This is a genomic window from Bradyrhizobium sp. USDA 4538 (assembly GCF_024171045.1).
GTDB lineage: Bacteria > Pseudomonadota > Alphaproteobacteria > Rhizobiales > Xanthobacteraceae > Bradyrhizobium > Bradyrhizobium australafricanum.
Genome location: NZ_JALJZE010000001.1, coordinates 3,717,894 through 3,830,876, shown reverse-complemented (window position 1 = coordinate 3,830,876; position 112,983 = coordinate 3,717,894). Strand labels below are relative to the sequence as shown.

Below are 112,983 nucleotides of genomic sequence, written 5' to 3'. Positions count from 1 at the left end.
CAGCGCCAGCGCGTCGCGATGGGCCGCGCCATCGTGCGCCAACCGAAAGTGTTCCTGTTCGACGAGCCGCTGTCGAACCTCGACGCCAAGCTGCGCATCGCGATGCGGGTCGAGATCCGCAAGCTGCAGCGCCGGCTCAACACCACGTCGATCTACGTCACCCACGACCAGCTCGAGGCGATGACGCTCGCCGACATCCTCGTCGTCATGAACGGCGGGCAGGTCGAGCAGATCGGTAATCCCCTGGACATCTACCAGAAGCCGGCGACCACCTTCGTCGCCTCCTTCATCGGCGCGCCGCCGATGAACCTGATGCCGCTGCGCGCGGACGAGCTGAAGTCCCAGATCACGGGCGCCGACGGCGCCGGCATTGTCGGGATCCGGCCGGAGGATTTCGTGATCTCGAGCGAGACCAGATCCGGCTGCATCGCGCTTGGCCTTACGGTCGAGGCGATCGAGCATGTCGGCGCCGAGACCTTCGTCTATGGCAGCCGCCAGCGCGAGGAGCAGGGCGTTGCCGCCAATCCGGGCGAGCTGCCGCCGGGCGAGGTGATTGTCCGGGTTCCCGGCGTCTCGGGTCCCGCCATCGGCGAGCGGATCCGGGCCGTCGCCCCCCGCGACAAGCTGCATCTTTTTACCGCCGACGGCCGCAAGCGCGTCGGGGAGTAACCGATCGGGAAGAATTTACCCCCATGTTGCGGGCGTTTAAGCTGGTTTCGGGGCTGCTTGAACGCTATCCAGATCGCCCCCATATCCCTCACTGACCGGAGGCCAGACGGCCCGCCGGTTGCATGGGGCGCCGCAAGGGCCCCTCAAAGTCGCTTCGAGAGGACTTTGTAATGTCTCGTGTTCCATCGTTGTCCAGTCCGTTCCTTCTGGGATTCGACGAGATTGAGCGTGCGCTCGACCGCGTCGTGAAGGGCGCCGACGGCTATCCTCCGTATAACATCGAGCGGTGCGACCGTACCAACGGGCAGCCTGAACGGCTGCGCATCACGTTGGCGGTGGCGGGCTTCACCCGCGACCAACTCGATGTAACTATTGAGGAAAATCAGCTCGTCATCCGCGGCCGCCAGCAGGACGACAAGGCTCGGCAATACATCCATCGCGGCATCGCCGCGCGCCACTTCCAGCGCACCTTCGTGCTGGCGGAGGGGATGCAGGTGCTGGGCGCGGATCTGAAGAACGGGTTGTTGTCGATTGATCTGGCCAGGCCGGAACCTGAACGGGTCATTAAGACAATCGCTATCAATGAGCACGAATAATAGAAACAACGAGCGGACTCGACCGCTTATCTGACTGAGGAGTCGAGACCATGAGTGAACTGAGTACCACCACCATCGAATCCGAGAGCGTCACGCCGGAAGCGCTGGCCCATCTGGGCGAAGGTCATATCGCCTACGTGAAGCAGGTCCGCTCCGAGGACGTGCCGGATCTCTTTCCGCAAGCGCCGAAGATCGCGCCGGGCCTCAAGCTGTTCGCACTGCACGCCGCCGACGGCACGCCGATCATGCTGACCGACAGCCGCGAAGCCGCGGTCGCGAATGCGTGGAGCAACGAGCTGCAAGCCGTCAGCGTCCACTGACGCAAATCTACGGCTGAATTCAGCATCCGCGAATTCAATGCGCGGGCCTGCTTCGTCACCGAGGGGGCCTGCGCATTTTTTATGGCGATGAGGTCGACGTGGCGAGCATCGGGCCCATGCTGAGCTGCACCTCGCCGGGCACGTTGTAGTCGCGCATCAGCATGCGGTTGTTGCGCAGCCCGCACGCCTCCCGCTGCACCACGAACATCCAGAGCGCATGGCCGGCCTCCCGCACCAGGAGGCGCCGTGCCTGCTGTGTGGACGCAGGCGCTTCATCGCGCGGATGGGCGGCATCGAACTCGCGCAATTTGGCGAGCGCCTGTTCCAGCGCGCGACCCATGCGCCCGAGCGCACTCGCCCTCTCTTCGGCGAGCTCGTAAGCGAGAACGTCGACGGGAACGCGATCAAGGCGAAAATCGCGGGACATCAGTCATCCCTGGTTCGCACGCGCAATGTTGCGCGCGTCCGTCTTCCGGCGTCATCGGCTGGTTGTCAATACATGTTCAGGACAAGGCACTTTCGCGCGAAGCGGATCAGAACCGCGGCTCGAGCCGCGCGCGGATGTCCGGCTTCAGCACCTTGCCGACCTTGGAACGCGGAAGATCGTCCCAGACCTCGATCTGCTTCGGCGTCTTGATGCTGCCGATCTGCTGCTTGACGAAGGCGGCGAGCGCGGTCGCATCGACAGTGTGGCCGGCGCGCGGCTGCACCACGGCGACGATCCGCTCGCCCCATTTGTCGTCGGGCAATCCGATGACGGCGCAATCCTGCACCGCCTCGTGGGTGCGCAACGCGTTCTCGACCTCGATCGAATACACGTTGAAGCCGCCGGTGATGATCATGTCCTTGGCGCGATCGACGATATAGAGATAGCCGTCGCCGTCGATGTAGCCGATATCGCCGGTGTGGTGCCAGCCATGCGCCGAAGCCTCGCGCGTGGCCTCGGGGTTCCTGTAGTAGCCTTCCATGACAAGCGAACCGCGCACCACGATCTCGCCGCGCGATCCCGCCGGCAACAGCTTGCCGTCGCCATCCATGATGCCGGCCTGCACCAGCGGGCCGATCCGCCCGGCCGACGAGAGTCGCTCCATCGCGATGGTGCCGTCCGGATTGTAGTGATCGGCGGGCGGCATCATCGAGATCATCATCGGCGCCTCGGTCTGGCCGAACAGCTGCGCCATCGGACCGATCCGCCGCAGGGCTTCGGCGAGCCGCGTCGCCGAGATCGGTGCCGCGCCGTACCAGAAACATTGCAGCGAGCTGCGATCGGCCGCATCGAGCCCGGGATGATCGAGCAGCATGTAGATCACGGTCGGCGGCAGGAAGGTGTGGGTGACGCGGTAGCGCTCGATCAGCGCCAGGAACTCGCCGATGTCAGGTTGGTGCATGATCACGACGCGGCCGCCCAGCGTCATGATCGGGAAACAGAGCACGCCGGCGGCATGCGTCAGCGGCGCCAGCGCGAGATAAATCGGACGGCCCTTGAACGGATAGCCCATCAGGGTCAGCGCGGTCATCGCCTCGATGTTGCGTCCCGACAGCATCACGCCCTTCGGCTTGCCGGTGGTGCCGCCGGTGCCCGGGATCATCGCGAGATCGTCGATCGTGGCGCGCTGATGGACATCGTCAGTAAGCCCGTCGAGCCAGCGCTCGAACGACGGCGCGAACGGCAGCTCGGCGTCGAGACAGACCAGCGCGCGCAGCTTGGGCAGGTCCTGCCGGACAACTTCGACCATCGGCGCAAAGCTCGAATGAAACAGCAGCAGGCTGCAATCGAACTGATCGAGGATGAACTTGTTCTCAGGCGCCTCGTTGCGCGGATTGATCGGACACCACACGGCAGCCGCGCGCGAGATGCCGAACACGCAAGCGAAGGCGAGCGGATCGTTGCCGGACAGGATCGCGACCTTCTCGCCGGGAGCGATGCCCGACCGGTCGAGCCCGCGCGCGATGCGATAGCTCAGCCGCTGCACCTCGCCATAGCTGAGATCGCGGCCGTCCATCGTGAGACACGGCGCGTCGGCGCCGAGCGAGGCACCCTTGTCGAGATAATCGATGAAGCGCATGGCAGGTCTCGCGCAAGAGGCGGGTGACGCGCTACTGCGTCACCCGCGGAAGGTGCGTCTTCGAGCAAAACGAAAACGCTTCAGGGAACGGAGTGTCGAGCCCCGATCCGAGCGGGGCTCAAGCTCAATCATGCACGGTCAGAACCGGCTTGCCGACCAGGCCGAAACTGCGCAACTGCCCGAGCAGCTCGCGATGGCCGAACGCCTGACAGCCGGAGGCGAAGCCTAGGCGCTTTGGCGGCTGCTGCAGCAGGTGCGCGGCAGCATAGGCCTGCAGCATGCCGGTCTGCTTGTAGTTGCTGTTGCCGTAGATGACGCAGTGCGCGCGCCCCAGCGGGCCGGAGGCATACACCGAATCCAGCGACTTGTTGACGCGCGGATTCTCGCGTGGCGGCATGGTGTTCATCACGCCGGCAGCGGTCTGCGCCAGCGCGGCGTAGCGCTCGTCGGGCTTCATGTCCTTGGTCGCCTCCAGCGCCGCGGCGACGATCTGCGGCACGCCCAGCATCAGCGCGCGATTGAACACGCCGCCCAGCACCTTCACATTGGCGACGCGCGGATCTTGCTTGAACCACACCGGGTGCGAGGTGCCGCCCCAGGGCAGCGCCAGCGCCAGCTCGTGCTGGCCGGGGATGGCGAGGTTGTAGAGGCCGGCATCGGGCTGATGCTCGACGTACTTGTTCTGCTCCAGGTAGTACGCCTTGGCCATCGCGGCGTTGACCAGGATGGTCTGCGTCGAGGCGATGGTCGGGCTGCCGCCCCAGAACACGGCGATATCGAGCGTGTCGAGGCCGGGCGTTTCCAGGCACAGCTGCGCAGCGATCTCGCCGGTGGTGTACATCTGCGCGATGCCCGGCGCCAGCAGCAGGCCGGCATTGGCGAATTTCGTGCCAAACTCATGTTCGAGCGTGATCAGCCAGTCCTGCTCGCCGGTCGTATCCGTATAGTGGCACTTGGCAGCCAGGCAGGCCTGTACCACCTCGCCGCCGAACTTGGCGAAGGGGCCCACAGTGTTGAGCACCACCGAGGCGCCCTTGAACAATTCAGTCAGCGCGGCCACGGTGTGCGGCACCGACACGACCTCATAGTCGGCAGTCTCGATGCCGGCCACGTTCGACTTCATCGCGGCGTTGAGCTTCTCGGCGCTGCGGCCGGCGGCGATGAAGGGGATGTTGTACTCGCGCAGATATTCGCAGACCAGCCGGCCGGTATAGCCGGAAGCGCCATAGACGATGACGGGCTTCTTCTCGCTCATTGCGATCCTCCGAAATGCTTGTTGTCGGCTTTGTTGCTACATGCCCATGCCGCCATCGACCGGCAGGCCGATGCCGGTGATGAAGCGCGCATCGTTCGAGCACAGGAACACGGCGGCGTCGGCGATGTCGGAGACCTCCGCGAGCTTGCCGAGCGGCGTCTGCTCCACCACCGAGCCGACAGCGGCGTTGACGTCGGGCGCGAGACCGATCTTCACGATGTCGTTGGCGAGCTGCAGGCCCATGTCGGTCGGGATCAGGCCGGGATAGATGCAGTTGACGCGCACGCCATAGCCGAGCTTGCCGGCTTCCATCGCGCCGACCCGCGTCATGCGGTCGACCGCGGATTTGGTGCCGGAATAGACCGCGATGCTCGGGAAGGCGATCGTCGCCGCGACCGAAGCGATGTTGACGACCGCGCCGCCCTTGCCCGCGGCGCCGCCCGGCCGCATCGCACGGAAGGCGTGCTTCATGCCGAGCACGGTGCCGACGATGTTGACGTCGCACATGCGGCGCGCATCCTCGGCCTTGATGTCGGCGACCAGCGAGGTGATCTCGATGCCGGCATTGTTGATCAGGATGTCGAAGCCGCCGAGGGTTTCGACCGTCGCTGCGGCGGCCCGCTCCCATTGCCCATCGTCGGTGACGTCGAGCTTGACGAAGCCGGTCTTGACCCCGGCCTTGGCGATCTCGGCAGCACTGCCCTCGCCGGCGTCGTCGAGAATATCGCCGATCATCACCGCGGCGCCGGACCGCGCCAATGCCTGCGCGATCGCCGCGCCAATCCCCCGGGCGCCGCCGGTGACCAGGGCTTTCCTGCCTTCAAGGCTCTTCCCACTCATGACGTAGTCCTCCCTTTGCTTGGTGATTTGATCGGCGTGCCGTTGGCCGCGGCAGGATGGGCCGGCGGTCTGCGCATTCTGGGTGCACTGGTGGTGGCGGCCGGCGTCAGCGGGGGCGCAGCGTTGGCGCGCCCGGCGGCGGTGCATCTCCTCCTGTTTCTCGATTGGTCAGCCGTCTTGACGGTTGTCCAAATTATTGCGCCAACCCTCGTCCAGGAACTTGACACTTGTCAAGTCTGAATTTGACAACTGTCAAAGAGGATGATTGTGAAGAGATGGAGCGCGCCGCGGTCGCCGCGGTATAGTTGCTCGAGGGAAGAAGCAGAGGGAAGGCACGGAATGGCGCGGCAAGCGACAGGAGCGGCCCAACGGGTGGCTGTAGCGGCCGAGGCGCTGCGCGACGAGAAGTTCAACGCGCGGCGCGTCGAGCTCGCGGAGGCCGCGCTGGAGACGCTTGGCGAGCTCGGCTTCGCGCGCACCAGCCTGCGCGAGATCGCGCAAAACTCCGCATTCACGCACGGCGTGTTTCACTACTACTTCAGCGACAAGCTCGATTTGATCTGCTGCTGCGTCCGCCACTACAAGGCGAAATGCGTGACGCGCTATGACGAGGTGGTGACGACAGCACGCAGCCGCGACGAATTGACCGAAGGCTTCCTCGCCAAGCTCGCGGCAACGCTCGAGAACGAAGCGCGCATGCATCGGCTCTGGTACGATCTGCGCTCGCAGGCGATGTTCGAGCCGGCGTTCCGCAAGGACGTGCTCGAGATCGACAAGAGCCTGGAAGCGATGATCTGGCGCATCGCCACGCGCTACGCCGAGCTCGGCAACAAGCGGCCGGCATCGTCACCGGCGGCGCTGTACGCGCTGTTCGACGGCCTGTTCCAGAGCGCGCTGCTCCGGCATCTCGCCAATGACGAGAAGGCAATCCCCGATCTGCTCGACGAGGTTCGCCGTCTGCTGCCGACGATCTGCTGAGAGGTTTGCGAACGCTCCGTAGCCCGGATGGAGCGCAGCGTAATCCGGGACTGAACTATCCGCAGTTAGAGTAGCTCCGGATTGCGCTTCGCTCCATCCGGGCTACGGACTACTCCAATGAAGCCTTGAGCGCCAACAGCGCGGCCTTCAGCGGTGGTAGATCATCCTTGACCGCTTTCCAGATGATCGTGGCGTCAACGCGCTGGTAATCATGCCGCAAGATGTTGCCTATGCCTGCGATGTCTTTCCAGCGGACATTCTCGTGCTGAGCCTTTAACTCGCTGCCGAGGTGGCGGCTCGCTTCCGAAATGACTTCGATTCCGCATTCAATTGCGGAGCGCAGCAGCCACGAGCGCTCGTAGTCGCGGATGGATTTTCCTGCCAACGTCTTTTCGATGCCACGGATGCTTTCGAGCATGTCGTGGATACGAAGCAAGGGGGAGCGCACGATCATTCAGAAAACCCGCGTTGCCTCCGCCTCGATCCGCTCTCGAATCAGTGGATGAAGTCCTTTGCGTGTGGTGAGATCGACTTCGACGCCGAGACTCTCTTCGAGCAGTCGCTTGGTCGCGACCAGGTCGAGAGCATTGAACCGGCTGCGAGGATCGTAGTCCACGAAAAGATCAATATCACTCCCTGCACGAGCCTCGTCGCGCGCAGTCGAACCAAATAGATACAGCGAAGTCGCCCCGAGTGCCTTGATGGCATCGGCCTGGTCACGGAGCTTCCTGAGGGCTTCGGTTCGCGTCATGAACGAACTATACCACGGGCCGCCAAGCGCCCGCAAAATCGTACGGCAGGCGGCCTTACGCCGCGCTCGCCGGCGGCAGTGCGAGCACCGAGTAGATCGCCTGGGCGTCGCGTGAGGCACGCAGCTTCTTGGCGACGTCCTGGTCGCGCAGCAGGCGGGCGATCCGCGCCAGCGCCTTGAGATGGTCGGCGCCGGCGCCTTCCGGTGCGAGCAGCAGGAAGATCAGGTCGACCGGCTGGCCGTCCATCGCCTCGAAATCGATCGGGCGCTCGAGGCGGGCGAAGAAGCCGAACAGCTTCTCCAGCTTGGGCAGCTTGCCGTGCGGAATGGCGACGCCATAGCCGACCGCCGTGGTGCCGAGCTTCTCGCGCTGCAGCAGCACCTCGAAGATGGCGCGCTCATTCTGCCCGGTCAGAGCGGAGGCACGCGCGGCGAGTTCCTGCAGCGCCTGCTTCTTGCTGATGACTTTCAAAGCCGGGAGAATCGCCTCGGGTGCGACCAAATCGGTAATCGGCATTGGGACGTTCCGAGGTGAATGACCGTCAGGTTGCGAAATAGGCTTTACAGCGGCGGCGTCAAGAAGATGAGGTGGGATGCGGGCTTAGCCCGGGTCCAGTTGGCAGGGCTTCTACTCCAACGTATCGGCGGTGCCAACACCTGCGAACCCTGTTCCGCCTCCCTTGTTCCTGGAGGCGGCGGACCATAAGCAGGGCCGGCTTCGGACGTCAATGCCATCTGCCAACTATCCTCAAGGGCTCACTGCCGGCGGATCGACCCAGCCGACATTGCCGTCCGTACGGCGGTAAATGATGTTCAACCGACCGCTGCCGCCATGCTGGAACACCAGGCAGGAGGCGCCGGTCAAATCGAGCTCCATCACGGCTTCGCTGACCGACAGCCGCTTCAGCGCGGTGGTTGCCTCGGCAATGATCACCGGGCTGTATTCGGTGACCTCGTCCTCGTTCTCGGGCGCCTCGATGACGTAGCTCGGCGCGTCGAGCCCGACGCCGTTCAATTCGGCAAGCGCGGCAGTCGCGGCATAGGTCTTGCGGGCGGAGCGATCCTTGAGCCGGCTCTTGTAGCGGCGCAGGCGCTTCTCGATCATCAAGAGCGCGGCGTCCGCACTGGCATAGGCGTCGGTGGCGTTGGATTCGGCTTCCAGCGTGATGCCGGAATCCAGATGCAGCGCGCAATCGGTTCGGAAGCCGAAGCCATCCTTGCTCAGCGTGATGTGACCCGAATAGTTGCCATCAAAATACTTTCGCAGGACCTCGTCGGTGCGCTCGCTGACGCGCGCGCGAAGCGCCTCGCCGATGCTGATGCTCTTTCCCGAGATTCGAAGGGTCATTTGATGCCTCAATTGCTGGATGCCTCGATCACTCTTGCAGGAGCATGATGCTTGCTGGGCTTCCGGTTACCTCCCTTTCTGGACGACGCTCGACCTGGAAAGATTGAGACTATCCCGATTTGGCGCGAACGCAACGAGCGCATGGCCCGGTCCGTACCCGAACGGGGTCACGCTCAAGAAGTAACCTAAACGGAGGCTGTATCGCGCGACCGGTCGGACGAGGAGGCAGGAGCCGAAAGGGCATTACCGAGCATGCTCTGTTTGTCACGGCGGCGCTGCACCGAGGATGGTATCCGCATCGCCTCGCGATACTTCGCGACGGTACGGCGGGCGATATCAATGCCCGAGGCGCGCAAACGTTCCACGATCGTGTCGTCGGACAGGATCGCCGACGGGGCCTCTCCGTCGATCAATTGCTTGATGTGATGACGCACCGCTTCGGCCGAATGCGCCTCGCCGCCGTCGGCCGACGCGATCGAGGCGGTGAAAAAATACTTCAATTCAAAACTGCCGCGATTGGTCGCCATGTATTTGTTGGCGGTGACGCGCGACACCGTCGATTCATGCATCTGGATCGCGTCCGCGACCGCCTTCAGATTGAGCGGCCGCAAATGCGCGACGCCATAAGTGAAGAAACCATCCTGCTGGCGGACGATTTCGGTCGCGACCTTCAGGATGGTGCGGGCGCGCTGATCGAGCGCGCGGACCAGCCAGGTCGCATTCTGCAGGCAATCGGTGAAATACGACTTGTCACCGTCCTTGCGGATCGTCTTCGACAGCTCAGCGTAATAAGTCTGGTTGACCAGAACGCGTGGCAGAGTGTCGCTGTTGAGCTCGACATGCCAGCCGCCGTCGGGACCCGGACGCACATAGACGTCGGGCACCATGGTCTGCGTCCGCGCGGTGCCGAACTTCAGCCCGGGCTTCGGGTCGAGCCGGCGGATCTCGGCGATCATGTCGGTGATGTCTTCGTCGTCGACGCCGCAGAGCTTTCGCAAGGCCGCGATGTCGCGCTTGGCGAGCAGGTCGAGATGCTCGACCAGTGCCTGCATCGCGGGATCGTAGCGATCGAGCTCGCGCAGCTGGATCGCGAGGCATTCGCTCAGGTTTCGCGCGCATACGCCCGGCGGATCGAACTTCTGCAGCACGGCGACGACCTCGTCGACCGCTTGCTGCGACGCACCGAGCCGCTCGGCGGCCTGGCCGAGATCGGCCGGCAGGTAGCCGGCGTCGTCGACCAGGTCGATCAGATACTGCCCGATCATGCGCTGCGCCGGCGCCGAGAACGCCACCGCGAGCTGTTCGGCGAGGTGGTCGGCAAGCGTCAGCTCGGCGGCCACGAAAGCTTCGAGATTGTACTCGTCGTCGCTGGAGGCGCCGCCGCCCCATTCGGTGTAGACCGATGGCGGCGCATCCTGTGCGGCGCGCGCCGCCGCCTCCGCCGGCTCCTCGGAAAACACGTTGTCGAGGCGGGTATCGAGCGTCTGCTCGATCTCGGCGCGGCTGCCGAGGTCGCGGTTCAGCCATTCCTCCTGGCCGGGCTCGAAGCCGGCCTCACCGCCTGGGCCTGCGGCCATGTCGGAGGCGTCGCCATCGTCCCCATAGCTGCTGGAACCGTCGGAATCGCCGTAGTCCGGCCGCTCCATGGCCGGCTCGCCGGCTACCGGCGGCTCCGGTCCGTCGGCGGCCCGCTCCAGCAGCGGATTGCGCTCCAGCTCTTCCTCGACAAAGGCCGACAGATCCAGGTTCGACAGTTGCAGCAGCTTGATCGCCTGCATCAGCTGCGGCGTCATCACCAGCGACTGCGACTGGCGGAACTCTAGTCTTTGGGTCAGCGCCATGGAGGCAAGAACGATCCTAAAAGTTGGCTCGATTCTTGCTTATATTAGTCCGAAGCCCTTGTACACGGCTTGACGGATTGGAAAATAGCGATAACCGCGATCAGCAAAAGTGGACGTCCCGGTTTTGCGTCCGATCGCGCGTCAAATTCCTTAATTAGCGCATGATCTTATCGCCAAACCGCTTCACACTTTGGCGGATCATGCGCTACAGGCGGAATTCCTCGCCAAGGTAAAGCCGACGTACATCGGGATCATTAACGATCTCCTCCGGGCTTCCCTCAGTCAAGATTTCACCGGCATAGACGATATAGGCGCGGTCGGTCAGCCCGAGCGTCTCGCGGACATTGTGGTCGGTGATGAGCACGCCGATGCCGCGGTTGGTGAGATGGCGGACGAGGTCCTGGATGTCGCCGACCGCGATCGGGTCGATGCCGGCGAACGGCTCGTCGAGCAGCATGTAATTGGGGCGCGTCGCCAGCGCGCGCGCGATCTCGACGCGGCGGCGCTCGCCGCCGGACAACGCGATCGACGGGCTCTTGCGCAGCCGCGTGATGTTGAACTCGTCGAGCAGCGAATCCAGCTCGTGCTCGCGCTTCTTCTTCGAGGGCTCGACCACCTCGAGCACCGCGCGGATGTTCTGCTCGACCGACAGGCCGCGGAAGATCGAGGCTTCCTGCGGCAGATAGCCGATGCCAAGGCGCGCGCGCTGATACATCGGCAGCTTGGTGACGTCGTGGCCATCGAGCTCGATCGCGCCGCGATCGGCCTTGATCAGCCCGGTGATCATGTAGAACACGGTGGTCTTGCCGGCGCCGTTGGGCCCGAGCAGGCCGACCGCTTCGCCACGGCGCACATAGATGCTGACGCCGCGCACGACTTGGCGGCTGCCAAAACTCTTTTCCACGCTATGCACAGCCAGATAACCCGGCCGCTTGATGAGCTGCGGCGCGGCGGGAGCGCTGTTCCTGGCCGGCCTCGCCCGCGCCGGCGCTGCTGCCGGCTGGGATCGCGGCAGCTCGACGCCGGGAGCCGACGCGGCGCGCGCCATCGGCGCATCACTCACCGGAGACGTCAGCATCTCGCCGAACTGGTCGTCGAGCGCCGTGATGTCGTCATGCGAGCGCGCAAATCCGGTACTGCGTTTCGCAGAGCGCCGCCGGAACATGCCGAGAAAATCCACCATCCCCGCTTCGCTTCAGCCTTTCACGGTGATCCCGCGACCTCGCCTGCGCATCGATCGATTCGCGTGCGAAGCCGCAAGCATGAGCCGGAAATCTGAATACCGGCCTTCCCGCGCGACAAAAGCGGACGCGTTTGCGCGGAGATCATGCTCGAACAACACGGCAAAGCGCGATCACCCGCGCCTTGAATGAATGGATGCCCCTGTCCCGGCCAACATATTCCCCTCGAGGCGCATTGTTCGGCCGGGCCGCTGCAGTAGATACAGTCTCGCCCCGCCGGCTTCAACCACGCGGCCGCAGAATATTATCTAACTGATTGATTCTGCTTGACCTTACGTGAAGCTTACTTGGACTTGCCGCCCGGAAGCAGCTGCATCGGCGACGGGGCCGGGGCTGAGCCGGGGGCGGCCGGCGTGCCGCACTTGCCGCTCTGTCCGCCCGGCGACTGGATGAACAGGCCCTGCACCTTGCCATTGTCGGCTTCGACGCGCGAGACGCCGGTGGTCATGTCGACCAAAAGGCGGTCGCCGCGCAGCACATTCTGGCACTGGGTCAGTACCACCTGGCTGCCGCCGCCGCCGAGCATCGTGATCAAATTGGTCTTGGTGTCGAAGATCGCGGTCTCGCCGGTGACGACCTGGTCCTTCTGGGTCACGACGACATTGCCCTTCGCCTCCAGCCGCTTGATCGAGGAGGCGCCGCCGGGGCCCGGGGTTGCCGTCTGCATCGGCGCGGCGCCCTTGGCGGCTGCCCCCTTGGTGCCGGCCGGGGCGGGCGCCGGCGCCTGGGTCGATTTATCCTCGTAGAACACGACAAGCGTCTTCGACGTCATGGTGGTGTCGCCCTGCACGACCTTCACATTGCCGGCGAAGGTCGCCTCCTTTTTCTTGTCGCGCATTTCGAGCGAAGCGGCCTCGATCTGGATCGGCTGGTCGCGGTTCTGCGAGAAGCCCTGCATGGCGTTGGGCACGCCGCTCATCGAGCCTTGCGCGGACGCAGCGCCCGCGGCGAAAAGCGCGAGCAGGAACGCCGCAATTGCCATGCCGTGCGGAAAACGTCTCATCATCAAAATCATTTCGTGTTGGCGGATTTGCGCGGCTTCGGCGGCGGCGGTGGAGCGGGCTCGGCAGGCGGGGCAGCATTGTTGTCGCCAAGCTTGTCGAGATTCATCACGACATTGCCTTCGAACCGCACCAGCTCGCCGCTGTTGTAGATCCGGAGCCTGTCGGCGGTCAGCGTGCCGTCGAGCAGCTTGACGTCGACGTGCTCGTCCGACGACACGTTGCCCTTGTTGATGTCGACGAAGGCCTGCGTCAGCCTGGCCTCATAGCCGGTGGACGACTGCAGGAAGATGTCCTGGCGCAAGTCGAGCAGCTGCTTCTTGTTGTCGAAGAAGCCGGTGCGCGCATCCATCGTCACCGTCGACTGATCCTGTTGCGCCACCTTGGCGCGGATCGTCTTCAGCTCGACATGGTCGGGATCGGTGACATCCTGGATCGCCGCCTTGGCCCACATTTCATAGGGCCGTCCGTCGTTGGAGAAGCCGGCGATATGCGGCGCTTCCATCGTGATCTTGGTGCCGGACACGACGAGGTTATCCATCTCGAGCGGCAGCTTGGGGATCAGGTCGTGGAACGGATTGAAGAGTGCGATGTAGATGATCACGGCCATCGCCAGCCCGACCATCGCGGGAACCGCGACGCGCAGAATCCGCACCATGCGACTGTGCCGCGCGGCGGCGGCAAAGCGCGCCTCGAGGCCCGTGACATAGGCTGGATTCTGAACCGAATTCACCTGAGCTCCAGAGGCGCGAAACTGCCCCTATTCTAGCCGGAGCCGCCCAAATATGCAGCCCGGACCTCACCTCGCGCCCCCGCAGCGGACCACGCGTGAACAGTTTGGCCGAAACGGGGCGGAACTGCCCCGGCCGCGACGAATTCGGCGCTCATCATGAATGGGCGAAAATGTCCTCGGCCTCCCAGCCGTCGAGATCGAGCCTGGCGCGGGCGGGAAGGAAATCGAAGCAGGCCTGGGCGAGATCGGTCCGTCCCTCGCGCGCGAGCATGACGTTCAACTTGTCGCGCAGCGCATGCAGGTGCAGCACATCGGAGGCCGCGTAGGCGAGCTGGGCCTCGCTGAGGCTTTGCGCGCCCCAGTCGCTCGACTGCTGCTGCTTCGACAATTCGACGTTCAGCACCTCGCGCACCAGATCCTTCAGGCCGTGGCGATCGGTGTAGGTGCGCGACAGCCGCGAGGCGATCTTGGTGCAATAGACCGGCGTCGGCATCACGCCGAACGTGTTGTAGAGCACCGCGACGTCGAACCGTGCGAAATGGAAGATCTTGGTGATCTTGGGATCGGCGAGCAGCGCCTTCAGGTTCGGCGAATCGGTGTGGCCCTTCGGAATCTGGATCACGTCGGCGGTGCCGTCGCCGTTCGACATCTGCACCACGCAGAGCCGGTCACGGTGCGGATGCAGCCCCATGGTCTCGGTGTCGATCGCCACCGAGTCGGTGTAGCGGGACAGATCGGGCAGGTCGCCGCGATGCAGGCGGATGGTCATGCTGTCAAAAACCTCGTCGAATCGCTGTCGGAATAAACTACCGTCCAATCCGCCGACAGGCGAGCATGCGCCGGTCTTCGGATCGCGCATTGGTATCGGGCCCCGTAAGGGCCGGACACCCGCGGCAGGAATCCTTAATTCTGCCGGCACAGATAGTTCAGGGTGTACCGCCATTGTGCAGCGGAGACAATGGGTTGCTGTCCCCGCCGCGCGCCCCACGGGGGCGCGCCATCATTGCCAGCTGACACGGAGGCCGAAGCGGCCGGTGATATCCTCGCGATGGAGGCTGTCCACCGAGGTCGTGTAGCCGGCGCTCGCATAGGCGCTGATCGTGCGATTGAGCTGCGCGGAGATGCCGGCACCGATCTCGACGGCGGTGCCGCGGCTTTGCACGCCGATCAGGTCCGTCGTCGCGAACGCGATGCTGCGGTCATTCGCGGCCGTGTGCCAGAGATTGGCCTCGAGATACGGACGCAGTTCGGCCGTGCCGACGACGAAGGTTGAGGGAATGCGCACGCCGAGCCGCCCGGTCAGCGTATCGGCACTGCCGAGCGTGACGCTCGAAAACATGTCGTTGAAGCTGTCGAACGACTGCCGTTGCCAGATCAGCTGCACCTGCGGCTCGATCGCGAGAAAACTGTTCAGCGGGATCGGCGCGCCGGCTTCCAGCGATGCAGCGACGCCGGTGCCCGACACCCGTGCGCCGACCTGACGATCCGACTGCGGGCTTGCGCCGTAGAAACTGCCCATCAGCACGGCGTCGACATACCAGCCCGACGGGCCGACACGGGTCCAGTAGCCGCCGATATTCTGGCTGTCGATCGAGAGCGTGCCGGTGCGGACGTCGTTCAGGCCGAGCGCGAAGCCGCTGATGTTGCCGCTGGCCCAGCCATACGCATAGAAGAAGCCGGCGCGATCATGATGCTCGGGCGCGGACTGGAAGCGCAGGATGTCGACGCCGACCTGCACCCCGGCCATGGTGCCGTCGAAGGCGGGGCTGACCGTGCCGGCCCAGCTCTGCGAGCTGTGCGAGCCATAGGCACGCGCCCACGCCGCCGGCTGTTCGCCGCCGCTGGTCAGCAAGGCCTGATCGCCCTGGCGCTGATGGAAGGTGCCGAGCGTCGCCAGCCCGAGCTTTTGCGCCACCTGCGGCAGCGCCGAATAGACCGACACCTCCTCACGGTAGAGCTGGACCGGCGCGGCGCCCGCCGGCGGCGGCGTCAGCGACGACAGATCCTCCGCAGGCAGCCCCAGAGGCGGCGGCACCACGTTGGGCGATGAGGGCGGCGCCGGTGCAGGCGCTGCCGGCGGCGCAGGCGAGGCCGTGCCGGGCAACAATGTCGAGCGCAGATACCAGTTGTCGGCGCTGCCGGCGGAGACGCCGCCGCGGAACAAGAGATATTCGTGCGCGCCCGCTACGACGGCGTTGGAGAGGCCGAATGCGCCCGCAGCCGTGGTGCCGCCGTTGACGGCCTGCACCACCATGATGCCGTCGGCGGTGGTCAATGCGCCCGCGCCGCCGGCATTGGTGACGGTCACCGCGGTCGAGCCCGACGCATTGCCGCCGGAGATGACGAGCCGATCCGACGGCGAACCATCGCCGCCGAGCACGGTGCGCAGATAGAGCCCGCCGCCATTGCCGACATAGTTGCCGGCAATGGTCAGGCTGTTCGCCGCGGTGGCGCCGCCATTGGTCAGGTTGATGACGCCGGCATTGGTGACGGTGATCGGCGGGCCGCCCGGAAACGGCGTGATCGACGGATTGGCGCCGTTGCCTGCCAGCAGGCTGGTGCCGGCCGCGATCGTCACATTGCCGGTCAGCGACGTCTGCAGCCTCAGCGAGCCGCTGTTGACGAAGGTGTTGGCGAAGATCCCGGTGCCGGCCCAGGTCCAGTCATTGCCCTCCATCGTCAGCGTCTGGAATCGCGCGAACGCATTGTCGGCCGTGCCGCTGCCCTGCAGCCGCACCTGGTTGTTGCCGCCGCCGCCATCGGCAAGCCCGACGATCTGCGAGCCGGTTTGCAGGATCAAACTCACCGCACCGCCGCCGCCGGCGAGCGCCGTGCCGCTGTTGCCGGCGATCAGGCCGGCATTGACGATGGTGGTGGCGCCGTTGAGCGTGCGGATCGCGGGTCCCGCCTGGCTGATGATCTTGCCGCCGGCGAGGTTCTCGATGCGGGCGGTGAACGACGATCCGGCGGTGTTGGAGAACACGCCGTCGGCATTGACGCCGCGCGCCTCGATCGTGCCGCTGTTGCGCAACACGCCGGCATTGCCCTGCATGAACACGGTGTTGTTGGCGGTGCCGCCCGCGTCGCCACCGGTCGTGAGCAGCGTGCCGGTATTGGTGATGGTCGCAAACTGGCCGGCGGAGAAGATCGCACGGGCGCCTGCGCCGGCCGTGGTGATGGTGCCGCTATTGGTGAAGGTGTTGCTGTCGCCGGTCTGCACATAAAGGCCGTGCGATTGCGGGCCCTGGGTGGTGATCGTCCCGGTATTGATCAGCGTGTTGTTGTTGTGCTGCGTGAGACCGGTGATGGCAAGGCCGCGCGAGGTGCCGTTCTGCGTCGTGATCGTGCCGTTGTTGATCAGCGTGTTGCCATTGCTGCTGGCGGCGATCGCATTGCTGCCGGCGCCCGAGGTCGTGATCACGCCCGACGCGCCGTTGGTGAAGACGTTGCCGTCGCCGCTGCCGAAGATACCGGTCCCACCGCCGCTGACGGTCAGCGTGCCGTTGTTGGTGGCGGCGCTGCCGGAGACAAGCCCGATCGCGGTCGCTCCGGCGCCGGGCGTGATGCCGGCGCCCTGCAGCACGTTCACGGTGACGTTCGAGCTGCCGGCAGCGGCCTGCACGCCGGCCGGCGAGGGATTCGGCGCTGCGGTGGAGCAGGTTACCGTCTGCCCGCTCGCCGGCGCGAGACTGTCGCAGGCGGCCAACGCCGGCGACGTGGACAACAGGCAACCGCCACTTAGAGCCGTGCACGACAGGATCGCCGCGAGCCGCGAGGAAACCATGCCCTTACTCCAAAGTCGGCGCGAAGCCGAGCCCCCGGCCCCGCGCCACCTGCTACCCCCGCCCCGCTCTCAGCTCCGCTCCGTTCAAGCTTGAAACGATTTGCAGCGACCTGTTGCGCGGTCGCCACAGACGGAACCATGAGATGCATCCGCACGATTCACACCCTTGACGTGCGTACGCTTCCAAGGTTGTGAAGTACAGCATTCACCCGTTGCAGTTATCGACCGACACAACCGGAAACAATCGCCATGGCGCCTCGGGTGCGCCGCTGTCTCCATTTTCTCGCCAAGTTCGACGTGGTCGCACGGCCAAGTCGGGGCCAAGTCATTGCCGCTACGCGTTCAATTTCGAGGGAACTGTTGCCCGCGCGCCCCATGAAATCGGGCCGCGCCGACCCCATCTGTTGCCAGCCCGAACCCGCTTTCCCAATGAAATGAGCCTTATGTCCGATCAGACCATCGCCGCGCCGATCGACGACCAGCAGGAGCGCGGCTTCTCGCGCTACCAATCGTTCCTGATCGCGCTGCTCGCCTTCACGCAATTCACGCTGATCCTCGACTTCATCATCATGTCGCCGCTCGGCGCCATCCTGATGCCGTCGCTGAACATCACGGCCGGGCAATTCGGCGTCGCGGTCTCGGCCTACGCGTTCGCGGCCGGGATTTCCGGCGTCCTCGCCGCCGGCTTTGCCGATCGCTTCGACCGCAAGCGGCTGCTGCTGTTCTTCTATGTCGGCTTCATGCTCGGCACCGTGCTCTGCGCGCTGGCGCAGAATTTTCACGTGCTGCTGCTCGGCCGCATCGTCACCGGCGTGTTCGGCGGGGTGATCGGCTCCGTCGTGCTTGCCATCGTCACCGACCTGTTCCCGCTGCAACAGCGCGGCCGCGCCATGGGCATCCTGCAGACGGCGTTCGCCGCGAGCCAGGTGCTCGGCGTCCCGGCCGGCCTGTTTTTGGCCAATCACTGGAACTGGCACATCTGCTTCGTGGCCATCGTCGGCCTGTCGATTGCCGCGATCGCGGCGATTGCGATCGCGATGCACCCGGTCGATGCCCATCTCAAATTGCAGCACGACAGCAATCCGTTCCGCCATCTGATCGCAACCGTGGGGCAGCCGCGCTACACGCTGGCTTTCCTGGTGACCACGCTGCTCGCGACCGGCGGCTTCATGCTGATGCCGTTCGGCAGCGCCTTCACGGTGCATAATCTCGGCATCGACATCGTCCACCTGCCGACGATCTATCTCGTCTCGGGCCTGTTCAGCATCATCATCGGGCCGCTGGTCGGCCGCGCCAGCGATGCGTTCGGCAAATATCCGACCTTCGTGTTCGGCTGCGTGGTGTCCGTCATCATGGTGCTGATCTACACCAACCTTGGCCACGTCTCGCTGCTGACCGCGATCCTGGTCAATGTGCTGATGTTCATCGGCATCTTCTCGCGCATGATCCCGTCCCAGGCCCTGATGTCGGCGATTCCCGACGCCAGCCAGCGCGGATCGTTCAGCGCGATCTCGGCCTCGGTGCAGCAGCTGTCGGGCGGGCTGGGCTCGGTCTTTGCGGCGGCGATCATCGCGGAAAATCCCGACGGTTCGCTGCTGCATTTCGACCGGCTGGGCTACATCGTCGTCGCAACGACCATTATTTCGATGATCGCGATGTATTTCGTGCAGCGGTCGATCGCGCGACGCGCGGGCCGGCGGATCGTGTGACGGCAGAGGCCGCTCGTTCCGGCTAAGCCGGCTTCGGCAGCTACACTTGAAGCAAGGAAACGAGAGGAATTGCGCAGAATGCCTTGTCAAGCAAGGCCTTGCGAAGGCGCTGCGCAACACCGCGGAGCTTCGGGTGGTGTTCCACCAACCGCTTGGTGCGGTCCACCGCGGACATCACTCCGGCGGCCTGTCGGCCGAGCCTGGTGAGCGGAATGAAACTGTCGAACAATGGCTCGTCGTCCTTGCAGAACAGCCGCTTGTACTCATGCGAGCCGAGGCCGAAGTCGAAGGCGCGATAGTGCCGGCCGGCAAAATGATGGATGATTTCCTGCATCAAGAGCAGGCCGGGGCTGAATTTCGCGTTGTCTGACAGAGTGTAGGTGTTGAACATCGTCGAGAAGCGGTGGCCATCGGCAGCCAAGGCGAAGATCGCGATCACTTCCTCGTCGCATTCGAGCGCATGGATTTCGATGACGCGGCCGCCGTGGGACAGCCTTGTCGTGCAGGCGGCGCGAATGAATTTCTCCACCGCGCGTTCGGCGAACACATTGGACACCTTCCGCTCGGCCAACCGCTCCGACTTCACGCGGAAAAACCAGTCGAGCAGGCGGGCGATGTCGGCATCAGTGGAGGCAACGTGATAGCGGTAGCCGGTCAGCTCCAATAGTTTGCGCTGCTTGAGCTTCATGCGGCGGGAGGGATTGCCGATCAGGTTCGCGGCCGTTGCGCCCGGCTCGATTGTGCGCATCGGGCAGTTCAAGACCAGGGGCTCATGAGGCAGCAGCGCCAGCGGGTTTTGCACGCCGCGCCAGTGCGCCGGCTGCTGGCGCAACGCCAGCACGTCGACTTTGTCACGCTTGGCGAGCATCGCCATGAATGCGTGGAGATCGGCCTTCGTGGCACCCAAGGCGAACCCACGCTCCCACAGGCCCATATTGAAGGTTGCGTGCTCGCCGCCCATGAAGCTCGCGCGGCGCACGCCGAGAGCCGTTTGCAGAGCAAGCGGCAGCAAGCCCCGTGGTTGGCCATCGCCGTCACGCGCGATGACGATGAAAGGCGACAGGCCCGCGCGCTCACCGACCTCACGCTGCCACGGGGCGAGGAAGTCGAACCGCTGAAAGGGCGTGATGGAATGGCTCGAGTTCTCAAGACTCCGCCAGATCGTCTCGGCGGCGTCGAGATCGTGGACGACGTCGACGGCGGTGATGCGCGCTGATGGAGCTCGCGCCGTCCGGCTTTCGATCGCGATCATCGCCAAGCTCTGTCAGGGTGCATAGTCGGAGCGCGGCTGGAGGCCGTCCAGTCGGCTCCCGATCTGAGCGTAATTCGATGTCGGGACAAAATTGGCAAAATGCCGCAGGACGAGAGAACTGGGATTACCTCCATCGTTTATTCGTTGGTCATGAAGCTGTCGCTTCGCGCGACGCGCGGGCCGGCGAATCGTGTGACGGCAGGGGCTGCGGCGGCGATCGCCAGCGTTCTCAAATTCCCCGCATCGGCCGACGTGTTCAGCCAATCGCAAACATGTCGGCACGCTCAATGATCAGATCGCGGAATAGTCTCGCGCGGTGCGACATCCAATGCGGGTCAGGATAGACGAGATGCATCGGTAGCGATGGTACCGCATAATCCGGCAGCAGATGAACAAGCCGGCCTGCGGCGATGTGTTCGACGGCGCACCAGCTTGGCAGCACCGCGACGCCGAGCCCCTCAACCGTCGCGAGCGTCATCACGTCGGCGTCGTCGCAGGTCATCGACGGCGCGATCTCGACCACATGGCGGCCGGTCTCGGCTTCGAACGTCCACTGATTCCGCGGCGACAAGCGTGAATACGTTACGCTCGGCATGCGGCGCAGATGGTCGGGGAGGAGCGGGGCTTGATGCCGTGCGAGCAGTGAAGGGGCCGCCACCAGGAGGCGCTTGATGGTGCCGACGCGCCGCGCCACCAGCGAGCTGGAGTTCAGCATTCCGATCCGAATTGCCAGCTCCGTCCCGGTCTCCACCAGGTCTACGAACTGCTCGGTGAAGCTCGCATCGAGCCGCACGTCGGGATAGCGGCGAAGATACTCTGCGAAAATGCCGCGGAAAAAATAGCGACCGAACGAGGTCGGCACAGTGATCCGCAAGGTCCCCGACGGACTGCGAACCCGGCTCTGCGCCGGCGTGCTGGCACTTTCCAGCAGCGCGACGATATCCTTGGCGAGCTTGAGCACGCGATCGGCCTCCGGCGTCGGACGAACCTTGCGCGTGGTGCGGACGAACAGCCGGCAGCCGAACTCCGCCTCCAACAACGCCACGCGCTTGCTGATGGCCGGCTGTCCGAGGCCCAGATCGCTCGCGGCCTGGCTGAAGCTGCCGGCCTCCATCACGCGAATGAAGGTTTGCAGCGCATCGATCCGATCCATGCATTCCTCCCAGGAATTTGTAATATTCTTATCATTCCCTACATGGACACAGTCGATCCGGTCTAGCCTCTCGGTAACCAGGGAGGATCAACAATGAACAAATCGATCGGGATCGTCGGCGCCGGAATCGGGGGCCTGCATCTGGCTCTTTATCTCCAACAGCATGGGATCCAGGCGACGGTGCTGACCGACCGCACTCCGGAGCAGTACGCCTCGGCGCGGCTGATGAACACGGTCGCCCATCACAGCGTCACCATCGCGCGTGAGAACGAACTAGGCGTGAACCATTGGGATGACGCCGCCACGATCTACCATCACCACGACCATTTCTTTAATTTCCCGGGCAACGGGCTGCTGTTTCGCGGCGCGTTCAAGAAGCCGAGCCGGGCAGTGGATTACCGCATGTACCTGCCCGCGCTGATGAAGGATTTCGAGGATCGCGGCGGCAGCATCGAATATGCCAGCATCCAGGACGACGACATCCCGGCTCTGGTTTCACGCTTTGACCTTCTCGTCGTGTCGACCGGCAAAGGTGCGCTCGGGCGAATGTTCGCCCATCGGCCGGAGTTGTCCCCCTACAGCCAGCCACAGCGCCTGCTCTGCGTGGGCCTCTATGACGGCGTCGATCACGGCAGCCCGGACGGTGACGACCCGCGCGGTGTCACGCTCTCGGTGTCGCCCGGACATGGCGAGATGATCGTCATTCCGACGCTGTCATTCAGCGGCATGAAAACAGCGCTCCTGATGGAGAACATTCCCGGCGGCGACATGGCCAATCTGGTCTCGCTGAGCTACGACGCGGACCCTGCAGCCTTCCGCCAGACGATTCTCGACAAGCTGGAAAAGCATCATCCGCACACCTACAACCGGATCGACACCCATCGCTTCGGGCTTGCCCAGCCGCTCGACCTGCTGCAAGGCGCGGTGGTGCCGACCGTACGGCAATCGTCGGTCGCCTTCGATGGCGAGAAATTCGCCGTCGCGCTGGGCGACGTACATTCAGTGGTCGATCCGCTGATGGGCCAAGGTGCCAACATCGCCTCCTACGCCGCCTTCGAACTCGGCAAGGCGATCGTGGAAACGGTGGCCTTCGACGCACGCTTCGTTGAGGAGGTGGATCGCGCCCGCGAAAATCGCGTGTTCGCGGCTGCGCGCTGGACGAATCTGATGCTGCGGCCGCCGTCCGAGGCGATGGGTCGGCTGATCCTCACCATGGCGCAGGACCGAGAACTCTGCGACGAGTTCACCGATAATTTCAACTACCCGGAGCGTCAGTGGGATCGTGTCGCGACCGACAAGCGCATCCACGCTTGGATCGACAGGCGCGCGCCGCTCGCCGCCTGACGCAACAATGATCGCGAGCCGGCCGTACGGTCCACTTGCACCAGGCCGCGACTGCGTGCCGACAAACCATCTCTCGAGCCACACGCCGAAAGGCGCGACCTCTTGCCGTTTCGCCATGGAGCGCGATCGATGAACCCGCATCCCGATCCGGCGAGCTTCCGGGCGGCCGCTGCGCGATTCCCCACAGGCGTGACAGTCGTGGCGAGCATCGACCGCGACGGCACTCCGGTCGGCATGACGGCCAACAGCTTCACGACCGTCTCCACCAAACCGCCGACCGTGCTGGTCTCGGTGATGCGAGGGCGGACCTGGCAGGCGATCATGGATTCGAAGCGTTACGCCGTGAATGTCCTTCACGCGGAAGATCTCGCACTCTGCGCGCACTTCTCCGGCAGGCCGCGGGCCGAAGGCTCGCCATCGCTGGTCAACCGGGAAGAGTTTCCCGTCCTGTCGCAAGCGATCGCCCAGTTCGCTTGCGACGTGGTCCGGTCAATTGACGTCGCCGACCACACGCTGTTCATTGGCGAGGTCCGCTGGTGCCGGCAGCGAGACGGTTCCCCGCTCGCCTTTTATTCCAGCCGATTCTGCAACGGGCTCGGTGCAGCGATCATGCCCGCGGAGACAATCGCCTATCCCGCCGACGGATGGGCGATCTAAGGCGAAGCGCGAAGCCTTCGCGCGACGACCCCTGGAGAACCCGAAATTTGCGGCGCACTGGAGCGGTGGCCACACGGGAGAACGATCGCAAGCGCCAGCTGAGCAGGATGCCTGCCAAGCTCGTCTCAAAAGCCCCAACCGAGGCCGATGCAGCCGAGCTGGGCGGCGACCGGCGTTTGCGGCTCCGGTTCGAGTTTGAAGGTCAGCCAGTTGACCTTGCGGGTCGCCGCGCGGCCGGACGACATGCCCAAATGCGAAAGGGCCGCCCGAGGCGGCCCTGCTGCATCACCCTTCGAGCCAGAATCATGCTGGAAGGCTTCGACGTAAGGCTCACGGATGGCACATGGCACACCGAACGCGAGCGATTTCAATCGCTTAAAAAGGGGGTGGTGCCCAGGAAAGGACTCGAACCTTCACGGCCGTTAAGCCACTGGCACCTGAAGCCAGCGCGTCTACCAATTCCGCCACCTGGGCATGTGGAGCGGCTTAGTAAGGATCGGTTGCGCGCTTGTCAAATTCGCGATTGGAAATTCAAATACCCTGTACAGGATAAGGCCGATGGCGTATCGCCAGACGGTTAACCTACGTCAATCGCTCTCGAATCCCACAGGAATCACCCCATGGCATCGAACCTGGACACGCTGGTCACGGTCTTCGGCGGATCGGGTTTTCTGGGGCGGAACGTGGTCCGGGCGCTCTGCAAGCGCGATTACCGCGTCCGAGTCGCGGTGCGGCGGCCCGAGCTAGCCGGCCATCTGCAGCCGCTCGGCCGGGTCGGGCAGATCCATGCCGTCCAGGCCAATGTGCGCTACCCGGCCTCGGTCGAGGCGGCGATGCGTGATTCGCATATCGCCATCAACCTGGTCGGCATCCTGGCCGAGGGCGGTGGGCAGAGCTTCGATGCCGTGCAGGTGAAGGGCGCCGAGACCATCGCCAAGGCGGCGGCCGCGGCCGGCGGGCGGATGGTCCATGTCTCGGCGATCGGGGCCGACGCGGATTCGCCCTCGAGCTATTTCCGCGCCAAGGCGGGCGGCGAGGCAGCGGTGCTGGCGGCCTTGCCGTCGGCCACCATCATGCGGCCGTCGCTGCTGTTCGGGCCCGAGGATCAGTTCACCAACCGCTTTGCGGCGCTGGCACGGATGTCACCGGTGCTGCCGCTGGTCGGCGGCGGGGTCAACACGGTGCAGCCGGCCTATGTCGGCGACGTCGCGGACGCCGTGGTCCATGCCGTGGACGGCAAGGCGAAGCAGGGCGCAGCTTACGAGCTCGGCGGGCCGGAAGTGCTGACCATGCGCGAGGTGATGCAGATCATCCTCAAGATCACCCAGCGCGATCGCATGCTGGCGCCGCTACCGTTCGGCCTCGCCAAGTTCCAGTCGTACTTCCTGCAGTTCGCGCCGGGGCCGTTCACGCTGACGCCGGACCAGGTCGAGATGCTGCGTTCGGACAATGTGGTGTCCGACGCCGCCAAGGCCGCCGGCCTGACCTTCGCAGGCCTCGGCATCTCGCCGGATTCGATGGAAGCGATCGCCCCGCAATATCTCTGGCGCTTCCGCGCGACGGGTCAGTTCCAGAAGAAGAGCGCGTAGGCAGCTCTCTCCACCTGTCGTCCCGGCCAAGCCAACGGGTCGCGCGAACGCGCGCCCGATGACAGGCTCCGCGCGAGCCGGCACGGCACCACTACGCTTTTCCCACGCTACCAAGCCCTTCCCCGTCATCCCCGCGCAAAGGCTTTGCCTTTGTCGCTGGAGGTGCGAGCCTTGCGGCGCAATTGCGCCGCTGGGCGAGCCCCGAAGGATGAACGGCCGAGATCGGGGCCGTCGCCCTTCGAGACGGCCGCTTTGCGGCCTCCTCAGGGTGACGGTGATGGGATGGTGTCCGTCGCGCCTTACCGTCCCATCGCCAGCGCGATCAGGCCGAGCGTGCCGACGATCACGCGCCACCAGGCGAAGAAGGTGAAGCCGCGGCGGGTGACGAAGTTGAGGAAGGCCCGCACCACGATCATCGCCGTGATGAACGACACCACGAAGCCGACCGCGATGACGCTGAGATTGTCGGAGGTGAAGTCGGCGCGGTTCTTGTAGAAATCATAGGCGAACGCGCCGACCATGGTCGGGATCGCGAGGAAGAACGAGAACTCCGCCGCCGAGCGCTTGTCGGCGCCGAGCAGCATCGCCGCCACGATGCTGGCCCCCGAGCGCGACACGCCGGGAATCATCGCCAGGCACTGCGCGACGCCGATCCAGAAATACATCAGCAGCGGGAAGCGGGTCGCATCGTCCTCGTACACTTTGAGATCGAGCTGATCGACCCACAGCAGCACGGCGCCGCCGACGATCAGCGTGAAGCAGACCACCCAAGGATTGAACAGGAACTCCTTGATGTATTTGCCGGCGATCAGGCCGATCACGACCGCGGGCAGGAACGCCACCAGCACGCCGATCACGAAGCGGCGGTCGTCGGGATTGGTGAACATGCCGAGCGCCACGCGCCACAATTTGACGAAATAGAGCGCGAGGATCGCGAGGATCGCGCCGAGCTGGATCAGGATCGCGAAGCTCTTCCAGAAATTGCCTTCGCCCAGATTGAAGAAGCGCTCCGCAAGCAGCAGGTGGCCTGTCGAGGAGACCGGCAGGAACTCCGTGACGCCCTCGATGATGCCGAGAATCACCGCCCGCAGCATATCCGTCATCATGTTGTGGCCTGCCCTGTGTGGAAAACGGGATTCTTCTCGCTTATTCGCACATTGGCCGCAATCGCAAAAAATCGTCAAACAATGGGTTACCCGGCCGATTTGCTGAGCTATAGCGTTTTTGTGACCCGCACCATCTGCGGGGGTGGCTACCGGTTTGCGTGCTGACGCGACATAGAGACGACCGGAACTGGTCTGGCCAAAGCACAGGTCCAGGCCGCACAGGTTGATGATTTCTTAAGTGCCGCGAAACTACCAAGGGCTTCATGTACACGCTGTATCACCATCCGTTCTGTCCGCATTCGCGCTTCATTCGCCTCGTGCTCGGCGAGTATGGGCTCGATTTGCGTCTTGTGGAGGAACGGGTGTGGGAACGGCGCGAGGCGTTCCTGGCGCTCAATCCGGCAGCCACCACGCCGGTGCTGATCGCCGAGAGCTTTCCGCCGATTCCGGGTGCGCCTGTGATCGCCGAATATGTCGACGAGGCGCACGGCCTCGATGCCGGCGACCGGCGGCTGTTGCCGACGTCGACGGCCGAGCGCGTCGAGGTGCGCCGGCTGATGGCGTGGTTCAACGAGAAATTCTTCGAGGAAGCCTCCAACCCGCTGGTGACCGAGCGGATCTACAAGCGCTTCATGAGCGAGGACAATGGCGGCGGCCCGCCGGCGCCCGACATCATGCGCGCCGCCAAGGTCAATGTGCGCTATCATCTGAGCTATATCGGCTGGCTGGCGAAGACGCGGAACTATCTCGCCGGTGACCGCCTGACCTACGCGGATCTCGCCGCCGCGGCGCATCTCTCGGCGATCGACTATCTGGGCGACGTGCCATGGAGCGAGGACGACGCGGCAAAGTCGTGGTACGCGCGGGTGAAGTCCCGCCCGTCGTTCCGCCCGCTGCTCAGCGAATGGCTGGCGGGGGTGCCGGCGTCGCGCACCTATGTGGACCTCGACTTCTGAACCCGGCGGTCAGGCTCTCCCCTTCCGATCTCAAGGCAGCGCTTCAGCGCGAGGCGCATGCGCTCGGCTTCGATGCCATCGGCTTCACCGCGCCTGATGCGACCAGCGAGGCCGGAAAATATTTCCTCGAATTCCTCGGCTCCGGCGGCCATGGCGACATGGACTGGCTCGCGGCCAATCCGGAGCGGCGCGCCGACCCGCGCGTGCTGTGGGGCGGCGTGCGCTCGATCATCATGCTCGGCGTCAATTACGGGCCCGACGACAACCCGCTCGACATCCTCGCGCGACGGTCGCATGGCGCGATCTCGGTCTATGCGCAGGGCGACGACTATCACGACGTGATCAAGAAGCGGCTGAAGGTCCTGGCGCGCTGGCTCGCCACGATCACCGGCGATGAGGTGAAGGTGTTCGTCGACACCGCCGCAGTGATGGAGAAGCCGCTCGCCCAGGCCGCCGGCATCGGCTGGCAGGGCAAGCACACCAACCTCGTGTCGCGCGAATTCGGCTCGTGGCTGTTTCTCGGCGCGATCTATTCCGCCACCGAGCTGCCGCGCGATGATGCCGAGGCCGATCATTGCGGCAGCTGCCGCGCCTGCCAGGACATCTGTCCGACCGCGGCGTTTCCCGCGCCCTACAAGCTCGATGCGCGGCGCTGCATCTCGTATCTGACGATCGAGAACAAGGGTCCGATCCCGCACGAATTCCGCAAGAATATCGGCAACCGCATCTATGGCTGCGACGATTGCCTCGCGGTGTGTCCGTGGAACAAGTTCGCGCAAGCGGGGCGCGAGCAGAAGCTTGCCGCGCGCGATGCGTTGCGGGCGCCCGCGCTCGCCGATCTCGCACGGCTCGATGATGCCGCATTCCGCGCGCTGTTCACAAAGTCGCCGGTCAAGCGCATCGGCCGCGACCGCTTCATCCGCAATGTGCTGATCGCGATCGGCAACTCCGGTGACGCAAGCCTTGTCGGCGAAGCGCGGCGTTTGCTCGACGACGCGAGCCCGCTGGTACGCGGCGCCGCGGTGTGGGCGCTGTCGCAGCTGATCACGCGCGATGCGTTCGCGGCGCTGGCGTCGCGCGCCGGCGGCGAGCCTGACGTCACCGTGCAGCAGGAGTGGCGCGCGGCCACCGCCTCTTGATTTCATCGCGCCATTCCCGTCATGGTCGTACGCCATGACAAACCAGCCCTTCTTCACCAGGCACGGCGACGGCTTCATGCCGACATCCGTTGCGAACGGACCGTGGAGTCCGGAATCCCTGCACGGCCGCGTCGTGATCGGCCTGCTCGCCTTCGTCATCGAGGAGCGCCACGGCTCCGACGAGTTCGTCCCGGCGCGGCTGACAATCGACATGTTCCGGCTGCCCAACATCACGACGCCGATCGAGGTGACGACAAGGCTCGTGCGCGACGGCATGCGCATCAAGATGATCGAGGCCGAGTTTGTCTCCGGTGGCACCAGCATGGCGCGCGCCTCCTGCCAATTGTTGCGCAGGACGGAAAATGCGCCCGGCAATGTGTGGTCGCCGCCGAACTGGCAGGTGCCGGCGCCATCGGACATTCCGAAGCCGACCGATCCGAGGCTCGGCATGAACGGCAAATGGGAGACGCGGCCGATCGTCGGCCATATGGGCTCGCTCGGCGAGCGCCGGCTCTGGATGAGCGAGGTGCGCGAGCTCGTCGCGGGCGTGAAGATGACGCCGTTCGTCCATGTCGCGACCGGCGCGGATTTCGCCAGCCCCTTCGCCAATGCCGGCGACCAGGGGCTCGGCTACATCAACAGCGACGTCACGATCTATCTGCATCGCTTGCCGGTGACCAACTGGATCGGCTTCGAGGTCGTCAACCATCACGCCACCGACGGCATCGCGATCGGCGAATGCTGGCTCTATGACGAGAAGGGTCCGATCGGCACCTCCACGGTGGCGGCGCTCGCCCAGCGCAAGCCGATGACCAATCCGCCACCGCCATGATTGTCATTCCCCGGTGCGCAATTGCGCACCTGAGGGCGATGCGCAGCATCGAACCCGGAATCCATCGGGCCGTAAAGACCAACGGAGAAATGGATTCCGGGTTCGCGCTTCGCGCGCCCCGGAATGACGACGGGGGGATTGAGGCTTAGACTAAGCCAGATGCCGCTGCATCTCCGGCCGCGCTTTCAGCTCCGCGCCCTGCTTGCCGACGATCTTGGCGATCCGCTCCGGCGCGAAGTTCAAATCGACGAAGGCCGGCGCGGTGTTGGCGACCTCGTGGTACTCCGTGATCTTGCCGTCGCGCAGCCGCATGATCGCGACGCCCTCGAACATCGCACGCGCGCCCTTGGCTTCCGGCAAGGTCGAGCGGTAGCTGAACGTGTAGCGCGCGTAGAGCGTCGTGCCATCGCTCACGGGATCATGCATCACCCAGCGGAAATCGGTCGCGGTCCGGTAGAACCAGTCGTCGATCATCTCGGCGATTTTGCCGTGGCCCTTGAAGGCACCGTAAAACACGTCGTGATAGACGCCGTCCTCGGTGAAGAGATTTGCAAAGGCCTTGCCGTTGCGCTGTTCGACCGCGTCGCAGAACGCGCGCAGCATTGTCGTGGTGTCCATTGGTATTCTCTCCCGGCTCCTCGCTTCTTCTTCCCTCTCCCCTTGTGGGAGAGGGTGGATCGAATGAGCGAGAGCTCATTCGAGACGGGTGAGGGGTCTGTGTCCGCGGAGAGAACCCCTCATCCGGCGCGGACATCGTCCGCGCCACCTTCTCCCACAAGGGGAGAAGGAAAAAAGCTTAGCCGATCTCCGCCACCGCGGCGATGATGCGGGCGATGTCCTGCGGACGCGACAAGCGATGGTCGCCGTCCTGGATCATGGTGAGCACGACGTCCTCGGCCGGCAGGCGGTGCACCAGCGCGAAGGCGTGCTTCCACGGCACGTCGGGATCCTGCGCGCCCTGCAGGATGCGCACCGGGCAGCCGACGTCGATCTTGCTTCCGAGCAGCAAATGATTGCGGCCCTCTTCGATCAGGTTGCGGGTGATCGGATAGGGCGTGCCGTCGCCATATTCGGACGGACGCAGCCACATACCCTTGGCCTCGATCTCGGCGCGGACCTCCGGCGAGAAGGCCTTCCACATCAGTTCCTCGGTGAAGTCGGGCGCCGGCGCGATCAGCACGAGGCCGGCGAGCTGTGCTTTCGCGTTCCCGCGCCGCATGATCTCGCGCGCAAGCAGCAGCGCCATCCAGCCGCCCATCGAGGACCCGATCACGACCTGCGGCCCACTGCAGAACTGCGAGAACACGGCCACGCTCTCCTCGAGCCAGCGGCCGATGGTGCCGTCGGCGAAATCGCCGCCGGATTCGCCGTGGCCGGAATAGTCGAACCTGACGCAGCCGCGGCCGTGCTCGGCCGCCCACGCATCGAGCGCGAGCGCCTTGGTGCCGGCCATGTCGGACTTGAAGCCGCCGAGCCAGAACAGCCCGGGATTGCTGCCGGCACGGGCCCGCACCGCGATCCGGCGCGCCTCGCTGCCCTCGCCGACCTCGATGAAGGCAGGTTCCTGTTCCGATGCGGCGGTTTGGCTCATGGTTCGGTCACTCGCGTGTCAGACATCTGCTTTTCAATTGTCGCGCGGCACCGGTCAACGGCTGCGACCCCTGCCTTGCGGAGCAGACGCGCCCGCTATATGTGCCGGGCGTGGCCAAAATGCCTCGCAATTGGCGGTTTTGCCGCTTAAAGAAGCGAGTTCGCTTGCCCGTTGCAGCATCTTGCTTCAAAATATCCGCCTTCCCTTTCACAACTTTGGAGAGTTACCCATTCGCCGTCCCAATAGAGCCCCGCCCACAGTCGCCAAAGAAGGGCCGCGCACCAATGACGAGATTCGCAACGCACAGATCCAGCTGATCGATGCGGAGGGTGTCAATCAGGGCACCGTCGAAACCATGGTGGCCATCAAGATGGCCATGGATGCCGGCATGGATCTCGTCGAGATTTCGCCGAATACCAGCCCTCCCGTCTGCAAGATCATGGACTACGGGAAGTACAAGTATTCCGCGCAGAAGAAGGCTGCCGAAGCTCGCAAGAAGCAGAAGGTCGTCGAGATCAAGGAGATCAAGCTCCGCCCGATGATCGACGATCACGACTATGACGTGAAGATGCGCGCGATGCAGCGCTTCTTCGAGGAAGGCGACAAGGTCAAGATCACCTTGCGCTACCGTGGTCGTGAGATGGCGCACCAGGAGATCGGCACCAAGCTGCTGGACAAGGTGAAGGCCGACGTCGCCGAATTCGCCAAGGTCGAGCAGGACGCGAAGTTCGAGGGCCGCCAGGTCGTGATGGTTCTGGCGCCACGCTAGTTCGAATTTGTCGCTTTGTTGAAATGAAATGGCCCGTCAGGCGATCTGGCGGGCTGTTTCGTTTCCGTAGCCCGGATGGAGCGCAGCACATCCGGGGGGCCGGTGCGTCCGCGGCGCGACCTGCCCCGGATTGCGCCGCGCTCCATCCGGGCTACCCGGTTCCGGCCCCGATTCCCCGCCTGAAACGTTGCAAAACCGCCGATCCTCTGTCATAAGCCGGGCCTTCGCCGCCCGGCTGATCAAGGGCTGCCGTGGCGACGGTTCGTGCAGGTTCTTTCAATTCGGAAAAAACCTTAGCACTTTCAACGCTCTAACGAGCATTTTAGCCGGCCGGACGCCTCTCGGGGCGATTTTCGTGCTGTGCGACAGGAGAGCCAAATGCCCAAGTTGAAGACCAAGTCGGGCGCTAAAAAGCGCTTCAAGGTGACCGCCACTGGCAAAGTCATGCACGCCCAGCGCGGCAAGCGCCACGGCATGATCAAGCGGACGAAGAAGCAGATTCGTCAGCTCCGCGGCACCCGCGTGCTGTTCAAGACCGACGGCGACAACGTCAAGAAGTACTTCTTGCCGAACGCCTGATCGCACCGATCGCTTGAACCCTCGCCGCGACTGCGCGGCGCCCCGTCACCTCTTCCAGATCAAGGATTTCCGTCATGTCTCGCGTCAAACGCGGTGTGACCGCTCACGCCAAGCACAAGAAAGTCTACAAGGCCGCCAAGGGCTATTACGGCCGCCGCAAGAACACCATCCGCGTCGCCAAGCAGGCCGTCGAAAAGGCCGGCCAGTACGCCTTCCGCGACCGCAAGCGCAAGAAGCGCACCTTCCGCGCGCTCTGGATCCAGCGCATCAACGCCGCGGTCCGTCCGTTCGGCATGACCTACAGCGTGTTTATCAACGGCCTCTCCAAGTCGGGCGTCGTCGTCGACCGCAAGGTGCTGTCGGATCTCGCGATCCACGAGCCGGTTGCGTTCCAGGCGATCGCCGAGAAGGCCAAGGCCGCGCTGGCCGCCTGATCCTAGCGGGCGGCCCTAACGCGATTTGGGGCCCGCCTTCAGCGCCTTCTGCGAATAGCGCTGGGCGACGATCGCCCGGCAGAACGCCGTGAACGAGCGGTACATGGTGCCGCTTTCGTGGTCGTATTTGTGGTCGCAGCGCTTGAGCTGGCCGGCATAGGCCTTCTTCTGCGACGCTCCGAGGCCGGACAGGAAGTCCCCCTCGCACCTCTTCTCGACCACGGCGCCGAACTGGACGTCTCCGCTGGCGCCGTATTCGCACGCCTCGAAGATCTTCATCGCGCGGTTGCAGCTCGGCGCCTTCTGAAGCTCCGCGATGATGTCGTCCATCTGGGTCGATTTGGCGGGACATTCCTCGGTCGCGGCATGCGCCGTGGTGAGCATCAACAGCACCGCCGGCACGGCCAGGCAAGATCGCAGCAACATCGCGTGGGCCTCCTTGAACTCCCCTTGGGTAGCCCGGCCTCCGCGCGGGGTTCAATGCTGCCGGCCATCGGCCCGAAATGACCGGCTTTTTGCTTGACGTTACCGCCTTCGGGCGGCGACAACCCAGCCGAATTTTGGCGCATGGTACCGGTTCGGGCAGCGGTTCTTCCCACCGGATCATGCTCCGCTCAAGCGCAGGAATTGACCGTGTCCGACCTCGCAACGCTCGAACAATCCATCCTCGACCAGATCGCCTCAGCCGCTGACGAGGCCGCCCTCGAGGCGGTCCGCGTCTCGGCGCTCGGCAAGAAGGGCTCGATCTCGGCCTTGCTCGCCACCCTCGGCAAGATGTCGCCGGACGAGCGCAAGACCGAAGGCGCCAAGATCAACCTCGCCAAGGATGCGGTGACGCAGGCGCTCGCGGCCAGGCGCGACGTGCTGAAAGCGGCCGCGCTCGATGCGCGCCTCGCCGCCGAGACCATCGACGTCACGCTGCCGCTGCGCGAGGCGCCGGCGGAGACCGGCCGCATCCATCCGCTGAGCCAGGTCTGGGACGAGCTCACCACGATCTTCGCCGACATGGGCTTTGCGGTCGCCGAAGGTCCCGACATCGAAACCGACGACTACAACTTCACCAAGCTGAACTTCCCCGAAGGCCATCCGGCGCGCGAGATGCACGACACCTTCTTCTTCAACCCGAAGGAGGACGGCTCGCGCATGCTGCTGCGGACCCACACCTCGCCGGTGCAGGTGCGCACCATGCTGACCCAGCAGCCGCCGATCCGCGTGATCTGCCCGGGCCGCACCTATCGCATCGATTCCGACGCGACGCACACGCCGCAATTCCATCAGGTCGAGGGCCTCGTGATCGACAAGGGTTCGCATCTCGGCCACCTCAAATGGATCCTGCACGAGTTCTGCAAGGCGTTCTTCGAGGTCGACCACATCAACATGCGGTTCCGGCCGTCGTTCTTCCCGTTCACCGAGCCGTCGCTCGAGGTCGACATCCAGTGCCGCCGCGACAAGGGCGAGATCCGCTTCGGCGAGGGCGAGGACTGGCTGGAGATTCTCGGCTGCGGCATGGTGCACCCCAACGTGCTGCGCGCCTGCGGCCTCGATCCCGACGTCTACCAGGGTTTTGCCTGGGGCATGGGCATCGACCGCATCGCGATGCTGAAATACGGCATCGCCGACCTGCGCCAATTGTTCGACAGCGACGTGCGCTGGCTCAGCCACTACGGCTTCAAGCCGCTCGACATCCCGTCGATCGCGGGAGGGCTGAGTACGTGAGTCAGGTTCTCCTTGACCTACGTCGCGCTCTCTCCGACAGCGCAACGTCCTTCCGAGCAAGTGGCTTACGCCTCTCCCCAATCCTCCCCCGCAAAGGGGGAGGGAGCCCTGCCGCCGTCGCAAGCACGCTAGTCAACACCAACAAGAACCGAGGCATGCAGCCGTGAAGTTCACCCTCTCCTGGCTGAAGGAACATCTCGAGACCGACGAGCCGCTCGACAAGCTCGCTGACAAGCTCACCATGATCGGGCTCGAGGTCGAGAACATCGAGGACAAGGCGAAGGCGCTGGCGCCGTTCACCATCGCGCGTGTGATCTCGGCCGAGCAGCATCCGAATGCCGACCGGCTGCGTGTCTGCATGGTCGACACCGGCGACGGCGGCGCGCCGGTGCAGGTGGTCTGCGGCGCGCCGAATGCGCGTGCCGGGCTGATCAGCGTGTTCTCGCCGCCCGGCACCTACATCCCCGGCAAGAACATCACCCTCGGCGTCGGCACTATCAGAGGCGTCGAGAGCCGCGGCATGCTGTGCTCGGCGGCGGAATTGCAGATCTCCGAGGATCACGACGGCATCATGGAGCTGCCGGCGGACGCGCCGCTCGGCAAGGGCTATGCCGACTGGGCCGGGCTCGGCGATCCCACCATCGAGATCAATTTGACGCCGAACCGGCAGGACTGCACCGGCGTGCACGGCATCGCGCGCGATCTGTCCGCCGCCGACATGGGCAAGTTCAAAGACCCCGGCATCAGGCCGATCAAGGGCGAATTCCCCTGCCCGGTCGAGGTGAAGGTGGAAGACGCCACGCTGTGTCCGGGCTTCGCGCTGCGGCTGGTGCGCGGCGTGAAGAACGGCCCGTCGCCGGAATGGCTGCAGAAGCGGCTGACCTCGATCGGGCTGCGCCCGATCAACGCGCTGGTCGACATCACCAACTTCATGACCTACGACCGCGCCCGCCCGCTGCACGTGTTCGACGCCAGGAAGGTGCAGGGCAACCTCACCGTCCGCCGCGCCAAGGACGGCGAGACGCTGCTCGCGCTCGACGGCCGCACCTATACGCTCGACAGCAACATCTGCGTGATCGCCGACGAGCACGGCGTCGAATCGCTCGCCGGCATCATGGGCGGCGAAGCCTCGGGCTGCGACGACAACACCACCGACGTGCTGATCGAATCGGCGCTCTGGAACGAGATCAACATCGCGCAGACCGGCCGCAAGCTCGGCATCAATTCGGACGCGCGCTATCGCTTCGAGCGCGGCGTCGATCCGGCCTTCATGGTGCCCGGGCTCGAGCTCGCGACCAAACTGGTGCTGGCGCTGTGCGGCGGCACGCCGTCCGAGAACGTCGTGGTCGGCAAGCAGTTCGGCGAGGATCGCGTCATCGACTTCCCGCTCAGTGAAGTGAAGCGCCTCGCCGGCATCGAGGTGCCGCTGGTCGAGGTGAAGCTGATCCTCACCCGGCTCGGCTTCATGCTGGCCGGCAACGGCCCCGTGGTGAAGATCGCGATCCCGTCCTGGCGCACCGACGTGCACGGCAAGGCCGACATCGTCGAGGAGATCGTGCGCATCGTCGGCGTCGACAAGGTGCCGATGACGCCGTTCGAGCGCGGCGAGGAGCCGCGCAAGCCGGTGCTGACGCCGATGCAGCTGCGCACCCGCCGTGCCAAGCGCGCGCTCGGCGTGCGCGGCATGGTGGAAGCCGTGACCTGGTCGTTCATCACCAATGACGCGGCAAAACTGTTCGGCGGCGGCCAGAGCGAGCTCGTGCTCGCCAACCCGATCGCGGCCGATCTCTCCGACATGCGGCCGAGCCTGCTGCCGGGCCTCGTTGCGGCGGTTCAGGCCAACATCAACCGCGGCTATCCCGATGTGGCGCTGTTCGAGGTCGGCCAGGTGTTCCGCGGCGACCGCCCGGAGGACCAGCTCGTGGCCGCCTCCGGCGTGCGCCATGGCTTCGCCTCGGCGAAGGGGATCGGGCGGCACTGGACCGGCTCGGCTGTGGCGGATGCGATGGATGCCAAGGCCGACGCCTTCGCCGTGCTGGCGGCCGCCGGCGCGCCGATGCAGGCGCTGCAGATCGTCCCCGGCGGTCCGGCCTGGCTGCATCCGGGACGCTCCGGCACCATCCAGATCGGCCCGCAGAACGTGCTCGGCACTTTCGGCGAGCTGCATCCGCGTGCGGCCGAGGCGCTCGGCGCCGACGGCCCGATGATCGTGTTCGAGGTGATCCTCGAGCGCATCCCGCAAGGCAAGCAGCGGGCGACGCGCGCGAAGCCGGTGCTGGAGCTCTCGGCATTCCAGCCGGTGTCGCGCGACTTCGCCTTCATCGTCGATCGCAGCGTCAAGGCGGGCGACATCGTCCGCGCGGCGCAGAATGTCGACAAGAAGCTGATCACTGATGTGACCGTGTTCGACGTCTACGAAGGCAAGGGCATCGACCCCGACAAGAAGTCGATCGCGATCGCGGTGACGATCCAGCCGCGCGAGAAGACCATGACCGACCAGGAGATCGACGCGGTCGCCGCCAAGGTCGTCGCCGATGTGACCAAGAAGACCGGCGGCACGCTGCGCGGGTGATGTGAACCACAGGCGGTCTATTGCACCGTCACCCTGAGGAGGCCGCGTAGCGGCCGTCTCGAAGGGTCGACGGCCCCGCCTGTGGCCGTGCATCCTTCGAGGCTCGCTCTGCTCGCACCTCCAGCGACAAAGGCGAAGCCTTTGCGCGGGGATGACGGGTCTGAGTAGGGGCGCTTTGAGTTGCCAGCCAGCTAGTCGAATCTCGTTATCCTTTCATGACCTCCTTCAGCCTGATCCCCTCCGACATCTCGACCAGCATCGCGCTCGCGATCTGCGCGATCGCCTTCGTGTCGGGCACGGCGCGCGGCTTCTCGGGCTTCGGCTCGGCGCTGATCTTCATGCCGCTCGCGAGCAGCGTCGCGGCGCCGCGGCTGGTGGCGGCGCTGCTGCTCATCATCGACTTCATCGCCGCCACGCCGCTGCTGCCGAACGCGTGGACACATGCCGACCGCAAGGCGACCGCGGTCATGGTCGCCGGCGCGCTGGTCGGCGTTCCCATCGGCACCTATTTCCTGACCGTGCTCGAGCCTGTCACGACGCGCTGGATCATCTCCTGCTTCGTCGCGGCGCTGCTCGCACTGCTGCTGTCGGGCTGGCGCTATCACGGCAAGGAGCACGTCGCCCTCTCCGTCGGCGTCGGCGGCCTCTCCGGCTTCTGCAGCGGCCTCGCGCAAACCGGCGGCCCGCCGATCGTCGCCTACTGGCTGGGCCGCCCGATCTCGTCGGTGATCTCGCGCGCCAATATCGTGCTGTTCTTCGGCGCCTCGGACTTCTTCTCGCTGGTCAGCTACTGGTTCACCGGCTTGATCACGATCGAATCGGTCAAGTTCTCGCTGATCGTCGGCCCGATCTACGGCATCGGCGTCTGGTTCGGCGCCGCGCTGTTCGGCAAGGCGAGCGAAAAGGTGTTTCGCGCGATCTGCTACGCGCTGATCGCGGCTGCCGTCATCGTCGGCCTGCCGGCGCTTGATGGCATCCTGCGCGGCGGCTAGGGTCGCAGCATTCAAACGAGACCAGGGAGACACCGATGATCGATCGCCGCAACGCATTGAAACTGGCGCTCGGCAGCGCCGCCGTGCTCGCGGCACCGGGCGTGCGCGCGCAAACCGACAAGGCGCGGACCCGCATCGTGTTCCTCGGCACCAAGGGCGGGCCGCGCGTCGGCAACGGCGCTTCGAACCCCGCCAATCTCGTCGTCGTCAACGATACCCCGTTCGTGATCGATTGCGGCATGGGCGTCAGCCGCCAGCTCGTGCGCGCGGGCGTGCCGATCCCGCAGGTCAAGTACATCTTCATCAGCCATCATCATTCCGATCACAATCTGGAATACGGCAATCTGTTCTACAACGCCTGGGCGGCCGGCCTCTCGACGCCGATCCATTCGTTCGGCCCCAAGGGCATCGAGGCGATGACCAAAGAATATTGGGAGCTGAACAAGTTCGACGTCGAGACCCGGATCGAGGACGAAGGCCGGCCCGACCCGCGCAAGCTGCTGATCGCGAAAGACATCAGCGACGACGGCGTGGTGCTGAAGACATCGGATGTCACCGTGACCGCGTTCCGGACGCCGCACCCGCCGATCACGGATAACTTCGCCTACAAGTTCGAGACCCCGGACGGCACCATCGTGTTCTCCAGCGACACCGCCTACAACCCGAAGCTCGCCGAATTTGCCAAGGGCGTCGACGTGCTGGTGCACGAATGTCTCTACGTCCCCGCGGTCGATCGCCTGGTTGCCACGACCAAGAACGGCGCCACGCTGAAGAAGCATCTGCTCGACAGCCACACCTCGACCGAGGACGTCGGCCGCATCGCAGCCGCCGCCGGCGTGAAGACGCTGGTGCTGAGCCACTTCGTCCCCGGCGACGATCGGCAGGTCACCGACGATGACTGGACGAGGGACGTGAAGAAGAACTATTCCGGCCGCATCGTGGTGGCCAAGGATCTGATGGAGCTGAAGCTGCCGGTGTGAAAAGACAAATCATGTCGCGAGAATGCGGATTCATGACCACCTGCTGCGCAACATCCTCGGTGTCGTCCCTGCGAACTCAGGGAGCCATAACCACGAATGGTTATTGCTGAACGATGGTGGAACGACGAGTCCCGATCACAACATCTGCTGCGGCGTATGGGTCCCTGCTTTCGCAGGGACGACATCTGTTGTGCGGCAGCACTCGCCACCAATCGCCGCACACACCACGGTAAGGCCGGCCGCGCTCAACCGTCACCTCACCCGACCGTCAATTCATCGCCCCGGAGCGAGGCGACGTGCGGCGCTTGTGTTTTGCGGCGGGCGCTGCGGGCGCCGGTGTCGCTTCCTTCGCCCCGCCGATCCTGCGCAGCGCGGCGTCGGCGGCGCGCTCGCCGCTGTCCCAGGCGCCGTCGATCGTGCCCCACAGCGTCTCATGGGTGGCCTCGCCCGCGAGATACATGGCGCCGATCGGCTCGGCCAGGATCCGGCGCGAGAATTGTGCGCCGGGTGCAGCAGCCGACATCGCGCCCATAGTGAAGGGCTGTGCATTCCAGCGCGTCGCGCTGGTCTTCTTAACGGCGGCGCCGACCTCGCTGCCATAGAGCTTGGTCAGCCATTCCACCGCGAAAGCCGACATCGCCTGCTCGCCTTGCGCCGACAGGTCGCGGCCGAACGAGCCTGCGACGTCGATCGTGCACAGCGAAGAGCCTGCGATATTGCCGTAGAGCAGCGCCGTCTTGGTCGAATTGCTCTGCTCGATGATGACGTCATCGCGCGACAGCCCGAGCGGATTGCCGGGGATCTGCAGCGCGATGCGATCGTAGCTGCCGAGGCTGAGCTTGGCGGCGGCATCGAGCGCGCGCTTCGGAAGCTCCGGCGCGAATTTGATATTGCCGCTCGCAAGCACGTTGCTCGACACCGTGACGATGGCGGCACGCGCGGTGATCTTGCCGGAGGGCGTCTCGACCATGACGTCGCGATTGCTCCACAGGATACGCTGCGCCGGCGTCGACAGCGCCAGCGGCAGTCCCTCACCGAGCTTTGCGATCAGCGCGCCGAGCCCCTGCCGGCAGGCGATCGCGGTGTTGCGATCCTGCGCGCGCACCTTGTCGACGGCGGAAAGATCCTTCAGATCCTTGCCGCAGAAACTGGGCCCGAGCAGGAATTCCGCGGTGCCGGCCCAATCGCCGAGGTCCTTCGGCATCGCTGCGGCGCAGGCAATATCGGCCTTGCGCGCAGCGTCGTCGATCGCGCGATTGGCGCGCACCAGCGCCGCCAGAAACTCCTCGGTCTCGCCGGGACGGGCGTAGCGCCGGCCAATGCGAATCTTCTGCCCCGCAGGCGCCGTGACGATGTCGAGGCCCGCGGAGCGGGCCAGCCGGATCATCGGATTGGTCTCGGGATTGTGCATCCAGCGCGCGCCGCGGTCGAACGGCACGCCGAATGTCGACGCATCGGTCTGGCAGCGGCCGCCGACCTGGCCCGCCGCCTCCACCACGATCACCTTGCGGTTGGCGGCCGCGATCCGTCGCGCCGCGGCAATGCCTGCGGCACCCGCGCCGATCACGACGATGTCGGCCTCGCGCGGCGGCGGCGCAGCAAGCACCCGGCCGCCCAGCGCAGGCACCAGCGCGAAAGCTGCGGACGCCGACAGGAAATCGCGGCGGGTCACTGTCATGACATAGCTTCTGGCATGGTTTCCGGGGACTTGCGGAGAACGGGAACGCTTCGCGAACTGTGCCGCATCTCACCGACCGCAGCAACCATCATGGTAAATCAATCATGATTGATCCGCCGATGGCATGAACTAAATTGCAACAGCTTGCGACCATGATTAAGTGAAACACAAGCGGTCATAGAACCGCTGGGGGGAATCCATGGGCGTAATGCTCGATACCGTCGGTAAATGGATCGCGGGGTACCTGCAGAAGGAAGTGCCCGGTTACGAGCCGTTCACGCCGAGCGACCCGGACCATCTGCGGAGCATCATGCAGCCCGGCGACGTGCTGCTGGTCGAAGGCAACAACCGGATTTCCGGCATCATCAAATACCTCACGCAGTCGACCTGGTCGCACGCCGCGCTGTTTGTCGGACCGATCGACGGCGCGGTCGAGCCTGACGGCGAACAGCATGTGCTGATCGAGGCCAATATCGGCGAAGGCGTGACCTCCGCGCCGCTGTCGAAATATCTCGCTTACCACACCCGCCTCTGCCGTCCGGTCGGCCTGTCGTTCGAGGACCGCACCACGGTGTGCCGCTACGCCATCAACCGCATCGGCTTCGGCTACGACACCAAGAACATCGTCGATCTCGCGCGCTATCTGTTTCCGCTGCCGATCCCGCAGCGCTGGCGCCGCCGCATGATCGCGTTCGGCTCCGGCGATCCGACCAAGATCATCTGCTCGGCGCTGATCGCGCAGGCGTTCGACGCCGTGCGCTATCCGATCCTGCCCAAGATCACGCGCGCCGCCAGCCGCAAGGCGCGCCGCGAGATTCTGCATATCCGCGATTCCTCGCTCTACATGCCGCGCGACTTCGACATCTCGCCCTATTTCGAAGTCGTCAAACCCACCATCGTGCACGGTTTCGACTACACGGCCCTGCACTGGGCCGACAAGCAGAAGCCGCTCCAGGAGGTGGCGGGCGAATTCGGTGTGTTTCCAGAACGTAAGTCGCCGCCGCTTGTTCCTGAAGCGATTGACGAAGAGACGGCGCTTCCGGCTGCGGAAATGACCGCGGAAGGTCGCGCGCCGGTGTGACGATCAGAATGTTGCCGCAAGCGTCAGCCGAACGGCAAGCGGCTCGGCAGGATGCACATGGCGGTCGGCGACGCCATCGATCGGCTCGCCCGGCAGCCGCGACAGATAGTAGTATTCGATCTGGTTGGTCTGCGCGTTGAAGAGATTGAGGACGTCGAGCTGCAGCCGCATCCCGTTGTCGAATTTGTAGCCGGCGCGGGCGTTGACGATGAATGACGACAGCGAGCGCACGCTGTCATCCTCGATCAGCGGGCGCGGGCCGAAATAGCGGGCGCGCAGGCTGCCGAACCAGCCGGTCTCGCGGCCGAAGGTGACGCCGCCGCTGGCGACCCGTGCCGCCGCACCCGGAATGAAATTGCCGGCCGGATCGACATCCGTGAAGCGGGCGCGGGTATAGGCGAGGTCGAAATCGAGGCTCACCCACGGCAGGAGCTTGTACTGGTTGGTCCACTCGACGCCGACGCGCCGGCTCGGCCGGCTCGGCTCGGTGGTGCCGGCATCGCCGACGAACAGCAGCTCGGAATCGAAATCGAGCACGAACACGGCGAGCGACGAGGTGAGGCCGTCGATCGCCCTGGTGCGGATGCCGAGCTCGGCGCCCTTCGAGCGCACCAGCAGCGGCACGCGCTCGAGCGGCGTCACCTTGTCATTGGGATCGACGGTGATGGTCGCGCCCCTGATGTCGTTGGAATGCAGGCCGAAGCCGGCATTGCCGTAGAACTCGGTCCTGGACCAGGGGCCGAGCACGATGCCGGCCTTCGGGCTCGTCATCGCCGCCCGGGCGTTGCCGGAATTCTGCGGCGTGTCGCTCAGCACATGGCCGGCGAAATAATCCTCGCGGATGCCGACCGTGGTGCGCAGCCAGTCGGTCCAGCGCGCGGTGGTATCGGCCCACAGCGCGACGCTGCCCTCCTGCACCTGGTCGTTGCGCACGGTGGACAGGATCTCGCGCTGCGCGGTCTTGAACAGGCCGACATTGATGTCGTCGTAGCGGGTCTGCACGCCGACCCGGGTCTGCGTATCGATGCCGGCGAAGCGAAGGTCGAAAGCATGGCTGGCGTCGAGGCCATAGACGGTGCGCCTGTCGGTCTGGCTGAACTGGTCGCCGTTGACGGGGTCGTCGAGGAAATAGGTGAAGTTGTTGTCAAGCTGCAGCGAGGAGCGGATCACATAGGCGTTGAGCTTGCTCTGCCCGTAGTCGCTGGACTGCGCCCAGTTGCCGGACAGGCTGAAGCGGCTGGCGGTGCCGCCATCGGTCGGATCGAGCGTGCCATAACGGCCGATCAGGCCCTGGTCGATCGCACGTTGCGCGACCTGGTCGGTCGAATTCCAGCCGTTGGAATAGGCCATCGCGGTCAGCGAGAAGCCGTCGGTCGCGGTACCCTGGCTATAGCGCAGTACGCCGTTGAGCTTGCGAATGTCGTCGGGCACGTCCCACGGGCCATTGTATTTGTTGGCCTCGAAGGCTGCGAGCAGCGTGCCATCGCCGGCCTTGGCCGAGCTGGCTGCCATCGCGCGCTGATAGCCGAAGCTGCCAACCGTCAGCTCGGCGATGCTCTTCGGCAGTCCGTTCAGATAATTGATGTCGACCGCGCCGGCGGAAGCGAAGTCGCCCTTGTCCGCGTAGTATGGACCCTTGCGGACGTCCATCGACCGGATCAGCTCCGGGATCAGGAAATTGATATCGGCATAGCCCTGGCCGTGACCGTGGGTCGGCATGTTGACCGGCATGCCGTCGATGGTGATGGCGAGGTCAGTGCCGTGATCGAGATTGAAGCCGCGCAGAAAATATTGATTGGCTTTGCCCTCGCCGGAATGCTGAGTGACGATCAGACCCGGCACCACCTCCAGAACTTCGCCGACGCGCGAGATCGGCCGCGCATTCACCTCGTCGCCGCTGATCTGCCGCGCGCTGGCGGCGGTCGGTTGCAGATCGGACGCGGACACGGTCGCCGAGCCGCCGGTGATTCCGTCGCTCGCAGCGGTGGGCTGGCTCGGTTGGAGCGCTGCGGGCTTGCGGCCGCCGCCGGCTACACGGCGCGGACGCTGGGACGGTCTGGCGTGCCTGGGTGGCCCCTGGTCCGGCAACGTTACCGTCACCGGCGGCAACTGGCCGGGCACGGTGGCGACCGTCTGCGCTTCGGCGGCCGGCGCGAATGCTGCAATGGAGGCGGCGGCGGGAAATATCCGCAATGCAGTACGACGCAACGCCCATGCCCCCGCATGATACCTGTTACAGTCACGCGACGACCGCACCAGTCCAACCAACCCCGGCAAAGCGACGCTAGCAAGCACAGTATGACGTTACAAGAAAAATGTCATACCGCCAGGCAATCGAGCCACCACGGATAATCCATGCAACGCATCACCATCACCATCGAGGATGACCTGCTCGCGGAGATCGACGCCGCCGCCGAGGCGCGCGGCTATCAGAACCGCTCCGAGATCATCCGCGATCTCGCACGCGCTGGCTTGCAGCAGAGCACGGAGAACGCGCCGTCAGGGCAGTGCGTCGCCGCATTGGTCTATGTCTACGACCACGCCGCGCGCGATCTGTCGAAGCGGCTGGTGCAGAATTTCCATGGCCATCACGACCTGTCGCTGGCGACGCTGCACGTCCATCTCGACGACGACAGCTGCATGGAGGTGACGGCGCTGAAGGGTGCCAGCAGCGAGGTCCGCCATCTCGCCGATCACGTCATCGCCGAACGCGGCGTGCGTTACGGCCGCGTCGTGATGATCCCGACCGCCCCGGACAAGAAGCCGCGCAAGCGGGGGCACGGGCACGATTGAGAGCGTGTCGTCTCGTAGCCCGGATGGAGCGCAGCGAAATCCGGGAAGCTCGGTCCGCGGGCGCGAGGCCCCGGATTGCGCTGCGCTCCATCCGGGCTACGCAATGAGTACGCTACGCCGCCCTCGCCTTGGTGCCGCGCGGCAGGCCGGCGCGGGCGAGGCCGCCATAGAGCGCCTCGTTCGGCATCTCCGATTTCAGGATCGCGCGCACCTCGACCAGGCGATCGAGATCGATGCCGGTCGGAAATCCCTTGCTCTCGCAGAGAAAGACGAGGTCCTCGAACACGACATTGCCGGTGGCGCCCGGCGCGAACGGGCAGCCGCCGAGGCCGCCGAGCGAGCCGTCGAGCACGCGGGCGCCCTCATCGAGCGCGGCGGAAGCATTCGCGATGCCCATGCCGCGGGTGTCGTGCAAATGCACGCAGACCGGCTTCGATCCCGCGATCTTCACCGCGCCCCGCGTCAGCTCGCCGACCTGCTTCGGCCCGGCATAACCCACCGTGTCCGCAATCGCGACCATGTCGACGCCGACCTCGTAGAGCTTCTCGGTGAGGCGCAGCACCTCGTTCGGATCGACGGGACCGACGATCGAGCAGCCCAGTGCCATCGAGATCGCGGCATTGACCAGGGGCTTGTGCGCGCTGGCATCGCGCAGCTCGCAAAGCCGCTTGATGTTCTCGATCGCGGATTCGCGCGAGCGGTTGGCGTTGGCCTGGCTGTGCTCCTCGGTCGCCGATATCACCGAGGCGATCTCGGCAACGCCGGTGGCCAGCGCCTCGTTGACGCCGCGCTCGTTCAGCGCCAGCGCGACGCCGTGCGCCCCGGGCAGCGCGGCGATGGAGGCGACCACGTCGCGGACATCGACGAATTGCGGGAAGGTCTTGGCCGGCAGGAACGAGCCGACCTCGAAATGGCGCACGCCGGCGGCGTATTCATCGCGCACCCAGCGCTGTTTCGCCGCGGTCGACGGGAACGTCTTCACGAGCTGCAGCCCGTCGCGCAGGCCGACCTCGCGCAGGCTCACCTTGTCGGTGGGATAGATATCGTGGACACGGGTCATGTCAGCCTCACGCAGCGTTTCCGGTTGATGAAATCTTCTGTTGTGCGAGCTCGGCGCGCACCGCTTCGGTATCGGCACCGAGCACCGGCACCTTCAGACCTTCGCCGATATTGCGGCCGTTCCATTCGAGCGGCAGCGCGGGGACGCGGAACGGCTTGCCGTCGGCGTTCACGTTGTTGACCAGCCCGCCGGGACGCAGCACATGCGGATCCCCGAGCAGATCCTCCGGCCGGTTGATCGGCGAGAAGCAGATGTTAAGCGCGTCGAGCCTCGCCGAGAGATCCGCCACGTTCCAATCCTTGACCACCGCGGCAACGCGCGGAATGATCCGGTCGCGCGCCATGATGCGGTCCGTGGTCGAGCGCAGCGTCGGATCGTCGGCGAATTCCGTGAGGCCGAACTCGCGGCAGAAGCTCTGCCAATGACCTTCGGTGACGACGCCGATGAAGATGCGATCGCCGCCGGCGGTATCGAAGATGTCGTAGATCGGCCAGGCATGCTCGCGTTCCGGCATCGAGCGCGGCTTGCGTCGGGTCATCTCGTACTCGACCATGTGCTGGGCGACCAGGAACAGGCAGTTCTCGAACAGGCCGATGCGGATGTCAGCGCCGCTCCTGTCGCCGCCGCGTTTCTGATAGAGCGCGGCGAGGATCGAGATCACACCGAACATGCCGCCCATGATGTCGTTGGCGGAGGAGCCGACGCGCTGCGGCTTGTCGCGCGTGCCGGTCATCGCGGCGAGCCCCGACATCATCTGCACGACCTCGTCGAGCGCCGGCCGATGATCATAGGGACCGGACAGAAAGCCCTTGTGGCCGGCGATGATCAGCTGCGGATATTTTTGGCGAAGCTCCTCGGCGCCGAGCCCCTGCTTGTCGAGCTGGCCGTCGCGAAAATTCTCCAGGAACACGTCGGCGCTGGCAAGCAGCCGGTGCATCGTGTCACGGTCCTCGGGCTTGGCGAAGTCGAGCACCACGCTGCGCTTGCCGCGGTTGAACAACGGAAAGAACGAGACTCCCATGCCGCCGAGCGAACGGGTCTTGTCGCCGGCGGGCGGTTCGACCTTGATCACCTCGGCGCCGAGTTGCGCCAGGATCATGCCGCAGGTCGGCCCCATCACCATGTGGGTCATCTCGACGACCCTCACGCCTTCCAGCGGCAGTCCGTTCCCGGTCATCGGTTTCTCCGTGCTCGTTGCGCTCTTGTTCTGACGCGTTTCTTCACGCGAACCGGTACCGCTTCGCTCGAAAACGCTTTGTGATCGGCGCAGGTTAGGCTTCCGCACGCTATCTGAAAAATATAATCTGTCGAATAGAGTATTCGTGGTTCTAGAACGCTGAACCCTCATGGATTCGCGCCAGCTTCGCTATTTCATCGCGGTTTACGAGCAGCGCAACCTGTCGCGGGCGGCGGATCAGGCCAACGTCGCGCAATCCGCGCTCAGCCACCACATCGCCAATCTGGAAGCTGAATTCGCCACGCCGCTGTTCGAGCGCAAGCCACGCGGCATGGAACCGACCGCGGCGGGCGAGCGGCTCTATGAACATGCCCGCATCATCCTGCGCGCGATGGCGGCGGCCGAGCGCGAGATCAAGGAAGGCGCCAGCGTGATCGCCGGCGATATCTCGATCGGCATGGCCAATTCCGGAATGAAGGCGATCGGCGTGCCGCTGATGCGCACCGTGCTGACGAAATATCCGAACCTGAAGCTGTCGCTGACCGAGAGTCTCTCCGGCGCGACGCTGCTGCATCTGCTGAGCTCCGAGGTCGACCTCGCGCTGGTCTACAATCCGCCGTCGGAAAAGGACCTGATCGCCGAGCCGGTGCTGGAGGAACAGATGTTCTGCGTCGGCACCGAGAAGCTGATCGGCAAGAAGACGCCAATTCCCTTCGAGGAGGTGACGCGGCTGCCGCTGATCCTGTTGCGGTACGGACTATCGGCGCGCGCACTGCTGGATGATCCCGTGCTGCTGAAGCGGCTCGAGGCCAATGCGATCATGCATCTCAACTCGACCAGCGGCATGATCGGCGCGCTGACCGCGGGTTTGGGCTGCACGATCGCGACGACGCATTTCGTCAGTGAGCCGTTAAAGGCACGATTGCTGGTCGCGCGCGAAGTCATCGAACCAAAACTGACCCGCACGCTCTATCTTTGCCGCTTGCGCAATCGCCCGATGACTTACGTCATGGAGGAGATGTGCCGCCTGATCCGCGCCCTGATCGCAGACCAGGTGGGCCGCGGCGCCTGGGAGGCGACGCTTCTGATCTGAAGCGCTTTCAAGCGAAGCGGGCACCGTTCGCGTGAAGCAAGCGCGTCAGAAACAGCGCCATCGAAAATATCGAACGATTCCTTCGATATGTTCGTCTGGATTTCTGGCTTCCGGCTGCCAAACATGCGCGACCGGTACGCCTTCGCAAGAAGGGCGGCCGTTGCACCATTCGGGGAGGACCATCATGAGCGCCGTCGAACTCGGCTCGGTCGCCGATCTTGCCACCACGACAAGCGGACCCGACGAGATTTCGCGACGGCTCGAGGCGCTGCCCACGTCCGGCTACGTCTGGCGGCTGGTGATCCTGCTCTCGCTCGGCGGCTGCTTCGAAATCTACGACCTGTTCTTCACCGGCTATATCGCGCCGGGCCTTGCTCGCAGCGGATTGATGACCACGACGACGCAGGCGTTCTTCGGCTTCTCCGGGATCGGCGCCTTCGTCGCGGCGACCTTCGCCGGCCTGTTCATCGGCACCTTCTGCCTCGGCTTCCTCGCCGATCGCTTCGGGCGCAAGGCGGTCTTCACCTGGTCGCTGCTGTTCTACAGCGCCGCATCGGTGATCATGGCGTGCCAGACCACACCCGGCGGCCTGCTGCTATGGCGCTTCATCGCCGGGATCGGGATCGGCATCGAGGTCATCACCATCGACGCCTACATCACCGAGCTGGTGCCGAGCTGGATGCGCGGCCGGGCGTTTGCGATCAACCAGGCGGTCATGCTTTCGGCGGTGCCGATCGTCGCCGCGCTGTCGTGGTGGCTGGTGCCGCTCTCGCCGCACGGCATCGACGGCTGGCGCTGGGTCGTGCTGATCGGCGCCGCCGCCAGCATGATCATCTGGGTGCTGCGGCTCTACGTTCCGGAAAGCCCGCTCTGGCTGGCCCGCCATGGCCGCGCCGCCGAAGCCGAGACAATCATGCGGACGCTCGAAGCCGCATCGCCGACGGCGGCGCCGCGCCCGATCGCCACGGCGGCGATGGTGCCGGCACGTGCGCCGGCCGAGACCGGCTATGCCGACCTGTTCAGGCCGCCCTACGCCTCGCTCGTCGTGCTGTTCATGATCTTCAATCTCTGCCAGGCATTCGGCGTCTACGGCTTCTCCAACTGGGTTCCGGCGCTCTTGGTGCAGAAGGGCATCAACGTCACCAAGAGCCTGCAATATTCCTTCATCATCGCCTTCGCCTATCCGCTCGCGCCGCTCTTGGCCGCGACCTTCGCCGACCGCTTGGAGCGCAAATGGATCATCTGCGGCGCGGCCGCGGCGATCTCGGTGTTCGGCCTCGCCTTCTCGCAGCTCACCGAGCCGGTGCTGCTGATCGCCAGCGGCGTGCTGGTGACGGGGGCCAACATGACGCTGTCCTACGCCTATCACGCCTACCAGACCGAGGTGTTCCCGACCGCGATCCGGGCGCGCGCCGCGGGCCTCGTCTATTCGATGAGCCGGCTCAGCGCGACCTTCTCCGGCTTCATCGTGGCGTTCATGCTGAAGGAGGCCGGCGTCGGCGGCGTGTTCGGGCTGATCACCGCGGCCATGGTCATCGTGATCATTGCTATCGGTGTCTGGGGGCCGAACGTCCGCGGCAGGCCGCTCGACGCCTAGAGCATTTCGTTCGAAAACGCTCTCACCGCGGCACAAACGGCACTTGCCGAAGCCATATTGGGTGTCTACCTCTCGCGGGTCATTTGTGCAGAGGTAGCCCAGTCATGTTAGCCGCCGCCGTCAAGGCGCTTTCGCAAATCCTGTCGCCGCCGATGCGCTCGATCCTGTGGCGCTCGATCGGGCTTGCGCTGGTGCTGATCACCGTGCTGGCGATCGGATTGCAGCGGCTGCTGAGCTGGTTTGCCGACTATGGAGAGGTCTGGGCCGAAGGCATGCTCGGCCCCAACTTCCATTCCACGCTGCACGTGCTGTCCTGGATCGTCTCGATCTCGGCGGGCCTTGGCGTCGTGCTCGGCGGCATCTTCCTGATGCCCGCGATCACCTCGCTGGTGGCGAGCCTGTTTGTCGACGACGTCGCCGACCATGTCGAGCGCGAGCATTATCCGGCCGACCATCCCGGCGTGGCGCTGCCGGTCACGCTCGCGACGATCGAGGGCGTCAAGACCGCGCTGCTGACGATCCTGGTCTATCTTGTCGCGCTGCCGTTCGTGCTGTTCGCGGGCGCGGGCTTCATCATCTTCTTCCTCGCGACCGCCTGGCTGCTCGGCCGCGAATATTTCGAGCTTGCGGCGATGCGGTTCCGCTCGCCTGATGACGCCAAGGCGATGCGCAAGGAGAACGCGGCGACAGTCTTTACAGCGGGCCTGTTCATCGCTGCCTTCGTCTCGATCCCGATCGTCAACCTGGCGACGCCGCTGTTCGGCATGGCCTTCATGGTGCACATGTACAAGCGGCTGTCGGGCCCGCGGCGCGAGCTGATCGAGCCGGCGCGGCGAACCAACGTGTCCTCGGTCTAGGTGGTATCCGGAAGCTCGGGCAGCGATGCCGGCACCCGATCGCTTGCGAAGGGCACGAGCAGCAGTCCGACGATCGCCACGCAGGCGAGCATCGCCCATGCCTCGTTCGCGGTGAGTGCGAGCGAGGCCCGTTCGACCAACGGCCGGATGAACGCCACCGTTGCATCGTCCGGCAGACCCGGCGGGCGATCGATCAGCAACTTCGGATCGAGCCCGATCGCCTGCGCCGCGGTGACATCCCCCGCCAGCAGGCGCACGCGGAAATCCTCGCCATACATTGGGCTTCGCCCATAGAGGATGGTATCGATCAGAGCGATCCCGATCGCGCCGCCCAGATTGCGCATCAGGTTGAACAGTCCGCTGGCGTCGGCAATTTCCGCCTCCGGCAGCGCGCCCAGCGCAATGCGCGTCGGCGGCAGCAGGCAGAACATGATCGCGACGCCGCGCACGACCTGCGGCCAGAACATCTCGCCAAAATCCGCCGTGCGCGGCTGAATGGCGCTCCAGCCGAGGCCGAGCGCGAACAAGGCGAAGCCCGCACCGGTCAAGCGCCGCGCGCCGACGCGGCTTTCCAGGATCGCCGCAAGCGGCGCGGCGACGAGCTGCGCAACCCCCGTGACCAGCATGATCGTGCCGATCTCGAAGGCGTCATGGCGGCGGACGAAACCGAGGAATACCGGCATCAGATAGGTCGATCCATACAGCCCAATGCCGAGGCAAAAGCTCAGTGCGCAACCGATCGCGAACGGACGCCGCTTGAAGAGCGTCAATTGCGCGATCGGATAGGCCGCGCGGAGCGTGCGCCGGATCAGCAGCGCCAACCCCGCAATGCTTCCGATGAGCAGGCCGAGGCAAGGCATCGAGGCCCAACCGCGTTGCGGCGCTTCCTTCAGACCGATCATGAAGCTTGCGAGCGTCGCTGCGAGCAGGACAAGCGACCATTTATCCAGTCTGGAGAACGCCCGAAGCTGCACGCCTTCCCTCGGAAGCAGCAACGGCGTGACCGCGGCTGCCACCGTTCCCGGAACCAGATTGATCAGGAACAGCCATGGCCACGACCAGGTCTGCGTGATCCAGCCGCCGACGACGGGTCCAACGGTCGGCGCGAGCACCGCGACGACGCCGCCGATCGTGGTGGCCACCGGATGAAGCCGCGCCGGGAACAGCGTGAACACGGCGGAGAACACTGCGGGGATCAGCACGCCGCCGGAAAATCCCTGCAGCACGCGAAACGCCAGCAGCGCGGCAAAACCGCCGCTGAGGGCGCAGCCGACCGAGGCGGCAGTGAACAGGCTCACCGCAAGCGCGAACAGCCATCGCAACGACAGCGCATGCGTGAAGAGGCCGGTCAGTGGGATCGCGATCACCTCCGCGATCAGATAGGCGGTCTGGATCCAGCTCATCGCCGCCGGCGAGATCGCTAGCGCGCGTTGGATCGTCGGCAACGAGGTTGCGACGACCTGGATGTCGAGAATCGCCATGAACATGCCGAAGCACATCAGGAGGAAGCCGGCCCAGGTCGCAGCCGATGGGCTGTCGGTTCGGTGATCCGCCTTGCTCATGGCGTGCTTGTGCGTGGCCATTCGGAAACGGTGAGCGCGCGGTTCTCGATCCGAATCCGGACCGCAAGCAGCGCGAGATTGAGGAGGGTGAAGATCAGCGCCAATCGCGGCAGGTGCAGCGCGAGGGGTAGCAGCGCGATTTCACCAACCACGACGGCGTAGTTTGGATGCGGGAAATATCGGTAGGGCCCGGATGCGACCAGTGGCGCGCCCGGCAGCACGACGATTCGCGTGGTCCATCGCGGCCCGAGCGCGGCGAGGATCCACACCCGCAAGCCTTGCAGCAGCAGAAAACCCGCCAGCGCGGCCAGATTGACGTCCTGGTCGCGGCCCCAGATCCACAGCGCGGTCAGCCAGCCGGCGTGAACCAGGACAATGAGCGGGTAGTGATTGGCGCCGACCTCGACCGCGCCCCGTGCGAGAAGCCGCTCCGTGTTGCGACGTGACAGCACGAGCTCGCCGAGACGCTGCAGCGTGACCAGCGCGAGGATGACCGACGCGAAGCTCACGCCGCGTGCCTGAGCGCAACGCAGCTGAGCGTGAAGCCCGGCCCGAGCGCCGTGAGCAGCGAGCGCGGCGGCAATCCCTTGGCGCAGGCTCGTTCGAGAACAAAGAGAACCGTCGGGCCTGACATGTTGCCGCAAGCCGCGATGACGTCGCGTTCGTGATCGAGCGTGCCCTGATCGAGCGCGAGTGCCCGCTCCAGCGCGGCGATGACCTTGGCGCCGCCGGGATGGCAGAGGAAGCGGTCGATGTCATCGGCGGTCAGCTGCATCCGCGCCAGGATTTCGGCGACGGCTGGTCCAACATGGTCGCGGACGAAATCCGGAATGGTTCGCTGAAAGACCACGCCGAATCCTTCGGGATCGACCGTCCAGCCCATGATGTCGAGCGTATCCGGCCACAGCTTTTCGCCCGTCGCCTCGATCCGAGTCGCACCACCGTCCCCGGCACGCAGCACGATCGCGGCCGCGCCATCGCCGAACAGGCTGGCCGCAACGATATTTGCCTTGGTGAGCTCGTCGTGCCGGACCGCGAGCGTGCAGAGTTCGAGCGCAACCAGCAGCACGTTCGCTCCCGGCCGCGCTTCGGCCAGCCGCGCCGCGATCGACAGGCCCGACACGCCGCCCGCGCAGCCCAGGCCGAACACCGGCACGCGCGACACATCCGTCCGCAGACCGAGCTTGCCGGCGACGCGCGCCTCCAGCGTCGGCGTGGCTATACCCGTCGAGCACACCGTGACCACGATATCGATGTCCCGGCCGGTCAGGTCGGCGCGCGCAATCGCCTTGCGGGCCACGTCGACGTACAGCGTCTCCGCGCCCTCCAGGAACGCCAGCGTTCGCTCCGGCCAGCCGCGCCGTTCGAGATACCATTCGATCGGCTTGACGCCGTAGCGATGCTGAATGCCGGTGTTGGCAAACAGGCTGGAGAGCGTCTCGAACTCGGCATAGCGGTCGGCGAGGAGATTGCGCGCGGCCTGCAGGACCTGTCCCTGATGGAATAGATGCGGTGGAACCGCCGTCGCCAGGGAAACAAGCGCGGCCGTCTGCTTCATCTCGATCATCGTGGCTCCAATTCCCCCGCTCTTGGAACCGCGCGATGAGCAAAATATTTCAACACGCCTGCGACATAGCGCGAGCGCCGCATTCACTATAAATTGACCCGATAAGTTGACCTGGCGCCGATATCCGCGCCGCCTCTTCGCAAATCAGGAAGCGGTGGCGCCCAGCCTGCGCATCACGCTCTTCACCAAGCCGAGCGGCAGCGGCGACAACGGGCCCTGCGGCGCGCGCGTGATCAGGGCGACCAGGACCAGCGCCAGGATCGCGAGCCAGAAGCACAGCCAGAAGCCGTCGATATAGGCGAGCGTGTTGGCCTCGCGCTGCACCAGCGCCGCCAGCGTGCCGACGGCGCGCCCCGTCGCTGTCCCGATGCCGTGGCCGGAAAATTCACCTGCCAGCCGCTTCAGCAGGTTCACGACGTCGATATCGCCATTCTGGACGTGCTGTCCGAGATAGTTCGAATGGATCTGCTCGCGGACCCGCAGCCAGGTCCCCATCAGCGCGACGCCAATCTCGGCGCCGCCGAGGCGCATGATCTGGATATAGGCCGCGAACGCCGTCGCCCGCGACGGATCGGAATTCGACAGCGCCATGATGATGATCGGCAGCAGCGTGAACGCCTGCCCGATCGACGTGAGCAGGACGATGCCGACAAAGTCGTCGCGTGCCCAGACATGGCTCAGCTGCGTGCCCCACAGATTGGCGGCCGCGAATGCAGAGAAGCCGAGTACCACGACGATGCGCGGATCAAGGTGGCGCAGCAGCAGAATCGAGATCGGCACCAGCACGAACATCGGCAGCGCGCCGTAGGTGAACAGCAGCACGCCCGACTGCTCCGGCCGCAGCGCGCCGACGGTGCCGAGGAAGTTCGGCACCAGCGACGAATTCGACAGGCTGGTCAGTGTGTACAGCAGGATGACGACCAGCGAGAGGCCGATATTGCGCGAGAACAGCACGTTGAAATGCGCCCACGGCCGGCGCGCGACCATTTCGTTGATCATGAAGGCGACAATCAACAGCCCGCCGCCGATCAAGAGCGCCATCACCGTGCCCGACGACAGCCAGTCCAGTCGGTTGCCCTGATCGAGCCCGGCATAGACCATCGACACCCCGGCGCCGAGCAGCAGCATGCCGCCCCAATCGGCATGGTGCAGCAGGTCGCGATTGACGGGTTCTTTCGGGGTGCCGAGATACACCATCAGCCCCATCAGCGGCGCGATCACCACGCCCTGCCAATACAGCCACTGCCAGCCGAGATGCTCGACATAGAAACCGACCAGCGAGCTCGAGGAGTCGAGCGCGAAGCCGACGCGGATCGAGTACATCGCAATCGCCGGCAACCACCATCGGATCGGCAAATTGCGCAGGATGATCATCAGCGTCGCCGGCACGAAGGTGCCGAGCAGCATGCCGTGGGCGATGCTGAGCGCGATCAGCGTCGTGTAGTCGCGCACGAACGGAATAGTCAGCGAGACCGCGGCATAGACCAGGCTCGGAATGCCGAGCACCCGGCGCAGGCCGAACACGGTGGCAAGCCAGGCCACCGCAGGCGCGACGAAGATCTGCGAGCCGATGGCAGCCGTCGAGAGCCAGGCGCCCTCGTCGAAGCTGAGCGAGAACGCGCCGCGCAGATCGGGCAGGCCGACCGAGGTCAGTCGGCTGTCGAAATTCGCCAGGAACGCGCCGAGCAGCACGGCGACGACCGCGAACAGCGGATAGCGCGCAACGTCGCCGCGCGAGACCGGACCACGGTCGCGGTCATCACTTTCCGCCATTGGCGACCGCCTCGCCGGTGTCGATCCGCGTGACGACCGACATGCCCGGCAGCAGGCGCTCGAGCAAGGGCTGGCCCTTGTCGAACTGGATCCGCACCGGAATGCGCTGCACCACCTTGGTGAAATTGCCGGTGGCGTTATCGGGCGGCAGCAGCGCGAATTGCGATCCGCTCGCCGGCGCGATGCGCTCGACGACGCCGCGCAGCTTCTGGCCCGCGAACGTATCCACGGTGACCTCGACCGGCTGGCCCGGCTTGACGTTGGTCAGCTGGGTCTCCTTGTAGTTGGCGATCACATAGACGTTCGGCAGCGGCACGACGTTGATCAGATTGGCGCCGATGTTGACGTAGTCGCCCGGCTGGACCTGGCGCTCGCCGGTGACGCCGTCGAACGGCGCGACGATCTTGGTGTAGCCAAGCTTGAGCTTGGCCGATGCCAATAGCGCCTTGGCGGCGTCGAGGTCGGCGGCACGCTGCTTCTTGGTGCCTTGCAGGACCTCGAGCTGATGGCGCTGTGCCGCGATGACAGCGCGGCTGGCGCGCACGTCGGCCTCCGCCTTGGCGTAGGATGCGGTCGCCTGCTCGAGCCGCTGCCGCGTGCCGGCGTCGGTTTGCGACAGCGACTGCTGACGCTCTTCCTCCTGGCGTGCCAGAGTCTGCTGCGCCTCCGCGGACAGCCGCGCAGCTTCGGCCTGCGCGATGGTCGCATATTGCAGCTCGACCTGGTTGTTGAGGTTGTCGAGCACGGCCTGCGCACCGACCACGCCGGCCTCGGCTTGCGCCACCTGCGCCTGGTAATCGGCCGGATCGATCTGCACCAGGAGATCGCCGGCCTTGACGTGCTGGAAATCGGAGACGGCGACGGTGAGCACCTCGCCGGACACGCGGCTGGAGAGCTGGGTCAATTCGGCGCGCACATAGGCATCATTGGTGGTCTGGATCGTGGCGCTGCCGACCCAGGCATCCCAACGACTGGTCGCCACCGCGACGAACACCAGCGCGACGAGCACGGCAAACAGCGGAATCGCGAAACGGCTCCAGAAGCCGCTTGCCGAAGGTTGCGGCTTGGCAGGTGCCGCAGCAGGCGCGGTCTGGCTGGCGGGTGACGGACCATCTTCAACCTGCTCTGCCACACCGCACTCCCTCAATCACGCACCGGAACAACCGACGAACCTATCACGCGAACCGATATCCACTTCGCTCGAAAACGCCCTGATAGCACATGACGACGATCATGCCTCAGACGGTCTTTTCCGGCCACCGGCAGAGATCATTGATCAGACATACGTCGCAACGTGGACCGCGGGCGAGGCAGGTGTAGCGCCCATGCAGGATCAGCCAGTGATGGGCGTGCAGCATGAACTCGGTCGGGATCACCTTCTCCAATCCCAGCTCGACCTCGAGCGGCGTCTTGCCGGGCGCGAGCCCGGTGCGGTTGCCGACGCGAAACACATGGGTGTCGACCGCCATCGTGTGCTCGCCGAATGCCATGTTGAGCACGACATTCGCGGTCTTGCGGCCGGCGCCGGGCAGCGATTCGATCTCGGCGCGCGTGCGCGGCACCTCGCCGCCGAACTCGGCGATCAGCTTCTGCGAGAGCGCGATGACGTTCTTCGCCTTGTTGCGATAGAGCCCGATGGTCTTGATGTAGTCGCGCACCCTGTCCTCGCCGAGCTCAAGCATCTTCGCCGGCGTGTCGGCGACCGCGAACAGCGCTCGCGTCGCCTTGTTGACGCCGGCGTCGGTCGCCTGCGCCGACAGCACCACCGCAACGAGCAGCGTGTAGGGGTTGAGGTGCTCGAGTTCGCCCTTGGGTTCGGGATTGGCTTGGCGGAACCGGTCGAAAGCCTCGTAGACCTCCTCCGATGTCCATGGCTTCGGCTTTACCGTTCGCTTGGCGGCCGTCTTGGCCGCCTTCTTTGCCTCGCGTTTGGGCAGCAGCCTTGCCGCTTTCGCAGGCTTCTTCTTCGGAGCAGATCGAACGCTTGATGTGCTGGCGCGTTGAGAGCGGATGATTTTGGCCATGAACCGGATATACTGAGACGCCATGACCGCAGGCAACGACTTTGATCCGGGCGAAGACCTCAGGGCCGATGACCTCGCGGATGATGCCGCTGAGGCCGAGCCCAAACTGTTCTCGGCATTGCTGACGCCGCACCGCTCGCTGAATCGCACCGGCTTTATCGTGCTGATGTCGTTCGTCACCGTGGTCAGCTTCATCGCCGGCGCGGTGTTCTGGTGGCTGGGCGCCTGGCCGATCTTCGGCTTCTTCGGCCTCGACGCGCTGGTGATCTATTGGGCGTTCAAGGTCAATTTCCGCTCCGCCAAGGCGAGCGAGGAGATCACCGTCACACCGTCGGAACTGCGGGTGCGCAGGATCAGCCATCGCGGCCATGTGGCCGAATGGGTGCTCAATCCGCTCTGGGTGCGGTTCGAACAGATCTCGCATGAGGAGTTCGGTATCGAGCGGCTCTATCTGGTCTCCCGGGGCCGCCGGGTCAGCGTCGGCAGCTTCCTCGGCCCGGACGAAAAAGCCAGCTTCTCCAAGGCCTTGACGGCGGCGCTCAACGCCGCGAAACGCGGCCCGACTTACAACCCCATCCGCTAGTGTGCTGAATGCGAAGTTCGTGCGATTTCGCGGCAACCACTTTCACGAACTTCGCATTCATAAAGCACACTAGAATCAAAGGTTTGCAAGTGTCCTTATCGAATCCGAAGTTCGCTCCGAAGGTGCGGCAAATGATGCGAACTTCGGATTCGGGACACTAGTCGAGCTTACTTTTGAGCATGATCTCGTCGGAAAACCGGTCCCCACTTTTCCGGATCATGCTTGTCAGAAATCGGGTGGTTTGGACGCGCCATGGCTCCTAAATCAGACACCATGATGACACTCGCCATACACGACCAGCGCCTGGCCAAGCCGGGCCTCCAGAGCGCCGCGCTGCGCGACTATGACTCGGTTCGGCGCGCCATCGCGTTCATCTCGGAGCATTGGCGCACACAGCCGACCATCGAAGCGATGGCCGATGCCGCCGCCGTCACGCCGGATGAATTGCACCATCTTTTCCGCCGCTGGGCCGGGCTGACGCCGAAGGCCTTCATGCAGGCGCTGACCCTGGACCACGCCAAGAACCTGCTGCGCGATTCCGCCAGCGTGCTCGATGCGGCACTCGACTCCGGCCTGTCAGGGCCGGGACGGCTGCACGACCTGTTCGTCACGCATGAGGCGATGTCGCCGGGCGAATGGAAGACCGGCGCAGGCGGCATGACGCTGCGCTACGGCTTCCATCCCTCGCCGTTCGGCACCGCGATCGTGATCGCAACGGATCGCGGGCTTGCGGGGCTTGCCTTCGCCGATCACGGCGACGAGCAGACCGCATTCGCCGACATGAAGCGGCGCTGGCCGAACGCGACCTATGTCGAGGACACCGACGGCACCACCGCGCTGGCGCAGCGCGTGTTCGATACAAGGTTGTGGCGGGCGGACCAGCCGCTGCGCGTCGTTTTGATCGGCACCGACTTCGAGGTGCGGGTGTGGGAGACGCTGCTCAAGGTCCCGATGGGCCGCGCGGTCAGCTATTCCGACATCGCCTGCAAGATCAACAGCCCGAAAGCCTCGCGCGCGGTCGGCGCCGCGGTCGGCCGCAACCCGGTGTCGTTCGTGGTGCCCTGCCATCGCGCACTCGGCAAAAGCGGCGCGCTGACCGGCTATCACTGGGGCATCACCCGCAAGCAGGCGATGCTGGGCTGGGAAGCCGGCCAGGTCGGATTGCACTAACCTCTATCTCGTCATTCCGGGTTCGATGCTGCGCATCGCCCCGGAATGACAACATCAAACCTCTACCCCGCGAGATCGACCTTGGACGCAACGGTGGAATCGGCATTGAGCCGATAGACCACCGGCGCGCCGGTGGCGAGCTCGCGCTTGAGGATCTGCTCCGGCGTCAGCCTCTCCAGCACCATGATCAGCGCGCGCAGCGAATTGCCGTGGGCGGCGATCAGCGTGCGCTGGCCGCGCAGCACGCCGGGCAGGATCTCCTGCACGTAATAGGGCAGCGTGCGCGCCAGCGTATCCTTCAGGCTTTCACCGCCGGGTGGCGGCACGTCGTAGGAACGGCGCCAGATCAGAACCTGATCCTCGCCCCACTTCTTGCGGGCGTCGTCCTTGTTGAGGCCGGAGAGATCACCGTAATCGCGTTCGTTGAGCGCAAGGTTCTTCGTGGTCGGCAAACCGGTCTGGCCGATCTGCTCCAGCATCAGCTTCAGCGTGTGCTGCGCACGGGTAAGATCGGAGGTGAACGCGACATCAAACGACAGGCCCTGCGCCTTCAGCTTGCGGCCGGCCTCGTTCGCTTCGTTGACGCCCTGCTCGGTGAGATCAGGGTCCTTCCACCCGGTGAACAGGTTCTTCAGATTCCAGTCGCTCTGACCGTGACGAACGAGCACAAGGAGACGATCACTCATTTCAGATTCCGTTTTCGCTTAGCTGGATTTCATTCCGTCGAGCGGTGTCAGTCGCTCAACCCGAGGACGTCGGCCATCGAATACATGCCGGGCTTCTTGCCATGCGCCCACAGCGCTGCCTTCAGCGCGCCCTGCGCGAACAGCGCGCGATCCTCTGCATGGTGCGAGAGCGTGATGCGCTCGGAGGGGCCGGCAAAGATCACGCTGTGATCGCCGGCCGCAGTGCCGCCGCGCAACGAGGCAAAGCCGATATCGCCCGCGCGCCGCGCACCGGTGAGGCCATCGCGGCCGCGCGCCGAATGCTGATCGAGCGCGATTCCGCGTCCCGCGGCCGCGGCTTCGCCGAGCATCAAGGCGGTGCCCGACGGCGCATCGATCTTGGACTTGTGGTGCATCTCGAGAATTTCGATATCGAAGCTCTGGTCGAGCGATTGCGCGACGCGCTTGACCAGCGCGGCGAGCAGATTGACGCCGAGGCTCATATTGCCTGACTTCACCACGATGGCGCGATTGGTCACGCTGCGGATCACCGCATCGTCGGACGGCGACATCCCGGTGGTGCCGATGACGTGAACGAGGCCGCGCTCGGCCGCGATCGCGACGTTGGCGATGGTCGCGGCCGGCACGGTGAAATCCAGGATGCCGTCGGCGCCGGCCGACATCGACCACAGATCGGCCGACAGCTTGACGTCATTGGCGGGGAGGCCGGCGAGCACACCGGCGTCCTTGCCGAGCAGTTCCGAGCCCGGTGCTTCCAGCGCACCGACCAGCACCGCCCCCGGGGTTTCGGAAATCACCCGCGTCAGCGTGCGGCCCATCCGGCCGCCGGCTCCCGCAACAATCAGACGCATGTCAGCCATGGCTCACCTCTCCACGCGATATAGCGAGCCAAGGCTGTTCCGGCAACCGAACCGGCCAACCCGCGATCAGGGCTGCGGGCCGTCATAGCCCTCGATGATGATGAGGTCGGCGATCGAATGCGGCTGCCGCACCTTGATGTTGGCCTGGTATTCCGGGGAGTTGTAGCAGGCCATCGCGGTTGCGTAGTCGGGAAATTCGATCACGACATTGCGGGAGCGGCTCTCTCCCTCGACGCAGTTGAGCTGGCCGCCGCGCACCACGTAACGGCCGCCGAACTTCTTGAAGATCGCAAGGTTGGCCACCGCGTAGGGCTTGTAGCCCTCGTCATTGTGAACGTCGACGCGTCCAATCCAGTATCCCTTCGCCATCTCTGTTCTCCCTCTTGTTGTTCAGGCGAGCGCCTGGGCGATTTCGGCGTGAATGGCTTCGGCTGATGCCTTCGGGTCGGCGGCTTCCATCACCGGACGTCCGACCACGAGATAGTCGGCGCCGGCGGCAATGGCGCGAGCCGGCGTCATGATGCGCTTCTGGTCGCCGGTTGCCGAGCCCGCGGGTCGGATACCCGGCGTCACCAGGTTCATCTGATCGCCGACGATCTTGCGCAAGGCGGCGGCCTCCTCGGGCGAGCTGACGAGGCCGTCAACGCCAAGCGCCTGCGCCTGTTTGGCGCGCGCTTCGACGAGATCGGAGACGTTGAGGCGATAGCCCGCCGCATGCAGATCGGTGTCGTCGTAGGAGGTCAGCACCGTCACCGCGAGGATCTTCAGGCCGGAGCCGGCGCGTGCCTCGACCGCCGCCTTCATGGTCTGCGGGTAGGCATGCACGGTGAGGAAGGTCGCGCCGAGCCCGGCGACGCTTTCGACCCCGCGCGCGACGGTGTTGCCGATGTCGTGCAGCTTCAGATCGAGGAAGACCTTCTTGCCGCTGCCTGCAAGCTGCTTCGCCAGGATGAGGCCGCCGGCATAACCGAGCTGATAGCCGATCTTGTAGAAGCTGACGGCATCGCCGAGCCGGTCGATCATCGCCTCGGCGCTGGCGACGGACGGCAGATCGAGCGCCACGATCAACCGGTCTCTTGGAGCGATCCTGGCTGGCTGCATGTCACCTCACATCATGCGTTGAGAATGGTCGATCAGCTGCCGTACCAGCGCGCGCATCGCGTCGATGTCGGCTTGGTGCTTCAGATGATCCATATCGTCGTAGGCCTGCTCGGCAAATGACAGCGCGAGCTGGTTTGGGATCACGGTGGCGCGGCACGCCGTCAGGATCAGGCGCAGCGCAGCCAGCGCGCGGGTGCCGCCGAGCCGGTTGCCGGATGCGGCTGAAATCGCGAACGCGCGGCCGTGGAACACCTGACCTCGCACCTCATGCGGATCCTGCACGCGGCTCACCCAGTCGATCGTGTTCTTCACCAGCGCCGGCACCGAGGAATTGTATTCCGGCGTCACGATCAGCACGCCATGATGGACGCCGATCATCCGCTTCAGATTCACGGCATGCTGCGGCACGCCGGATTTCGCCTGCAGGTCGCCGTCATAGATCGGCAGCGGAAAATCGCCGAGCGAGATGCGGGTGACGTCGGCGCCGGATTGCGCCAGTTCGTGCGCCAGCACGGCAGCCAGCTTCGCATTGAGCGAGCCTGACCGAAGCGATCCGGGGATCACGAGGATTTTCAGCGCGGACATTTTGAAATCGCAGGTATGGCGCACGCCCGGCGCGACGGCGCCGGGTGGTCAGCCCTTGCGATACACCCAGACCCGCGCGGGCGGAAGGTTCATCCAGATCCGCTCGGAGGCCTCTGTGGACACGCCCGGCAGCGACTTCGGAATCGGAGGCACCACCGAATAGGTGAACTGAATGAACGGCGCGCCGGGTGCGAGCGCCAGGAAGGCGTCACGGACCAGCCTCAGGCGGGTCAGCATCGGCTTGGTGACGAGCGGCAGGCCGGAGACCACGGCTGAGGCGGGAGATTTAAGTACCTCCCACAGCGTATCGCGCAGCGTATAGGCATCCCCCTGGACGACCCTGGCGTGCGGATAGCGTTCGCGCAGCAAGGCGCAGAAGCCGGGATTGTATTCGACCAGGACGAGACGCTTCTGATCCACGCCGTGCTCGATCAGCGCGTTGGTGATCGCCCCGGTGCCGGGTCCAAGTTCGACGACCGGCCCCTCGGCGTCGGGATCGACATATTGCGCCATGGTGCGGGCGAGCAGCCGTCCGGACGGCATCACCGCGCCCATATGCAGCGGCTTCTCCATCCATGAACGGAGAAATCGAACCTCGTCGTCGAGACGGAGGGGCTTCTTCGACGCACGCACGGACGATTGCAAAGGCATGTCGCTACCAGGCGGGGACCGCACAATCGAGCGGTTGTCAGAAAACAGTCACAAAGACGTATAGGTCGAAGTCGTTACGGTCAAGCATAACGACTGCGGCTAGACGGAGCGATTGCCAAAGAAGTCCTTGACCTTAGAGAAGAAACCCGCGGCCTCCGGCTGGGTTGCGCCGGACGACAGCTTTTCGAACTCCATCAGCAGTTCTTGCTGCTTCTTGGTCAGATTCTGCGGCGTTTCGACCACGACCTGGACATACATGTCGCCGGTCTGGCGCGAACGGAGCACCGGCATACCCTTTGATGCGATGCGGAATCGCCGGCTGGACTGGGTGCCGGCCGGCACCTTCACCTTGGTCTTGCCCTTGTCGATGGTCGGCACCTCGAATTCACCGCCGAGCGCTGCGGTCACCATCGAGATCGGCACGCGGCAGTGCAGGTCGGCGCCGTCGCGCTGGAAGAACTGGTGCGTGGTCAGCGACAGGAAGATGTAGAGGTCGCCGGGCGGTCCGCCGCGGACACCGGCCTCGCCTTCGCCGGCGAGACGAATGCGGGTGCCGTCCTCGACGCCCGGGGGAATGTTGACCGACAGCGTGCGCTCGCGCGTCACCCGGCCGGAACCGGCGCAGGAGGTGCAGGCATCCTCGATCATCTGGCCGCGACCCTGACAGCCGGGACAGGTCCGCTCCAGCGTGAAGAAGCCCTGGGCCTGCCGGACACGGCCGGCGCCGCCGCAATGCGAGCAGGTCTTCGGCTTGGTGCCGGCCTTGGCGCCGGTGCCCGAGCAGGATTCGCAGGTGACCGAGACCGGAATCTCGATCTGCGCGGTCTTGCCCTGGAAGGCCTCCTCGAGCGTGATCTCCATGTTGTAGCGCAGGTCGGCTCCGCGCTCGCGGCCGCCGCTGCGACGCTGCCCGGCCATGCCGAACAGGTCTTCGAAAATGTCGGAAAAGGATGAGGCGAAGCCGGCGCCGAAGCCGGGGCCGCCACCGCCCATGCCCTGCTCGAAAGCGGCATGGCCGAAGCGGTCATAGGCGGCGCGCTTGTCGCCGTCCTTCAGCACCTCATAGGCTTCGTTGATTTCCTTGAATCGGACTTCGCTGGTGGCGTCGCCCGGATTCTTGTCCGGATGCCATTTCATCGCGAGCTTGCGGAAAGCCGATTTGAGCTTGGTCTCGTCCGCGTTCCGCTCAACCTCGAGGGTCTCGTAATAGCAGCGCTTGGTGGACATCCTTCAATTCCGTCCGAAGTTCATCGCGATCGCCAAAGATTGCGCTGACGATTGCGTCAAGGATTGCGCCTGTCTGGAAGATGCAGCGATCGCCTTAAAGAAAAATGACCCCCACTCCTCCGAGACGCGGCGCGTGCTCATTGGTGTGAGGGTCATGATCGCAAATCCGCTTAAGCAGACTTCTTGCTGTTCTTGTCGTCGTCGACCTCGGTGAACTCCGCGTCGACAACGTCATCCTTAGCAGCGTCCTTGGCCGCATCGGCCTCGGCCTGCTGCTTGTACATGGCCTCGCCGAGCTTCATCGAAGCCTGCGCCAGCGTGTTGGTCTTGGCCTTGATCGCCTCGGCGTCGTCGCCCTTCAGCGCTTCCTTGAGGTCGCTGACGGCGTCTTCGATCGCGCGGCGCTCGGTGTCGGCGATCTTCGAACCGTGTTCGGCCAGAGCCTTCTCGGTCGAGTGAACCAGCCCGTCGGCATGGTTCTTGGCGTCGACAGCCTCGCGGCGCTTCTTGTCCTCGGCCGCGTTGACCTCGGCGTCCTTGACCATCTTGTCGATGTCGGCTTCGGACAGACCGCCGGATGCCTGGATCCGGATCTGCTGTTCCTTGCCGGTCGCCTTGTCCTTGGCCGAGACGTTGACGATACCGTTGGCGTCGATGTCGAAGGTCACCTCGATCTGCGGCATGCCGCGCGGAGCCGGCGGAATACCCATCAGGTCGAACTGGCCGAGCATCTTGTTGTCGGCCGCCATTTCACGCTCGCCCTGGAAGACCCGGATGGTGACGGCGCCCTGATTGTCTTCGGCGGTCGAGAACACCTGGCTCTTCTTGGTCGGGATCGTGGTGTTGCGGTCGATGATGCGGGTGAACACGCCGCCCAGCGTCTCGATGCCCAGCGACAGCGGGGTCACGTCGAGCAGCAGCACGTCCTTGACGTCGCCCTGCAGCACGCCGGCCTGGATCGCAGCGCCGATCGCGACGACCTCGTCGGGATTGACGCCCTTGTGCGGCTCCTTGCCGAAGAACTGCTTCACGACTTCCTGGATCTTCGGCATGCGGGTCATGCCGCCGACCAGCACCACTTCGCCGATCTCGCCGGCGGTCAGGCCGGCATCCTTCAGCGCCTTGCGGCATGGCTCGATGGTCTTCTCGACGAGATCGGCCACCAGCGCCTCGAACTTGGCGCGGGTCAGCTTCATCGTCAGATGCTTCGGACCGGTCTGGTCAGCCGTGATGAACGGCAGGTTGATTTCGGTCTGCGTGGTCGACGACAGCTCGATCTTGGCCTTCTCCGCAGCTTCCTTCAGGCGCTGCAGGGCGAGCTTGTCGTTGCGCAGGTTGATGCCCTGCTCCTTCTGGAATTCGTCGGCGAGATAGCCGACCAGGCGCATGTCGAAATCTTCACCGCCGAGGAAGGTGTCGCCGTTGGTCGACTTCACCTCGAACACGCCGTCGCCGATCTCGAGGATCGAGACGTCGAAGGTGCCGCCGCCGAGGTCGTACACGGCGATCGTGCCGGACTTCGACTTGTCGAGACCGTAGGCGAGCGCGGCAGCCGTCGGCTCGTTGATGATGCGCAGCACTTCGAGGCCGGCGATCTTGCCGGCGTCCTTGGTGGCCTGACGCTGCGCGTCGTTGAAATAGGCGGGAACCGTGATGACGGCCTGCTCGACCTTCTGGCCGAGATGCGCCTCAGCGGTCTCCTTCATCTTCTGCAGAATGAAGGCCGAGACCTGCGAGGGCGAATAGGTCTTGCCATCGGCTTCGACCCAGGCGTCGCCGTTCGATGCCTTGACGATCTTGTAGGGAACGAGCTTCTTGTCCTTCTCGACCATCGGGTCGTCATAGCGGCGGCCAATGAGGCGCTTCACCGCAAAGAACGTACGCTCGGGATTGGTCACCGCCTGGCGCTTCGCCGGCTGGCCGACGAGGCGCTCGCCATCGTCAGTGAAAGCAACGATCGACGGCGTCGTTCGCATGCCCTCGGCATTCTCGATCACCTTGGCGTTCTTGCCATCCATTACGGCGACGCACGAATTCGTGGTGCCGAGGTCGATCCCAATGACCTTACCCATGGTTTTGATATCCTCTTTGCTACGGCAGGTTGGTTGGGCCCTGACGGCGCTCCGTACCGAACCCCCAGACGTTCACATACTCGCGATATTGCGACGGTGAGCCTGATATAGGAGAGAGGGTCCTGCCCGCAAGGACTGGACGCAACGTTGAGGCCTGAAAAGACTGACGTTTGAAAGATTGTGTCAGCCCGGCTGCAGCGCCGGTTCAAGCCCGATCCAAGTTAACAAATCGGCAATGATGCGGCCCGCTGGCGACCGCGAACATCCGCTGCACGACGTCCGCGCTGTTGAGTGAACACTCACAAACGTCGTATGCGAGAGCGGCGCACAGGCCGAGGGCGCGCTGTTTGGCCGCTGGTGGCCGATCGTCGGAAACGTCGGGAAACTGGAAAGTGCCGGCCAATCGGGACGAAAAGCCCATGGAATCGGGCCTGCAGGCCCGGAGCGTGGCTTTGGCGGCCTGTTGCAGGGTCATCAAAACCGCTAAAAGCGGTCCGACTGAAAGAGGCCATCCAGCCCTGCACCGGCCCCGTTGCGCGGCCACCAAGCAAAACCGGTAGATCCCCCATGACGCCTTTTCGACTTCTCGTTGCGGTTGCCTTGCTGCTTGCTGCCACCTGTCGTGGCTTTGCCGCCGACGTGGTGTTTCCGCCGGGCGCGCATGTCGGGATGAAGCCGCTGATGGGCCTCAACCGCGCCAAGTCGTTCATCGGCTTCGAGACCGAGGACCAGGGCGTGAAGGTCTTGATCGCCGATCTGCCCGCGGACGCCTACAACGAGGTCGTGAGCGCCTTCAAGGCCAACCCGGCCGGTAGCGGAAACATCAAGCCGGAGAGCCTCGAGACGCCGGCCGGCCTCGCCTATTACACCGTGGAGAGCGCGCGTGACGGCACCACCAATGTGCGGCGCTATTCCATGATCCTGCCGGGACCGACCTTCTCCGGCTATGTCGCGGTCCAGGTGCCGGAGAACGCCAGCAAGATCTACACCGACGACGCCGTGCGACAGATGTTCGCCACCGCCCAGATCCGCAACGAGGTGCCGGTCGACGAACAGCTCGGCATGATGCCGTTCAAGGTCACCGAGCTCAGCAGCTTCAAGAATGTCCGCATGCTGGCGCCGGGCGCGGCGCTGCTGATGGCCGACGGCGACGACAAGGGCCTTGAGACCAAGCCCTTCATGCTGCTTGGCCTCATCGGCTCGGCCCCGGCCACACCGGATGATCGCGGCCGCTTCGCCCAGCAGATCGCCACCACCATCCCCGGCGTGCGCGACGGGCGGATCACCATGTCCGAACCGATCCGGATCGACGGCCAGCCCGGCTTCGAGACGCGCATCGAAGCCGTCAGCGGCAAGGACAATACCCCGGTGACCATCGTGCAGTGGCTGCGGTTCGGCGCGCAAACATCGATGCGTATCATCGGCAGCTCCCCGCGCACCGATTGGGAGAAGGCCTTCCCGCGCTTCCGCGCGGTGCGCGACGGCATCCAGCCGCGCGGCTGACAGGGCCGCCGAAAAATCGGACTTTCGCAGCTCCACGAACGGAACTAGCCTTCGCGCACGGTTATCAGAGCGAGGAGGGGCGCGATGTTGGATCGACGACAGGTCGTTGCAGGGCTCGGTACGCTGGCGCTCGCGGCGCTGGTTCCAAAGCACCTCTGGGCGGCTGCGATCAAGCCCGACGACGGCTCCGCGCTGCTCGTGATCGACGTCCAGAACTGCTTCCTGCCCGGCGGCAGCCTCGCCGTGAAGGACGGCGAGCAGGTGGTGCCGGTGATCAACAAGATCGCCAAGAGCTTTGCCAATGTGGTGATGACGCAGGACTGGCATACGCCCGGACACATCTCCTTTGCCTCGACCCATTCCGGCAAGAAGCCGTTCGAGATCGTCGACCTTGCCTATGGCAAGCAGGTGCTGTGGCCCGACCACTGCGTCCAGGGTACCGACAGCGCCTCGCTGTCGAAGGAACTCGCGATCCCGCAGGCCGAGCTGATCATCCGCAAGGGTTTTCACAAGGACGTCGACAGCTACTCCGCCTTCACCGAGGCCGACGGCAAGACCACCACCGGGCTCGCCGCCTATCTGAAGGCGCGCAACGTCGAGCGGGTTTTCGTGGCCGGGCTCGCCACCGATTTCTGCGTGGCATGGACCGCGCTCGATGCGCGCAAGGCCGGCTTCGAGACCTATGTGGTGGAAGATGCCTGCCGCGGCATCGACACCCAGGGATCGCTCGCCAAGGCCTGGGACGACATGGCCAAGGCCGGCGTCAAGCGCATCCAGTCCTCGGATATCGCGTAAGACGCAGCCTCGCGAGATTCGCATGGCCGAGCCTGCGTCACCTCATGCATTCGATCTCGCGCAGCGCCTGCCGTCGCCGCGCATGGCCGGCCTGATCGTCCGGATCACCGGTTATCGCGAGACCGCAACGGGCCGGTTCGCGCAGCGGCAGACCGCGCCGCTGATCGTCCCGCTGATCATCAGTTTCGGCTCGCCGTTCCTGATCGCGCTGTCGCGCGAGCCCGATGCGGCCGACCGTCAGCTCAGCTTCGCCGCCGGCCTGCATGCCGGGCCTGTCTACATCGAGTCCGACGGCCACGCTGCCTGCGTGCAGGTCGATTTCACCCCGCTCGGCGCCTACGGCTTCTTCGGCGGCGCCGTGACCGACCTGGTCGGGCGCATGGTCGATATCGACGATGTGCTCGGCCATGATGGCCGTCGTCTGCGCGAACAGCTCGGCGCCGTGACGTGCTGGCAGCGCCGCTTCGACCTGATCGAGGCGTTCGTGCTGCGCCGCGCCGGCCACATGCCGTCTCCCGAAATCGCGTTCGCCTATCGAAAACTGGCGCGTTCGGCCGGCGCCATCAGCATCACGGCATTGGCCGACGAGATCGGCTGGAGCCGCAAGCATCTTGCCGGCCGGTTTCGGTCCGAGCTCGGCCTCGCCCCCAAATCGCTGGCGCGCATGATGCGGTTTCACCGAGCGAGCAGCCTGGCACAAAGCGGCGCCGCGCTCGGCTGGGCGGGGATCGCGGCGGAAAGCGGCTATGCCGACCAGGCCCATCTCGCCCGCGAGTTCGTCGAATTCGCAGGCGAACCGCCAACCGCCTGGGCGCGCCGCCAGGCGCTGACCGACCGCCGGCTGGTCCATTCCGACAATGGGCTGCCGGACTGGTAACAAACCTTCAAGCCGACGCCGCGTTGCCTCGTGCAGGATGGCGCCGTCAGCCAAGGAGGTGAGCGACCATGACGCACGACATCGAACCGCCCCGCATCTACCCGACCCTGCGCTGCAAGGACGCCGAGGCGATGACCAATTGGCTCACGACGGTGCTTGGGTTCACCGAACACGTCGTCTACCGCGACGGTGGCGTGATCCATCACGCCGAGCTCGCCTATGGTTCCTCGATGCTGATGCTGGGTCAGAGCCGTGACGACGCCTATGGCAAGCTGGTCGGCGACCTCGACCACCGCCGCACCGACTCGATCTATATCGCCGTCGGCGATCCCGACGCGCTGCACGCGAAGGTCAAGGCTGCCGGCGCCAAGATCGAGATGGAACTGCGCGATACCGACTATGGCAGCCGCGACTTCGCCTGCCGCGATCCGGAGGGAAATCTCTGGAGCTTCGGCACCTATTGGCCGAAGGCACACGAGAAGCCGCGACCGTGAGCCCGCGCAATCCGCGAACTCGCAAAGGGGCAGCCGGGATCGGACGGATCAGGCGGTGATGTCGGCGGTCGGGGCGGCCTTGGCGCCGCCCTTGGAGACGCCGACCAGCGCCGGACGCAGGATGCGCTCGCCGATCATGTAACCGGCCTGCACGACCTGCACCACGGTGCCCGACGGCACCGACGGATCTGGCACCTCGAACATCGCCTGCTGGAAGTTCGGATCGAACTTCTCGCCGATCGGGTCGAACTTCTTGACGCCGTTCTTCTCCAGCGCGTTGAGCAGCGAACGTTCGGTCAGCTCGACGCCTTCGATCAGCGCCTTCAGGCCGGGATCGGCGGCTTCCTTGGTCTCGGCCGGCACCGCATCGAGCGCGCGCTGCAGGTTGTCCGCGATATCGAGCACGTCGCGGGCAAAGCCGGTGATGCCGTAGGTCTTGGCGTCGGCGACCTCGCGGCGGGTGCGCTGGCGGAGATTCTCCATCTCGGCCAGGGTGCGCAGCGTCCGGTCGCGCGCCTCGGCGAGTTCCTTGGTCAGCGCCTCCGCCGATCCGGCCTCGGGCTCGTCAGGCATGATGTACGGCTTCGAGACCACGGGCTCACCCGTCGGCGCCGAATTCTCGGTGTTGTCATTGGCCCGGTTCGGATCGGTCATGGCTTGCCTTCTCGAAAACTCGCGTCGGTTCAAATCTTGGGGATTGCTTGCCGGGATATCGTGCTTTGGCCGGCGAAAATCAAGCGCAACATACCGGTCTCGGGAACAGGAATCTCCGGCTTGGGTGAAGAAAACCCGTCAAATGAAAGCGAAATCGCCCTCCGGTCAGCCGCCCAGCATCTTGCTGACGATGCGCGCGGCATAATCGACGGTCGGGATCACCCGCGCATAGTTCAGCCGCGTCGGTCCGATCACGCCGAGGACGCCCACGATCCGCCCCTGGGCGTCGCCGTAGGGCGCGATGATGGTGGAGGAACCCGACAGCGAGAACAGCTTGTTCTCCGAGCCGATGAAGATCCGCACGCCCTCGCCGCGTTCGGCGCGGCCGAGCAGATCGATCACGCCGCGCTTGGTTTCGAGATCGTCGAACAGCGACTTGATGCGCTCGAGATCGTCGAGCGCATGCAGATCCTCGAGCAGATTGGCGTGACCGCGCACGATCAGCTGGCGGTCCTCGTTCTCGCCGCCGGACCAGCTTGCGATGCCCGCCGCGACCACCTTTTGGGTGAGCTGATCGAGCTCGGCGCGGTTTTGCGTCAATGCCGTCTCGAGCTCGAGCCGCGCTTCGGCCAGCGTGCGGCCGCGGATCCGCGCATTGAGGAAGTTGGTCGCTTCGGTCAGGGCCGAGGATGGAACACCCGGCGGCAGCGCCAGGACGCGGTTTTCGACCTGGCCGTCTTCGCCGACCAGCACGACCAGCGCCTTCTCCGGCTCCAGCCGGACGAACTCGATATGCTTCAGCCGCGCATTCGACTTTTGCGTCAGCACCACCGCCGCGGCGCGGGTCAGTCCCGACAGCCGCGTCAAGGCTTCGCCAAGCGCGGCCTCGACGGATTGCGCGCGGCCGACGGCAGCAAGCTGGGTCTGGATCGACTGACGCTCGGCCTCGGTGAGGTCGCCGACCTGCATCAGCGCATCGACGAAGAAGCGCAGCCCGAGTTCGGTCGGTAACCGGCCGGCGGAGGTATGCGGCGCATAGATCAGGCCGAGCTGCTCGAGATCCGACATCACATTGCGGACCGAGGCCGGCGACAGCGGTAATGCAATCAGGCGCGAGATGTTGCGCGAACCGACCGGCTCGCCGGTCGCGAGATAGCTTTCGACGATTTGACGAAAAATGTCGCGCGAACGCTCGTTGAGCTGGGCGAGCCCGGCATGCGGCGCGATCAGGCCAATCGGATCGTGGTGAGTCACACTCCAGTCCCTCACAATTACTGCATAATTTGTCGATCCGGGAGGCCGATGACAAGCATGCATTCTGCCCCCTCGTACCGGACCATACCGGGGCCGAAAACCCTCGCCAAAACCCTTGCCGCTGCCCCTTCCCGCTCCTACAAGCACGGCCAGCCAATTTTCTCGGATTTCTGGAGGATTTCATGCGGCCAAGCCGCCGTGCACCCGATGAACTGCGTCCCGTGTCGCTGGAACGCGGCGTCGTCAAATATGCCGAGGGTTCCTGCATGGTGAAGTTCGGCGACACCCATGTGCTGGTGACCGCCACGCTGGAAGAGCGATTGCCGCCGTGGCTGAAGGGCCAGGGCCGCGGCTGGGTCACCGCCGAATACGGCATGCTGCCGCGTGCCACCCTGGAACGCACCCGCCGCGAGGCCTCGGCCGGCAAGCAGGGCGGCCGCACGGTCGAGATTCAGCGGCTGATCGGCCGCTCGCTGCGCGCGGCGGTCGATCTCGAGGCGCTCGGCGAGCGCCAGATCACGGTCGATTGCGACGTCATCCAGGCCGACGGCGGCACCCGCACCGCCTCCATCACCGGTGCCTGGGTGGCGCTGGCCGACTGCATCAACTGGATGAAGACCCGCAACATGCTGAAGACCAATGTGTTGCGCGACAATGTGGCGGCGATCTCCTGCGGCATCTACCAGGGCACGCCGGTGCTCGATCTCGATTATGCCGAGGATTCCGAAGCCGACACCGACGCCAATTTCGTCATGACCGGCGACGGCCGGATCATCGAGGTGCAGGGCACCGCCGAGAAGACGCCGTTCTCGGAAGGTGAATTCCTGGCGCTGATGGCGCTGGCGCGCAAAGGTGTCGCGCGTCTGGTCGACTTGCAAAAGATCGCGGTGGCGTAGTCAGATTGGTCATGCACCGCCGAATCACCGGAAGGCTCGTCATCGCCACCCATAATCCCGGCAAGCTTGCCGAGATGCGGGAATTGCTGGCGCCGCACGGCGTCGAGGTGGTGTCGGCCGGCGAGCTCGACCTCGCCGAGCCCGAGGAGACCGGAGACAATTTTCGCGCCAACGCGGCGATCAAGGCGATTGCGGCAGCGAAGGCGACCGGACTGCCCGCCTTCGCCGACGATTCCGGCCTCGTGGTCGATGCGCTCGACGGAGCGCCCGGGATCTACTCGGCGCGCTGGGCCGGCGAGGGCAAGGACTTCATGGCGGCGATGACGCGGATCGAGCGGCTGCTGCAGGAACGCGGCGCCACCGCACCGGACCGGCGCAAGGCGCACTTCGTGTCGGCGTTGTGCGTGGCCTGGCCCGACGATCATCTCGAGGAGGTCGAGGCCCGCGCCGATGGAACCCTGGTCTGGCCGCCGCGTGGCACTGCCGGCTTTGGCTACGATCCGGCCTTCCTGCCCGACGGCTACACGCGGACCTTCGGCGAGATGACCAGCATCGAGAAGCACGGCCTGCCGCCGCTCGGGCTCGGCCTGTCGCATCGCGCCCGCGCCTTCGTGAAGCTCGCGGAGATCTGCCTTGAGCCACGCTGACCGAGAAGCCTTCGGCGTCTACGTGCACTGGCCGTTCTGCCTGTCGAAATGCCCGTATTGTGATTTCAACAGCCATGTGCGGCATGCGCCGGTCGACGAGGAGCGTTTCGTGCGCGCGTTCGCCCGCGAGATCGAGACGACGGCCGCGCGCGTGCCGGGGCGGCAGGTGTCCTCGATCTTCCTCGGCGGCGGCACGCCGTCCTTGATGCAGCCACAGACCGTCGGCGCCGTGCTCGATGCCATCGGCAAGCACTGGCAGGTCTCGCGCGATGTCGAGGTCACGCTCGAGGCCAATCCGACCAGCGTCGAGGCGACGCGCTTTCGCGGGTATCGCGCAGCCGGCGTCAACCGCGTCTCGCTCGGCGTGCAGGCGCTCGATGACGCCTCGCTGAAAGCGCTAGGCCGCCTGCACACCGCGCGCGAGGCGCTCGACGCGGTCGCGATCGCGCGCTCTGCGTTCGACCGTTACTCGTTCGATCTGATCTATGCCCGCCCGGACCAGACGCCGCGGATGTGGGCCGATGAACTGAAGCAGGCGATCTCGGAAGCGGCCGAGCACCTGTCGCTCTACCAGCTCACGATCGAGGAAGGCACGCCGTTCTTCGGGCTGCATGCTGCCGGCAAATTGCAGACGCCGGATGAAGCGACCGCGCGCGCGCTCTACGACGTGACGCAGGAGGTCTGCGCCCGCGAGGGGTTGCCGGCCTATGAGATCTCCAATCACGCCCGCGCCGGCGCGGAGTGCAAGCACAACCTCGTCTACTGGCGCGGTGAGGAATATGCCGGCATCGGCCCCGGCGCACATGGAAGGCTCGACATCGATGGCGTCAGGCACGCGACCGCAACCGAGCGGCGCCCCGAGGCGTGGCTGTTGAACGTCGAGGAGCGCGGTCACGGCGTCGTCAGCGATGACAGCCTCAACAGCGAAGAACGCGCCGACGAGTTTCTGCTGATGGGGCTGCGGCTCGCCGAGGGCATCGATCCCAAGCGCTATGCGAAGCTCTCCGGCCGCCAGCTCGACCCGCACCGGATCGCGATGCTGCGCGAGGAAGGCGCGATCGCCGTCGACGCCGACGGACGACTGCGGGTGACGACGTCGGGATTCCCGGTGCTCGACGCGGTCGTTGCGGATCTCGCCGCCTAGAGCCTACCCCGTTCCAATTGAATCGGAACGGCACGCTGCCAAAATATCGAAAACAACCCCATGCAAAGGAGCTGGCGGGTGCCGGCGCTCGACAAGGCAGCTTGACCGCCCGACGAAAATCAAGCGCCAAAGCTCTTCGGCGAGCCTGCGACCGGCGTGCTGCCGCCTGAGGCCACCTTCATGACCGCAAGGCCGCGCTCATTGGTGCCATCGGAGCGGAAGCGGAACAGACCGTCGATACCGGCAAAGCCGGACGGATTGGTCAATGTCTCCGGCGCAAAGCGCTGCGCCCCTTGCGTGCGCGCGAGCGCCGCCATCAGCGCCACGGCATCATAGGCAAGCGTCGCGGTGCGCACGGGCTCGCCGCCATATTTGCTGCGGTAGCGGCCGGCGAAGCTGCGGAAGCCGGACGGATCGGGCGCGGCGTAGAGGCCGCCCTGCAAGACGGGGCTCGCGAACACCCGCGGATTGTCCCACAGCCCGGTGCCGAGCAGCTGGATGTTGCGCAGATTGGCGCCGGCTGCGGTCAAGGCATCGGCGGTCGCGACCACCGAATCACCATCGTCGGCGATCAGCAGCGCATCGGCCTGGCCGAGCGCCTGCGCCACGGTTCGCGCCGGCGTCGCGCGATCGGCGCCATATTTCTCGAATGCGACGACGCGGCCGTTCTTGCGGCCGACCGCCTGCTTGAACGCGGCCTCGACCACGTTGCCATAGGCGTTGTCCGGCACCATCGCGGCGAACGAGCGCTTTCCGATCCCCGCCGAGTAGTCGACGATGCGGTTGATGTCGGACTCCGGCAGGAAGCTCAGCAGATAGACGCCGCGCCCGGCCACGCTCGAATCGGTGGAGAACGCGATCACCGAGGTACCGCGCGGCCGCGTCAGTTGCGCGACGGCCGGCACCGAGCCTGCGAACAGCGGTCCCAGGATGATCTCGGCGCCTTCGGACAGTGCCTGCTGGGCACCCTGCGATGCGCCCTGCGGGCTGCCGCCATCGTCCTTGATCAGGAGCTGGATGTTCGGGTTCTGAAATTCCGCCAGCGCCATTTCGGCCGCGTTCCGCATCGACTGGGCGGCAAGCCCGGCATTGCCGGACGCCGACAGCGGCAGGATCAGGCCGATCTTGACCTGCCCGGTTCCGACCGCCTGCGGCTGCTGCTGCGGGCCGGCAGGACCAGCTTCCGGGTTGCTGCTGGAAAATTGGCTCAAGCTCTGCTGGATGCCGGAGCAGGCCGTCAGCAACGGCGCGCCCACGATGAGGCCGAGCGCGGTCCGCCGGGTGGTGCCCGACGGCGGGGACTTGCGGTGATGCGGGCCTTCCATCGTCTCTCTTCTCTTGGCCGACCGTGATCAGCCAGGACTCCATCCAGCTCTGATGAGGCGGGTGGATTCAGGCATATTCTCGGCGAATAGTTAACTAAAACAAAAGGATTATGGCCCCGCGGCGCCCTTGCCGCGGCCTCCATTTCCCCCGTCAGCCAGCGTTCCGTCACCGCCGTTTGCGGATGTGGCGCAAGCGCCGCCATCCCTCTAGATTGGCATTATGCGCGCAAAAGCCAGTTCCCTCCACAGTTCGGATGCCACGACAGGCGCTGCGGCCAGAACATTTTCGATCGGCGGCCAGCGATTGGCCGCGCCAAGGGCAGCACCCGGGCTGCATCTGGTCGCGACCCCGATCGGAAATCTCGCCGACATCACCCTGCGCGCGCTGGAAACGCTGGCCGGTGTCGACGTCATCGCCTGCGAGGACACGAGGATTACCCGGCGGCTGACCGAGCGTTATGCGATCGCCGCGGAGCTTGCGCTCTACCACGAGCACAACGCGGCCCAGGCCCGTCCAAAAATCCTGGAGCGGCTGGCGCAGGGCGCCGCGATCGCGCTGGTTTCCGACGCCGGCACGCCACTGATCTCCGATCCCGGCTTCAAGCTGGTGCGCGACGTCTGCGCCGCCGGGCATGCCGTCATCGCGGTGCCGGGGCCATCATCGGTGCTGACGGCGCTGTCGGTCGCGGCATTGCCGACCGACCGGTTTTTCTTCGAGGGATTTTTGCCCGCGAAGGAGCACGCGCGTCGCGCACGGCTCAACGAGCTGGCGAGGGTCGATTCGACGCTCGTGATGTTCGAATCGGGCAATCGCGTACAGGACACGCTGCGCGATCTCGCCGCGATCATGGCCGGCCGCGATGCCGCGATCTGCCGCGAGCTGACCAAGCTGCACGAGGAGATCACGCGCGCGCCGGTCGCCGAGCTGGCGGCAGGCGCGGACGCGCTGGAAACGCGCGGCGAGTTCGTGCTGGTCATCGGACCTCCGGCCGATGATGCCGGGGTGATGGACCAGGATGCGCTCGACGATCTGCTGCGGGCGCAGCTCGGCCGCGGCAGCGTCAAGGATGCGGTCGCCCATGCGGTCGAACTGTCGGGCCGGCCGCGCCGCGAGGTCTATGCCCGCGCCCTCGAGCTTGCGAAGATCATCGGGGACGGCAATGGCGAAGACTGACAGCGCCTCGCCCGAGCGCGTCGCGGCGTTCCGGACCGGCATCTCGGCGGAGAGCCGCGCCGCAGCCCTTCTGATCGCCAAGGGCTATCGCATCCTGGCACGACGCTTTCGTACCCCCTTTGGCGAGATCGACCTGGTGGTTCGCCGGCGCAATCTGCTGGCCTTCGTCGAGGTCAAGGCCCGTGCCAGCCTCGACGACGCCGCCTATGCGGTGACGCCGCGGCAGCAGCTGCGCATCATCAATGCCGCCCAGGCCTGGCTGATGGCGCATCCCGAACATGCCGAATTTGAGCTCAGATTCGACGCCGTGCTGATTGCACCGAAGAGCCTGCCGCGCCATCTGTTAGCGGCATTCGATGCAAGCCCTTAACGTTATCCTCAGACCTCGCGGAACATGCCTATGAAATTGAAGATCGCCGTCCAGATGGATCCCATCGCGCGCATCAATATCCGCGGCGATTCAACCTTTGCGCTGCTGCTCGAGGCGCAAAAGCGCGGCCACGGCATTTCCTACTACACGCCCGACAAGCTGTCGCTGCGCGGCGAGGAGCTGGTGGCGCCGGTGCAGCCTCTCACCGTGCGCGACGAGGTCGGCAATCACTTCACGCTGGGCGAGCCGAAGCGCGAGGCGCTCAACGGCTTCGACGTCGTGCTGCTGCGCCAGGATCCGCCGTTCGACCTCGCCTACATCACCTCGACCCATTTCCTCGAGCGCATCCATCCGAAGACCTTGGTCGTCAACGACCCGGCCAGCGTGCGCAACGCGCCGGAAAAGCTGTTCGTGATGAACTTCCCGCAGCTGATGCCGCCAACCCTGATCTCGCGCGATCTCGACGAGATCAACGCATTCCGCGACCAGCATGGCGCCGTCGTCATGAAGCCGTTGCACGGCCATGGCGGCGCCGCCGTCTTCCGCGTGATGCCGCAGGACATGAACTTCGGCTCGCTGTTCGACATGTTCTCGGTCACGTTCAAGGAGCCCTGGGTGATCCAGCGCTTCCTCCCCGAGGTGAAGCATGGCGACAAGCGCATCATCCTGGTCGACGGCGAGTTCGCCGGCGCCGTCAACCGCGTGCCGGCGGCTGACGATCTGCGCTCCAACATGGTCCGTGGCGGCGCAGCCGCGGCGACCGAACTCTCGGATCGCGAGCGCGAAATCTGCGCCACGCTCGGACCTGCGCTGCGCGAACGCGGCCTGCTGTTTGTCGGCATCGACGTGATCGACGGCAACCTCACCGAGATCAACGTCACCTCGCCGACCGGCATCCGCGCAATCCAGCGGCTCAATGGCCCCGACGTCGCGGCGATGATCTGGGATGCCATCGAGAAGAAGCGCGCCGCGAAATAATCCTCCCTTGTGCGCCGCACAGCTGGCTGAAATTTAGCCAGCGTTCGATCACGCATGCGTTCTCCTTATTCTTCTTGCCAGCTTGCGCAGGCGAGGGCAGCATCCTCTCGCCTGCGTCAGGTCAAGCGGCGGGTCAACGCGCGGGCAACAACGCGAAAATCTTATAAAAATTCTGGAGGAAGACGTTATGACGCTCAATGTCTCACGACGATCCTTTGCTCGCGCTCGGTGCCGGTCTCGGCGCCAGCACCCTGCTCGGGGGCACCGCACAGGCACGCGCGCCGAAGCTCGGCACGCAGACACCCTACTGGCACCGCTTCATGCTCGGCGAAGCCGAAGTGACCGTCGTATCCGACGGGCCGCTTCCGCTCGGCGATCCCTCCGGCACTTTCACCGGTGTGCCGAAGGAGGAGGTGAAGAAGATGCTCTCCGACAACTTCCTCTCGCCCGACAATGTCGTGCTCGAGCAGAATTCGCCGATCGTCAATACCGGCGACAAGCTGATCCTGTTCGATACCGGCATGGGCACCTCGAAGGCCTTCGGTCCGACCACCGGCCGGCAGCAGAAGAGCATGAAGGAAGCCGGCATCAAGCCGGAGGACATCGACGCCGTCGTGCTGTCGCACGCGCACATCGATCATATCGGCGGCATTGTCGGCACCGACGACAAGCCGCTGTTTCCGAATGCGCAGTACTACATCGCCCAGAGCGATCTCGAATTCTGGACCGACGAAGGCAAGATGGGCAGTCCGTTGAAGGACTTCATCGTGCATGCCCGCAAGAACCTGCTGCCGGTGCGCGACCGCATCGTGTTCTTCAAGGACGGCCAGGAATTCCTGCCCGGCGTGACGGCAATCGCAGCGCCCGGCCACACCGTGGGCCACACCATCTTCATGGTGAGCTCGGGCGGCAAATCCTTCGCCTTCCTCGGTGACCTCTCGCATCACGCGGTGCTGCTGCTGGAGCGTCCGCGGATGGAGTTCTCCTACGACACCGATCCGAAGCAGGCGGCGAACTCGCGGGTCAAGCTGCTGGAGATGCTGGCCGCGAACAAGACGGCCGTGATGTCCTATCACTTCGCCTGGCCGGGCTACGGCCACGTCGCCAAGGTCGGCGAAGGCTTCCACTACTATCCGGAGCCGATGCAGATGAACCTGTGACGGACTGATTGCGAAGACGGACTGCCTCGGGAGCGGCCGCCGCCGCTCCCGAATGCATTTGCCGCCCGGTGTAAGGAGTGCACGGGGCGCCCGGCCTATTCCGCCGGCGCAAGGCGGCTCGCGGAGCGAGTGCGCATCGTCTCTCGCGCGCCAATCCGCGCACGACGTTTGCGCCACCAGATCACGACGCCCGTCACCGACAGCGCCGCGACCACCAATCCCATCAGCGAGATCAGGATGCGCCCGGGCAAGCCGGCGATCCGGCCGGAATGCAACGGAAACTGCATCTGCACGAACACGTCGGCCGCGGTGCCGACCCATGGCAGCCGCTCGCCGAGCGGACGGCCGTCCTCGCTGTCGTAGTAGAGCTGCGCCGGCCCGACTCCCGCGGCGCCATGTTCGTCGCCCGGCTCGAAGAATGCGACCGCATAGACGCCGTGGGCCGGACCATAATTGATCGAACCGATCGGCGTGGTCCAGCCGCGCGCCTTGCCGTCGGCCGCGGCCCGCGTGGCGATTTCCGCATAGGCCATCCTTGGCTCGATCGGATCGTCGAGATGACGGTATGGCCGCTGCTCGTAGGGTGTCGGCGTGTAGTTGGACACGGTCTTCATCAACGGCGAGAACACCTCGAAATATAGGTTGAGCGAGAATGCCGTGAATGCGATCACGAACAGCAACGCCCAGGTCCACAGGCTGAAGGCGCGATGAATGTCGAAATTGATTCGATAGGCGCTGCCCGAGGTCTTGATCTTCCAGGCCGGTGCCCAGCGGGTCCAGAAACTCTTGCCGCGCGGGCCCGGTATCGCCGACGCCCGCTCAGCCCTTGCGCGCCGCCGCGACGGCAGGGTCAGGTGGAAGCCGACGAAACAATCGATCGTCCAGATCACGGCGATGACACCGAGGAAGCGCATGCCCCAGCGATCGCTGCCCCAGAATTCGGGGATGTGCATCGTGTAATGCAGCTTGTAGAGGAATGAGACGAAGTTTTCGCGGGTCACCGGCCAGACCGCGCCCCAATAGCGGCGTCCGAGCTCGACGCCGGTGTTGGGATCGAGGAAGACCTGGTTGTAGTCGAGCGTGTAGCGCTTGCCGGTCGCCGGATCGATCCGCGGCAGCACGAAGAACCACAACGATTCGCCTTTCTCCGCCGTCATGAACATGTGGACGACGCGGGCGCGATGATCGCGCTGCTCGATCAGCCGGGCGAGCTCGACCGACGGGATCGCCGGTCCGGAGCTCGTCACCTCGAACAGCTTCCTGTTGAGCACATCGTCGATCTCGTGATCCCACGAGATGATCGCGCCGGTGACGCCCGAGAAGAACAGGAAGGCCGCGGTGAGAAGGCCCGCCCAGCGATGCAGTCGTCCGAAGATGGGTCTCATGGGGATTTCAGCAAGTTGTGGGGTGATCACCAGCGATAGGTCAGCTTCGCGATCGCCTTGCGGCCCTCGGCGTAGAAGCAGCTGGTGTTGCCGTAGCAGGCTGCCACGTAGCGCGTGTCGGCGAGGTTGGTGACGTTGAGCGAGAGGCGATAATTGTCCCTGGTATAGGCGACGAGCGCATCGACGACCGTCGACGCCGGCACCTTGAAGGTGTTGGCATCGTCACCGAACGTCGATCCGACATAGCGGACGCCGGCCCCGAACTGGACCCCGGCGAGCGGACCGCCCTGAACGGTGTAATCGCCCCACAGCGAGAAACGGTTGAGCGGCACCGTGGTCGGCGCCTTGCCGACATTGACGGGATCCTTGGTGACTTCAGCGTCGACATAGGCGTAGCCGCCCCGGATGTTGACGCCCTCGACCAGCGTCGCGGTGCCTTCGAGTTCAACGCCGCGCGACCTGACTTCGCCGGTCTGCTCGGCGAAATAGAACGGCGGGGCGTAGGTGACGACGTTGGATCGGGTCAAGTCGAACGCGGCCAGCGTGATCAGCGCATTGATGCCGACCGGCTGGTACTTGACGCCGACTTCGTACTGCACGCCGGACTCCGGCTTCAGCAGGTCGCCGGCGGCGTTGACGCTCAGCACCGGCAGGAATGATTCCGAATAGCTGAAATAGGGCGCGACGCCGTTGTCGAAATTGTACATGACGGCGGCGCGGCCGGTGAATGCCGAGGCGTCGGTCGACGTCGACGTTTTCGCGAGATTGTTGTCGAGGTCCGTGGTGACGAAATCCTGCCGCCCGCCAAGCAGGAACGACAGCCGGCCGAGCCGGATCTGGTCCTGCAGATAGAGGCCGGCCTGCGACTGCTTGATGCCGGTGTCGTCATACGGTCCGTTGTTGGTCCAGCTGTTGGTATAGACCGGCGCGAAGACGTTGAGCTTGCCGGTGCTGTAGCTCGAGGCCATGTCGCGGAACGAGGTGTTGCGGTAATCGACGCCGAACAGCGTCGTGTGGCTCAGCAGGCCGGTGACGAACTTGCCCTGCAGCTGGTTGTCGACCGCGAAGGAACCGATCGTCGAGCTGCCGCCGGCGCCGCCGCGCGACAGCAGGCCCGCAGCCTCGTCGGTGGCCGACGCATAGCCGGTGCCGTAGAAGCTCTTCTGCTCGTTGTGCATCCACGAATAGCGCAGGTTCTGGCGGAAGGTCAGCGCCTCGTTGAAGTCGTGCGACAGCATGTAGCCGACCGAGGACTGCTCGGTGTCGAACTGGTTGAAGCCGGGCTCGCCGACGAAGCGCGTGTTCGGAATGTAGTGGCCGTTATTGGCCCAGACGGTGCCGGACGGCGGCAGGAATTGCAGGCCCCAGCCGGTGCGTTCCTTCTGGTAGTTCGCGAGGAAAGTGATCGTGGTGTCCTCGTTCGGCTTCACGGTGACGGCGGGCGCGATGAAGACGCGATTGTCCTTGGTGTAGTCGACCTGGGTCTCACCATCGCGCGCGACGCCGGTCAGGCGCCACAGCACCGTTCCTTCCTTGTTGGCGCGGCCGCCGATATCGAACTCGCCCTGATAGCGGTTGAAGCTGCCGCCGGACAGCGACACTTCGCCGAACTCGCGCGCGGTCGGCAGCTTGCTGACATAGTTGAGGATGCCGCCGGTGCCGCTGCCGCCGAACATCGCGGAGGACGGCCCCTTCAGGACCTCGAGGCGCTCGGCGCCGTACGGATCGAGCCCGAGGAAGTGCACATAGTTGCTGCTCGGCAGCCGCAGGCCGTCGAGATAGAGGCCCGGCATCGTCATGTCGAAGCCGCGGATCTGCAGGCCGCCGAAGCGGGTGTCCGAGCCGCCATTCACGTCGCCGCTGACGCCTGCGGTGTAGCGCAATGCCGCGCCCACCGATTCCGCACCCTGGTTCCTGATCTGGTCCGTCGTGACGACCGAGATCGATTGCGGGATTTCGATCAGCGGCGTGTCGGTCTTGGTCGCCGTGCCCGAACGCGTGGCAACGAACCCGTCCACTGGACCGCCGGCTCGCTCGCCGGCGCCGGCACCGGATCGTGCCGCCGCTGGCGGCGTCGCCTGCTGGGATCGAGCCACGCGGTTGGCGCGGCTTGCGCGTGCGGCCACCGGACGACGAACCGGTTTTGCATTCGCAGTGATCGCGCGCTGCTGAGGCGCGTCCACGCTCACCGGCGGCAGTTCCGATTGCGCGTCGGCGCGTTCGGTCGTGACTCCTGCGGCAAGGACGGCGGCGGTACACAGACCGATCGTTCGCAGCGCTGGATGTTGACGGGTGGAATGCGAAGCAAGTCGATCGATCACGCGAAGGCGCCCCTGATGTCAGCCTGGATGGATTTGTGATCCGGCTCTACAGCGCGGGGCTCGCGAGTACAGACCTCGGCAGTTGGAATAGATCGAGACTGCGCGCGCGATCAGTGTGCGATCGCTGAAACAGCGGGGAAATCGACGACGCGCTGCGACAATAAGCGCGCGATGCTCATCGAGCTGGAATGATTCTTGAAAATGATTCCTGCAGTTGTCGACGATGCGAGCTGTGTTCGATCGCGCGAGGCGCGCGTCATCGCGCGCGACGCCCGACGCCTCCGCACCGGCCGGAAGCGGATGCGCCGCGCGGTGAATTGGTACCGGGCGACCAGCCCTCGGTGTCGCGAACGTTCCTGTAATGTTCTTGCACTTGTCGCCCGGTTCCGCTACCTTCGATTGCGGAAGATAGGGGCAGCATGGTTCAGCGCGTTTCCACCGTCGCATTCGAGGGGATCGAGGCCCGCGCGGTCGACGTGCAGGTCCAGGTTGCGCCGGGATTGCCTGCATTCGCGATCGTCGGCCTGCCCGACAAGGCGGTGTCGGAAGCCCGCGAACGCGTGCGTTCGGCGCTGATCGCCTCCGGCCTCGCGCTTCCCGCCCGCCGCATCACCGTCAACCTCGCACCCGCCGACCTGCCCAAGGAGGGCAGCCATTACGACCTGCCGATCGCGCTCGGCCTGATGGCGGCGATCGGCGCGATCCCGCCGGATGCGCTGAACGGCTTCACCGTGCTCGGCGAGCTCGGGCTCGACGGCTCGCTCGCGCCGGTGGCGGGCGTGCTGCCCGCGGCAATCGGCGCCAATTCGCGCGACGAGGGATTGATCTGCCCGGCCGCCTGCGGTTCGGAAGCCGCCTGGGCCAGTCCGGACATCCAGATCATCGCGGCACACTCGCTGATCCAGATCGCCAACCACTTCAAGGGCACGCAGGTGCTGTCACGCCCGCAGCCGAAGGTGCATGAGCGCGAGGAAGCGCTTCTGGACCTGCGCGACATCAAGGGCCAGGAGAGCGCGAAACGCGCGCTCGAGATCGCCGCCGCCGGCGGGCATCATCTGCTGATGATCGGCTCGCCCGGCGCCGGCAAATCGATGCTGGCGGCGCGACTGCCCTCGATCCTGCCGCCGCTGTCGCCGTCCGAGCTGCTCGAAGTCTCGATGATCGCCTCGGTTGCCGGCGAGATCCGCGACGGCGCCTTGACCGCGCGACGCCCGTTCCGCAGCCCGCATCATTCCGCCAGCATGGCCGCGCTGACCGGCGGCGGCATGCGCGCCAAGCCGGGCGAGATCTCGCTGGCGCATCAGGGCGTGCTGTTCCTCGACGAATTGCCGGAGTTCGATCCGCGCGTGCTGGATTCGCTGCGCCAGCCGCTGGAGAACGGCGAGGTTTCGGTGAGCCGGGCCAACCACCGCGTCACCTATCCGGCGCGCTTCATGCTGGTCGCGGCCATGAACCCGTGCCGTTGCGGCCACGCCTATGAGCCCGGCTATTCCTGCAAGCGCGGCCGGCTCGACCGCTGCACCGCCGACTACCAGATGCGGATCTCCGGTCCGCTGATGGATCGCATCGACCTGCGGATCGAGGTGCCCGCCGTCACCGCGGCGGATCTGATCCTGCCGCCGCCGGCGGAGGGCTCGGCCGAGGTTGCCGCCCGCGTCGCGGCCGCGCGCGACATCCAGCTCGCGCGCTACGCGGCGGCCGGCATGCCGCACGTCCGCACCAATGCGGAAGCGCCGAGCTCGCTGCTCGAGACCATCGCGCAGCCCGACGCGCATGGGCAGAAGCTGCTGCGCGAGGCGGCCGACAACATGCACCTCACCGCGCGCGGCTATCACCGCGTGCTGCGGGTGGCGCGCACGCTTGCCGATCTCGACGGCGCCGAGACGATCGGCCGGCTGCATCTCGCCGAAGCGCTGTCCTATCGTGCATTGGCCGACGATTTGCGTCGCGCCGCGTGATCTCCGCCGCTTTCCGCCCGGTGCCCGCCGCGTCAACGTGACAGTAACCACTCTCATTTACGCTCCGCAAACCATAAGCACCGCGATCGGCGGCAAGCTTGGGTCGAGCGAGTTGTGTCATGTTGCGTTTGAAGATTCTGACCTCGGTGGTCCCCCTTGCCGTGGCCGCGGTCCTTGCCCGCGCCGAATTCCTGCCGGGCCCGCGGCCCTGCATCGAGGTGGGCGGCGCCACGATGCAGATCGCATCGATCCCCTGGCTGGCGCAGCTTCACGTCAACTTCACTGACGACCCCAGCCAGGCCACCGTCCGGGTCCAGATCGCCGACAGCGCCGACGCCGCCGACTTCACCGTGATCGACGACATCGACGACGCCGAGGCCGGCGCCTGCGAGAGCAGCGCGACGGCGCAGCTGATCGGGATTTCCGGCGATGCCTCGGCAACCGGCCCCGTCATCTATCTGACGCGTGATGCTGGCCCGTCCGACTATCGTGTCTTCGTGCAGTCGAAGACGTTCTCAGCGCGGGATGCCGCGGCCCTGATCGTCAGCGCCCGCGGTGGACACCGCCGCCTTGAAGCCGCAACGCCCGAACCTGACAAGCGCGTCCCGAACCGGGTCATGGCGGAATTAACCTCCCGCTAACCTTGTTCTGAGGGCAGCGCGAAATGGCCACCAATTTCAAGCACTTTGCAAGCTGGCCGACGCATCGTCAGCGCCAGATCAAGCTGTCTTAGGGTCATCATTGATGGGGCGTTTCTTCCGGATCAAGTTGCGCCTTCGCCGCTTCCTCCGGCGCCATTCCTGGCTCGCGACGATCGTGCGCTCGTTCACGATCTTCTCTGTCGCGTTCGGCAGCGCCTTCGGGTTCATTTCGGGCGCGCTCTCGCAACAGAGCGGCTACGATCCCAATGCATTCGCGATCGGGGTCAGCTTCCTGTTCGCGATCGCCTGCCTTTGGATCGTGACGCTCGGCATCCGCCTGCGGCTGATGCGCAAGCGGCTGCGTACCATCGCCATGCACAATGAAGCGATGGCCGACCGCAACTGGGAACTGCAGGAGGCCGAGCAGCGCGCCTCCACCCTGTTCGAGGCGCAAGACGATCTGATCGTGCTGCGCGACCTCGACGGCCTCATCACCTATGCCAACGATGCCTATTGCGAGCTGGCGCAGAGGCCCCGCAGCGAATTGATCGGCAGCACCGCAACGCTGAAGGTGCTCGAGCAGGGCGACACCGCGCTCGAATCCAACGGCACGCGGGTCTACGACCAGAAGATCGAGGGCCCGCTCGGGCCGCGCTGGATCGCCTGGCGTGAAGGCCTCGTGCGCAACGATGCCGGCGCGCCGGCGGAGATGCAGAGCGTCGGCCGCGACGTCACCGACCGCACCGAGAGCGAGCGCGCGCTCGCCGAAGCGCGCGATCAGGCCGACGCCGCCAACCGCGCCAAGTCGCGCTTCCTTGCGATGGCGAGCCACGAGATCCGCACCCCGCTGAACGGCATCATCGGCATGAGCGGATTGCTGATGGATACGCAGCTGACGTTGGAGCAGATGACCTACGTCAAGGCGGTCAAGACATCGGGCGACGCGCTGCTCGCGCTGATCGAGGAGCTGCTCGACTATTCCAAGATCGAGGCCGGCAAGATCGATCTCGAACACCGCACGTTCGCGCTGTCCGGCCTGATCGAGGACATCACCGAGCTGCTGGCGCCGCGTGCGCAGACCAAGGGCATCGAGATCGCCGCCTATGTCGACGAACGGCTGCCGATGCAGGTGACCGGCGACGCCGCGCGGCTGCGTCAGGTGCTGCTCAATCTCGCCGGCAACGCCATCAAGTTCACCGCGACCGGTGGCGTGGCGCTGATCGTCGAGCCCAGCATCTGGCCGAACGAGATCAGCTTCCTGGTTCGCGACACCGGCATCGGCATCGCGCCGGAAGCGCAGCAGCGTATTTTCCGGGAGTTCGAGCAGGCCGACGACCGGATCGCGCGCAGCTATGGCGGCACCGGCCTCGGCCTCTCGATCAGCGACCGCATCGTCAAGCGGATGGGCGGCCGCATCACGCTCGCAAGCACGCCGGGCGCAGGCTCGACCTTCGAGGTGTCGATCCCGCTCGTCGCCGCCGATGCCGGCGAGGCCAACGGCTTCGCCGCGCCCGACTTGACGGCACAGTCGATCATGCTGGTGGCGCCACACAGCATCGAGGTCTCGCTGATCTCGCGGCGGTTGCAGCGCTGGGGCGCACAGACCTGCATCGTGTCGGATGCCGGTGTCGCCGAGGCGCTGCTGCCGGAGCGGAGCTGGCATGCGGTGCTGATCGACCACACGCTCGGCACGCCGGCGATGGAGGCGTTTGCCGACGCCGCCCGCCTCCATGCAACCCATCGCATCGTAATGTTCACGCCGGCGACGCGGCAGGACCTTTCGGCTTCCGAGTCAGCCATGTTCACCGGTTACCTGGTGAAGCCATTGCGCGCGTCGTCGCTCGCCGCGCGCCTGACCGCATCGCCGGAAGTCGCTGCGCCGAGCCTTGCGATCGAGGCGGCCGCCGAGTCCGCGCCCGCTGCGCTTGCATCCGCGCTGCCGGACAAGGGGTTCTCGATCCTGGTCGCCGAGGACAATGAGATCAACGCGCTGTTGATGCGCTCGCTGCTCACCCGGCTCGGCCACAACGTGGTCATCACCACCAATGGTGAGCAGGCGATGGAGTCCTGGCTGTCGGCGACCTCAGCCGGCACGCCCTATGATCTCGTGCTGATGGACATCCAGATGCCGCGCCTCAACGGCATCGAGACCACCAAGCAGATCCGCACCCATGAAGCGGCGCAATCCGTCCGCCGGACCCCGATCCTGGCACTGACGGCAAATACGCTGGTGGAGGACCGCTATGCCTGCTTCGAAGCCGGTATGGACGGCTTTCTGATCAAGCCGCTCGACCGCGAGAAGCTGGAAGAAGCGCTCGCGGGCCTCGCCGCCGCGCGGCACATCGCGGCGTAGCAGCCAAAACCTCGGTGTCGTCCCTGCGCAAGCACTAGGGGATGCACACATCTGGTGCGACGGATTGACTCGGGTCAGAGATTGGGGATTCCAGAATCGGGGGTCTCGGTGACTTCTATTACGGCACTTCGGCTTGGGCGGAGGTGCCAGCATGTTGTCGCGGATTGACTGGACGTTGGGCCGGTTCGAGGATGGTCGTCTCGATAAAGGGGGGCGGCGCTCATCGGACGCATGGTCGCGGGCAAGGATGTATGCCTTCGGCGGCTTTCCAAGGGAGACCGCGCGCTGGAGGTGCGGTTCAACCGCTTTCTCGGTAACTCCAAGGTGACGAAGGAGCGCATCATCGAAAGCTGGAGCGAAAGCACGGCTGCGGCGGTTACAGGCCGCCATGTTTTGGCGATCCAGGACACCAGCGAGATCCACTTCAACACCACGCCGCAACGCCGGCGCGGGCTCGGGGAGATCGGCAAGGGCAATCACCACGGCGTGCTGCTGCACCCGATGCTGGCGGTGGATGCGGACAATGGCACCTGCCTGGGACTTTTGAGCGGCGAGGTGTGGACGCGTGAAGGCCCTCGGAGCGTCTCGCATGACAGCCGCGACCTGTCGGACAAGGAATCGCAGCGCTGGATTGCCACCGCCCTTGCGGCCAAGCCGCTGCTTACCGGTGCTGCAATGGTGACCCTGCTTGGTGACCGCGAGAGCGACATCTTTGCTCTTTATGCCAGCGCAGCCGAGCAAGACTACCGCGTGATCGCCCGCAGCATGCATGATCGCAAGCTGGCCGACACGACGGGTTTGTATGCGGCGATCGACGCCATGACGGCGGTAGAGCGTCGCATCATCGAGTTGCCTGCGCGTGCGGGGCGGCCTGCACGTCCGATGGACCTCGAACTTCGCTTCGGCGCAATCGAGCTGGCCCGGCCGCAAAGCAAGTTCCTGCGCCATTTGCCGAAAAGCCTGCATCTGGCCATCGTTGACGTCCGCGAGATCAATGCCGATCCCAACGTCGAGCCGTTGCACTGGCGTCTTCTCACCTCTCACGAGGTCACCAGTTCAGACGATGCCTGGCGCATTGTCGCCTGGTACAAGCAGCGCTGGATCATCGAGCAGTTCTTCCGCGTCCTCAAGACGCAGGGCTTCAAGCTCGAGGATAGCCAGATCGGCACCGCCGGCCGGCTTCTCAAATTGGTTGCCATCGCTGCCAAGGCCGCGATCATCACCATCCAGCTCCTGCAAGCGCGCAACGGGAGCCAGCAGTCGCTTCACGTTGCCTTCAATCCCAGCGAGATCGATGCGTTGACCGCCCTCAATCAGCAGCTTGAAGCCAGGAACAGACGACTGAAGAACCCGCATCCGTCCGATCGTCTTGCCTGGGCGGCCTGGATTATCGGCCGCATTGGAGGATGGGACGGCTATCCGTCCTCCAAGCCACCAGGCCCCATCACCTTCAAAAACGGTCTCGATTACTTCCGCGCCGTCGCTCTCGGATGGAGCCTCAGAAATGTGTGCATGCCCTAGTGCGAAAGCAGGGACCCATAACCACCGAAGCCAGTTTTGCGCCCGCTGGGGCTACAGCGCTGCAAATCACAAGTACCTGTGGTTATGGGTCCCCCGCGTTCGCGGGGACGACAGCCGTGATGTGGCTCGTTCGCAGAGATGCGGTGATGCTTACAGCCGGCGCAGCGCGACCGACTGCACCACGTGGTCGGCGCCCTTCTTCAGGATCAGCGTCGCGCGCGGGCGGGTCGGCAGGATGTTGTCCTCGAGATTGGCGAGGTTGGTGCGCTCCCAGATCGCGATCGCGGTCGCCGTTGCTTCCTCGTCCGACAGCGGCGCGTAGCGATGGAAGTAGGACCTCGGATCGGTGAACGCGGTGTCGCGCAGCGCCAGGAAGCGCTTGATGTACCACTCCCGCAGCACGGCCTCGTCGGCGTCGATATAGACCGAGAAGTCGAAGAAGTCGGAGACGAACGGCACCGCCTTGCCGTCGCGCGGCAGCCGCCCGGTCTGCAGCACGTTGACGCCCTCGACGATCAGGATGTCCGGCTGGTCGATCTCGACCCATTTGTTCGGCACGATGTCGTAGGTCAGATGCGAATAGACCGGCGCGCGCACGCGGCGCCGCCCCGCCTTGATGTCGCTGAGGAACGACAGCAGCGTCGGCAGGTCGTAGCTTTCCGGGAAGCCCTTCTTCTGCATGATGCCCTGCCGCTCGAGCACGGCATTCGGAAACAGGAAACCGTCGGTCGTGATCAGGTCGACCTTCGGCCGCGGCGACCAGCGCGCCAGCAGCGCCTGCAGCACGCGGGCGGTGGTCGACTTGCCGACCGCGACGGATCCGGCGACGCCGACGATGTAGGGCATCTTGCGGTCGCGGATGTTGAGGAACTGGCGCTGCGAGTAATACAGCCGCTGCGTCGCATCGACATAGATCGAGAGCAGCCGCGACAGCGGAAGGTAGATGTCCTCGACCTCCTGCAAATCGAGGCGATCGTGCATCGAACGCAGGCGATCGAACTCGCCCGGCTCAAGCGTCATCGGCGTGTCGTCACGCAGATGCGACCATTGCTGGCGCGTGAAGATGCGGTAGGGGTTGTATTGTTGATCTGGTGCCCGGATGTCCATGAGGCCGCCCCTCTCGATGCGCTCGATCATTTGCGCTAGTCGCGCTTGCGCGACGCCTTCTCTTCCAGTCCCGACATCGAGGTGCGCTTCTCCAGCGCGGCCTCGACGTCCTCCAGCCTCACGCCGCGTGATTTCAACAGAACCAGCAGGTGAAACACGAGATCGGCACTTTCCGCGATGAGGTGATCGCGGTCATTCTCGACCGCGGCGATCACGGTCTCGACCGCTTCCTCGCCCAATTTCTTGGCGCAGTGCTCCGCGCCCTTGTCGAGCAGCTTGCGGGTGTAGGACGCCTCACCGCCCGTTGCAGCGCGGGCGTCGATGGTGGCGGCCAGATCGTGGACCGTGAAACGCGACATCAACTCAACTCAAGCATGCACGGCGGCACCGCACGGGTGCCACCCCTTAGGTGGGGACTTAGCATTTTTGTGACAAGGAGTCCCAGCTCTCCCTGTTTGAGCGTGGACTTCACGGAAAACCGGTTTCCACTTTTCCTGACCACGCTCACGCTAGGGATCGAGCCGCATCGGCAGGCCGGCGCGCACCATGTGATCCTTGGCCTGGCGGATGGTGAATTCCCCGAAGTGGAAGATCGACGCTGCCAGCACGCCGGTGGCGTGACCCTCGCGGACGCCATCGACCAGGTGGTCGAGATTGCCGACACCACCGGACGCGATGACCGGTACGGGGACACTGTCCGCGATCGCCCGGGTCAGCGGCAGGTCAAAGCCCTGCCTGGTGCCGTCCCGGTCCATCGAGGTCAGCAGGATTTCGCCGGCGCCGAGCGAGACGACCTCCTGGGCGTATTCGATGGCATCGATCCCGGTGGCATTCCGTCCACCATGGGTGAAGATCTCCCAGCGGTCCGAGCCGCCGGCGCGCTTGACCCGCTTGGCGTCGATCGCGACCACGATGCATTGCTCGCCGTATTTCTCGGCCGCTTCCTTAACGAATTCGCGCCGGCTGACGGCCGCCGAATTGATCGAGACCTTGTCGGCGCCGGACCGCAGCAGGGTCTTGATGTCGTCGACGGTGCGGACGCCGCCGCCCACGGTCAGCGGCATGAAGCAGGCTTCCGCGGTCCGCCGCACCACGTCGAGCATGATGCCGCGGTTTTCATGGGTGGCGGTGATGTCGAGGAAGGTGAGCTCGTCGGCGCCGGCGGCGTCATAGGCGATCGCGGCCTCGACCGGATCACCGGCGTCGCGCAGATCGACGAAGTTGACGCCCTTGACCACGCGGCCGTCCTTGACGTCGAGGCACGGGATCACGCGAACCTTGAACATGATCTCCTCCTACGCGCCGCGGATCAGCTGAAGGGCAGCGGCCGGATCGAGCCGTCCGTCATAGAGCGCACGGCCGACGATCGCACCGGCCAGCTTCTTCGCACGCGGCTCCAGCAGCGCCTTGACGTCGTCGATCGAGGCAAAGCCGCCGGAGGCGATCACTGGAATCGAGATGCGGTCGGCAAGCGCGATGGTGGCGTCGAGGTTGAGGCCCTTGAGCAGGCCGTCGCGGGCGATGTCGGTGAAGATGATCGCGGCGACGCCGGCATCCTCGAAGCGCTGCGCGATCTCGAGCGCGGTCACATGCGAGGTCTCGGCCCAGCCTTCGACCGCGACCTTGCCGTCGCGCGCATCGAGGCCCACGGCGACACGGCCGGGGAATGTCTTCGCCGCGCCCTTCACCAGCTCGGGATCGCGCACCGCGGCGGTGCCGATGATGACGCGCGTGATGCCCTTGTCGAGCCAGGCCTCGATGGTCTTGAGGTCGCGGATGCCGCCGCCGAGCTGCACCGGCATGGTGACGGCCTTCAGCATCGCCTCCACCGCATGCGCATTCATCGGCTTGCCGGCGAAGGCGCCGTCGAGATCGACGACGTGGAGATATTCGAAGCCCTGCGCGGCGAAGCTCGCCGCCTGCGCCGCCGGATCGAGATTGAACACGGTGGCGCGCGCCATGTCGCCCTGCTCCAGGCGCACGCACTGGCCGTTCTTCAGATCAATCGCTGGAAAGAGAATCACGGCTTCCACTTCAAGAAATTGGCGATCAAAGCGAGGCCGAAGCGCTGGCTCTTCTCGGGGTGAAACTGGGTGCCGATCGCGGTGTCCTTGCCGACGATCGCGGTCACCGGCCCGCCATAGTCGGCGCGCGCGAGCACGTCCGCCTCATTGGCGGCGTTGAGGTGATAGGAGTGCACGAAATAGGCGTGACGTCCCTTCGGCCCGAGCGGCAGCCGCTCCAGCACCGGATGCTCGCGCACCATGTCGAGCGTATTCCAGCCCATATGCGGGACCTTCAGGCTCTCGTCGCGCGGCTCGATCTTCTCGACATCGCCGCCGATCCAGTTGAAGCCCTCGGTGATCACGTGCTCCTTGCCGCGCGTCGCCATCAGCTGCATGCCGACGCAAATGCCGAAGAACGGCCGGGCCTTGACCCGCACCGCCTCGGTCAGCGCCTCCAGCATGCCGTCGACCGCGTCGACGCCGCGGCGGCAATCGGCGAAGGCGCCGACACCGGGCAGCACGATGCGATCGGCGCGATACACCGCATCGGGGTCGCGCGTCACCTTGATGGCTTGCGGATCCTCCATGCTGCGCGCGGCGCGCTCAAAGGCCTTGGCCGCCGAATGCAGATTGCCGGAGCCGTAATCGATGATTGCAACGGTCATCGCGATCCTCCTGGCTCTGGAAACAATCCGATGATGCCGCCCTGCGGCATCGGCGGGGCTTTTGAAAACGACTGACCCGGAACGTCGCGGGTCGGGGGCGGCGCGCCGCGATCGACCGACCGCTGGTCGTTGACGGCGCCGCGATGCCGCGCGGTCCAGCGCGCGAAGAAACGGCGCTCGGCGGCCTCCACGTCGTCACCCACGACGATGTCGATCTGGCGCCACCTGCGCCGCGACAGCGTCCAGCGCTGCAGGGTCGCGGCCTCGAGGCCGAGCAACACCATCAGCACCAGGTCGACGAAGAAGATCGCGCTGCGGCCGACGCCAAGCTTGGCCAGCGCGTAATCGATCACGAAAGTAAGAACGAACCAGCCGATCAGCGCCAGCCAGAGCCGATGCCAGGCCAGCCAGATCACGCCCGCAACCGCGGCCCAGAAATGGAAGCCGTCGCGCACGAAGACGAACTTGTCGGTCGCCGCGAGATCGGCGCCATTGGCCACGGGGGCATGCACTGTATAGACCGGCATCGAACGCTCCGCCGAGGATGGACTCTTATTTAGAGCATGATCTTTCGGAAAACCGGCATCCACTCTTCCGGATCATGCTCCAGAGATCAGCCGCCGAGCTGACCCTTGGTCGAGGGCACTTCGCCCTGGGCACGCGGATCGATCGCAATTGCCGTCCGCAGCGCCCTCGCCAGACCCTTGAAACAGGATTCGGCGATATGATGGCTGTTCTCGCCATATAGGGTCTCGACGTGCAGAGTCACGCCGGCGTTCATCGCGAAGGCGTTGAACCACTCGCGCACCAGCTCGGTGTCGAACTCGCCGATCTTGTCGCGCGGGAATTCGGCCTTGAACACCAGCACCGGGCGGCCGGAAATGTCGATCACGACGCGCGACAGCGTCTCGTCCATCGGCATGTGGATCGAGGCGTAGCGGGTGATGCCGGCCATGTTGCCGAGCGCCTGCTTCACGGCCTGTCCGAGCGCGATCCCGACGTCTTCGGTGGTGTGGTGGTAATCGACATGGAGATCGCCATCCGCCTTCACCGTGATGTCGATGCGCGAATGCCGGGCCAGGAGGTCGAGCATATGGTCGAAGAAGCCGATCCCGGTCGAAACCGTGGATACGCCTGCTCCGTCGAGGTTGACCGTCACCTCGATGTCGGTCTCCTTGGTCTTGCGCTTGATGGTTGCGGTGCGCATGAAAATTAAGCTTTCCCGTGCCGAAAACGCCGGTCTTTTAACAGGCTGATGTCACCTTCGCTACTGCGGGATGACCTCGAAACGCCCCAACTTCCGGCCATGGTGACCGGAATTCGTTGTCGATCTGGTTCTGCCGCGCTTTCCTCACGCGAACCGGTGCCCACTTCGCCTGAAAACACGCCGATTTCGTCCCGGTTGTAACCCCCTGCCCGACCGCCTAAATCTGCCCGGAAGAGAGGTAACCTATGCAAGCATCCCCAAATGAGCTGCCGGTCTGGCATGGCACCACGATCTGCACGGTCCGCAAGGGCGGCAAGGTGGTGATTGGCGGCGACGGGCAGGTCTCGATCGGCCAGACCGTGATCAAGGCCAATGCCAAGAAGGTCCGCCGGATCGGCAAGGGCGACGTGATCGGCGGCTTTGCCGGCGCCACCGCCGACGCCTTCACCCTGTTCGAGCGACTGGAAAGCAAACTGGAGCAATATCCGGGGCAGCTGACCCGGGCGGCCGTCGAGCTCGCCAAGGACTGGCGGACCGACCGCTACCTGCGCCGGCTGGAGGCCATGATGATCGTGGCCGACAAGGACGTTTCCCTGGTGCTGACCGGCACCGGCGACGTTTTGGAGCCCGAATCCGGGGTCATGGCGATCGGTTCCGGCGGTAATTACGCCCTCGCCGCGGCCCGCGCGCTGGTCGATACCGACAAGGACGCCGAGACCATTGTCCGCCGCGCGCTGGATATCGCCGCCGATATCTGCGTCTACACCAACCGGAACGTGACGATCGAGACGATCGGCGGCTGAGCATGGCCCGCCCCTATCATTTCCGCCCGATGACGCCGGCCGACCTGTCGCTGATCAAGCGGTGGCTGGCGTTGCCGCATGTGCGGGAATGGTGGGGCGATCCGGCCGAGCAATACGCGCTGGTCAGCGGCGACCTCGACGAGCCGGCCATGGACCAGTTCATCGTCGCGGCCGATGGCGGCGACCTCGGCTATATCCAGTGCTACGACCTGACGGCCTGGAATTCCGGCTTCGGGGCCCAGCCGAAGGGCACGCGCGGGATCGACCTCTTCATCGGCGAGCCCGACATGATGGCAGGTGGCCACGGCTCGGCGCTGATCCGCGCCTTTGTCGACGACCGGCTGGCGCAGGGCGCGCCACGCATCGTCACCGATCCCGATCCGGCCAATGCGCGCGCGATCCGCGCCTATGAGAAGGCGGGTTTTCAGAAGGTGGGTATGGTCGATACGCCGGACGGGCCGGCGCTGCTGATGGCGCGCGACGCATGACGATCGCGCACAAGCCTATCACCGGCATTTCAGCGTGGCATTGGCTGGCGATCGCGGCAGCGTTGCTCGTGCTGCAGGCGGCGCTGCTTTATGCGATGGGCCGTCTGCCGATCTGCGCCTGCGGCTACGTCAAGCTCTGGCATGGCTCGGTTCAGAGCTCGGAGAACTCGCAGCACATCGCCGATTGGTACACGCTGTCGCACGTGCTGCATGGCCTGCTGTTCTACGGTCTGACCTTCCTCCTGCTGCCGCGCCTCGCCTGGCCCGGGCGGCTGATTGTCGCGATGCTGATCGAAGGCAGCTGGGAGCTCGTCGAAAATTCCAACTGGATCATCGAGCGCTACCGCGCCGGCACGATCTCGCTCGATTATTACGGCGACACCATCGTCAATTCGGTGTCGGACACGCTTGCGATGGTTGTCGGCTTCCTGCTGGCGCGCAGGCTGCCGATCGCGGCGACCGTCGCGCTCGGCGTGTTGTTCGAAACCGTGCTGCTGCTTCACATTCGCGACAATCTGACACTGAACATCATCATGCTGATCCACCCGTTCGAGGCGATCAGGCAGTGGCAGGCCGGGCCGCCGATTCTTTAGGGGACCATGCCTTGGAGGACTGCCGCTTGCCGAGACCGCGATTCCAACCTAGCTAGAGCCAATGACTCACTTCTCTCCCCGTGAAATCGTTTCTGAACTCGACCGCTTCATCGTCGGCCAGACCGACGCCAAGCGCGCCGTCTCGATCGCGCTGCGCAACCGCTGGCGGCGGCTGCAGCTCGCCGGTTCCCTGCGCGAGGAGGTTCTGCCCAAGAACATCCTGATGATCGGGCCGACCGGCGTCGGCAAGACCGAGATCGCGCGGCGGCTGGCCAAGCTCGCCGGCGCGCCATTCCTCAAGGTCGAGGCCACCAAGTTCACCGAGGTAGGGTATGTCGGCCGCGACGTCGAGCAGATCGTCCGCGACCTCGTCGAGGTCGCGATCGCGCAGACCCGCGAGCGCAAGCGCAAGGACGTTCAGGCCCGCGCCCAGCTTGCCGCCGAGGAACGCGTGCTGGACGCGCTGGTCGGCCCGGGATCGAGCCCGGCGACGCGCGAGTCGTTCCGCAAGAAGCTGCGCGCCGGCGAGCTCAACGACAAGGAGATCGAGATCGAGACGCAGTCGGGCGGCAGCGGCATGCCAATGTTTGAAATCCCCGGCATGCCGGGCGCCCAGATGGGCGCGATCTCGCTCGGCGACATCTTCGGCAAGATGGGCGGACGCAGCAAGACCCGCCGCCTGACGGTGGAGGGCTCGCACGAAATCCTCGTCAACGAGGAATCCGACAAGCTGCTCGACACCGATCAGCTGGTGCAGGAGGCGATCAACGCGGTCGAGAACAACGGCATCGTGTTCCTCGACGAGATCGACAAGATCTGCGTGCGCGAGAACCGCGCCGGCGGCGACGTCTCCCGCGAGGGCGTGCAGCGCGACCTGCTGCCGCTGATCGAAGGCACCACGGTCTCGACCAAGCACGGCGCCGTCAAGACCGACCACATCCTGTTCATCGCCTCGGGTGCGTTCCATATCGCCAAGCCGTCGGACCTTTTGCCGGAGCTGCAGGGCCGCCTGCCGATCCGCGTCGAGCTGCAAGCGCTGAGCCGCGACGACATGCGCCGGATCCTGACCGAGCCGGAGGCGTCGCTGATCAAGCAATATGTCGCGCTGATGAAGACTGAGGGCGTCACGCTCGACATCACCGACAACGCCATCGACGCGCTGGCCGATGTCGCCGTGGCGGTGAATTCCACGGTCGAGAACATCGGCGCAAGGCGGCTGCAGACCGTGATGGAGCGGGTGCTGGACGAGATCTCCTTCACCGCGCCCGATCGCCACGGCGAGACCATCCAGGTCGACGCCGACTACGTCACCAAGCATGTCGGCGACCTCGCCAAGAACGCCGACCTGAGCCGATTTATTTTGTAGGCGGCCACCATAGTCGTCCCGGCGAAAGCCGGGACCCATAACCCCGACAGTCCGCGGTGACAAAGACTCGGGCCGACATTCCTTCTAGAACTACCTTCGGTGGTTATGGGTCCCGGGTCGCGCTTCGCTTGCCCGGGACGACGAGAGTGGGCGATCGATGAATCTGCGGGTGTGGCAAAACCCCTGGCGCCTGATGCTGGCCGTCAATGCGGCCGTGCTGGTCGGCGTGTTCCTGCACAAGATCGCGCTGCCGCCCTTCGTTCCCTACATCCATCTGCTGGTCGACTATCACTACGGCTTCACCAAGCGCGCGCTGGTCGGGGCGATCGTGTCGCTGTTCACCGACAAGGTGCCCGTATGGCTGGTGTTCGCGCTGGCCGGCGCGATCTGGCTGGTGACGCTCGGGCTGTTCATCAAACTGTTCCGCCGCACATTCGGCTTCAACGACGCGCATTGGCCGTTGTTCGTCTTCATCGCGGGCTCGCCGTTCTTCCTGAAGAACTTCATGCACACGCTCGGCCATTTCGACATCTACGGCTGTGCGCTGACGATCGTGCTGCTGCTGATCCCGGCGCGATCAATGGTGTATGTGCTGATTGCCGCGCTGTTCTCGATCCTGCTGATCCTGGTCCATCACATCTTCGTCTTGATGTATGTGCCGACCATCACGGCGATCGTGGTGCTGCGCTTTTATCTGGTGCAGGGCGTGACGCCGCGGAACGCCGTCTTCGGCATCGCAGCGCTCGCCGCGGTCGGCATCCTGTTCCTGGTCGCGCAATTCGCTGGCACGGTCGACGTGCCCTATGACGAATTCATCCGTCATCTGCAGAGCCGGATGGCCGATCCGTCACGCACCGACCTGCTTCAGTTCGGCTACATCTGGTACCAGCCGCTGTCGAAGGAGTTCGCCGACACCTGGGCGCGCATGCCCTCGAACATCCTGGGCGTTCCGGTGTTTGCGCTGCTGATCTGGCTGCACACGCCGCTGTGGCGCTATTTCACGCGACTGATTGGCGCGCTCGCGAGTGAACTGCATCGCCGGATCGTGCTCGGAGCGCTCGTTGTGATCAGCGCCGGCTATTTCGTGATGTTCGTGACCGTGTTCGACTATTCGCGCTGGATCTCGAACTGGGCGGTCTGCATCTTCCTGATGCTGCATGCCACCAGGATGCTGCCGGCGTCGAAGGACGTGCCGTCGATCCCGTCGGACGACCGCAAGACGACGATATCAGGCTGGATCGTAACGCTGATCCCGCGCGTCGGGATCGTCCGCCCGTTTTAGCTTTAGGCTCGCGCGCGCCGGACACGCACGTAAAGCGCGCCCTCGCCGCCATGGCCGATATGCGCTTCCTCGAAGCCGACGACCAGCGAGCGGAATTCCGGCAAGCTGAGCCATTCCGGAACCTGGCGGCGCAGCACGCCGCGTTCGGAATCGAGACCACCGACCTTGCCCTTGCCGGTGATGACGAGCACGAAAGTGAGCCCGTCGCTGTGCGCGCGCTGCAGGAAGGTGAACAGCACGCGATGCGCGCGCAGCTGGGTCATGCCGTGCAGATCGAGCCGCGCATCGATCTCCTGCCGGCCGCGCGAGAGCTTTGCACGTTCGCGACGGCCGATCGGCGCCAGCGGCGGCGCGTGCGGGCGTTGCGCCGGCGCAGCCTTGACCGCTGTCGCCGGCTTGACCGGGATGGGTTTGGCAATCGCGTGATGGGTGGCCGGGTCAGAGGCGGCGGCGGGGGCCTTCGCGGCGACCGGCCGCTTGCGCAGTGGCTTGACCTGCTTTGCCACGCTCTCCCAGAGCGCGCGCTCCTCTTCGCTCAGCGCGCGCTTGCGCCGCGACGGAGCGGACAGATCGGGGATCGGCGCGGGTCGTTTCATTGATCGCGGTAATGGCGATAGCGCCGGAAGCGCCGCTTCTCCGGTTGCGGAATATCGGGCCGGGCGACCGGCAACGGCACCGGTTCTGCCACAGGCGCGGCCTGCGCGACAGGGGTCGTTGCTGCCGGCGCTGCGGGCGCGACATCCTTCGCGGCAGGGTTCCTGGCGGCGCTATTGCCTAAGTCTTTCGCCGCGCTTTTGGCGATGCCGGCGGTCGGCACATCCGCAGCCTTCGCCGCCGGCTTGTCCTTCGGCGGCTCGGTCTGCGGAAACAGCTTTGCGATCTTGGCCGAGGGCCGCTCATCCGGAACCGGCAGCTTGTGGCCGCGCGCGACGGGGTCGAGACCGCTCGGCACCAGCATGACGAACTGCATGTTGTGCCGCAGCCGGCCCGAGACCTTTCCGGCTTCCGCGCCGGCGCCGAAATAAAGATCGGCGCGCGCCGGGCCGACGATCGCCGACCCGGTGTCCTGCGCGATCATCAGCCGGTGGAACGGCGTCTTCGACTGTTCGGATTCGATCGGCAGCTCGCCGGCGATGAAGAACGGCGTGCCGTAGACATGCAGCGCCTTGTCGACCGCGATCGAGCGGCCCGGCGTCAGCGGCACGCCCTGCGCGCCGACGGCCTCGTCCTTGTCGGACAGCGGGACCTCGCGGAAGAAGACGTAGGAACGGTTCTGCCGCCGCAGGTCCTTGGCGCCGTCAGGATTCTGCTCCATCCACTCCCTGATCTTCTGCATCGACATCTGATCCTTCGGGATGATGCCGCGGTCGATCAGGACGCGTCCGACCGGTGTATAGGGATAACCATTATGCGCGTCGTAATTGATGCGCAGCGTGGTGCCGTCCTCGAGCTTGATCCGCGCCGAGCCCTGGATCTGCGCGAACAGGAGATCGGTCTGGCTCTTCAGCCAGCAGATCTCGAGCCCGCGGCCGGCGATCGCGCCGTCCTCGATCTGGCCGCGGTCGTAATAGGGCACGAGCTTGCGGCGGCCGATCTTGCGATACACCGCGCCGCCATTGGGCAGGCCGACCGAATTCTGCGTCTTGCCGCGCACGAACAGGTTGGACGGACGGCGATAGACCGGCACGTTGTAGACGTCGGTCTGGGTCCGCGATCCATCGAGCACCGGCTCGTAGTAACCGGTGACGAAGCCGGCGTCCTCGCCGAGCCGCGAGATGCGCAACGGCACGAAATTCTGCTCGAAGAAGTCCTTCGCCTTGACGCCGTCGCTCAGCGTGAGCCCCTTGGCGATCCGGCAGGGGTCGCGCAGCGAGCTTCCAAGCGCTTTCGAATCGGCAGGCGCGCCCTGCTGGGCCGCGATCGGCTTGCAGCTGGTACGAAACGCCTGGTAGGCCGCGAGATGATCGTCGGCGCTCCAGCCGGCGACGTTGGACCAGGCGAGCGGCTCATACTGGCTGCCGCTGACCTGCAGCGGCATTTCCAGATTGGGATAGGGGATCGGGTGGCTATGCTCGTGTCGCGGCGGAGGGTGCCGGCTTGATCTGTAGCGCGCGGCGATCGCTGCGGTGGAGCACAGCACCGCGAGCGCGCAGCACGCGACCGCGAGCCGCCCGTAGCTGAGATGCTTAGTGAGCGCTTCCAGTGCCAACCAGCTTCCAATTCGGATCGCGGGAAGTCGAGTCGCGGGCGAATGTCCAGATATCGGTGATGTCGGCGACCTTGTCCGGGCTGCCGTCGACGATGGTGCCGGCCTTATCGCGCGTGACCGAGATCATCTGCGACACGAAGCGGACGGTGAGCTGGGTCGAGCGGTCACGCGTCTCCGCGCTGACGATCTCAGCCTTGTCGATCGAGACGAACCGCGTCTCGGTCTTCTGCTCGTGCTTCTCGCGATCCTTGATCGCGGCCTCGAAGCTTTCATAGACCTCGGTCGACAGCAGATCGCGCAGCGCGCGGCGATCGCCATTGGCGAACGCCAGCACGATCATTTCATAGGCCGAGCGGGCACCTGAGAGGAAATGCCGCGGATCGAACGAGGAATCCTGGACGGCCACCGCGTCGAGACCCTGCGCCAGCGCCGTGCCGGGCTCGGCGATGCCCTTCCAGCGTTCCGTGGGCTCGACCGGCTCGGCGGGCGCCGCCGAGGCCGGCTGGTCGATTACCGATCCCGGGATCGGAACGACGTTGTTGTCCTGACCGCGCTGCACGACGTTGGGCGCGGCGCGATCATAAGGCGGCCGCTCGCTTCCCGTGCGCTGTCCGAGAACGCTGCGCAGGCGCAGGAAGATAAACACGGCCAGCGCCAGGAAGATGATGGTGTAAATATCCACGTCGAATTCGCTTTCTGGTCTCTGCCGGCAACGGGCCGGCCGTCAAAGCGTTCCCGGTCGGGAACAGCAGAGATTACATCACCGATAGAGTCCGCAGATGTAGGCACGAAACTATGCCCGGCCAATGGCGCTTTTTGGCACGGGCAAGTCTAGCGCGTTTTGACCCCTGGGGGAAACCCGTTCCTTTCAGGAAATCGCGCATCTTCAATAATTTAGGAAGCTGTTAAGAGATTGGGCAGGCTTGCGCGCGCTGCCCTTTGCCGGGAGAATTCGCCGCCGGCCCGCCCTTTCGTCGTCCTTGTGGACCGAGCCGGGCCTATGATAGCCACTCGCCCGGCATCGGCATTCTCAACACCTTAACGCGTGCCGTCGGACATTCTGTCCATCGAGCGCTGCTCCAGGAGACATTTTCATGACCAATGGCAACGGCGCCCCCGTCGAACAACCCGCTCCCCAGCTCAACGTACTGGCGCAGTACACCAAGGACCTGTCGTTCGAGAACCCGAATGCGCCAGCCTCGCTTGGCCAGCAGCAACAGCAGCCGGCGATCAACATCCAGATCAACGTCTCCGCCAACAACCTGTCGGAGAACGAGTACGAGGTGATCCTCTCGATCGAGGGCAAGGCCGAGACCGCAGGCAAGGTGATGTTCAGCTTCGACCTCGCCTATGCCGGCGTCTTCCGGATCGTGAATGTGCCGAAGGAGAACCTGCACCCGCTGGTCATGATCGAGTGCCCGCGGCTGCTGTTCCCGTTCGCACGCGAGATCGTCGCGACCGCGGTCCGCGACGGCGGCTTCCCGCCCTTGTTGCTCGACCCCGTCGATTTCCTCGGTCTCTACCGCCAGAACATGGAGCGGCAGGCGGCCGCCCAGGCCGCTCCCGGCGTCAAGCCGAGCTGAGTTCTAAACTCGAAAAAATGTAACACGCGCGGAAGTGTGATCCGTCATCCTGAGGAGCCCGCGCTTGCGGGCGTCTCGAAGGATCGACGGCCACAGTCCGGGCCGTCGATCCTTCGAGACGCGCGTTCCGCGCTCCTCAGGATGACGGGGATATAGAGCAATCTTGATTAGGCCGCCGGTGCTGCAGCAGGCGCTGGCGGCGGCAGGTAATCGTTCCAGATCGGCTTGTCGCCGAGCGTGGCAATGAAGGCCCTGTGGGCCTCCCGATCGGCGTCGCTGACCCGCGCGAGTAGCGGGGTCTCGCGCTGCCGCCGCGGCGTGTCACCACTATGGCCGCCCGCGCGCGCATCCGACGTTTCCGATGCCAGGATCAGCTGCGACTGCCGCGCGCCGATCAGGTCGATATAGACCTCGGCCAACAGCTCGGCGTCGAGCAAGGCGCCGTGCTTGGTGCGGCGGGAATTGTCGATCTGATAACGCGAGCAGAGATCGTCGAGCCGGTTCGACACGCCGGGATGCTTGCGCCGTGCCAGCAGCAGCGTATCGACCAGCTGGTCCTTCGGGATCGCCTTCCGCTTGATGCGGTCGAGCTCGGCGTTGATGAAGCTGATGTCGAACGACGCGTTGTGGATCACCAGCGGCGTATCGCCGATGAAGGCCAGGAACTCGTCGACCACTTCAGTGAACAGCGGCTTGGAAGCAAGGAACTCGGTCGACAGCCCGTGCACGGCGAACGCTTCCGCCGGCATGTCGCGCTCGGGATTGATGTAGACGTGGTAGGTCTGTCCCGTCGGCATGCGGTTGAAAATCTCGACGCAGCCGATCTCCACCAGCCGGTCGCCGCGCAGCGGATCGAGGCCAGTGGTTTCGGTATCGAGAACGATTTCGCGCATGACGTGATGGAATCCGAAAAGGCGGGCGAATCAGGCGCGCCGCTTCGGCATCTTAACAACCTCGGCCAGAATGTCGCGGATACGCGCCCGCACCGGATCGAGGCCGTGCGAGGTATCCACTATGAAATCCGCGCGTTTGCGCTTCTCGGCGTCCGGCATCTGCTTGGCGATGATGGCGTCGAGCTTGGCGGCATCCATCGTGCCGCGGGCCAGCACCCGCTCGCGTTGCAGTTCCGGCGACGTGGTGACGACAACGACGGCATCGACACGCTTCTCGCCGCCGGTCTCGAACAATAGCGGCACGTCGACAACGACGATCGGGTTACCTGCGGCTTCCGCATCGGCGAAGAATTTCTGGCGCGACGCGCCGAGCATCGGATGCACGATCTGCTCGAGCTGCTTCATCGCAGCAGGATCGTGCACCACGCGCGCCGACAGTTTCGCGCGATCGACCTTGCCGCCGGCAGTGGTGCCGGGAAAGGCGGCCTCGATCGCCGGCGCAGCTTCGCCTTCGTAGAGCTGATGCACGGCCGCATCGGCGTCATAGACCGGCACGCCGGCCTCCATGAACAGTTTGGCCGTGGTGGATTTCCCCATCCCGATCGAGCCGGTCAGTCCAACAATCAGCATCGCATCAACATCGGTTCAGCATCTCTCCCGTCGCCACGCCTCACACCGCGAGCAGCTTCTCGCCGCGCAGGAACGCCAGCAGCGACAATAGCGGCAGGCCGAGGATGGTGAAATGGTCACCTTCGATCCGCTCGAACAGATGCACGCCGAGGCCCTCGAGCTGGTAGGCGCCGACGCTGGTCGTCACCGCCTCCCCGGCATGGTCGAGATAGCTCTCGATCTCGCCGGCAGCGAGCCGTCGCATCGTCATGCGGGCCACGCTCACATCGCCGAACAGGACCTTTCCATCGCGTGCGACCGAGACGGCGGAATGCAGCTCATGGGTCCGTCCGGCGAGCAGAGCGAGTTGCTCGGCAGCCTGCGTGCGGCCGGCGGGCTTGCTGAACATGCGCTGCCCCAGCGCCAGCGTCTGGTCGGCGCCGACGACATATTGACCGGGCCTCTGCCTGGACACGAACAGCGCCTTCTCGCGCGCCAGGAGCGATGCGATCTCGCCCGGGGCCGAAAGGCCGGAATTCTTCTGCACCGCGCGTTCGTCGATGTCGGCCGGCAGCGCCTCGAAATCGAGGCCGGCATTTTCAAGCAGCATCTTTCGCGTCCGGCTCTGCGACGCGAGGATCAGCTTCTGTGGGCCGCGCCAGATGCTCATGACGTGGGAATCATTCCGACGGCCGCGCGCGCTGGCGGTCGTTGAAGAGTTTCATCACCGCGGCCGCGGTCTCCTCGATCGAACGCCGTGTGACGTCGAGCAGCGCCCAGTTGAATTTCGCGCTGAGGCGCCGGGCAAAGGCAACCTCGTCGGCTACCGACTGCTTGTCGATGTAGGTGTCATTGTCGCGGTCGCCCATGGTGAGCAGGCGGTTCTGCCGGACCTGGATCAGGCGCTCGGGCGTCGCATGCAGGCTGACCACCAGCGGCTTCTTCAAGGTCTCGAGCTGGTGCGGCAGCGGGATGCCCGGCACCAGCGGCACATTCGCCGTTCGGATGCCGCGGTTGGCGAGATAGATCGAGGTCGGTGTCTTCGAGGTGCGGGATACCCCGACCAGCACGACATCGGCCTCCTCGAGGCCTTCGACATGCTGACCATCGTCATGCATCATCGTGTAGTTCAGCGCATCGATGCGGCGGAAATATTCCGCGTTCAGCACGTGCTGCGCGCCGACGCGCCCGGTCGTCGCGGCACCCAGATACGCCTCGAACAACTGCATCACAGGCCCGATGATCGACAGGCTCGGAACGTTGATCTCCTTGCACTTGCCCTCGAGCCGGCCGACCAGATCCTTTTCCAGCAGCGTGAACAGGACGATGCCGGGCGATTCCTCGATCTCGTCGAGCACGCGATCGAGCTGCTTCTGGCTGCGCACCAGGGGATAGACATGCTCGACCGCGGTCACATTGGCGTATTGCGCGGCGACCGCGCGCGCCACGGTGATCAGCGTCTCGCCGGTCGAGTCCGACACCAGATGCAGGTGGAAATAATTGGAAGTCGTCGGCACCAGAGCCCCTGTCTATCCTGTGAATCCCTGTGGAGGTCGAGGAGAAGAATCCGGGTCCATGGCCAGGCCCCTGTATATCTCGCCCCATTCTTCACAGCACGTCGCAAAAGGATAAGTCGACGTCATGGCGGGGATGATAGTGAAGCAGTGTGGATTTGTCTCTTCATAAGCTGGCCACAGAGGCGCGCAACCAATTGAGTCCTGCGACAGATTCCGGATATCCGCCGCCGCCGACCGGAATGTTGAGGGATGTGAACAAGCGCGCAGCAACCGCTGGACCGGATTGCATGAGTCAAATTCACTGCCATTAAGACTCAAACCTTAGATTCTAAAATTAATTAGGTTTAGGAGAGCCGTGTGTGCGGATATGTATCCGTCCCTCGCCGGCGAAGCCTTGCGCGCAGCGCTGAGCCCTCCCGAACTGTTCCCCGAAAGGCATCACTGCGATGTTCGACTGGATCAACGCCCTGCCGATCTATGCCTGGGTCAAGGCCCTGCACATCGTCGCCGTGATCTCGTGGATGGCCGGCATGCTCTATCTGCCGCGGCTGTTCGTCTATCATTGCGAGGCCGAGGTCGGCTCCAGGCAGTCCGAGACCTTCAAGGTCATGGAGCGGCGGCTTTTGAAGGGGATCATCAACCCCGCGATGATCGTGACCTGGCTGGCCGGACTTTTCCTGGTCTGGGCCGGACACTGGTACCTATCCGGCTGGTTTCACGTCAAATTTGCGCTGGTGCTCGCCATGTCGGGTATCCACGGCTTTTTGTCCCGTTGCGTGAAGGATTTCGCCGCCGACCGGAATCAGCGAACCCAGAAATTCTATCGTATTATCAACGAGGTGCCGACGGTCCTGATGATCCTGATCGTGATCATGGTGGTGGTGAAGCCGTTCTAGACATCACGATGGTCAAGACGCATGCTTCAGTCCTTCTTGCGAAGGACGAATCGATTTTCTATATAGGATTTATCCCACCCCACGCAGGCGGATGTGGTCGCGTTCCGGTTCTTTTCGGACCGGCGCCGCATCAGGTTTGAAAGCCCAAACGGCACTTTCCTGGCTGAGACCTGCGGACCTTCCTTTGGCGTCCGCTTTTTCCAGAGCCACCTCGCACCCCTTCCCTACCTACTTCCTCACAGGACGACCCCAATGCGGGAAATCAAACTCCAGGACCTCAAATCGAAAACGCCGGCCGAGCTCGTCTCGTTCGCGGAAGAGAATGGGGTCGAGAATGCCAGCACCATGCGCAAGCAGGAGCTGATGTTCGCAATTCTCAAAAACCTCGCCGCCGCCGAGACCGACATTGTCGGCGAGGGCGTCGTGGAGGTGCTGTCCGACGGATTCGGCTTCCTTCGTTCGCCTGACGCGAACTACCTGCCCGGCCCCGACGACATCTACGTTTCGCCCTCGCAAATCCGCCGCTTCGGCCTGCGCACCGGCGACACCATCGAAGGCCATATCCGCAGCCCGAAGGAAGGCGAACGCTACTTCGCGCTGCTGAAGGTCAATACGCTCAATTTCGAGGATCCCGAGAAGGCCAAGCACAAAGTCAATTTCGACAACCTCACGCCGCTGTTTCCCAATCAGCGTTTCCGCATGGAGCTTGAGGATTCCACCAAGAAGGACCTTTCCGCCCGCGTCATTGATATCGTCGCGCCGATCGGCAAGGGCCAGCGCGCGCTGATCGTGGCGCCGCCGCGCACCGGCAAAACGGTGCTGATGCAGAACATCGCGCACTCCATCACCGCCAATCATCCCGACTGCTATCTGATTGTGCTGCTGATCGACGAGCGTCCGGAAGAAGTTACGGACATGCAGCGCTCGGTGAAGGGCGAGGTGGTGTCGTCGACCTTCGACGAGCCTGCGGTGCGTCACGTCCAGGTCGCCGAGATGGTGATCGAGAAGGCCAAGCGCCTCGTCGAGCACGGCCGCGACGTCGTGATCCTGCTCGATTCGATCACGCGCCTCGGCCGCGCCTACAACACCGTCGTGCCGTCATCCGGCAAGGTGCTGACCGGCGGTGTCGACGCCAACGCGCTGCAGCGTCCGAAGCGCTTCTTCGGTGCCGCGCGCAACATCGAGGAGGGCGGTTCGCTGACCATCATCGCGACCGCGCTGGTCGATACCGGCAGCCGCATGGACGAAGTCATTTTCGAAGAGTTCAAGGGCACCGGTAACTCCGAACTGATCCTCGACCGCAAGGTTTCGGACAAGCGGACCTTCCCGGCGATCGATATTGCCCGTTCCGGCACCCGCAAGGAGGAGCTGATCACTGATCCGCAGGTGCTGAAGAAGATGTACGTCCTGCGCCGCATCCTCAATCCGATGGGCACCATGGACGCCATCGACTTCCTGCTCGACAAGCTCCGCAATACGAAGAGCAACTCGGAATTCTTCGATTCCATGAACACCTGAGGCCACGGCCGAAAAGAACAGGGCGCTCCGCACAAACGGGGCGCCTTTTTCATGCTGCGGATTTGCTGCGGCTAAGTGCAGCATAAAAGGAGCCGTTCTCCGCACTGGGTTTCCAGTTAACTATCTGATATTATTTATATTTCTATCATAGCTTGGTGATCTAGCTGACGACACCGCAGCAAAATTGCTGCGCGGCTGCTGCAGTGAAATCAGATCATGCTGCATCGCAGTATTTTGCGGTATGGAGTGCGAAATCGAAGCGGCATTGCCTTTGCCGATTTGCTGGAAGAAATAGGCGATGCATCCACGCGACCAGACTATTTTCGCGTTATCCTCGGGGCGGCCGCCGAGTGCGATCGCCATTGTCAGGCTGTCTGGCCCAATGGCCGAGTCGGTCATTGCAGGACTGGCGGGCAAGACGCCGGTGCCGCGGCTGGCGACCCGCGCGCTGCTCCGCGATTCGAACCATCAACCGATCGATGACGGGGTCGTGCTGTGGTTTCCAGGCCCGGCCAGTGCCACCGGCGAAGACGTCGCCGAATTTCATGTCCATGGCGGACGGGCCGTCTTGGCGGCGATGTTCGATGCGATCGCGGCATTCGACAATGTGCGGCCGGCCGAGCCGGGCGAGTTCACCCGGCGGGCCTTCGAGAACGGCAAGCTCGACCTGACCGAGGCCGAGGGCCTGGACGATCTGATCCACGCCGACACTGACCGTCAAAGGCGCCAAGCATTGCGCCAGTTGAGGGGGTTGCTTGGCGACCGCGCGCGCGACTGGCGCGAGCGGATCATCGCGGCGTCGGCGCTGATCGAGGCCGGCATCGATTTCTCAGATGAAGGCGATGTGCCGGCCGAGCTGATCGCACCGGCGCTCGAGAAGATCCGCGCGCTACATGAGGAGATCAGGCAAGTCCTTGCGGGGCAGGGGCAAGGCGAGCGGCTGCGCGACGGCCTGGTGGTCGCGATCGCCGGTCCGCCGAATGTCGGCAAATCGACCCTGATCAATCAGCTCGCCAAGCGCGAGGTCGCGATCGTCTCGCCGCATGCCGGCACGACCCGCGATGTGATCGAGGTGCAGCTCGACCTCGACGGCTATCCGGTGACGGTCATCGACACCGCCGGCATTCGCGAGACCGACGACCCGGTGGAGCAGGAGGGCGTCCGCCGCGCCCGCGCCCGCGCCGTGGAGGCGGACCTCGTGCTGTGGCTGGCCGACAGCGGCGATGCAAGGGCGGGACATGGCGGAACGACGCCGACCTGGCTGGTGCGGAACAAGATCGACCTCGTCAGGACCATGACGGGCGAGGGTGGCAGTTACCCCGAATTCAGGATCTCGGCTGCTCGTGGCGATGGGTTGTCAGAGCTGATCGCCGCGCTGATCGGGTTCGCTCAGGACTATTTTGGAACCAGCGAAGGCGGCTTGATCAGTCGGACGCGGCAGCGCGGATTGTTGCAGGAGACCGTCGAATCCCTTCAGCGCAGCATGGACGTGGTCGGGCAGGGCGAGGAACTGGCGGCGGAGGAACTCCGGCGGGCCGCTTACTCACTCGGTCGTCTGCTCGGCCGGGTGGATGTTGAAGACATCCTGGACGTCATCTTCCGCGAATTCTGCGTCGGGAAGTAGCGGGTGCCCCATCTGTTTCACGTGAAACATGGTTTCGATCTGGTTAAGGAACCCTCATCCTGTTTCACGTGAAACAATTGCCGATCATACAGCCGCACTGTTTCACGTGAAACGGTCCCATCCGTCATTGCGGGCGAAGCGAAGCAGTCCATATTTGCCTCGGGCTTCGGTCTCAGAGCGGCGATCCCAACTTCGTTCTTCCGGCTTTCATGACTCCACGATAGAAGTCCCGGCATGACTTCCAGGGCAGACTCATTTGACGTCATCGTCATCGGCGGCGGCCATGCCGGCTGCGAGGCCGCGAGCGCTTCTGCCCGGATGGGCGCAAAGACCGCCTTGGTGACCCATCGTTTCGCGACGATCGGCGCGATGTCGTGCAATCCCGCCATCGGCGGGCTCGGCAAGGGCCATCTGGTCCGCGAAGTCGATGCCTTGGACGGTTTGATGGGCCGGGTGGCCGACGCCGGCGGCATCCAGTTTCGCATGCTGAATCGTCGGAAAGGTCCAGCGGTTCGTGGCCCCCGGGCGCAGGCCGACCGCAAGCTCTATGCGGCCGCGATGCAGGCCGCGATCACCGAGACCGCGAACCTCAGCGTCATCGAAGGCGAGGCGGATGAACTGGTCGTCGTCGATGGCCGCGTGACCGGCATTTGCCTGGGCGATGGCCGTCGGCTGTCGGCGGGGGCGGTTGTCATCACGACCGGCACCTTCCTGCGTGGTCTGATCCATCTCGGGGAAAAGAATTGGCCGGCGGGCCGGGTCGGTGAGGCGCCGGCCATGGGCCTGTCTGCTTCCTTCGAACGGGCAGGGTTTGTGCTCGGCCGGCTCAAGACCGGGACGCCGCCGCGCCTCGACGGCACCACGATCGACTGGTCCGCGGTCGAAATGCAGCCCGGAGACGAGCCTCCGGAGCCGTTTTCGGTCATGACTGACCGGATTACGACCCCGCAGATCCAGTGCGGCATCACCCGGACCACGCCGACGACCCATGAGGTGATCCGCGCCAATGTGCATCGCTCGCCGATGTATTCCGGCCAGATCAAGAGCTCCGGACCGCGCTATTGCCCCTCGATCGAGGACAAGATCGTCCGCTTCGGCGACCGCGACGGCCATCAGATCTTCCTGGAGCCGGAAGGGCTCGACGACACCACGGTCTACCCGAACGGCATCTCGACCTCGCTGCCGGAAGAGGTCCAGCTTGCGATCCTCGCCAGCATCCCCGGCCTCGAGCGGGTGACGATGGTCCGGCCGGGCTATGCGATCGAATACGACCACGTCGATCCGCGCGAGCTCGATCCGACGCTGCAGACCAAGCGTCTGCGCGGGCTTTTCCTGGCCGGCCAGATCAATGGCACTACGGGCTATGAGGAGGCGGCGGGGCAGGGCGTTGTCGCCGGGCTCAATGCCGCGCTCGCGGCCGGCGATGCCGATCCGATCGTGTTCGACCGCGCCGACGGCTATCTCGGGGTGATGATCGACGATCTCGTGACCCGCGGGATCACCGAGCCGTATCGCATGTTCACCTCGCGCGCCGAATATCGGCTGACCTTGCGTGCCGACAACGCCGACCAGCGCCTGACCGACAAGGGCATTGCACTCGGATGCGTCGGAACGGCGCGGGCCGAGCGCCATCGGACCAAGATGGCGGCGCTGGAGGCGGCCAAGCGGCTGGCGAAGTCGCTCGCGATCACACCGAATGAGGCCGCCAAGCACGGGCTTGCCCTCAATCGTGACGGCAATCGCCGCTCCGCCTTCGAGCTTCTGGCTTATCCGGAGATCGAATGGCCCGTGGTCCGGGCGATCTGGCCGGAGCTGTCGGCCATTGACCCTGCAATCGCGGTGCATCTCGAGATCGATGCCAAATACGATGTCTATCTGAAGCGCCAGACCGCCGATGTTGATGCTTTCCGGCGTGACGAGGGTCTGGTTCTGACCGACGTCGACTATACCGATGTCCCCGGTCTCTCGAACGAAGCGCGCGCCAAGTTGCAGAAGGCGCAGCCGCGGACGGTCGGCCAGGCCGGCCGGATCGACGGCATGACGCCGGCGGCGCTCGGTATTCTGGCGGCCTATCTCCGGCGGGAAGCGCGGCGGAAGACTGCGAAGGCATCCGCCTAGCGTTTCACGTGAAACGGCAGGCCCCGGTCATTGCGAGGAGCGGAAGCGACGAAGCAATCCATCGCTTTCCCAGATGGCACTATGGATTGCTTCGCTTCGCTCGCAATGACGAGCCCGACCGGCATTCCAGAGAATGGCTTCAATTTCGCAATCCGCCGAACTCAGTGTCTCCGCCAAGGACAAGGCCGCGGCGCTCGCGCTGACGCCTGTTTCACGTGAAACAGAGGCGCGGCTCGACCGCTACATCGCCCTCCTCCTCACGTGGCAGGCCAAGACCAATCTCGTCGCGCCATCGACGCTGCCGACCCTCTGGACCCGCCACGTCTCCGATTCGCTGCAGCTCCTGAGTCTGATGCCGACGGCGAAGTCGTGGGTCGATCTCGGCAGCGGCGGCGGCTTCCCCGGTGTCGTGCTCGCCTGCGCGCTGGCCGAGACTCCGGGCGCGTCGATTCATTTGGTTGAGCGAATCGCCAAGAAGGCGGCATTCTTGCGCGAGGCGATACGGGTGACGGAGTCCCCGGGGGCGGTGCATCTGGCTGATATCGGGGATACTGTGGATAGAATCCCGGGGCCCATCGATTGCGTCACCGCGCGGGCGCTGGCTCCGTTACATCAACTCATCGGCTTTGCGGAGCCGTGGGTCAAAAAGGGCGCCAAGGCGCTGTTTTTGAAGGGTCAAGATGTAGAGGCCGAATTGACCGAGGCCACTAAATATTGGATTATTGAGCCAAAGCTACACTCCAGCCGGACCGGCGGACAGGGCTGGATCGTCGAACTCGGGTCAATCGAGCGGCGCTAGGGGACTCCGCGAGAGCAAATGGTATTTTGGTATGACTGTGATGGACGAGGTTTATCAAGAGGATAAGGCGTCCCAGCCGCCTGGCCATCCGCGCATCCTGTCGCTCGCCAACCAAAAGGGCGGCGTCGGCAAGACCACCACAGCGATCAATCTTGGGACCGCACTCGCTGCGATTGGCGAGCGCGTCCTGATCGTCGATCTCGATCCGCAGGGCAACGCCTCGACCGGCCTCGGCATCGATCGCCGCAACCGCAGCTGCT

Annotated in this window: 110 protein-coding genes, 1 tRNA gene and 1 pseudogene (2 of these 112 running past the window's edge); 52 read left to right on the top strand and 60 right to left on the bottom strand. The window is 64.9% G+C overall.

The annotated features are described in order from the left end of the window. The 3 genes from J2R78_RS17260 to J2R78_RS17250 all read left to right on the top strand — a co-directional run. Positions 1-669: the 3' portion of a sn-glycerol-3-phosphate import ATP-binding protein UgpC gene (locus J2R78_RS17260; protein WP_253605796.1), read on the top strand. The gene continues 414 nt to the left of window position 1, outside the view; 669 of the gene's 1,083 nt are visible here — the last part of the coding sequence; its start codon lies beyond the left edge, outside the window; it ends in the stop codon at positions 667-669. A gap of 170 nt (positions 670-839) precedes the next feature. Beyond that, positions 840-1,265 (top strand): Hsp20 family protein, encoded by a 426-nt coding sequence (locus J2R78_RS17255; protein WP_021082592.1) that lies wholly within the window; start codon positions 840-842, stop codon positions 1,263-1,265. A gap of 50 nt (positions 1,266-1,315) precedes the next feature. Beyond that, positions 1,316-1,585, top strand: coding sequence for a DUF1150 domain-containing protein (locus J2R78_RS17250; protein ID WP_016843536.1), 270 nt, complete (start codon positions 1,316-1,318; stop codon positions 1,583-1,585). A 79-nt stretch (positions 1,586-1,664) separates the two neighbouring features. On the opposite strand, the gene J2R78_RS17245 is transcribed toward J2R78_RS17250, so the two are convergent. From J2R78_RS17245 to J2R78_RS17230, 4 genes are all read right to left on the bottom strand, one after another. After that, positions 1,665-2,012 (bottom strand): DUF6665 family protein, encoded by a 348-nt coding sequence (locus J2R78_RS17245; RefSeq protein WP_253605794.1) that lies wholly within the window; start codon positions 2,010-2,012, stop codon positions 1,665-1,667. A gap of 106 nt (positions 2,013-2,118) precedes the next feature. Then, entirely contained in the window at positions 2,119-3,651 is a 1,533-nt protein-coding gene (locus tag J2R78_RS17240) for an AMP-binding protein (RefSeq protein ID WP_253605792.1), read from the bottom strand. 124 nt (positions 3,652-3,775) lie between these two features. After that, the gene (locus tag J2R78_RS17235; RefSeq protein ID WP_253605790.1) at positions 3,776-4,906 is read right to left on the bottom strand and encodes a DUF5938 domain-containing protein; all 1,131 of its coding nucleotides are present in this window, start codon (positions 4,904-4,906) and stop codon (positions 3,776-3,778) included. Between the two features lie 36 nt (positions 4,907-4,942). Beyond that, positions 4,943-5,746, bottom strand: a complete 804-nt coding sequence (locus tag J2R78_RS17230; protein ID WP_092081097.1) for an SDR family NAD(P)-dependent oxidoreductase — start codon at positions 5,744-5,746, stop codon at positions 4,943-4,945. 372 nt (positions 5,747-6,118) lie between these two features. Here J2R78_RS17230 and J2R78_RS17225 point away from each other — a divergent pair, with 372 nt between their 5' ends. Further along, a complete protein-coding gene (locus J2R78_RS17225; RefSeq protein WP_026192040.1) occupies positions 6,119-6,724 on the top strand; it encodes a TetR/AcrR family transcriptional regulator in 606 nt (201 codons plus the stop codon). A gap of 109 nt (positions 6,725-6,833) precedes the next feature. Here J2R78_RS17225 and J2R78_RS17220 read toward each other — a convergent pair whose 3' ends face one another. The 10 genes from J2R78_RS17220 to J2R78_RS17175 all read right to left on the bottom strand — a co-directional run bounded on the left by J2R78_RS17220 (position 6,834) and on the right by J2R78_RS17175 (position 17,423). Further along, complete coding sequence (locus J2R78_RS17220) at positions 6,834-7,178, bottom strand: DUF86 domain-containing protein (RefSeq protein WP_253605789.1); 345 nt, start codon at positions 7,176-7,178, stop codon at positions 6,834-6,836. Further along, complete coding sequence (locus tag J2R78_RS17215) at positions 7,179-7,475, bottom strand: nucleotidyltransferase family protein (RefSeq protein ID WP_057020394.1); 297 nt, start codon at positions 7,473-7,475, stop codon at positions 7,179-7,181. A gap of 55 nt (positions 7,476-7,530) precedes the next feature. After that, positions 7,531-7,992, bottom strand: coding sequence for a PTS IIA-like nitrogen regulatory protein PtsN (gene ptsN, locus J2R78_RS17210; RefSeq protein WP_016843543.1), 462 nt, complete (start codon positions 7,990-7,992; stop codon positions 7,531-7,533). A gap of 231 nt (positions 7,993-8,223) precedes the next feature. After that, a complete protein-coding gene (hpf, locus tag J2R78_RS17205; RefSeq protein WP_028337939.1) occupies positions 8,224-8,823 on the bottom strand; it encodes a ribosome hibernation-promoting factor, HPF/YfiA family in 600 nt (199 codons plus the stop codon). Positions 8,824-9,008: 185 nt separating this feature from the next. Continuing rightward, entirely contained in the window at positions 9,009-10,664 is a 1,656-nt protein-coding gene (gene rpoN / locus J2R78_RS17200; RefSeq protein WP_168856202.1) for an RNA polymerase factor sigma-54, read from the bottom strand. A gap of 205 nt (positions 10,665-10,869) precedes the next feature. Continuing rightward, the gene (gene lptB / locus J2R78_RS17195) at positions 10,870-11,847 is read right to left on the bottom strand and encodes an LPS export ABC transporter ATP-binding protein (RefSeq protein WP_253605788.1); all 978 of its coding nucleotides are present in this window, start codon (positions 11,845-11,847) and stop codon (positions 10,870-10,872) included. A gap of 341 nt (positions 11,848-12,188) precedes the next feature. Continuing rightward, positions 12,189-12,911: an LptA/OstA family protein gene (locus J2R78_RS17190; RefSeq protein WP_253605787.1), complete on the bottom strand. Its 723-nt coding sequence runs from the start codon at positions 12,909-12,911 to the stop codon at positions 12,189-12,191. A gap of 5 nt (positions 12,912-12,916) precedes the next feature. Then, complete coding sequence (gene lptC / locus J2R78_RS17185) at positions 12,917-13,639, bottom strand: LPS export ABC transporter periplasmic protein LptC (RefSeq protein WP_225161448.1); 723 nt, start codon at positions 13,637-13,639, stop codon at positions 12,917-12,919. 154 nt (positions 13,640-13,793) lie between these two features. Next, positions 13,794-14,408 carry a ribonuclease D gene (locus J2R78_RS17180; protein ID WP_253605786.1) on the bottom strand — a complete coding sequence of 205 codons (615 nt, stop codon included), beginning with the start codon at positions 14,406-14,408 and terminating at the stop codon, positions 13,794-13,796. A 231-nt stretch (positions 14,409-14,639) separates the two neighbouring features. Continuing rightward, complete coding sequence (locus J2R78_RS17175; RefSeq protein ID WP_253605785.1) at positions 14,640-17,423, bottom strand: autotransporter outer membrane beta-barrel domain-containing protein; 2,784 nt, start codon at positions 17,421-17,423, stop codon at positions 14,640-14,642. Positions 17,424-17,866: 443 nt separating this feature from the next. On the opposite strand from J2R78_RS17175, the gene J2R78_RS17170 reads away from it, so the two are divergent. Then, on the top strand, positions 17,867-19,132 hold the full coding sequence (locus tag J2R78_RS17170) for an MFS transporter (RefSeq protein WP_253605784.1): 1,266 nt from the start codon (positions 17,867-17,869) through the stop codon (positions 19,130-19,132). A 40-nt stretch (positions 19,133-19,172) separates the two neighbouring features. On the opposite strand, the gene J2R78_RS17165 is transcribed toward J2R78_RS17170, so the two are convergent. Both J2R78_RS17165 and J2R78_RS17160 read right to left on the bottom strand, forming a co-directional pair. Beyond that, positions 19,173-20,384, bottom strand: coding sequence for a GNAT family N-acetyltransferase (locus tag J2R78_RS17165; protein WP_253605783.1), 1,212 nt, complete (start codon positions 20,382-20,384; stop codon positions 19,173-19,175). 256 nt (positions 20,385-20,640) lie between these two features. Continuing rightward, positions 20,641-21,537, bottom strand: coding sequence for a LysR family transcriptional regulator (locus J2R78_RS17160; protein ID WP_069279043.1), 897 nt, complete (start codon positions 21,535-21,537; stop codon positions 20,641-20,643). Positions 21,538-21,630: 93 nt separating this feature from the next. Between J2R78_RS17160 and styA the strand changes: the two genes are divergently transcribed. Both styA and J2R78_RS17150 read left to right on the top strand, forming a co-directional pair. Further along, positions 21,631-22,881 (top strand): styrene monooxygenase subunit StyA, encoded by a 1,251-nt coding sequence (gene styA / locus J2R78_RS17155; RefSeq protein ID WP_253605781.1) that lies wholly within the window; start codon positions 21,631-21,633, stop codon positions 22,879-22,881. Positions 22,882-23,010: 129 nt separating this feature from the next. Further along, the gene (locus tag J2R78_RS17150; protein WP_253605779.1) at positions 23,011-23,538 is read left to right on the top strand and encodes a flavin reductase family protein; all 528 of its coding nucleotides are present in this window, start codon (positions 23,011-23,013) and stop codon (positions 23,536-23,538) included. A gap of 387 nt (positions 23,539-23,925) precedes the next feature. Here J2R78_RS17150 and J2R78_RS17145 read toward each other — a convergent pair. Continuing rightward, a tRNA-Leu gene (locus tag J2R78_RS17145) sits at positions 23,926-24,012 on the bottom strand. Between the two features lie 146 nt (positions 24,013-24,158). On the opposite strand from J2R78_RS17145, the gene J2R78_RS17140 reads away from it, so the two are divergent. Next, complete coding sequence (locus J2R78_RS17140; protein WP_092081117.1) at positions 24,159-25,127, top strand: complex I NDUFA9 subunit family protein; 969 nt, start codon at positions 24,159-24,161, stop codon at positions 25,125-25,127. A 299-nt stretch (positions 25,128-25,426) separates the two neighbouring features. Here the strand turns inward: J2R78_RS17140 and J2R78_RS17135 are convergent, their stop codons facing one another. Further along, complete coding sequence (locus tag J2R78_RS17135) at positions 25,427-26,233, bottom strand: undecaprenyl-diphosphate phosphatase (RefSeq protein WP_028341730.1); 807 nt, start codon at positions 26,231-26,233, stop codon at positions 25,427-25,429. Between the two features lie 263 nt (positions 26,234-26,496). Between J2R78_RS17135 and J2R78_RS17130 the strand changes: the two genes are divergently transcribed. Genes J2R78_RS17130 through J2R78_RS17120 form a run of 3 tightly spaced genes read left to right on the top strand, consistent with a single transcriptional unit; the run spans position 26,497 to position 29,160 of the window. Continuing rightward, a complete protein-coding gene (locus J2R78_RS17130; protein ID WP_092081119.1) occupies positions 26,497-27,189 on the top strand; it encodes a glutathione S-transferase family protein in 693 nt (230 codons plus the stop codon). Further along, positions 27,138-28,328, top strand: coding sequence for a tRNA epoxyqueuosine(34) reductase QueG (queG, locus tag J2R78_RS17125; protein ID WP_253605777.1), 1,191 nt, complete (start codon positions 27,138-27,140; stop codon positions 28,326-28,328). Before J2R78_RS17130 ends, queG begins: the two co-directional genes overlap by 52 nt. Before the next feature lie 34 nt (positions 28,329-28,362). Continuing rightward, positions 28,363-29,160, top strand: a complete 798-nt coding sequence (locus J2R78_RS17120; RefSeq protein WP_253605775.1) for an acyl-CoA thioesterase domain-containing protein — start codon at positions 28,363-28,365, stop codon at positions 29,158-29,160. A gap of 150 nt (positions 29,161-29,310) precedes the next feature. On the opposite strand, the gene J2R78_RS17115 is transcribed toward J2R78_RS17120, so the two are convergent. Next, the gene (locus tag J2R78_RS17115) at positions 29,311-29,778 is read right to left on the bottom strand and encodes a nuclear transport factor 2 family protein (protein ID WP_253605773.1); all 468 of its coding nucleotides are present in this window, start codon (positions 29,776-29,778) and stop codon (positions 29,311-29,313) included. Positions 29,779-29,956: 178 nt separating this feature from the next. Next, positions 29,957-30,751 carry a carboxylesterase gene (locus tag J2R78_RS17110; protein WP_253605772.1) on the bottom strand — a complete coding sequence of 265 codons (795 nt, stop codon included), beginning with the start codon at positions 30,749-30,751 and terminating at the stop codon, positions 29,957-29,959. Between the two features lie 229 nt (positions 30,752-30,980). On the opposite strand from J2R78_RS17110, the gene infC reads away from it, so the two are divergent. From infC to rplT, 3 genes are all read left to right on the top strand, one after another. After that, positions 30,981-31,520 (top strand): translation initiation factor IF-3, encoded by a 540-nt coding sequence (gene infC / locus J2R78_RS17105; RefSeq protein ID WP_253609842.1) that lies wholly within the window; start codon positions 30,981-30,983, stop codon positions 31,518-31,520. Positions 31,521-31,898: 378 nt separating this feature from the next. Continuing rightward, a complete protein-coding gene (gene rpmI, locus J2R78_RS17100; RefSeq protein ID WP_008539890.1) occupies positions 31,899-32,099 on the top strand; it encodes a 50S ribosomal protein L35 in 201 nt (66 codons plus the stop codon). Between the two features lie 74 nt (positions 32,100-32,173). Continuing rightward, positions 32,174-32,533 (top strand): 50S ribosomal protein L20, encoded by a 360-nt coding sequence (gene rplT, locus J2R78_RS17095; protein ID WP_018269297.1) that lies wholly within the window; start codon positions 32,174-32,176, stop codon positions 32,531-32,533. 15 nt (positions 32,534-32,548) lie between these two features. Here rplT and J2R78_RS17090 read toward each other — a convergent pair whose 3' ends face one another. Beyond that, the gene (locus J2R78_RS17090) at positions 32,549-32,959 is read right to left on the bottom strand and encodes a hypothetical protein (protein WP_057020377.1); all 411 of its coding nucleotides are present in this window, start codon (positions 32,957-32,959) and stop codon (positions 32,549-32,551) included. A gap of 207 nt (positions 32,960-33,166) precedes the next feature. Between J2R78_RS17090 and pheS the strand changes: the two genes are divergently transcribed. From pheS to J2R78_RS17070, 4 genes are all read left to right on the top strand, one after another. Further along, positions 33,167-34,249 (top strand): phenylalanine--tRNA ligase subunit alpha, encoded by a 1,083-nt coding sequence (pheS, locus tag J2R78_RS17085; protein ID WP_253605770.1) that lies wholly within the window; start codon positions 33,167-33,169, stop codon positions 34,247-34,249. Between the two features lie 163 nt (positions 34,250-34,412). Continuing rightward, complete coding sequence (pheT, locus tag J2R78_RS17080; RefSeq protein ID WP_253605768.1) at positions 34,413-36,821, top strand: phenylalanine--tRNA ligase subunit beta; 2,409 nt, start codon at positions 34,413-34,415, stop codon at positions 36,819-36,821. Positions 36,822-37,036: 215 nt separating this feature from the next. After that, positions 37,037-37,813 carry a sulfite exporter TauE/SafE family protein gene (locus J2R78_RS17075; protein ID WP_028341738.1) on the top strand — a complete coding sequence of 259 codons (777 nt, stop codon included), beginning with the start codon at positions 37,037-37,039 and terminating at the stop codon, positions 37,811-37,813. 35 nt (positions 37,814-37,848) lie between these two features. Beyond that, entirely contained in the window at positions 37,849-38,793 is a 945-nt protein-coding gene (locus tag J2R78_RS17070; RefSeq protein WP_253605766.1) for an MBL fold metallo-hydrolase, read from the top strand. A 268-nt stretch (positions 38,794-39,061) separates the two neighbouring features. Here the strand turns inward: J2R78_RS17070 and J2R78_RS17065 are convergent, their stop codons facing one another. Beyond that, entirely contained in the window at positions 39,062-40,471 is a 1,410-nt protein-coding gene (locus tag J2R78_RS17065; protein WP_253605765.1) for an NAD(P)/FAD-dependent oxidoreductase, read from the bottom strand. A gap of 199 nt (positions 40,472-40,670) precedes the next feature. Here J2R78_RS17065 and J2R78_RS17060 point away from each other — a divergent pair, with 199 nt between their 5' ends. Then, positions 40,671-41,552, top strand: a complete 882-nt coding sequence (locus tag J2R78_RS17060) for a YiiX/YebB-like N1pC/P60 family cysteine hydrolase (protein ID WP_253605764.1) — start codon at positions 40,671-40,673, stop codon at positions 41,550-41,552. A gap of 3 nt (positions 41,553-41,555) precedes the next feature. On the opposite strand, the gene J2R78_RS17055 is transcribed toward J2R78_RS17060, so the two are convergent. Continuing rightward, on the bottom strand, positions 41,556-43,760 hold the full coding sequence (locus J2R78_RS17055; RefSeq protein ID WP_253605763.1) for a TonB-dependent receptor: 2,205 nt from the start codon (positions 43,758-43,760) through the stop codon (positions 41,556-41,558). A 147-nt stretch (positions 43,761-43,907) separates the two neighbouring features. Between J2R78_RS17055 and nikR the strand changes: the two genes are divergently transcribed. Next, a complete protein-coding gene (gene nikR / locus J2R78_RS17050; RefSeq protein ID WP_225642498.1) occupies positions 43,908-44,345 on the top strand; it encodes a nickel-responsive transcriptional regulator NikR in 438 nt (145 codons plus the stop codon). 112 nt (positions 44,346-44,457) lie between these two features. Here nikR and J2R78_RS17045 read toward each other — a convergent pair whose 3' ends face one another. Continuing rightward, complete coding sequence (locus J2R78_RS17045) at positions 44,458-45,405, bottom strand: hydroxymethylglutaryl-CoA lyase (RefSeq protein WP_253605762.1); 948 nt, start codon at positions 45,403-45,405, stop codon at positions 44,458-44,460. Between the two features lie 7 nt (positions 45,406-45,412). Then, positions 45,413-46,582, bottom strand: coding sequence for a CaiB/BaiF CoA-transferase family protein (locus J2R78_RS17040; RefSeq protein ID WP_253605761.1), 1,170 nt, complete (start codon positions 46,580-46,582; stop codon positions 45,413-45,415). Between the two features lie 169 nt (positions 46,583-46,751). Between J2R78_RS17040 and J2R78_RS17035 the strand changes: the two genes are divergently transcribed. From J2R78_RS17035 to J2R78_RS17025, 3 genes are all read left to right on the top strand, one after another. After that, entirely contained in the window at positions 46,752-47,675 is a 924-nt protein-coding gene (locus J2R78_RS17035) for a LysR family transcriptional regulator (protein ID WP_092081141.1), read from the top strand. Positions 47,676-47,859: 184 nt separating this feature from the next. Continuing rightward, positions 47,860-49,272 (top strand): MFS transporter, encoded by a 1,413-nt coding sequence (locus J2R78_RS17030; RefSeq protein WP_253605760.1) that lies wholly within the window; start codon positions 47,860-47,862, stop codon positions 49,270-49,272. Between the two features lie 104 nt (positions 49,273-49,376). Further along, positions 49,377-50,129, top strand: a complete 753-nt coding sequence (locus tag J2R78_RS17025) for a sulfate transporter family protein (protein ID WP_057020368.1) — start codon at positions 49,377-49,379, stop codon at positions 50,127-50,129. On the opposite strand, the gene J2R78_RS17020 is transcribed toward J2R78_RS17025, so the two are convergent. The 6 genes from J2R78_RS17020 to nth form a co-directional block, all read right to left on the bottom strand. Continuing rightward, on the bottom strand, positions 50,126-51,628 hold the full coding sequence (locus J2R78_RS17020) for a DHA2 family efflux MFS transporter permease subunit (RefSeq protein WP_253609841.1): 1,503 nt from the start codon (positions 51,626-51,628) through the stop codon (positions 50,126-50,128). The two genes, J2R78_RS17025 and J2R78_RS17020, sit on opposite strands and share 4 nt — an antisense overlap. A 59-nt stretch (positions 51,629-51,687) precedes the next feature. Next, on the bottom strand, positions 51,688-52,200 hold the full coding sequence (locus J2R78_RS17015; RefSeq protein ID WP_253605759.1) for an isoprenylcysteine carboxyl methyltransferase family protein: 513 nt from the start codon (positions 52,198-52,200) through the stop codon (positions 51,688-51,690). Beyond that, entirely contained in the window at positions 52,197-53,249 is a 1,053-nt protein-coding gene (locus J2R78_RS17010) for a type III polyketide synthase (RefSeq protein WP_253609840.1), read from the bottom strand. Before J2R78_RS17010 ends, J2R78_RS17015 begins: the two co-directional genes overlap by 4 nt. A 153-nt stretch (positions 53,250-53,402) precedes the next feature. Continuing rightward, positions 53,403-55,031: an MFS transporter gene (locus J2R78_RS17005; protein ID WP_253605758.1), complete on the bottom strand. Its 1,629-nt coding sequence runs from the start codon at positions 55,029-55,031 to the stop codon at positions 53,403-53,405. Further along, entirely contained in the window at positions 55,018-56,163 is a 1,146-nt protein-coding gene (locus J2R78_RS17000; RefSeq protein ID WP_168856183.1) for an HlyD family secretion protein, read from the bottom strand. Before J2R78_RS17000 ends, J2R78_RS17005 begins: the two co-directional genes overlap by 14 nt. Positions 56,164-56,269: 106 nt before the next feature. Beyond that, positions 56,270-57,055, bottom strand: coding sequence for an endonuclease III (gene nth / locus J2R78_RS16995; RefSeq protein WP_253605757.1), 786 nt, complete (start codon positions 57,053-57,055; stop codon positions 56,270-56,272). Between the two features lie 22 nt (positions 57,056-57,077). Here nth and J2R78_RS16990 point away from each other — a divergent pair, with 22 nt between their 5' ends. Both J2R78_RS16990 and J2R78_RS16985 read left to right on the top strand, forming a co-directional pair. After that, positions 57,078-57,638, top strand: a complete 561-nt coding sequence (locus J2R78_RS16990; protein ID WP_253605755.1) for a DUF2244 domain-containing protein — start codon at positions 57,078-57,080, stop codon at positions 57,636-57,638. 273 nt (positions 57,639-57,911) lie between these two features. Further along, complete coding sequence (locus J2R78_RS16985) at positions 57,912-58,808, top strand: bifunctional helix-turn-helix domain-containing protein/methylated-DNA--[protein]-cysteine S-methyltransferase (protein ID WP_028335763.1); 897 nt, start codon at positions 57,912-57,914, stop codon at positions 58,806-58,808. A 62-nt stretch (positions 58,809-58,870) separates the two neighbouring features. Here J2R78_RS16985 and J2R78_RS16980 read toward each other — a convergent pair whose 3' ends face one another. From J2R78_RS16980 to J2R78_RS16940, 9 genes are all read right to left on the bottom strand, one after another. Continuing rightward, a complete protein-coding gene (locus J2R78_RS16980; RefSeq protein WP_253605753.1) occupies positions 58,871-59,494 on the bottom strand; it encodes a 2,3-bisphosphoglycerate-dependent phosphoglycerate mutase in 624 nt (207 codons plus the stop codon). Between the two features lie 47 nt (positions 59,495-59,541). Beyond that, complete coding sequence (gene dapB, locus J2R78_RS16975; RefSeq protein ID WP_016841511.1) at positions 59,542-60,354, bottom strand: 4-hydroxy-tetrahydrodipicolinate reductase; 813 nt, start codon at positions 60,352-60,354, stop codon at positions 59,542-59,544. A 66-nt stretch (positions 60,355-60,420) separates the two neighbouring features. After that, positions 60,421-60,723, bottom strand: coding sequence for a DUF1330 domain-containing protein (locus J2R78_RS16970; protein ID WP_028335765.1), 303 nt, complete (start codon positions 60,721-60,723; stop codon positions 60,421-60,423). A 21-nt stretch (positions 60,724-60,744) separates the two neighbouring features. Next, a complete protein-coding gene (gene pyrF / locus J2R78_RS16965) occupies positions 60,745-61,455 on the bottom strand; it encodes an orotidine-5'-phosphate decarboxylase (RefSeq protein ID WP_253605751.1) in 711 nt (236 codons plus the stop codon). A gap of 6 nt (positions 61,456-61,461) precedes the next feature. Further along, positions 61,462-62,040 carry an NADPH-dependent FMN reductase gene (locus tag J2R78_RS16960; protein WP_253605750.1) on the bottom strand — a complete coding sequence of 193 codons (579 nt, stop codon included), beginning with the start codon at positions 62,038-62,040 and terminating at the stop codon, positions 61,462-61,464. A gap of 48 nt (positions 62,041-62,088) precedes the next feature. Further along, on the bottom strand, positions 62,089-62,691 hold the full coding sequence (locus tag J2R78_RS16955; protein WP_026192052.1) for a class I SAM-dependent methyltransferase: 603 nt from the start codon (positions 62,689-62,691) through the stop codon (positions 62,089-62,091). Between the two features lie 99 nt (positions 62,692-62,790). Then, the gene (gene dnaJ / locus J2R78_RS16950) at positions 62,791-63,918 is read right to left on the bottom strand and encodes a molecular chaperone DnaJ (protein ID WP_050383491.1); all 1,128 of its coding nucleotides are present in this window, start codon (positions 63,916-63,918) and stop codon (positions 62,791-62,793) included. Positions 63,919-64,088: 170 nt separating this feature from the next. Continuing rightward, on the bottom strand, positions 64,089-65,990 hold the full coding sequence (gene dnaK / locus J2R78_RS16945; RefSeq protein WP_026192053.1) for a molecular chaperone DnaK: 1,902 nt from the start codon (positions 65,988-65,990) through the stop codon (positions 64,089-64,091). Positions 65,991-66,195: 205 nt separating this feature from the next. Continuing rightward, positions 66,196-66,465 carry a hypothetical protein gene (locus J2R78_RS16940; protein ID WP_253605748.1) on the bottom strand — a complete coding sequence of 90 codons (270 nt, stop codon included), beginning with the start codon at positions 66,463-66,465 and terminating at the stop codon, positions 66,196-66,198. A gap of 92 nt (positions 66,466-66,557) precedes the next feature. On the opposite strand from J2R78_RS16940, the gene J2R78_RS16935 reads away from it, so the two are divergent. The 4 genes from J2R78_RS16935 (at position 66,558) to J2R78_RS16920 (ending at position 69,659) form a co-directional block, all read left to right on the top strand. After that, positions 66,558-67,493, top strand: a complete 936-nt coding sequence (locus J2R78_RS16935; protein ID WP_253605746.1) for a hypothetical protein — start codon at positions 66,558-66,560, stop codon at positions 67,491-67,493. 84 nt (positions 67,494-67,577) lie between these two features. Beyond that, complete coding sequence (pncA, locus tag J2R78_RS16930) at positions 67,578-68,288, top strand: bifunctional nicotinamidase/pyrazinamidase (RefSeq protein WP_253605745.1); 711 nt, start codon at positions 67,578-67,580, stop codon at positions 68,286-68,288. A gap of 22 nt (positions 68,289-68,310) precedes the next feature. Next, positions 68,311-69,165 carry an AraC family transcriptional regulator gene (locus J2R78_RS16925; RefSeq protein WP_253605743.1) on the top strand — a complete coding sequence of 285 codons (855 nt, stop codon included), beginning with the start codon at positions 68,311-68,313 and terminating at the stop codon, positions 69,163-69,165. A 68-nt stretch (positions 69,166-69,233) separates the two neighbouring features. Next, the gene (locus J2R78_RS16920) at positions 69,234-69,659 is read left to right on the top strand and encodes a VOC family protein (RefSeq protein WP_253605741.1); all 426 of its coding nucleotides are present in this window, start codon (positions 69,234-69,236) and stop codon (positions 69,657-69,659) included. Between the two features lie 48 nt (positions 69,660-69,707). Here J2R78_RS16920 and grpE read toward each other — a convergent pair whose 3' ends face one another. Next, entirely contained in the window at positions 69,708-70,313 is a 606-nt protein-coding gene (gene grpE / locus J2R78_RS16915) for a nucleotide exchange factor GrpE (RefSeq protein WP_028341763.1), read from the bottom strand. A 165-nt stretch (positions 70,314-70,478) separates the two neighbouring features. Continuing rightward, the gene (hrcA, locus tag J2R78_RS16910) at positions 70,479-71,567 is read right to left on the bottom strand and encodes a heat-inducible transcriptional repressor HrcA (protein ID WP_016841498.1); all 1,089 of its coding nucleotides are present in this window, start codon (positions 71,565-71,567) and stop codon (positions 70,479-70,481) included. Positions 71,568-71,749: 182 nt separating this feature from the next. On the opposite strand from hrcA, the gene rph reads away from it, so the two are divergent. Genes rph through hemW form a run of 3 tightly spaced genes read left to right on the top strand, consistent with a single transcriptional unit; the run spans position 71,750 to position 74,254 of the window. After that, complete coding sequence (rph, locus tag J2R78_RS16905; protein WP_016841497.1) at positions 71,750-72,463, top strand: ribonuclease PH; 714 nt, start codon at positions 71,750-71,752, stop codon at positions 72,461-72,463. A gap of 11 nt (positions 72,464-72,474) precedes the next feature. Then, positions 72,475-73,110 carry an RdgB/HAM1 family non-canonical purine NTP pyrophosphatase gene (gene rdgB / locus J2R78_RS16900; protein ID WP_253605739.1) on the top strand — a complete coding sequence of 212 codons (636 nt, stop codon included), beginning with the start codon at positions 72,475-72,477 and terminating at the stop codon, positions 73,108-73,110. After that, positions 73,097-74,254, top strand: a complete 1,158-nt coding sequence (gene hemW, locus J2R78_RS16895) for a radical SAM family heme chaperone HemW (RefSeq protein WP_253605737.1) — start codon at positions 73,097-73,099, stop codon at positions 74,252-74,254. The genes rdgB and hemW overlap by 14 nt, the downstream gene beginning before the upstream one ends. A 119-nt stretch (positions 74,255-74,373) precedes the next feature. On the opposite strand, the gene J2R78_RS16890 is transcribed toward hemW, so the two are convergent. Continuing rightward, complete coding sequence (locus J2R78_RS16890; protein ID WP_092081173.1) at positions 74,374-75,579, bottom strand: penicillin-binding protein activator; 1,206 nt, start codon at positions 75,577-75,579, stop codon at positions 74,374-74,376. Between the two features lie 220 nt (positions 75,580-75,799). Here J2R78_RS16890 and rsmI point away from each other — a divergent pair, with 220 nt between their 5' ends. From rsmI to J2R78_RS16870, 4 genes and pseudogenes are all read left to right on the top strand, one after another. Further along, positions 75,800-76,753, top strand: a complete 954-nt coding sequence (gene rsmI / locus J2R78_RS16885) for a 16S rRNA (cytidine(1402)-2'-O)-methyltransferase (RefSeq protein WP_253605735.1) — start codon at positions 75,800-75,802, stop codon at positions 76,751-76,753. After that, on the top strand, positions 76,740-77,123 hold the full coding sequence (locus tag J2R78_RS16880; protein ID WP_028335783.1) for a YraN family protein: 384 nt from the start codon (positions 76,740-76,742) through the stop codon (positions 77,121-77,123). The genes rsmI and J2R78_RS16880 overlap by 14 nt, the downstream gene beginning before the upstream one ends. Positions 77,124-77,153: 30 nt before the next feature. Beyond that, positions 77,154-78,101 (top strand): glutathione synthase, encoded by a 948-nt coding sequence (gene gshB, locus J2R78_RS16875; RefSeq protein WP_253605733.1) that lies wholly within the window; start codon positions 77,154-77,156, stop codon positions 78,099-78,101. Positions 78,102-78,288: 187 nt separating this feature from the next. Next, positions 78,289-79,261: pseudogene (locus tag J2R78_RS16870) on the top strand (MBL fold metallo-hydrolase). Positions 79,262-79,356: 95 nt separating this feature from the next. Here J2R78_RS16870 and fsrB read toward each other — a convergent pair. Then, positions 79,357-80,646, bottom strand: a complete 1,290-nt coding sequence (fsrB, locus tag J2R78_RS16865; RefSeq protein ID WP_253605731.1) for a siderophore utilization protein FsrB — start codon at positions 80,644-80,646, stop codon at positions 79,357-79,359. Between the two features lie 26 nt (positions 80,647-80,672). Continuing rightward, positions 80,673-82,664 (bottom strand): TonB-dependent siderophore receptor, encoded by a 1,992-nt coding sequence (locus tag J2R78_RS16860; RefSeq protein WP_253605729.1) that lies wholly within the window; start codon positions 82,662-82,664, stop codon positions 80,673-80,675. A 722-nt stretch (positions 82,665-83,386) separates the two neighbouring features. Here J2R78_RS16860 and J2R78_RS16855 point away from each other — a divergent pair. The 4 genes from J2R78_RS16855 (at position 83,387) to J2R78_RS16840 (ending at position 89,440) form a co-directional block, all read left to right on the top strand. After that, positions 83,387-84,925, top strand: a complete 1,539-nt coding sequence (locus J2R78_RS16855) for a YifB family Mg chelatase-like AAA ATPase (RefSeq protein ID WP_253605727.1) — start codon at positions 83,387-83,389, stop codon at positions 84,923-84,925. 119 nt (positions 84,926-85,044) lie between these two features. Continuing rightward, entirely contained in the window at positions 85,045-85,566 is a 522-nt protein-coding gene (locus tag J2R78_RS16850; protein WP_253605725.1) for a hypothetical protein, read from the top strand. Positions 85,567-85,669: 103 nt separating this feature from the next. Continuing rightward, positions 85,670-87,919, top strand: coding sequence for a PAS domain-containing hybrid sensor histidine kinase/response regulator (locus J2R78_RS16845; RefSeq protein WP_253605724.1), 2,250 nt, complete (start codon positions 85,670-85,672; stop codon positions 87,917-87,919). Positions 87,920-88,150: 231 nt separating this feature from the next. Next, positions 88,151-89,440 carry an IS4 family transposase gene (locus J2R78_RS16840; RefSeq protein WP_225642830.1) on the top strand — a complete coding sequence of 430 codons (1,290 nt, stop codon included), beginning with the start codon at positions 88,151-88,153 and terminating at the stop codon, positions 89,438-89,440. 150 nt (positions 89,441-89,590) lie between these two features. On the opposite strand, the gene coaA is transcribed toward J2R78_RS16840, so the two are convergent. The 7 genes from coaA to hisB form a co-directional block, all read right to left on the bottom strand. Beyond that, positions 89,591-90,547 (bottom strand): type I pantothenate kinase, encoded by a 957-nt coding sequence (coaA, locus tag J2R78_RS16835; RefSeq protein WP_026192056.1) that lies wholly within the window; start codon positions 90,545-90,547, stop codon positions 89,591-89,593. A gap of 35 nt (positions 90,548-90,582) precedes the next feature. Next, positions 90,583-90,906, bottom strand: a complete 324-nt coding sequence (locus J2R78_RS16830) for a phosphoribosyl-ATP diphosphatase (protein WP_028335793.1) — start codon at positions 90,904-90,906, stop codon at positions 90,583-90,585. A gap of 150 nt (positions 90,907-91,056) precedes the next feature. After that, on the bottom strand, positions 91,057-91,833 hold the full coding sequence (gene hisF / locus J2R78_RS16825) for an imidazole glycerol phosphate synthase subunit HisF (protein WP_038382736.1): 777 nt from the start codon (positions 91,831-91,833) through the stop codon (positions 91,057-91,059). 9 nt (positions 91,834-91,842) lie between these two features. Then, positions 91,843-92,571 carry a 1-(5-phosphoribosyl)-5-[(5-phosphoribosylamino)methylideneamino]imidazole-4-carboxamide isomerase gene (gene hisA, locus J2R78_RS16820; protein ID WP_028335795.1) on the bottom strand — a complete coding sequence of 243 codons (729 nt, stop codon included), beginning with the start codon at positions 92,569-92,571 and terminating at the stop codon, positions 91,843-91,845. Next, positions 92,568-93,218 (bottom strand): imidazole glycerol phosphate synthase subunit HisH, encoded by a 651-nt coding sequence (hisH, locus tag J2R78_RS16815; RefSeq protein ID WP_028341984.1) that lies wholly within the window; start codon positions 93,216-93,218, stop codon positions 92,568-92,570. Before hisH ends, hisA begins: the two co-directional genes overlap by 4 nt. Further along, on the bottom strand, positions 93,215-93,745 hold the full coding sequence (locus J2R78_RS16810; protein ID WP_057020344.1) for a DUF2628 domain-containing protein: 531 nt from the start codon (positions 93,743-93,745) through the stop codon (positions 93,215-93,217). The genes hisH and J2R78_RS16810 overlap by 4 nt, the downstream gene beginning before the upstream one ends. Positions 93,746-93,831: 86 nt before the next feature. Beyond that, positions 93,832-94,425 (bottom strand): imidazoleglycerol-phosphate dehydratase HisB, encoded by a 594-nt coding sequence (hisB, locus tag J2R78_RS16805; protein WP_016841476.1) that lies wholly within the window; start codon positions 94,423-94,425, stop codon positions 93,832-93,834. Between the two features lie 245 nt (positions 94,426-94,670). Here hisB and hslV point away from each other — a divergent pair, with 245 nt between their 5' ends. The 5 genes from hslV (at position 94,671) to J2R78_RS16780 (ending at position 98,957) form a co-directional block, all read left to right on the top strand. Further along, a complete protein-coding gene (gene hslV, locus J2R78_RS16800; RefSeq protein WP_057020343.1) occupies positions 94,671-95,228 on the top strand; it encodes an ATP-dependent protease subunit HslV in 558 nt (185 codons plus the stop codon). Between the two features lie 2 nt (positions 95,229-95,230). Continuing rightward, positions 95,231-95,716, top strand: a complete 486-nt coding sequence (locus J2R78_RS16795) for a GNAT family N-acetyltransferase (protein WP_253605721.1) — start codon at positions 95,231-95,233, stop codon at positions 95,714-95,716. Continuing rightward, positions 95,713-96,309, top strand: coding sequence for a DUF2585 domain-containing protein (locus tag J2R78_RS16790; RefSeq protein ID WP_253605720.1), 597 nt, complete (start codon positions 95,713-95,715; stop codon positions 96,307-96,309). Before J2R78_RS16795 ends, J2R78_RS16790 begins: the two co-directional genes overlap by 4 nt. 61 nt (positions 96,310-96,370) lie before the next feature. Continuing rightward, positions 96,371-97,675, top strand: a complete 1,305-nt coding sequence (gene hslU / locus J2R78_RS16785) for an ATP-dependent protease ATPase subunit HslU (protein ID WP_253605718.1) — start codon at positions 96,371-96,373, stop codon at positions 97,673-97,675. Between the two features lie 157 nt (positions 97,676-97,832). After that, positions 97,833-98,957, top strand: a complete 1,125-nt coding sequence (locus J2R78_RS16780) for a hypothetical protein (protein ID WP_253605716.1) — start codon at positions 97,833-97,835, stop codon at positions 98,955-98,957. Positions 98,958-98,959: 2 nt separating this feature from the next. Here J2R78_RS16780 and J2R78_RS16775 read toward each other — a convergent pair whose 3' ends face one another. From J2R78_RS16775 to J2R78_RS16765, 3 genes are all read right to left on the bottom strand, one after another. Continuing rightward, complete coding sequence (locus J2R78_RS16775) at positions 98,960-99,553, bottom strand: Smr/MutS family protein (RefSeq protein ID WP_168856142.1); 594 nt, start codon at positions 99,551-99,553, stop codon at positions 98,960-98,962. Beyond that, positions 99,550-100,995, bottom strand: coding sequence for a murein transglycosylase A (locus J2R78_RS16770; RefSeq protein ID WP_375167125.1), 1,446 nt, complete (start codon positions 100,993-100,995; stop codon positions 99,550-99,552). The genes J2R78_RS16775 and J2R78_RS16770 overlap by 4 nt, the downstream gene beginning before the upstream one ends. A 148-nt stretch (positions 100,996-101,143) precedes the next feature. Further along, on the bottom strand, positions 101,144-101,848 hold the full coding sequence (locus J2R78_RS16765) for a Tim44/TimA family putative adaptor protein (protein WP_057020336.1): 705 nt from the start codon (positions 101,846-101,848) through the stop codon (positions 101,144-101,146). Positions 101,849-102,260: 412 nt separating this feature from the next. Between J2R78_RS16765 and secB the strand changes: the two genes are divergently transcribed. After that, positions 102,261-102,749: a protein-export chaperone SecB gene (gene secB, locus J2R78_RS16760; protein WP_069279084.1), complete on the top strand. Its 489-nt coding sequence runs from the start codon at positions 102,261-102,263 to the stop codon at positions 102,747-102,749. Between the two features lie 167 nt (positions 102,750-102,916). Here secB and dnaQ read toward each other — a convergent pair whose 3' ends face one another. Genes dnaQ through J2R78_RS16740 form a run of 4 tightly spaced genes read right to left on the bottom strand, consistent with a single transcriptional unit; the run spans position 102,917 to position 105,768 of the window. Further along, a complete protein-coding gene (dnaQ, locus tag J2R78_RS16755; RefSeq protein WP_050383510.1) occupies positions 102,917-103,642 on the bottom strand; it encodes a DNA polymerase III subunit epsilon in 726 nt (241 codons plus the stop codon). Positions 103,643-103,672: 30 nt separating this feature from the next. Then, entirely contained in the window at positions 103,673-104,272 is a 600-nt protein-coding gene (gene coaE, locus J2R78_RS16750) for a dephospho-CoA kinase (RefSeq protein ID WP_057020333.1), read from the bottom strand. A gap of 40 nt (positions 104,273-104,312) precedes the next feature. Beyond that, positions 104,313-104,921, bottom strand: coding sequence for a Maf family protein (locus tag J2R78_RS16745; protein ID WP_253605715.1), 609 nt, complete (start codon positions 104,919-104,921; stop codon positions 104,313-104,315). A gap of 10 nt (positions 104,922-104,931) precedes the next feature. Continuing rightward, the gene (locus J2R78_RS16740) at positions 104,932-105,768 is read right to left on the bottom strand and encodes a pyruvate, water dikinase regulatory protein (RefSeq protein WP_016841463.1); all 837 of its coding nucleotides are present in this window, start codon (positions 105,766-105,768) and stop codon (positions 104,932-104,934) included. A gap of 473 nt (positions 105,769-106,241) precedes the next feature. Between J2R78_RS16740 and hemJ the strand changes: the two genes are divergently transcribed. Next, complete coding sequence (gene hemJ / locus J2R78_RS16735; protein ID WP_028335809.1) at positions 106,242-106,664, top strand: protoporphyrinogen oxidase HemJ; 423 nt, start codon at positions 106,242-106,244, stop codon at positions 106,662-106,664. A gap of 252 nt (positions 106,665-106,916) precedes the next feature. Next, complete coding sequence (gene rho / locus J2R78_RS16730; RefSeq protein ID WP_028341998.1) at positions 106,917-108,182, top strand: transcription termination factor Rho; 1,266 nt, start codon at positions 106,917-106,919, stop codon at positions 108,180-108,182. A gap of 120 nt (positions 108,183-108,302) precedes the next feature. Here the strand turns inward: rho and J2R78_RS16725 are convergent, their stop codons facing one another. Then, complete coding sequence (locus tag J2R78_RS16725; protein WP_253610082.1) at positions 108,303-108,545, bottom strand: hypothetical protein; 243 nt, start codon at positions 108,543-108,545, stop codon at positions 108,303-108,305. Here J2R78_RS16725 and mnmE point away from each other — a divergent pair. The 4 genes from mnmE to J2R78_RS16705 form a co-directional block, all read left to right on the top strand. Next, positions 108,481-109,806: a tRNA uridine-5-carboxymethylaminomethyl(34) synthesis GTPase MnmE gene (mnmE, locus tag J2R78_RS16720; RefSeq protein WP_253605711.1), complete on the top strand. Its 1,326-nt coding sequence runs from the start codon at positions 108,481-108,483 to the stop codon at positions 109,804-109,806. The two genes, J2R78_RS16725 and mnmE, sit on opposite strands and share 65 nt — an antisense overlap. Positions 109,807-110,040: 234 nt before the next feature. Then, a complete protein-coding gene (mnmG, locus tag J2R78_RS16715) occupies positions 110,041-111,924 on the top strand; it encodes a tRNA uridine-5-carboxymethylaminomethyl(34) synthesis enzyme MnmG (RefSeq protein WP_253605709.1) in 1,884 nt (627 codons plus the stop codon). A 133-nt stretch (positions 111,925-112,057) separates the two neighbouring features. Then, complete coding sequence (gene rsmG, locus J2R78_RS16710; protein WP_253605707.1) at positions 112,058-112,723, top strand: 16S rRNA (guanine(527)-N(7))-methyltransferase RsmG; 666 nt, start codon at positions 112,058-112,060, stop codon at positions 112,721-112,723. A gap of 31 nt (positions 112,724-112,754) precedes the next feature. Then, positions 112,755-112,983: the 5' portion of a ParA family protein gene (locus J2R78_RS16705; protein WP_028335813.1), read on the top strand. Its footprint extends 623 nt past the window's final position; 229 of the gene's 852 nt are visible here — the first part of the coding sequence; the start codon lies at positions 112,755-112,757; its stop codon lies beyond the right edge, outside the window.

Coding starts and splice junctions, on each gene's coding strand:
- J2R78_RS16840 (WP_225642830.1), top strand. CDS start 88,151: ATGGTCGCGGGCAAGGATGTATGCCTTCGGCGGCTTTCCAAGGGAGAC.
- J2R78_RS16940 (WP_253605748.1), bottom strand. CDS start 66,465: ATGACCCTGCAACAGGCCGCCAAAGCCACGCTCCGGGCCTGCAGGCCC.
- pncA (WP_253605745.1), top strand. CDS start 67,578: ATGTTGGATCGACGACAGGTCGTTGCAGGGCTCGGTACGCTGGCGCTC.
- J2R78_RS17180 (WP_253605786.1), bottom strand. CDS start 14,408: ATGACCATCCGCCTGCATCGCGGCGACCTGCCCGATCTGTCCCGCTAC.
- hisH (WP_028341984.1), bottom strand. CDS start 93,218: ATGACCGTTGCAATCATCGATTACGGCTCCGGCAATCTGCATTCGGCG.
- J2R78_RS16920 (WP_253605741.1), top strand. CDS start 69,234: ATGACGCACGACATCGAACCGCCCCGCATCTACCCGACCCTGCGCTGC.
- hpf (WP_028337939.1), bottom strand. CDS start 8,823: ATGACCCTTCGAATCTCGGGAAAGAGCATCAGCATCGGCGAGGCGCTT.
- gshB (WP_253605733.1), top strand. CDS start 77,154: ATGAAATTGAAGATCGCCGTCCAGATGGATCCCATCGCGCGCATCAAT.
- J2R78_RS17025 (WP_057020368.1), top strand. CDS start 49,377: ATGTTAGCCGCCGCCGTCAAGGCGCTTTCGCAAATCCTGTCGCCGCCG.
- rho (WP_028341998.1), top strand. CDS start 106,917: ATGCGGGAAATCAAACTCCAGGACCTCAAATCGAAAACGCCGGCCGAG.
- rph (WP_016841497.1), top strand. CDS start 71,750: ATGCGGCCAAGCCGCCGTGCACCCGATGAACTGCGTCCCGTGTCGCTG.
- J2R78_RS16795 (WP_253605721.1), top strand. CDS start 95,231: ATGGCCCGCCCCTATCATTTCCGCCCGATGACGCCGGCCGACCTGTCG.
- J2R78_RS17140 (WP_092081117.1), top strand. CDS start 24,159: ATGGCATCGAACCTGGACACGCTGGTCACGGTCTTCGGCGGATCGGGT.
- hslV (WP_057020343.1), top strand. CDS start 94,671: ATGCAAGCATCCCCAAATGAGCTGCCGGTCTGGCATGGCACCACGATC.
- lptB (WP_253605788.1), bottom strand. CDS start 11,847: ATGGTGGATTTTCTCGGCATGTTCCGGCGGCGCTCTGCGAAACGCAGT.
- J2R78_RS16745 (WP_253605715.1), bottom strand. CDS start 104,921: ATGAGCATCTGGCGCGGCCCACAGAAGCTGATCCTCGCGTCGCAGAGC.
- J2R78_RS16845 (WP_253605724.1), top strand. CDS start 85,670: ATGGGGCGTTTCTTCCGGATCAAGTTGCGCCTTCGCCGCTTCCTCCGG.
- mnmG (WP_253605709.1), top strand. CDS start 110,041: ATGACTTCCAGGGCAGACTCATTTGACGTCATCGTCATCGGCGGCGGC.
- hisF (WP_038382736.1), bottom strand. CDS start 91,833: ATGTTCAAGGTTCGCGTGATCCCGTGCCTCGACGTCAAGGACGGCCGC.
- J2R78_RS17030 (WP_253605760.1), top strand. CDS start 47,860: ATGAGCGCCGTCGAACTCGGCTCGGTCGCCGATCTTGCCACCACGACA.
- J2R78_RS17045 (WP_253605762.1), bottom strand. CDS start 45,405: ATGACCCGTGTCCACGATATCTATCCCACCGACAAGGTGAGCCTGCGC.
- dnaJ (WP_050383491.1), bottom strand. CDS start 63,918: ATGTCCACCAAGCGCTGCTATTACGAGACCCTCGAGGTTGAGCGGAAC.
- J2R78_RS17135 (WP_028341730.1), bottom strand. CDS start 26,233: ATGATGACGGATATGCTGCGGGCGGTGATTCTCGGCATCATCGAGGGC.
- pyrF (WP_253605751.1), bottom strand. CDS start 61,455: ATGCAGCCAGCCAGGATCGCTCCAAGAGACCGGTTGATCGTGGCGCTC.
- J2R78_RS17060 (WP_253605764.1), top strand. CDS start 40,671: ATGGGCGTAATGCTCGATACCGTCGGTAAATGGATCGCGGGGTACCTG.
- J2R78_RS17240 (WP_253605792.1), bottom strand. CDS start 3,651: ATGCGCTTCATCGATTATCTCGACAAGGGTGCCTCGCTCGGCGCCGAC.
- J2R78_RS17235 (WP_253605790.1), bottom strand. CDS start 4,906: ATGAGCGAGAAGAAGCCCGTCATCGTCTATGGCGCTTCCGGCTATACC.
- J2R78_RS17175 (WP_253605785.1), bottom strand. CDS start 17,423: ATGGTTTCCTCGCGGCTCGCGGCGATCCTGTCGTGCACGGCTCTAAGT.
- J2R78_RS16935 (WP_253605746.1), top strand. CDS start 66,558: ATGACGCCTTTTCGACTTCTCGTTGCGGTTGCCTTGCTGCTTGCTGCC.
- J2R78_RS16960 (WP_253605750.1), bottom strand. CDS start 62,040: ATGTCCGCGCTGAAAATCCTCGTGATCCCCGGATCGCTTCGGTCAGGC.
- nth (WP_253605757.1), bottom strand. CDS start 57,055: ATGGCCAAAATCATCCGCTCTCAACGCGCCAGCACATCAAGCGTTCGA.
- secB (WP_069279084.1), top strand. CDS start 102,261: ATGACCAATGGCAACGGCGCCCCCGTCGAACAACCCGCTCCCCAGCTC.
- J2R78_RS17130 (WP_092081119.1), top strand. CDS start 26,497: ATGTACACGCTGTATCACCATCCGTTCTGTCCGCATTCGCGCTTCATT.
- J2R78_RS16955 (WP_026192052.1), bottom strand. CDS start 62,691: ATGCCTTTGCAATCGTCCGTGCGTGCGTCGAAGAAGCCCCTCCGTCTC.
- queG (WP_253605777.1), top strand. CDS start 27,138: ATGGCTGGCGGGGGTGCCGGCGTCGCGCACCTATGTGGACCTCGACTT.
- nikR (WP_225642498.1), top strand. CDS start 43,908: ATGCAACGCATCACCATCACCATCGAGGATGACCTGCTCGCGGAGATC.
- J2R78_RS16925 (WP_253605743.1), top strand. CDS start 68,311: ATGGCCGAGCCTGCGTCACCTCATGCATTCGATCTCGCGCAGCGCCTG.
- rplT (WP_018269297.1), top strand. CDS start 32,174: ATGTCTCGCGTCAAACGCGGTGTGACCGCTCACGCCAAGCACAAGAAA.
- fsrB (WP_253605731.1), bottom strand. CDS start 80,646: ATGAGACCCATCTTCGGACGACTGCATCGCTGGGCGGGCCTTCTCACC.
- J2R78_RS17250 (WP_016843536.1), top strand. CDS start 1,316: ATGAGTGAACTGAGTACCACCACCATCGAATCCGAGAGCGTCACGCCG.
- J2R78_RS17090 (WP_057020377.1), bottom strand. CDS start 32,959: ATGTTGCTGCGATCTTGCCTGGCCGTGCCGGCGGTGCTGTTGATGCTC.
- J2R78_RS17070 (WP_253605766.1), top strand. CDS start 37,849: ATGATCGATCGCCGCAACGCATTGAAACTGGCGCTCGGCAGCGCCGCC.
- J2R78_RS17120 (WP_253605775.1), top strand. CDS start 28,363: ATGACAAACCAGCCCTTCTTCACCAGGCACGGCGACGGCTTCATGCCG.
- coaE (WP_057020333.1), bottom strand. CDS start 104,272: ATGCTGATTGTTGGACTGACCGGCTCGATCGGGATGGGGAAATCCACC.
- J2R78_RS17010 (WP_253609840.1), bottom strand. CDS start 53,249: ATGAAGCAGACGGCCGCGCTTGTTTCCCTGGCGACGGCGGTTCCACCG.
- J2R78_RS17005 (WP_253605758.1), bottom strand. CDS start 55,031: ATGGCGGAAAGTGATGACCGCGACCGTGGTCCGGTCTCGCGCGGCGAC.
- J2R78_RS17215 (WP_057020394.1), bottom strand. CDS start 7,475: ATGACGCGAACCGAAGCCCTCAGGAAGCTCCGTGACCAGGCCGATGCC.
- J2R78_RS17150 (WP_253605779.1), top strand. CDS start 23,011: ATGAACCCGCATCCCGATCCGGCGAGCTTCCGGGCGGCCGCTGCGCGA.
- J2R78_RS17035 (WP_092081141.1), top strand. CDS start 46,752: ATGGATTCGCGCCAGCTTCGCTATTTCATCGCGGTTTACGAGCAGCGC.
- rsmG (WP_253605707.1), top strand. CDS start 112,058: ATGGCTTCAATTTCGCAATCCGCCGAACTCAGTGTCTCCGCCAAGGAC.
- J2R78_RS16990 (WP_253605755.1), top strand. CDS start 57,078: ATGACCGCAGGCAACGACTTTGATCCGGGCGAAGACCTCAGGGCCGAT.
- J2R78_RS17230 (WP_092081097.1), bottom strand. CDS start 5,746: ATGAGTGGGAAGAGCCTTGAAGGCAGGAAAGCCCTGGTCACCGGCGGC.
- rpoN (WP_168856202.1), bottom strand. CDS start 10,664: ATGGCGCTGACCCAAAGACTAGAGTTCCGCCAGTCGCAGTCGCTGGTG.
- hslU (WP_253605718.1), top strand. CDS start 96,371: ATGACTCACTTCTCTCCCCGTGAAATCGTTTCTGAACTCGACCGCTTC.
- ptsN (WP_016843543.1), bottom strand. CDS start 7,992: ATGCCGATTACCGATTTGGTCGCACCCGAGGCGATTCTCCCGGCTTTG.
- J2R78_RS17165 (WP_253605783.1), bottom strand. CDS start 20,384: ATGATCGCGATCGAAAGCCGGACGGCGCGAGCTCCATCAGCGCGCATC.
- J2R78_RS16780 (WP_253605716.1), top strand. CDS start 97,833: ATGAATCTGCGGGTGTGGCAAAACCCCTGGCGCCTGATGCTGGCCGTC.
- J2R78_RS17220 (WP_253605789.1), bottom strand. CDS start 7,178: ATGATCGTGCGCTCCCCCTTGCTTCGTATCCACGACATGCTCGAAAGC.
- J2R78_RS17115 (WP_253605773.1), bottom strand. CDS start 29,778: ATGGACACCACGACAATGCTGCGCGCGTTCTGCGACGCGGTCGAACAG.
- J2R78_RS17020 (WP_253609841.1), bottom strand. CDS start 51,628: ATGTGCTTCGGCATGTTCATGGCGATTCTCGACATCCAGGTCGTCGCA.
- J2R78_RS17040 (WP_253605761.1), bottom strand. CDS start 46,582: ATGACCGGGAACGGACTGCCGCTGGAAGGCGTGAGGGTCGTCGAGATG.
- rdgB (WP_253605739.1), top strand. CDS start 72,475: ATGCACCGCCGAATCACCGGAAGGCTCGTCATCGCCACCCATAATCCC.
- J2R78_RS17110 (WP_253605772.1), bottom strand. CDS start 30,751: ATGAGCCAAACCGCCGCATCGGAACAGGAACCTGCCTTCATCGAGGTC.
- hisB (WP_016841476.1), bottom strand. CDS start 94,425: ATGCGCACCGCAACCATCAAGCGCAAGACCAAGGAGACCGACATCGAG.
- styA (WP_253605781.1), top strand. CDS start 21,631: ATGAACAAATCGATCGGGATCGTCGGCGCCGGAATCGGGGGCCTGCAT.
- J2R78_RS17170 (WP_253605784.1), top strand. CDS start 17,867: ATGTCCGATCAGACCATCGCCGCGCCGATCGACGACCAGCAGGAGCGC.
- J2R78_RS16980 (WP_253605753.1), bottom strand. CDS start 59,494: ATGAGTGATCGTCTCCTTGTGCTCGTTCGTCACGGTCAGAGCGACTGG.
- J2R78_RS16850 (WP_253605725.1), top strand. CDS start 85,045: ATGTTGCGTTTGAAGATTCTGACCTCGGTGGTCCCCCTTGCCGTGGCC.
- grpE (WP_028341763.1), bottom strand. CDS start 70,313: ATGACCGATCCGAACCGGGCCAATGACAACACCGAGAATTCGGCGCCG.
- J2R78_RS17255 (WP_021082592.1), top strand. CDS start 840: ATGTCTCGTGTTCCATCGTTGTCCAGTCCGTTCCTTCTGGGATTCGAC.
- dapB (WP_016841511.1), bottom strand. CDS start 60,354: ATGGCTGACATGCGTCTGATTGTTGCGGGAGCCGGCGGCCGGATGGGC.
- mnmE (WP_253605711.1), top strand. CDS start 108,481: ATGCATCCACGCGACCAGACTATTTTCGCGTTATCCTCGGGGCGGCCG.
- J2R78_RS16790 (WP_253605720.1), top strand. CDS start 95,713: ATGACGATCGCGCACAAGCCTATCACCGGCATTTCAGCGTGGCATTGG.
- J2R78_RS17245 (WP_253605794.1), bottom strand. CDS start 2,012: ATGTCCCGCGATTTTCGCCTTGATCGCGTTCCCGTCGACGTTCTCGCT.
- J2R78_RS17190 (WP_253605787.1), bottom strand. CDS start 12,911: ATGATGAGACGTTTTCCGCACGGCATGGCAATTGCGGCGTTCCTGCTC.
- J2R78_RS16985 (WP_028335763.1), top strand. CDS start 57,912: ATGATGACACTCGCCATACACGACCAGCGCCTGGCCAAGCCGGGCCTC.
- J2R78_RS16880 (WP_028335783.1), top strand. CDS start 76,740: ATGGCGAAGACTGACAGCGCCTCGCCCGAGCGCGTCGCGGCGTTCCGG.
- rpmI (WP_008539890.1), top strand. CDS start 31,899: ATGCCCAAGTTGAAGACCAAGTCGGGCGCTAAAAAGCGCTTCAAGGTG.
- J2R78_RS16890 (WP_092081173.1), bottom strand. CDS start 75,579: ATGGAAGGCCCGCATCACCGCAAGTCCCCGCCGTCGGGCACCACCCGG.
- J2R78_RS16830 (WP_028335793.1), bottom strand. CDS start 90,906: ATGTCGCGTTTCACGGTCCACGATCTGGCCGCCACCATCGACGCCCGC.
- J2R78_RS17075 (WP_028341738.1), top strand. CDS start 37,037: ATGACCTCCTTCAGCCTGATCCCCTCCGACATCTCGACCAGCATCGCG.
- J2R78_RS16770 (WP_375167125.1), bottom strand. CDS start 100,995: ATGCCGCTGCAGGTCAGCGGCAGCCAGTATGAGCCGCTCGCCTGGTCC.
- J2R78_RS17065 (WP_253605765.1), bottom strand. CDS start 40,471: ATGACAGTGACCCGCCGCGATTTCCTGTCGGCGTCCGCAGCTTTCGCG.
- J2R78_RS17160 (WP_069279043.1), bottom strand. CDS start 21,537: ATGGATCGGATCGATGCGCTGCAAACCTTCATTCGCGTGATGGAGGCC.
- coaA (WP_026192056.1), bottom strand. CDS start 90,547: ATGGACATCCGGGCACCAGATCAACAATACAACCCCTACCGCATCTTC.
- J2R78_RS16810 (WP_057020344.1), bottom strand. CDS start 93,745: ATGCCGGTCTATACAGTGCATGCCCCCGTGGCCAATGGCGCCGATCTC.
- J2R78_RS16725 (WP_253610082.1), bottom strand. CDS start 108,545: ATGGCGATCGCACTCGGCGGCCGCCCCGAGGATAACGCGAAAATAGTC.
- dnaQ (WP_050383510.1), bottom strand. CDS start 103,642: ATGCGCGAAATCGTTCTCGATACCGAAACCACTGGCCTCGATCCGCTG.
- J2R78_RS16775 (WP_168856142.1), bottom strand. CDS start 99,553: ATGAAACGACCCGCGCCGATCCCCGATCTGTCCGCTCCGTCGCGGCGC.
- rsmI (WP_253605735.1), top strand. CDS start 75,800: ATGCGCGCAAAAGCCAGTTCCCTCCACAGTTCGGATGCCACGACAGGC.
- J2R78_RS16855 (WP_253605727.1), top strand. CDS start 83,387: ATGGTTCAGCGCGTTTCCACCGTCGCATTCGAGGGGATCGAGGCCCGC.
- dnaK (WP_026192053.1), bottom strand. CDS start 65,990: ATGGGTAAGGTCATTGGGATCGACCTCGGCACCACGAATTCGTGCGTC.
- J2R78_RS16970 (WP_028335765.1), bottom strand. CDS start 60,723: ATGGCGAAGGGATACTGGATTGGACGCGTCGACGTTCACAATGACGAG.